General features: G+C 38.2%; 98 protein-coding genes, 2 tRNA genes, 1 pseudogene and 1 riboswitch (1 of these 102 cut by a window edge). Of the genes and pseudogenes, 64 read left to right on the forward strand and 37 right to left on the reverse strand.

Features of this window, described 5'->3' with window-relative positions; genetic code table 11:
* The 8 genes from lolA (PVK71_RS08660) to PVK71_RS08695 form a co-directional block, all read left to right on the forward strand.
* Window positions 1-21, forward strand: the end of a protein-coding gene (gene lolA / locus PVK71_RS08660; protein WP_274418030.1) for an outer membrane lipoprotein chaperone LolA. 591 nt of this gene lie to the left of the window's left edge; the window shows 21 of its 612 coding nt (coding positions 592-612); the start codon falls outside the window, past its left edge; it ends in the stop codon at window positions 19-21.
* A 61-nt stretch (window positions 22-82) separates the two neighbouring features.
* Complete coding sequence (locus PVK71_RS08665; RefSeq protein WP_165367241.1) at window positions 83-226, forward strand: hypothetical protein; 144 nt, start codon at window positions 83-85, stop codon at window positions 224-226.
* A gap of 423 nt (window positions 227-649) precedes the next feature.
* The gene (locus PVK71_RS08670) at window positions 650-1,210 is read left to right on the forward strand and encodes a GNAT family N-acetyltransferase (RefSeq protein ID WP_130049288.1); all 561 of its coding nucleotides are present in this window, start codon (window positions 650-652) and stop codon (window positions 1,208-1,210) included.
* 9 nt (window positions 1,211-1,219) lie between these two features.
* On the forward strand, window positions 1,220-1,948 hold the full coding sequence (locus PVK71_RS08675) for a TenA family transcriptional regulator (protein WP_274418032.1): 729 nt from the start codon (window positions 1,220-1,222) through the stop codon (window positions 1,946-1,948).
* Window positions 1,949-1,950: 2 nt separating this feature from the next.
* Entirely contained in the window at window positions 1,951-3,180 is a 1,230-nt protein-coding gene (locus tag PVK71_RS08680) for an MFS transporter (protein ID WP_274418034.1), read from the forward strand.
* 14 nt (window positions 3,181-3,194) lie between these two features.
* Complete coding sequence (locus tag PVK71_RS08685) at window positions 3,195-4,409, forward strand: aminotransferase class I/II-fold pyridoxal phosphate-dependent enzyme (protein WP_274418035.1); 1,215 nt, start codon at window positions 3,195-3,197, stop codon at window positions 4,407-4,409.
* Window positions 4,393-5,280, forward strand: coding sequence for a dienelactone hydrolase family protein (locus PVK71_RS08690; RefSeq protein ID WP_274418036.1), 888 nt, complete (start codon window positions 4,393-4,395; stop codon window positions 5,278-5,280). Before PVK71_RS08685 ends, PVK71_RS08690 begins: the two co-directional genes overlap by 17 nt.
* A gap of 144 nt (window positions 5,281-5,424) precedes the next feature.
* A complete protein-coding gene (locus tag PVK71_RS08695; protein ID WP_274418037.1) occupies window positions 5,425-6,336 on the forward strand; it encodes a phytanoyl-CoA dioxygenase family protein in 912 nt (303 codons plus the stop codon).
* A 322-nt stretch (window positions 6,337-6,658) separates the two neighbouring features.
* Here the strand turns inward: PVK71_RS08695 and PVK71_RS08700 are convergent, their stop codons facing one another.
* The gene (locus PVK71_RS08700) at window positions 6,659-7,612 is read right to left on the reverse strand and encodes a GlxA family transcriptional regulator (RefSeq protein WP_130048401.1); all 954 of its coding nucleotides are present in this window, start codon (window positions 7,610-7,612) and stop codon (window positions 6,659-6,661) included.
* A 182-nt stretch (window positions 7,613-7,794) separates the two neighbouring features.
* On the opposite strand from PVK71_RS08700, the pseudogene lolA (PVK71_RS08705) reads away from it, so the two are divergent.
* The 3 genes and pseudogenes from lolA (PVK71_RS08705) to serS form a co-directional block, all read left to right on the forward strand.
* Window positions 7,795-8,031, forward strand: a pseudogene (gene lolA / locus PVK71_RS08705) (outer membrane lipoprotein chaperone LolA); the annotation flags it as partial.
* Between the two features lie 40 nt (window positions 8,032-8,071).
* Window positions 8,072-9,418 (forward strand): replication-associated recombination protein A, encoded by a 1,347-nt coding sequence (locus tag PVK71_RS08710; RefSeq protein WP_130043202.1) that lies wholly within the window; start codon window positions 8,072-8,074, stop codon window positions 9,416-9,418.
* 121 nt (window positions 9,419-9,539) lie between these two features.
* The gene (serS, locus tag PVK71_RS08715) at window positions 9,540-10,847 is read left to right on the forward strand and encodes a serine--tRNA ligase (RefSeq protein WP_061028376.1); all 1,308 of its coding nucleotides are present in this window, start codon (window positions 9,540-9,542) and stop codon (window positions 10,845-10,847) included.
* 95 nt (window positions 10,848-10,942) lie between these two features.
* Here serS and trxC read toward each other — a convergent pair whose 3' ends face one another.
* Window positions 10,943-11,377: a thioredoxin TrxC gene (trxC, locus tag PVK71_RS08720; RefSeq protein WP_274418041.1), complete on the reverse strand. Its 435-nt coding sequence runs from the start codon at window positions 11,375-11,377 to the stop codon at window positions 10,943-10,945.
* A gap of 143 nt (window positions 11,378-11,520) precedes the next feature.
* Entirely contained in the window at window positions 11,521-11,844 is a 324-nt protein-coding gene (locus PVK71_RS08725) for an HI1450 family dsDNA-mimic protein (protein WP_105054367.1), read from the reverse strand.
* 183 nt (window positions 11,845-12,027) lie between these two features.
* Here PVK71_RS08725 and PVK71_RS08730 point away from each other — a divergent pair, with 183 nt between their 5' ends.
* Complete coding sequence (locus tag PVK71_RS08730) at window positions 12,028-13,332, forward strand: inosine/guanosine kinase (protein WP_274418043.1); 1,305 nt, start codon at window positions 12,028-12,030, stop codon at window positions 13,330-13,332.
* An 80-nt stretch (window positions 13,333-13,412) separates the two neighbouring features.
* On the opposite strand, the gene PVK71_RS08735 is transcribed toward PVK71_RS08730, so the two are convergent.
* Together PVK71_RS08735 and gap are read right to left on the reverse strand one after the other, a co-directional pair.
* Complete coding sequence (locus tag PVK71_RS08735) at window positions 13,413-14,288, reverse strand: D-hexose-6-phosphate mutarotase (protein WP_274418045.1); 876 nt, start codon at window positions 14,286-14,288, stop codon at window positions 13,413-13,415.
* A gap of 188 nt (window positions 14,289-14,476) precedes the next feature.
* Complete coding sequence (gap, locus tag PVK71_RS08740) at window positions 14,477-15,472, reverse strand: type I glyceraldehyde-3-phosphate dehydrogenase (RefSeq protein ID WP_130043206.1); 996 nt, start codon at window positions 15,470-15,472, stop codon at window positions 14,477-14,479.
* 334 nt (window positions 15,473-15,806) lie between these two features.
* Here gap and msrB point away from each other — a divergent pair, with 334 nt between their 5' ends.
* Window positions 15,807-16,214 (forward strand): peptide-methionine (R)-S-oxide reductase MsrB, encoded by a 408-nt coding sequence (gene msrB, locus PVK71_RS08745; protein ID WP_274418046.1) that lies wholly within the window; start codon window positions 15,807-15,809, stop codon window positions 16,212-16,214.
* 65 nt (window positions 16,215-16,279) lie between these two features.
* On the opposite strand, the gene PVK71_RS08750 is transcribed toward msrB, so the two are convergent.
* Complete coding sequence (locus PVK71_RS08750) at window positions 16,280-17,119, reverse strand: DUF2989 domain-containing protein (protein WP_274418049.1); 840 nt, start codon at window positions 17,117-17,119, stop codon at window positions 16,280-16,282.
* Window positions 17,120-17,238: 119 nt separating this feature from the next.
* On the opposite strand from PVK71_RS08750, the gene PVK71_RS08755 reads away from it, so the two are divergent.
* Together PVK71_RS08755 and PVK71_RS08760 are read left to right on the forward strand one after the other, a co-directional pair.
* Window positions 17,239-17,523, forward strand: coding sequence for a YeaC family protein (locus PVK71_RS08755; protein ID WP_274418051.1), 285 nt, complete (start codon window positions 17,239-17,241; stop codon window positions 17,521-17,523).
* Between the two features lie 151 nt (window positions 17,524-17,674).
* On the forward strand, window positions 17,675-17,827 hold the full coding sequence (locus PVK71_RS08760; protein WP_274418053.1) for a hypothetical protein: 153 nt from the start codon (window positions 17,675-17,677) through the stop codon (window positions 17,825-17,827).
* A 46-nt stretch (window positions 17,828-17,873) separates the two neighbouring features.
* Here the strand turns inward: PVK71_RS08760 and PVK71_RS08765 are convergent, their stop codons facing one another.
* Window positions 17,874-18,713, reverse strand: coding sequence for an ion transporter (locus PVK71_RS08765; protein ID WP_274418054.1), 840 nt, complete (start codon window positions 18,711-18,713; stop codon window positions 17,874-17,876).
* 587 nt (window positions 18,714-19,300) lie between these two features.
* Between PVK71_RS08765 and adhE the strand changes: the two genes are divergently transcribed.
* Entirely contained in the window at window positions 19,301-21,952 is a 2,652-nt protein-coding gene (gene adhE / locus PVK71_RS08770; RefSeq protein ID WP_130048410.1) for a bifunctional acetaldehyde-CoA/alcohol dehydrogenase, read from the forward strand.
* Window positions 21,953-22,120: 168 nt separating this feature from the next.
* On the opposite strand, the gene PVK71_RS08775 is transcribed toward adhE, so the two are convergent.
* The 3 genes from PVK71_RS08775 to sodB all read right to left on the reverse strand — a co-directional run bounded on the left by PVK71_RS08775 (window position 22,121) and on the right by sodB (window position 24,303).
* On the reverse strand, window positions 22,121-22,792 hold the full coding sequence (locus tag PVK71_RS08775) for an SDR family oxidoreductase (protein ID WP_274418055.1): 672 nt from the start codon (window positions 22,790-22,792) through the stop codon (window positions 22,121-22,123).
* Window positions 22,793-23,006: 214 nt separating this feature from the next.
* Complete coding sequence (locus tag PVK71_RS08780) at window positions 23,007-23,513, reverse strand: VC2046/SO_2500 family protein (protein WP_130048412.1); 507 nt, start codon at window positions 23,511-23,513, stop codon at window positions 23,007-23,009.
* 205 nt (window positions 23,514-23,718) lie between these two features.
* Window positions 23,719-24,303 (reverse strand): superoxide dismutase [Fe], encoded by a 585-nt coding sequence (sodB, locus tag PVK71_RS08785; protein WP_130043214.1) that lies wholly within the window; start codon window positions 24,301-24,303, stop codon window positions 23,719-23,721.
* Between the two features lie 237 nt (window positions 24,304-24,540).
* On the opposite strand from sodB, the gene grxD reads away from it, so the two are divergent.
* Window positions 24,541-24,876: a Grx4 family monothiol glutaredoxin gene (gene grxD, locus PVK71_RS08790; protein WP_130043215.1), complete on the forward strand. Its 336-nt coding sequence runs from the start codon at window positions 24,541-24,543 to the stop codon at window positions 24,874-24,876.
* Between the two features lie 69 nt (window positions 24,877-24,945).
* On the opposite strand, the gene PVK71_RS08795 is transcribed toward grxD, so the two are convergent.
* The 3 genes from PVK71_RS08795 to rnt form a co-directional block, all read right to left on the reverse strand.
* Window positions 24,946-26,253, reverse strand: a complete 1,308-nt coding sequence (locus PVK71_RS08795; RefSeq protein WP_274418056.1) for a response regulator — start codon at window positions 26,251-26,253, stop codon at window positions 24,946-24,948.
* A 191-nt stretch (window positions 26,254-26,444) separates the two neighbouring features.
* A complete protein-coding gene (locus PVK71_RS08800) occupies window positions 26,445-27,773 on the reverse strand; it encodes a Na+/H+ antiporter family protein (protein ID WP_274418057.1) in 1,329 nt (442 codons plus the stop codon).
* A gap of 98 nt (window positions 27,774-27,871) precedes the next feature.
* Window positions 27,872-28,540, reverse strand: coding sequence for a ribonuclease T (gene rnt, locus PVK71_RS08805; RefSeq protein ID WP_165371174.1), 669 nt, complete (start codon window positions 28,538-28,540; stop codon window positions 27,872-27,874).
* Window positions 28,541-28,742: 202 nt separating this feature from the next.
* Between rnt and motY the strand changes: the two genes are divergently transcribed.
* Entirely contained in the window at window positions 28,743-29,621 is an 879-nt protein-coding gene (gene motY, locus PVK71_RS08810; protein ID WP_130043443.1) for a flagellar protein MotY, read from the forward strand.
* Window positions 29,622-29,678: 57 nt separating this feature from the next.
* Here motY and PVK71_RS08815 read toward each other — a convergent pair whose 3' ends face one another.
* The 10 genes from PVK71_RS08815 to PVK71_RS08860 form a co-directional block, all read right to left on the reverse strand.
* Window positions 29,679-30,116: a DUF2753 domain-containing protein gene (locus tag PVK71_RS08815; protein WP_207216102.1), complete on the reverse strand. Its 438-nt coding sequence runs from the start codon at window positions 30,114-30,116 to the stop codon at window positions 29,679-29,681.
* 145 nt (window positions 30,117-30,261) lie between these two features.
* Window positions 30,262-30,678 (reverse strand): lactoylglutathione lyase, encoded by a 417-nt coding sequence (gloA, locus tag PVK71_RS08820; RefSeq protein WP_130048417.1) that lies wholly within the window; start codon window positions 30,676-30,678, stop codon window positions 30,262-30,264.
* A gap of 59 nt (window positions 30,679-30,737) precedes the next feature.
* On the reverse strand, window positions 30,738-31,373 hold the full coding sequence (nth, locus tag PVK71_RS08825) for an endonuclease III (RefSeq protein WP_130043221.1): 636 nt from the start codon (window positions 31,371-31,373) through the stop codon (window positions 30,738-30,740).
* Between the two features lie 18 nt (window positions 31,374-31,391).
* The gene (locus PVK71_RS08830) at window positions 31,392-32,078 is read right to left on the reverse strand and encodes an electron transport complex subunit E (RefSeq protein ID WP_274418058.1); all 687 of its coding nucleotides are present in this window, start codon (window positions 32,076-32,078) and stop codon (window positions 31,392-31,394) included.
* Window positions 32,078-32,710 (reverse strand): electron transport complex subunit RsxG, encoded by a 633-nt coding sequence (rsxG, locus tag PVK71_RS08835; RefSeq protein WP_274418059.1) that lies wholly within the window; start codon window positions 32,708-32,710, stop codon window positions 32,078-32,080. The genes PVK71_RS08830 and rsxG overlap by 1 nt, the downstream gene beginning before the upstream one ends.
* Window positions 32,711-32,714: 4 nt before the next feature.
* Window positions 32,715-33,770 carry an electron transport complex subunit RsxD gene (rsxD, locus tag PVK71_RS08840; RefSeq protein ID WP_274418060.1) on the reverse strand — a complete coding sequence of 352 codons (1,056 nt, stop codon included), beginning with the start codon at window positions 33,768-33,770 and terminating at the stop codon, window positions 32,715-32,717.
* A gap of 2 nt (window positions 33,771-33,772) precedes the next feature.
* The gene (gene rsxC, locus PVK71_RS08845) at window positions 33,773-36,010 is read right to left on the reverse strand and encodes an electron transport complex subunit RsxC (protein ID WP_274418061.1); all 2,238 of its coding nucleotides are present in this window, start codon (window positions 36,008-36,010) and stop codon (window positions 33,773-33,775) included.
* A gap of 3 nt (window positions 36,011-36,013) precedes the next feature.
* Window positions 36,014-36,595, reverse strand: coding sequence for an electron transport complex subunit RsxB (rsxB, locus tag PVK71_RS08850; protein ID WP_130048422.1), 582 nt, complete (start codon window positions 36,593-36,595; stop codon window positions 36,014-36,016).
* A 2-nt stretch (window positions 36,596-36,597) separates the two neighbouring features.
* Complete coding sequence (rsxA, locus tag PVK71_RS08855) at window positions 36,598-37,179, reverse strand: electron transport complex subunit RsxA (protein WP_065591551.1); 582 nt, start codon at window positions 37,177-37,179, stop codon at window positions 36,598-36,600.
* Between the two features lie 144 nt (window positions 37,180-37,323).
* Window positions 37,324-37,399: transfer RNA gene (locus PVK71_RS08860), tRNA-Asn, on the reverse strand.
* 479 nt (window positions 37,400-37,878) lie between these two features.
* On the opposite strand from PVK71_RS08860, the gene uvrB reads away from it, so the two are divergent.
* From uvrB to PVK71_RS08875, 3 genes are all read left to right on the forward strand, one after another.
* Window positions 37,879-39,909, forward strand: a complete 2,031-nt coding sequence (gene uvrB, locus PVK71_RS08865) for an excinuclease ABC subunit UvrB (protein ID WP_274418063.1) — start codon at window positions 37,879-37,881, stop codon at window positions 39,907-39,909.
* Window positions 39,910-40,210: 301 nt separating this feature from the next.
* Window positions 40,211-41,638 (forward strand): quorum-sensing sigma-54 dependent transcriptional regulator LuxO, encoded by a 1,428-nt coding sequence (gene luxO / locus PVK71_RS08870; protein ID WP_274418064.1) that lies wholly within the window; start codon window positions 40,211-40,213, stop codon window positions 41,636-41,638.
* Window positions 41,639-41,652: 14 nt separating this feature from the next.
* The gene (locus PVK71_RS08875) at window positions 41,653-41,997 is read left to right on the forward strand and encodes an Hpt domain-containing protein (RefSeq protein ID WP_130048425.1); all 345 of its coding nucleotides are present in this window, start codon (window positions 41,653-41,655) and stop codon (window positions 41,995-41,997) included.
* On the opposite strand, the gene yvcK is transcribed toward PVK71_RS08875, so the two are convergent.
* Entirely contained in the window at window positions 41,994-42,872 is an 879-nt protein-coding gene (gene yvcK, locus PVK71_RS08880) for a uridine diphosphate-N-acetylglucosamine-binding protein YvcK (RefSeq protein ID WP_130048426.1), read from the reverse strand. The two genes, PVK71_RS08875 and yvcK, sit on opposite strands and share 4 nt — an antisense overlap.
* A 256-nt stretch (window positions 42,873-43,128) precedes the next feature.
* Window positions 43,129-43,276: riboswitch (molybdenum cofactor riboswitch) on the forward strand.
* Here yvcK and moaA point away from each other — a divergent pair.
* From moaA to moaE, 4 genes are all read left to right on the forward strand, one after another.
* On the forward strand, window positions 43,265-44,254 hold the full coding sequence (gene moaA, locus PVK71_RS08885) for a GTP 3',8-cyclase MoaA (protein WP_274418065.1): 990 nt from the start codon (window positions 43,265-43,267) through the stop codon (window positions 44,252-44,254). (Overlaps the previous riboswitch by 12 nt.)
* A 12-nt stretch (window positions 44,255-44,266) precedes the next feature.
* The gene (moaC, locus tag PVK71_RS08890) at window positions 44,267-44,746 is read left to right on the forward strand and encodes a cyclic pyranopterin monophosphate synthase MoaC (protein WP_060990564.1); all 480 of its coding nucleotides are present in this window, start codon (window positions 44,267-44,269) and stop codon (window positions 44,744-44,746) included.
* Entirely contained in the window at window positions 44,743-44,988 is a 246-nt protein-coding gene (moaD, locus tag PVK71_RS08895) for a molybdopterin synthase sulfur carrier subunit (RefSeq protein ID WP_274418066.1), read from the forward strand. Before moaC ends, moaD begins: the two co-directional genes overlap by 4 nt.
* A gap of 1 nt (window position 44,989) precedes the next feature.
* Entirely contained in the window at window positions 44,990-45,436 is a 447-nt protein-coding gene (gene moaE, locus PVK71_RS08900; protein ID WP_045101690.1) for a molybdopterin synthase catalytic subunit MoaE, read from the forward strand.
* A 97-nt stretch (window positions 45,437-45,533) separates the two neighbouring features.
* On the opposite strand, the gene PVK71_RS08905 is transcribed toward moaE, so the two are convergent.
* The 5 genes from PVK71_RS08905 to cmoA all read right to left on the reverse strand — a co-directional run bounded on the left by PVK71_RS08905 (window position 45,534) and on the right by cmoA (window position 50,721).
* Window positions 45,534-46,499: an alpha-L-glutamate ligase-like protein gene (locus tag PVK71_RS08905; protein ID WP_274418068.1), complete on the reverse strand. Its 966-nt coding sequence runs from the start codon at window positions 46,497-46,499 to the stop codon at window positions 45,534-45,536.
* Between the two features lie 3 nt (window positions 46,500-46,502).
* Window positions 46,503-48,011: an inactive transglutaminase family protein gene (locus PVK71_RS08910; protein ID WP_274418070.1), complete on the reverse strand. Its 1,509-nt coding sequence runs from the start codon at window positions 48,009-48,011 to the stop codon at window positions 46,503-46,505.
* 108 nt (window positions 48,012-48,119) lie between these two features.
* A complete protein-coding gene (locus tag PVK71_RS08915) occupies window positions 48,120-48,887 on the reverse strand; it encodes an ATP-dependent zinc protease (protein WP_274418072.1) in 768 nt (255 codons plus the stop codon).
* A gap of 79 nt (window positions 48,888-48,966) precedes the next feature.
* Complete coding sequence (cmoB, locus tag PVK71_RS08920) at window positions 48,967-49,941, reverse strand: tRNA 5-methoxyuridine(34)/uridine 5-oxyacetic acid(34) synthase CmoB (protein ID WP_130086680.1); 975 nt, start codon at window positions 49,939-49,941, stop codon at window positions 48,967-48,969.
* 51 nt (window positions 49,942-49,992) lie between these two features.
* Entirely contained in the window at window positions 49,993-50,721 is a 729-nt protein-coding gene (gene cmoA, locus PVK71_RS08925) for a carboxy-S-adenosyl-L-methionine synthase CmoA (RefSeq protein WP_130048431.1), read from the reverse strand.
* Between the two features lie 369 nt (window positions 50,722-51,090).
* Here cmoA and aspS point away from each other — a divergent pair, with 369 nt between their 5' ends.
* The 16 genes from aspS (at window position 51,091) to nadA (ending at window position 65,527) form a co-directional block, all read left to right on the forward strand.
* The gene (aspS, locus tag PVK71_RS08930) at window positions 51,091-52,866 is read left to right on the forward strand and encodes an aspartate--tRNA ligase (RefSeq protein WP_274418074.1); all 1,776 of its coding nucleotides are present in this window, start codon (window positions 51,091-51,093) and stop codon (window positions 52,864-52,866) included.
* A 150-nt stretch (window positions 52,867-53,016) separates the two neighbouring features.
* Window positions 53,017-53,538 (forward strand): crossover junction endodeoxyribonuclease RuvC, encoded by a 522-nt coding sequence (gene ruvC, locus PVK71_RS08935; protein WP_045101697.1) that lies wholly within the window; start codon window positions 53,017-53,019, stop codon window positions 53,536-53,538.
* A gap of 91 nt (window positions 53,539-53,629) precedes the next feature.
* Window positions 53,630-54,253, forward strand: coding sequence for a Holliday junction branch migration protein RuvA (gene ruvA, locus PVK71_RS08940; protein WP_130086682.1), 624 nt, complete (start codon window positions 53,630-53,632; stop codon window positions 54,251-54,253).
* A 55-nt stretch (window positions 54,254-54,308) separates the two neighbouring features.
* Window positions 54,309-55,322: a Holliday junction branch migration DNA helicase RuvB gene (gene ruvB / locus PVK71_RS08945; protein ID WP_274418075.1), complete on the forward strand. Its 1,014-nt coding sequence runs from the start codon at window positions 54,309-54,311 to the stop codon at window positions 55,320-55,322.
* A gap of 375 nt (window positions 55,323-55,697) precedes the next feature.
* Window positions 55,698-57,284 (forward strand): cytochrome ubiquinol oxidase subunit I, encoded by a 1,587-nt coding sequence (gene cydA / locus PVK71_RS08950; protein WP_274418117.1) that lies wholly within the window; start codon window positions 55,698-55,700, stop codon window positions 57,282-57,284.
* Window positions 57,285-57,301: 17 nt separating this feature from the next.
* The gene (cydB, locus tag PVK71_RS08955) at window positions 57,302-58,438 is read left to right on the forward strand and encodes a cytochrome d ubiquinol oxidase subunit II (RefSeq protein WP_151653002.1); all 1,137 of its coding nucleotides are present in this window, start codon (window positions 57,302-57,304) and stop codon (window positions 58,436-58,438) included.
* A 12-nt stretch (window positions 58,439-58,450) separates the two neighbouring features.
* Window positions 58,451-58,558: a cytochrome bd-I oxidase subunit CydX gene (gene cydX, locus PVK71_RS08960; RefSeq protein WP_012550467.1), complete on the forward strand. Its 108-nt coding sequence runs from the start codon at window positions 58,451-58,453 to the stop codon at window positions 58,556-58,558.
* Window positions 58,551-58,853 carry a cyd operon YbgE family protein gene (locus tag PVK71_RS08965; RefSeq protein ID WP_274418077.1) on the forward strand — a complete coding sequence of 101 codons (303 nt, stop codon included), beginning with the start codon at window positions 58,551-58,553 and terminating at the stop codon, window positions 58,851-58,853. Before cydX ends, PVK71_RS08965 begins: the two co-directional genes overlap by 8 nt.
* A gap of 183 nt (window positions 58,854-59,036) precedes the next feature.
* The gene (ybgC, locus tag PVK71_RS08970) at window positions 59,037-59,447 is read left to right on the forward strand and encodes a tol-pal system-associated acyl-CoA thioesterase (RefSeq protein WP_130043244.1); all 411 of its coding nucleotides are present in this window, start codon (window positions 59,037-59,039) and stop codon (window positions 59,445-59,447) included.
* The gene (gene tolQ, locus PVK71_RS08975) at window positions 59,437-60,120 is read left to right on the forward strand and encodes a protein TolQ (RefSeq protein WP_130043245.1); all 684 of its coding nucleotides are present in this window, start codon (window positions 59,437-59,439) and stop codon (window positions 60,118-60,120) included. Before ybgC ends, tolQ begins: the two co-directional genes overlap by 11 nt.
* Window positions 60,120-60,566: a protein TolR gene (tolR, locus tag PVK71_RS08980; protein ID WP_130043246.1), complete on the forward strand. Its 447-nt coding sequence runs from the start codon at window positions 60,120-60,122 to the stop codon at window positions 60,564-60,566. The genes tolQ and tolR overlap by 1 nt, the downstream gene beginning before the upstream one ends.
* A 16-nt stretch (window positions 60,567-60,582) precedes the next feature.
* A complete protein-coding gene (gene tolA, locus PVK71_RS08985; protein ID WP_274418079.1) occupies window positions 60,583-61,611 on the forward strand; it encodes a cell envelope integrity protein TolA in 1,029 nt (342 codons plus the stop codon).
* 10 nt (window positions 61,612-61,621) lie between these two features.
* The gene (tolB, locus tag PVK71_RS08990; RefSeq protein WP_274418080.1) at window positions 61,622-62,974 is read left to right on the forward strand and encodes a Tol-Pal system beta propeller repeat protein TolB; all 1,353 of its coding nucleotides are present in this window, start codon (window positions 61,622-61,624) and stop codon (window positions 62,972-62,974) included.
* Between the two features lie 32 nt (window positions 62,975-63,006).
* A complete protein-coding gene (gene pal, locus PVK71_RS08995) occupies window positions 63,007-63,570 on the forward strand; it encodes a peptidoglycan-associated lipoprotein Pal (RefSeq protein ID WP_274418081.1) in 564 nt (187 codons plus the stop codon).
* Window positions 63,571-63,595: 25 nt separating this feature from the next.
* The gene (ybgF, locus tag PVK71_RS09000) at window positions 63,596-64,366 is read left to right on the forward strand and encodes a tol-pal system protein YbgF (RefSeq protein WP_274418082.1); all 771 of its coding nucleotides are present in this window, start codon (window positions 63,596-63,598) and stop codon (window positions 64,364-64,366) included.
* A gap of 111 nt (window positions 64,367-64,477) precedes the next feature.
* Window positions 64,478-65,527 carry a quinolinate synthase NadA gene (nadA, locus tag PVK71_RS09005; protein WP_274418083.1) on the forward strand — a complete coding sequence of 350 codons (1,050 nt, stop codon included), beginning with the start codon at window positions 64,478-64,480 and terminating at the stop codon, window positions 65,525-65,527.
* Window positions 65,528-65,612: 85 nt separating this feature from the next.
* Here the strand turns inward: nadA and PVK71_RS09010 are convergent, their stop codons facing one another.
* Complete coding sequence (locus tag PVK71_RS09010; RefSeq protein ID WP_274418084.1) at window positions 65,613-66,068, reverse strand: hypothetical protein; 456 nt, start codon at window positions 66,066-66,068, stop codon at window positions 65,613-65,615.
* Between the two features lie 220 nt (window positions 66,069-66,288).
* Here PVK71_RS09010 and PVK71_RS09015 point away from each other — a divergent pair, with 220 nt between their 5' ends.
* The 6 genes from PVK71_RS09015 to PVK71_RS09040 all read left to right on the forward strand — a co-directional run bounded on the left by PVK71_RS09015 (window position 66,289) and on the right by PVK71_RS09040 (window position 73,090).
* Window positions 66,289-67,068 carry a hypothetical protein gene (locus PVK71_RS09015; protein ID WP_274418085.1) on the forward strand — a complete coding sequence of 260 codons (780 nt, stop codon included), beginning with the start codon at window positions 66,289-66,291 and terminating at the stop codon, window positions 67,066-67,068.
* A gap of 63 nt (window positions 67,069-67,131) precedes the next feature.
* The gene (locus PVK71_RS09020) at window positions 67,132-68,187 is read left to right on the forward strand and encodes a helix-turn-helix domain-containing protein (protein WP_274418086.1); all 1,056 of its coding nucleotides are present in this window, start codon (window positions 67,132-67,134) and stop codon (window positions 68,185-68,187) included.
* Window positions 68,188-68,324: 137 nt separating this feature from the next.
* On the forward strand, window positions 68,325-69,701 hold the full coding sequence (locus PVK71_RS09025) for a metal-dependent hydrolase family protein (RefSeq protein WP_274418087.1): 1,377 nt from the start codon (window positions 68,325-68,327) through the stop codon (window positions 69,699-69,701).
* 66 nt (window positions 69,702-69,767) lie between these two features.
* Complete coding sequence (locus PVK71_RS09030; RefSeq protein ID WP_274418088.1) at window positions 69,768-70,397, forward strand: DUF3299 domain-containing protein; 630 nt, start codon at window positions 69,768-69,770, stop codon at window positions 70,395-70,397.
* Between the two features lie 59 nt (window positions 70,398-70,456).
* The gene (locus tag PVK71_RS09035; RefSeq protein ID WP_274418089.1) at window positions 70,457-71,737 is read left to right on the forward strand and encodes a carbohydrate porin; all 1,281 of its coding nucleotides are present in this window, start codon (window positions 70,457-70,459) and stop codon (window positions 71,735-71,737) included.
* Window positions 71,738-71,830: 93 nt separating this feature from the next.
* Complete coding sequence (locus PVK71_RS09040) at window positions 71,831-73,090, forward strand: metal-dependent hydrolase family protein (RefSeq protein WP_274418090.1); 1,260 nt, start codon at window positions 71,831-71,833, stop codon at window positions 73,088-73,090.
* A gap of 44 nt (window positions 73,091-73,134) precedes the next feature.
* Here PVK71_RS09040 and PVK71_RS09045 read toward each other — a convergent pair whose 3' ends face one another.
* The gene (locus tag PVK71_RS09045) at window positions 73,135-74,142 is read right to left on the reverse strand and encodes a helix-turn-helix domain-containing protein (RefSeq protein WP_274418091.1); all 1,008 of its coding nucleotides are present in this window, start codon (window positions 74,140-74,142) and stop codon (window positions 73,135-73,137) included.
* A gap of 274 nt (window positions 74,143-74,416) precedes the next feature.
* Here PVK71_RS09045 and PVK71_RS09050 point away from each other — a divergent pair, with 274 nt between their 5' ends.
* The 4 genes from PVK71_RS09050 to PVK71_RS09065 are packed head-to-tail and all read left to right on the forward strand — an operon-like array spanning window position 74,417 to window position 78,296.
* On the forward strand, window positions 74,417-75,544 hold the full coding sequence (locus tag PVK71_RS09050; protein WP_274418092.1) for an HlyD family secretion protein: 1,128 nt from the start codon (window positions 74,417-74,419) through the stop codon (window positions 75,542-75,544).
* Window positions 75,534-76,553 carry a DUF2955 domain-containing protein gene (locus PVK71_RS09055; RefSeq protein WP_274418093.1) on the forward strand — a complete coding sequence of 340 codons (1,020 nt, stop codon included), beginning with the start codon at window positions 75,534-75,536 and terminating at the stop codon, window positions 76,551-76,553. Before PVK71_RS09050 ends, PVK71_RS09055 begins: the two co-directional genes overlap by 11 nt.
* A 25-nt stretch (window positions 76,554-76,578) precedes the next feature.
* On the forward strand, window positions 76,579-77,640 hold the full coding sequence (locus PVK71_RS09060; RefSeq protein WP_274418094.1) for an AI-2E family transporter: 1,062 nt from the start codon (window positions 76,579-76,581) through the stop codon (window positions 77,638-77,640).
* Window positions 77,641-77,642: 2 nt separating this feature from the next.
* Window positions 77,643-78,296, forward strand: a complete 654-nt coding sequence (locus tag PVK71_RS09065; protein ID WP_274418095.1) for a potassium channel family protein — start codon at window positions 77,643-77,645, stop codon at window positions 78,294-78,296.
* Between the two features lie 53 nt (window positions 78,297-78,349).
* Here the strand turns inward: PVK71_RS09065 and PVK71_RS09070 are convergent, their stop codons facing one another.
* Together PVK71_RS09070 and PVK71_RS09075 are read right to left on the reverse strand one after the other, a co-directional pair.
* Complete coding sequence (locus PVK71_RS09070) at window positions 78,350-78,889, reverse strand: DUF3332 family protein (RefSeq protein WP_274418097.1); 540 nt, start codon at window positions 78,887-78,889, stop codon at window positions 78,350-78,352.
* Between the two features lie 582 nt (window positions 78,890-79,471).
* Window positions 79,472-80,062, reverse strand: coding sequence for a UPF0149 family protein (locus tag PVK71_RS09075; protein ID WP_130086699.1), 591 nt, complete (start codon window positions 80,060-80,062; stop codon window positions 79,472-79,474).
* A 332-nt stretch (window positions 80,063-80,394) separates the two neighbouring features.
* Here PVK71_RS09075 and PVK71_RS09080 point away from each other — a divergent pair, with 332 nt between their 5' ends.
* The 8 genes from PVK71_RS09080 (at window position 80,395) to PVK71_RS09115 (ending at window position 86,063) form a co-directional block, all read left to right on the forward strand.
* Window positions 80,395-80,847 (forward strand): L-alanine exporter AlaE, encoded by a 453-nt coding sequence (locus PVK71_RS09080; protein WP_130043264.1) that lies wholly within the window; start codon window positions 80,395-80,397, stop codon window positions 80,845-80,847.
* Between the two features lie 127 nt (window positions 80,848-80,974).
* Complete coding sequence (locus PVK71_RS09085) at window positions 80,975-81,769, forward strand: DUF3450 domain-containing protein (protein WP_274418098.1); 795 nt, start codon at window positions 80,975-80,977, stop codon at window positions 81,767-81,769.
* The gene (locus tag PVK71_RS09090; protein WP_274418099.1) at window positions 81,769-83,085 is read left to right on the forward strand and encodes a MotA/TolQ/ExbB proton channel family protein; all 1,317 of its coding nucleotides are present in this window, start codon (window positions 81,769-81,771) and stop codon (window positions 83,083-83,085) included. The genes PVK71_RS09085 and PVK71_RS09090 overlap by 1 nt, the downstream gene beginning before the upstream one ends.
* Window positions 83,078-83,614, forward strand: coding sequence for a MotA/TolQ/ExbB proton channel family protein (locus tag PVK71_RS09095; protein ID WP_274418100.1), 537 nt, complete (start codon window positions 83,078-83,080; stop codon window positions 83,612-83,614). The genes PVK71_RS09090 and PVK71_RS09095 overlap by 8 nt, the downstream gene beginning before the upstream one ends.
* Entirely contained in the window at window positions 83,605-84,009 is a 405-nt protein-coding gene (locus PVK71_RS09100) for an ExbD/TolR family protein (protein WP_274418101.1), read from the forward strand. The genes PVK71_RS09095 and PVK71_RS09100 overlap by 10 nt, the downstream gene beginning before the upstream one ends.
* Window positions 84,009-84,626 (forward strand): energy transducer TonB, encoded by a 618-nt coding sequence (locus PVK71_RS09105; protein WP_274418102.1) that lies wholly within the window; start codon window positions 84,009-84,011, stop codon window positions 84,624-84,626. The genes PVK71_RS09100 and PVK71_RS09105 overlap by 1 nt, the downstream gene beginning before the upstream one ends.
* Entirely contained in the window at window positions 84,623-85,843 is a 1,221-nt protein-coding gene (locus tag PVK71_RS09110; protein ID WP_274418103.1) for a tetratricopeptide repeat protein, read from the forward strand. The genes PVK71_RS09105 and PVK71_RS09110 overlap by 4 nt, the downstream gene beginning before the upstream one ends.
* A 132-nt stretch (window positions 85,844-85,975) precedes the next feature.
* A tRNA-Ser gene (locus PVK71_RS09115) sits at window positions 85,976-86,063 on the forward strand.
* Between the two features lie 623 nt (window positions 86,064-86,686).
* On the opposite strand, the gene PVK71_RS09120 is transcribed toward PVK71_RS09115, so the two are convergent.
* Window positions 86,687-87,127 (reverse strand): hypothetical protein, encoded by a 441-nt coding sequence (locus PVK71_RS09120; protein WP_274418104.1) that lies wholly within the window; start codon window positions 87,125-87,127, stop codon window positions 86,687-86,689.
* Window positions 87,128-87,563: 436 nt separating this feature from the next.
* Between PVK71_RS09120 and PVK71_RS09125 the strand changes: the two genes are divergently transcribed.
* The 4 genes from PVK71_RS09125 to PVK71_RS09140 all read left to right on the forward strand — a co-directional run bounded on the left by PVK71_RS09125 (window position 87,564) and on the right by PVK71_RS09140 (window position 90,672).
* Entirely contained in the window at window positions 87,564-87,950 is a 387-nt protein-coding gene (locus PVK71_RS09125; RefSeq protein ID WP_130048448.1) for a thiol-disulfide oxidoreductase DCC family protein, read from the forward strand.
* A gap of 35 nt (window positions 87,951-87,985) precedes the next feature.
* The gene (locus PVK71_RS09130; protein ID WP_274418105.1) at window positions 87,986-88,693 is read left to right on the forward strand and encodes an SDR family oxidoreductase; all 708 of its coding nucleotides are present in this window, start codon (window positions 87,986-87,988) and stop codon (window positions 88,691-88,693) included.
* A 158-nt stretch (window positions 88,694-88,851) separates the two neighbouring features.
* Window positions 88,852-90,192, forward strand: a complete 1,341-nt coding sequence (gene hflX / locus PVK71_RS09135; RefSeq protein WP_130048450.1) for a GTPase HflX — start codon at window positions 88,852-88,854, stop codon at window positions 90,190-90,192.
* A gap of 54 nt (window positions 90,193-90,246) precedes the next feature.
* On the forward strand, window positions 90,247-90,672 hold the full coding sequence (locus tag PVK71_RS09140) for a GNAT family N-acetyltransferase (RefSeq protein WP_274418106.1): 426 nt from the start codon (window positions 90,247-90,249) through the stop codon (window positions 90,670-90,672).
* A gap of 65 nt (window positions 90,673-90,737) precedes the next feature.
* On the opposite strand, the gene PVK71_RS09145 is transcribed toward PVK71_RS09140, so the two are convergent.
* From PVK71_RS09145 to PVK71_RS09155, 3 genes are all read right to left on the reverse strand, one after another.
* Window positions 90,738-91,055, reverse strand: coding sequence for a hypothetical protein (locus PVK71_RS09145; RefSeq protein ID WP_130043273.1), 318 nt, complete (start codon window positions 91,053-91,055; stop codon window positions 90,738-90,740).
* A gap of 63 nt (window positions 91,056-91,118) precedes the next feature.
* Window positions 91,119-92,279, reverse strand: coding sequence for an MFS transporter (locus PVK71_RS09150; RefSeq protein WP_274418107.1), 1,161 nt, complete (start codon window positions 92,277-92,279; stop codon window positions 91,119-91,121).
* Between the two features lie 654 nt (window positions 92,280-92,933).
* Window positions 92,934-93,788, reverse strand: a complete 855-nt coding sequence (locus tag PVK71_RS09155) for a carboxylate/amino acid/amine transporter (protein ID WP_274418108.1) — start codon at window positions 93,786-93,788, stop codon at window positions 92,934-92,936.
* A gap of 261 nt (window positions 93,789-94,049) precedes the next feature.
* On the opposite strand from PVK71_RS09155, the gene PVK71_RS09160 reads away from it, so the two are divergent.
* The gene (locus PVK71_RS09160) at window positions 94,050-94,571 is read left to right on the forward strand and encodes a GNAT family N-acetyltransferase (protein ID WP_274418109.1); all 522 of its coding nucleotides are present in this window, start codon (window positions 94,050-94,052) and stop codon (window positions 94,569-94,571) included.
* Window positions 94,572-94,688 lie beyond the last annotated feature (117 nt).

Raw genomic sequence — 94,688 nt, forward strand, 5'->3', positions numbered from 1 at the left:
GATATTGACGATCAACGCTAATGAAAGATAATTCAGTTTAGATTTTTCAGCAGGGGACGATTTTCGTCCCCTTGCTGCTAGAATGCGCCCTCAAAATATTGAGCAATACATTGGTCAGCAGCATCTATTAGGTGTTGGTAAGCCATTGCGTCGCGCGTTAGAAGCCGGACAGATCCACTCAATGATTTTATGGGGGCCTCCTGGTACCGGTAAAATGTATAGCTAAGTATAATAAGAAGAAATTTTCATAATAATTCCTTTTGTTTATTTTACCCTAGTTTGTTCTTAAAAAACTTTGAGGTTTGGGCTGAGTGATTAGATTAAATCTGTTATATTCAGTTTATTTATATAAGCCATGCAGCCTTTCTAAAGAGATAGCTTAGATACGATATAGTCATTTCACAGACTCACTTTCGTCTATCGCAGTAGCCAATTTTGTTGAACCCCTACAGACTAACCATCAAGATTTACTTAAAATCACTTCTCATCATTTTGGGATTTATGATCCCCATCTACCAACAATTAATGCAACAACTACCATTTATGTGTCGTAATTCGCTGTTTTTTAAGTCGCTTTCTTATGTTCTCAAGACCTTAAATCTATAACATACTTAATTTATTGATTGTATGAATTAAAGAATAGGTGACTATGGAAACAAAATTTAAATTAATTTGCGATGGTAATGCATTTGAATCGATCAAAGATAGCTGGGTAAAGCTTCTTTCCATTACCTTAAAAGATGACGCTATATTAGGTTTCGATGAAGAATTCTTTTCAAATCCAGATTTAGTTAATCAATACACAGAAAAAATTAAGGCTGAAATTAATGTAGGGGCTTTGATCTTGCTAGTTGCAATATATCAGGATGAATTAATTGTTTGTTGTAATTTGAAGCTAAATCATCAGCAAACTACTCAACATATTTGTGACTTACAAAAAGGTCTTATCCACCCTAAATATAGAAGAAAAGGCTTACTGGAAAAATCATTAGCTCACATTGCTAGTTTTTGTATGGAACGAAAAATCGAACTTTTAACTCTTGATGTCAGAGCAAATAGCATAGGGCATAAAATTTGGGTTAAAAGTGGCTTTCAGACTTATGGTGAACTAGACGATTATTGTAGATTTAATGGAATGTCATATTCAGGCTGTTTTATGAAACAGAAAACTCAACATCTCTTAGATAAGTTTTACTCACACATTCAATAAGGAAATATTATGTTAAATAAAGCGACTTTCAAAAGAGAAATGCATAACATTCTCGATAAACATCGAACATTAGGACATCCAATATTTAAACATTTAATGAATGAAGATAATCCTAATCGAGAATTACTTAAAACTACGACTTTGCAAGGTTATCAACTAACTAAAAACTTTTTAGAATATATTGAAATATTATTTTTTTATTGTCCTTTGCCTAGGCATAAAAAACGATTATTGAATAACATGTATGAAGAAGAAACAGGTTTTTTATCTAAAACTAAAAATCATGTGGCTTTAATGCAAGACTTTATTAAAGCTATTGGTATATCAGATGAAGATCGTGATTCAGCAATTGCATTAGCTTCCACTCAAGAGTTAATAGATTACAGAATGAAAGCCTGTAGGTCGAGCGGGTTATATCATATCGGAGCTGCTGCTGTCTTAGTAGCAAGTGAAGGACAGAATCTAGAAACTATCGGTGAAGATGCTAGGCACAATATATTAGGTAAAGTTTATAAATTAACAGATGAGGATTTATTATTTTTTTCGGTACATCAAAAAGAAGATGTTGGACATGTAGAACAGGGTAAGTCTTTACTTGCTGATCTATGTGATACAGAGGAGATGCAAAAAGAGGTTTTAGAGGCAATAGAGCACACTTGCCGCCTTTTTTATAATATGTATCAAGGAGTATATGAACATTTAGAGCTAGAAAAAGTCGAGCAAATGGAAGCTGTGTAATCATGAAAGTAGAACGAAGTCTGGCTCTGGCATCAATATCTATTGGAATATTAATTACGTTCTTTGCTTCATCTATTAAAGGAAGTTATCAAGTTTACTTTTTAGATTTAGCTTATTTATTCGGCGTAACTCAAGGAGAGTTTGCTTTTTCAGGAGCAATTTTTGGCCTAACTATAGGTGTTATATCTCCTGTCGTTGGATATATATGTGACAGGTTTGGACCTGTGAAAGCAATATTATCTGGGACTATATCAACTGTTGTTGTATTTACATCATTTAGTTTTCTCAACTCATATTCCATGTTTATATTGTTATATGGGGTTTTAGGAGCTTACGCCCTAGCAGCTATGACTTTTGTTCCACTTGGTATGCTTGTCGATCACATTTTTTCTAATAAAGAAAAGGGGATGGCTTATGCGACTATAACAAATGGGACAGCAATTGGTTTCATGATTTTATCTCCATTTTGGGTATGGCTAAATACATTTGCAAGCTGGCAGGAAGTTAGTTTAGGAATCGCAATATTATTTGCATTCTTAATTACACCTGCAATTTACTGGTTGTCTTTAAAATTGCCTAAACATGAAAAAACGTCCTCTTCAGTAAAGGTAAAGTCAGCAGATCAACTGTTAAAACTTCCTTTTATATTAATGGCAGCTTCGTTTGCTGGATGCGGAGCATCAATGGCGTTTATTGATGTTCAGTTAGTACCATTGATGACAGAGCGATTGTTTGAAAATGATACTAAATCAATAATTATTGCATCTACATTAAGTATTATTGGTGCTTTTGAGCTTATTGGGGCGTTTATTGTTGGTTGGATGTTAAGGTTTTATGCTTCAGCGTTGTTGCTCGCATTTCTATATGCCCTTAGAACCATCTCAATGGCCGTTATATTCTATGCTGAAACAATAAATATGTTCATTATTTTTGCCGTTGTTTTTGGTCTGACTTATATGGGAACTGTCATCATTACGTCAATGATGTGCTTACAACAATATGGCGCTGAAATTAAAGGAAAAATGTTTGGATCTTTATTTACTGTGCATCAAATCGCAGTATTTTTAACAATATGGGGAGGAGGTAAAGCTGTTGAAGTCTACAAAAGCTACGACATTGTTATTATAGCGATAACGCTTCTTTGTATCACATCTATGTTGTTATCATTAATAATACACTTCTCTTTTAAAAGTGACGAGATCAAATTAGTCAATCCCCCACCCGAAGCTTAAAATGGAAAATTTATATGGAAATTATTACTAGCGCTATACATCAACGTATCGATTGTTTAGATGATAGTCATTCAGAAGCTATAGCGTTAACATCTGCTTATGATTTTAATAGTGCTTCAGAGGCAGCTAACCGGTTTTCAGGGGTTACTCAGGGGAATATTTACAGTCGATTTACTAATCCTTCAGTTGATTTATTTGAAAGGAAATTAGCTACTTTTGAAGGAGCTGAAGCATCAGTTGCATTTTCTTCTGGTATGTCAGCTTATTTGGCTATAGCGATAACTTTTTTAAAACAAGGAGATCATGTTCTATTAGCTAGCGGTATTTTTGGTACAACAACACACTTGTTTAGACAATATTTTGGACGTTTTGGTATTACAGCATCAGTTGTAGATGTTGATGATATTAATGGTTGGAAGAAAGAGCTTCAACATAATACAAAGCTAATCGTTGTTGAAACCCCAACTAATCCAATATTAGCTGTAGCCGATATTAAGCAGCTTAGCCTTATAGCTAAAGAACAGAAAGCAATATTTGTTGTTGATAATACATTGTTGAGCCCAGTATTCCAGCAGCCGTTAGCATTTGGTGCTGATTTAGTACTTCATTCAGTAGGAAAATTTATTGATGGGCAGGGTCGAGTGGTTGGTGGAGCTGTTTCTGGCAGTTATAAGTTGATTCAACCCTTAAAAGATTATTTGAGAAGTTCAGGCACCTGTCTTAGTGCATTTAATGCATGGTTATTAAGTAAAAGTATGGATACATTATACGCTAGAATGCAACAACACCAAAGTAATGCTATTAAGGTTTATAATTGGCTCAAAGTTCAAGATATGATCGTATCAGTTAATTCAACAATTGACCCCGAACACTCCCAAGCAATTTTAATTTCAGAGCAACAGAAAGGGCATTCGCCAATTCTTACCTTTTCAATTAAAGGAGGACGAATTGAAGCTTGGAAAATCATTGATTCATTTGAACTTATAAGTCGATGTACGAATATCGGTGATGCAAAGACAATGGTTACTCACCCTGCAACTACTACGCATGGAAAATATACAATTAAAGAACGTGAGAGGTATGGAATTACTGAAAACTTAATCCGTCTTTCTATTGGATTGGAAAATCCTAAAGATATTATTGATGATTTAAATAAAGCTTTTGATGCTATCAAAACTCCTATTTGTTCGGATAAATCAGAGGAGTATGATCATGTGCTATCGTTATAAATTTATGAGTATATTTTTTTTAACTCTAGTAGCTCCAATTAGTTTTGCTGAAAATATAGTCGTTCCTAAGGTCAAGTATAATTATGTTTCTTTTTCATCTATTTCAGATAAAAACGAACTTAAAACTCATACCGTAGCGGCTAAATTATCTGTACCTATAAATGTTAAACGAGCGCCTGTTATTATAATTGCACACGGTTCCGGGGGAATTGATGAAAGAGGTTATAAGTATTCTAAATCATTTAATGATGCAAATATTGCAACACTGGAAATTGATATGTGGGCAGCGAGAGGGCTTGACGGAGGACTTTCTAGGCCAAAACATGTAAAAGAAACACTTCCTGATATTTATGGCGCTGTAAAGTATTTAACCAGTAGAAGCGATATTGACACAGATAGAATCGGCTTTATTGGTTTCTCTTGGGGAGGAGTATTAGCAATGTTAATAGCTAACGACACTAATGTTTTAAGCCATAATTTGACAGCATTGATTGCCAATTATCCTGTTTGTTGGGCTTATAATAAGATACCTGGTTATGATTTTAAAGAGGTAAAGCCAAATAAATCTTTATTGGTAATTTCGGGAGGTCACGATGAATATGATGATCCACAAGATTGCGCTAACTTGATTGATTTTTTACCACAAGACAGCAAATTACGAACAAAGCACATACATTTTGATGATGCTACGCATGCTTTTGAGTTACCGAGGCCAAGTAGCTCCTTTTTTGACCCATATGCATTTAAAGGAAAAGGAGGCTTGGTGTCAATTAGTTATAACAAAAAAGCAACAGATATTTCAGTAACTAAAGCTGTTAGCTTTATGAAGGATAAGATTGTAAATAGAAGCGTGATTAGCCAAAGACATTAGATGAGATAGTACTAAGTGCAAACTATAAGTTCTAATTTAGAAATTATGCCCTTAGGAAAATGTTTTAAATGTTAGGAGTGTAGCTACTTAAACAAGCCATATAAGTATTAGAGTAATTAAAGGTTATTATAAAAGGAGATAATAATGAATAAGAGCAAATTCAGTTTAACAGCTCAACAAATGGATGATTTTCATACTAAAGGATATACTGAGCCTTTTAATATAATCAATAAAGACGAAATTAGAGATTTTAAAAAAACGTTTAATAAAATTTTAGAAGATCAGAAACTACTTTCTCCAATTTATGGAAGATGTACTCATAGAGATTGGCATTTATATTATAGAAATTTAATGTTGATGGTCTATCGGCCTCAAGTGGTTGAGAGGCTTAAATCCCTTTTAGGTAGTGATTTAATGGTTTGGAGGACGTCTATATTTCACAAAGCACCTGGTGATGGCGCTTTAGGTTGGCATCAATCTAGCTTATTTGCTGGTGAGGAGTATGGGATTTTTAAGCCAGCGTTACTTCCTCCTGTTGGTTATGATACCTATGGAAAATTGTTTAATCTGTCATGTTGGATTGCATTAGATGATGTAACTATTGAAAACGGAGCGATGCAGGTTGCTGAAGGGACACATAATAAGCAATATCCAATTAAAAAGGTTCCATTCAAAGATTCAGTTTTTGGGAAAGTAGCTTATGATAGCTTTAAAAGGATTGGTGATATTGCTCGGTTGGAGGAATTAGACTCTAGATATGCGTGTGAAACTATATTTAATCCTAGAGAAGAAAAAATTAAGGTTAACACCATTACAATGAAAGCTGGGCAAGGATATATTTTTACGGATAGGCTTATGCATAACTCATTAGCTAATGTAACTGTTGATAGTAGAAGACTAGCCATAAATTTCAGGATAACAATACCTGAAACACTAGTTTACCCTCATAGATTAGATGGAGATTTGATTGATGGAAATGATCATAACATTAAAAATCATGGATGTGTGATGTTGAATGGAAAGTCTATGGGTGTAAATAATATTTTTTATAATTGAGCATATAGGCTTATTAATTAATATGATGAATGTGTAGCTTTATCTGTGATAGCTCAGAAAGGGATGCTGAAAAATCTATATATTTCAGTGGTATAATATAAAACTGTGGCCAGTTTTACTTGACCACTACAAAAAAGTCGTTTTAGCTTACGCTATCAAACAACTAGCCAAAACATATCAAAGTAAAGAATATTATGGCTGAACACAATTTAGAAACTTCACTTGATGGAAATATGGGCTAAAAGATAACCTAAAAATTGAATAAAAGTAAGATTAGGTCTGAGCTACTATATTTAATACTTAAAAATTGGTTAAGCAACCTTTATACTTTTTTCTTTTTTATTTCGCTAGGTAAACTATTATAATGTTTTTTCCAAAGCTTACGTAAGGAAGATGCTTGTTTAAAACCTACTTCATATGCGGCATTTACAACAGATATCCCCTCCTTGATTAAATGCCGTGCTTCTTCTAATTTCATCTTATTTATATAATCAGAGATTGTTGAACCAGTACATTCTTTAAAATTTCGTTGTAAATGACGTATGGATATATTATTCATTTTGGCAATTTCTGTCACTGTAAGTTCGGTCTTAAAATGAATGCTAATATAGTCTTCTATTGAGTGTATTAAAGGACTAATATGATTGCGTGAAATAATATGGTTAGAAATTTGAGGATCACTTGACATTCGTCTTCTGTGAACCAGCAAATCTCTAGCAACTGCAATACTAATCTGAGTAGAGTAATGTTTCTCAACTATATCCAATGATAAATCAATCGCTGCTGTAACACCTGCGCTAGTATATACATTGCCAGATTTAACGAACATAATGTCCTTCAATACCTCTGTCTCAGAAAACTGTTCAGAAAGTTTGTTGATATATGAGTGATGTGTTGTACATTTATGACCGTTGAGAATCCCTGCTTTTCCTAAGAGAAACGCACCTGTGCATATGCCCATAAATACCAGGCTTTTATTTTTAATATAATGTGAACGAAGCCAGTTAGCTGTTTGTTGGCTGACTTCGTCAGAATAAATATCGGGTTCGTAACCGGAGGCGCAGGCAATGATGATTGATTCATTGATTATGTTTGTTGGTGGATAAGTTAAATTTGTTAGATAAAGTCCTTGATGAGATGAAATTGATTTTGAAAAGCTGATATAATGTAATTTATAGTTACACCCTAATTTATTAGCTTCATCAAAAGTTTGGCATGAACTAGCTAAATCTAGTAAGTGAACATTCGATGAAATTAAAAAATATATATTTATCATAATATTTTTACTATAAGTCCTTTTGAAAATATTTGATACCGATTGAAACAACTATATTCAACAATATAGTCAAATTTACGTCAACAAACTTCGGGTACTTACTTATACTATTTTAATTAAGTAAACAAAGCAGGAATGAAGCTGAACTTTGGAGTAGTGGTATTTTTAATCTACTAATATACTACTCAATGGTTCAAAATGGTGATGCGTTTACGGTGTCTCCAAAATCTGATTCAGCAGTAAAAAGCGACTTTATTGTCAATATACAGCCATCAGGTAATGTCACTGGATTCTCTGTTGTAGAGCAAGATGGACAACGTAGTGACTTTAGCTTTACGAAATTTGAAGCGAAAAAACCAGCACAAAGTAATTTCACTTTTACAGTGCCAGAAGGTGTTGATATTGACGATCAACGCTAATGAAAGATGAAAGATGAAAGATGAAAGATAAAGGATAAACGTGAGTAACTTCAGTTTAGATTTTTCAGCAGGGGACGATTTTCGTCCCCTTGCTGCTAGAATGCGCCCTCAAAATATTGAGCAATACATTGGTCAGCAGCATCTATTAGGCGTTGGTAAGCCATTGCGTCGCGCGTTAGAAGCCGGACAGATCCACTCAATGATTTTATGGGGGCCTCCTGGTACTGGTAAAACAACATTAGCGGAAGTAGCAGCTAATTATACCAATGCTGAAGTCGAGCGAGTATCGGCAGTCACATCTGGTGTAAAAGACATTCGAGCAGCAATTGAAAAAGCAAAAGAAAACCAAATCACAGGCAGAAGAACCATTATGTTTGTGGATGAGGTTCATCGCTTTAATAAAAGTCAGCAAGATGCTTTTTTGCCACATATCGAAGATGGCACGATCACTTTTATTGGCGCGACGACTGAAAACCCTTCTTTTGAACTCAATAACGCATTGTTATCGCGAGCGCGAGTCTACAAATTAAAATCATTAGAAAAACAAGATATTGTTCAGGTAATAGACCAAGCGCTTTTAGATAAAGACCGCGGCTTAAATGATGATAATTTTGTACTTCCTGATGATGTGAAATTACAACTGGCAAACTTGGTGTCGGGTGATGCTCGTATGTCACTCAATTATCTTGAGCTTTTGCATGATATGGCAGAAGAAGATCACGAAGGTAAGAAAGTGGTGGATTTACCTTTATTAGCGGAAGTGGCGGGTGAAAAACTGGCGCGTTTCGATAATAAAGGGGACATGTGGTACGACTTAATTTCAGCCGTTCATAAATCAATTCGTGGTTCAAATCCGGATGCCGCACTCTATTGGACCGCGCGAATTATAGCTGCGGGCGGTGATCCACTTTATGTTGCTCGTCGTTTATTGGCTATTGCTTCTGAAGATATAGGCAATGCTGATCCCCGTGCGATGGAAGTAGCAATGAATGCGTGGGATTGCTTTACGCGCATAGGCCCTGCTGAAGGCGAAAGGGCGATTGCTCAAGCGGTGGTTTATTTGGCATGTGCTCCTAAAAGTAATGCCGTTTATACCGCATGGAAACAAGCGCAAATGGACGCAATTAATTCACCAGATTATGATGTGCCAAACCATTTACGTAATGCCCCGACATCATTAATGAAAGACATGGGCTATGGCGCAGACTATCGTTATGCTCATGATGAGCCAAATGCGTATGCATCAGGTGAGAATTATTTTCCACCAGAAATGCAGGATCGTAAGTACTACTTTCCAACAAAACGTGGCTTAGAAACCAAAATTAGCGAAAAGCTAGAATATTTAGCCCAATTAGATCAAAACAGCACCTTAAAACGCTACCAATAAAAGATCATTTTCGGTATCTTATTCGAATCGCAATTTGGAACTGAAAATTGCACAAAATTTTATTACTCAGTGTGTTCTGTATTATTTGAATACACAATGACCATAAGGCATAGGATTACAAATGCTTGATTCAAAATTACTTCGTACAGAGCTGGATGAAACAGCAGAGAAACTGGCACGTCGTGGCTTTAAGCTAGACGTAGAGACACTTCGCAATCTTGAAGAACAACGTAAGTCCCTTCAAGTTAAAACTGAAGAGCTTCAAGCGCAGCGTAATTCCCGTTCGAAGTCCATTGGTCAAGCAAAAGCGAAGGGCGATCACGAAGAAGCAGATCGCATTATGGCTGACGTTGCAAACCTAGGCTCTGAATTAGATGAAGCAAAAGTTGCACTTGCAGATCTTCAACAACAAATCGAAACTATCGCTTTGTCTGTTCCAAACATTCCTGATGATTCAGTGCCGTTTGGTAAAGATGAAGAAGAAAACGTAGAAGTATTGCGTTGGGGTAACCCTCTAGCGTATGACTTTGAAGTAAAAGATCATGTTGAGCTTGGTGAAATGGCTGACGGTCTTGATTTTGCGAGCGCGGTAAAAATCTCTGGTTCTCGCTTTATCGTAATGAAAGGTCAATTTGCGCGTCTTCACCGTGCGCTTTCACAATTCATGCTTGATCTTCATACAGAAGAACACGGCTACATGGAAATGTACGTACCTTACTTAGTAAACCACGATAGCCTATATGGTACGGGTCAATTACCTAAGTTTGGTGAAGACTTATTCCATACAAGCCCACTAACAGAGCAAGTAAGTGACGTTCCTCTTAAGATGTTATCACTTATCCCAACAGCTGAAGTACCAGTTACAAACATGGTTCGTGACACAATTACGGAAGAAGCTGATTTACCTCTGAAAATGACGGCTCACACTCCGTGTTTCCGCTCTGAAGCGGGTTCTTATGGTCGTGATACTCGTGGTCTTATCCGTATGCACCAATTCGACAAAGTTGAATTAGTTCAAATTACGAAACCAGAAGATTCAATGGCCGCGCTTGAAGAGCTAACAGGTCATGCTGAGAAAGTACTTCAACTTCTAGAGCTCCCATACCGTAAGGTAGTGCTTTGTACTGGCGATATGGGCTTCGGTTCTCGTAAAACTTACGATTTAGAAGTATGGGTTCCAGCACAAGAAACGTACCGTGAGATCTCTTCTTGTTCAAACATGTGGGATTTCCAAGCTCGTCGTATGCAAGCGCGTTTCCGTCGTCAAGGCGAGAAGAAACCAGAATTAGTTCACACACTGAACGGTTCAGGTCTTGCTGTAGGTCGTACAATGGTTGCTATCCTAGAGAACTTCCAACAAGCTGATGGTAAGATTGCTATCCCTGAAGTACTACGTAAGTACATGAACGGTGTAGAATTCATCGGTTAATCTATTTTTAAATAGATAGAAATTGAAAGCCCCTTTATTGGTTATCCAGTAAAGGGGCTTTTTTGATTTTGCTTTTTACTTTTTATATATGCGTATTATTTGGTTAATGCTTGGTTCAACCATTGATCAAATTGGCCTTTTGGTAACGCACCATTGATCATATCTACGCGTTGACCATTCTTAAATACCATAATCGTAGGGATAGAGCGGATCTGATATTGTGCGGCAATTTGTTGTTGCGCTTCCGTATTTACTTTTACACAACGAACTTGGCCATTGCGTTCAGCTGCAACGTCTTCAAATACCGGAGAGAATCCAACACACGGATTACACCACGGGGCCCAAAAGTCGATAACAACAGGTTTATCACTATTCATTAAAGCAGCAAGATTATCAGTGGTACCTTCTAGTGGTTTCCCATCTAATAGTTGTTCTTTACAACGACCACACGTAGCCGTGTCATTAATGCGTTCAATAGGAAGGCGGTTGAGTCCATTGCATGATGGGCATCTAGATTGAAATTGAGACATGGTATTCCTTTATTATTTTCTGCAATAAGCAGTTTGTGAGCATAAAGAAATAATGGGGGTATAAAGTAAGAGATTCAATGAGAGAGGATAATAAAAAAGGAGCAAATGATAGCTCCTTAGTATGTTAAAGATGAACGATAAAATTAATCACGTTTCCATAACATGTGACAGAATTTATGTTCAGGATCACGGCTGACTAGCATACGAGCAAATACATCATCCAATACGTCTGATTCTTCATTGACCAAGCCAATGAGAACTTCCGCGTATACTTCGCCATCAACTTCAAAGCCAACGTGCCCAGCCCAATCATCACGAGTATCAACAACTTCAGCAGCGCCGCGATCATCAAATTGTAGAGTAAATAATGCAACATCAGCTGGTTCAAGGTTGTCTTGAGCCATTTCAAGGAAAATATCGTAAGCGACTTCGATTACGTCATCATAGCTAATTAGTTCAGTTGTCATGGTGGTTACCTTTAAAAAATACACGGATAAATTATCATGAATGGCCTTAGTAAGGCTAGAAGTATAAACAAATAGAAAGAGCAATCGTTTGCCTTTCGTTGAGGCTAATATCAGTAGTTGCGGCAGAGTTATTGAGCGGCTAAACTTCGCACTTCTTCCATTAGCCAGTTGAATGATTATTTTATGAAATTTCCAGGTCAGCGTAAATCCAAGCATTATTTTCCAGTTCACGCTCGTGATCCATTAGTTAGCCAAGCTCAAGAAACCAAAAAAATGTCGCGTACGCACATTATCGGTATTGATCAAACGTTAGTGGATATTGAAGCTCGAATTGACGATGCTTTTATTGAGAAGTATGGCTTGAGTAAAGGACACTCACTGGTTATCGATAATGATAAAGCGGAAATGCTTTATAATGAGCTTAAAGATAACAACATGATCACCAACGAATTCGCTGGTGGTACTATTGGTAATACACTTCACAACTATTCAGTATTAGCTGATGATAAATCAACTCTGTTAGGTGTGATGAGTGAAGACATTCATATTGGTAGCTACTCATATCGCTACTTATGTAATACGTCTAGCCGAATGGATTTGAACTACCTTCAACCTGTTCCGGGTGCGATTGGACGCTGTTTTGCACTTATTAGTCAAGATGGTGAGCGTACGTTTGCGATCAGCGAAGGCGATATGAACCAGCTTCGTTCAGAAAGTATTCCAGAGAAAATCTTTAAAAATGCATCTGCATTAGTACTGACAGCTTATTTAGTTCGTTGTAAAGATGGTGATCCAATGCCTGAAGCAACAATGAAAGCGATTGAGTACGCTAAAAAATATGATGTACCAGTGGTGTTGACCATGGGTACTAAATTTGTGGTTCAAGATGATCCACAATACTGGCGTGACTTCTTAAACGATCATGTAACCGTTGTTGCTATGAATGAAGAAGAAGGTGAAGCTCTTACAGGCGCATCAGATCCTCTAGAAGCAGCAGATAAAGCACTTGAGTGGGTTGATCTTGTATTATGTACTGCGGGCCCTGTAGGGCTTTATATGGCAGGCTATACAGAGGATGAAGCGAAGCGTGAGACTTCATTACCATTACTTCCAGGTACGATCCCAGAATTCAACCAATTTGAGTTTAGCCGTCCTGCGGTTAAAGAGAGCTGTGAAAACCCAATGAAGGTGTATTCTCATATTTCACCATACATGGGTGGTCCAGAAAAAATCAAGAATACTAACGGTGCAGGTGATGGTGCATTATCAGCATTACTACATGATATGGCTGCAAACCATTATCACCGTAATAATGTACCTAACTCAAGCAAGCATCAGCACTCTTACTTAACATACTCTTCGTTCTCTCAAGTATGTAAGTATTCAAACCGTGTAAGCTTTGAAGTATTAGCGCAGCATTCACCACGTTTATCTCGTGGTTTACCTGAGCGCGAAGATTCTTTAGAAGAGTCGTACTGGGAAAGATAATTTTTTCGGCGGCTTATTATAAAATAGATGAAATAAAAAACGGAAGCCTAGGAGCTTCCGTTTTTTTTAGAATCAAATAATTAAGCTGTAATTGTTGTACTTAAAACAAATGACTCATTAGGTTGGATAGCTTTAGCAGTTTCAAGGCTTGTTGAATAATAAGTTGATTCCACACATACCATTGTTTGGTAGCCATCATTGTTCATGTCACCCATAGATTCTGCGCCTTCAACCCACGGATTCCAGATAACCGCGGCATTGTGCCCTGAATTAGTAACAGACAATGTACGTTGTGTATCAGAGACTAGGACGGTGTTTTCTGGCTGAGTGTAAACACGGTCAACCGCCGCATTAATCGATAATGTATCACCACCCGAACATACTTTCCCTTCCAGTAAGCCATCAATATAGCTTGAGCCCATACCGGTAATTGTTGTCGCGTTAATATCAGCAACATTTAGGTATGTGTGTAATGCTCCTGAGCAGTTCCACGTTTTATCATCTGTATTTTTTGCATCAAGAGTAATCTTTAGCTGATCGCCAATTTCTACTGTTAAACGAGCTTCAAATTCAAATGGCCAAATAGCTTTGCTTTCTTCTGAAGCTTCTAAACCAAGAACCACCATGACCCCATTTTCGTTTTCACGGTGTTCTATTAATGTCCAAGTACTATTGCGAGCAAAGCCGTGGGCAGGGTTAGCGATACGGCCAAACCAAGGCCAGCAAACAGGTACACCACCACGAATAGCTTTTTCAGGGTTAAAGACAGCTTCTTTACTCATCCAGATAAGGTCATCTTGGCCCTTTGGAGTGAAAGACAGTACATGCCCACCATGTAATGAAATAGCAGCTTCTGCTTTGTCATGAATGATGCGTACGATCTTAACATCATCAAGCTGAGCAATAGTAACACTATCAGATAACACACTGATTGTTGGAAGGTGAGTAAGGTTCATAGGTCGCTCCTAAAATAATAAATACATATTCTTTTTCAGACGGTAATAGCAGAATTTTAGTTTAGAAAAGGAATAGGTACTTTTACTTAAATAACAGGTACAAAAAAGGCGACAATTAAGTCGCCTTTCATTCTTAAAAGATATTAAAACCTTTTAAGTTAACTTTCAAAGAAAGTCTAAACTAATGCTTACTTAGAGATGTGAGCGATTAGGTCAAGAACTTTGTTTGAGTAACCGATTTCGTTATCGTACCAAGATACAACTTTAACGAATTTGTCAGTTAGAGCAACACCAGCAGCAGCATCAAATACTGAAGTTTGTGTTTCGCCGATGAAGTCTTGAGAAACAACAGCTTCGTCTGTGTAACCTAGAACGCCAGCAAGCTCGCCTTCAGATGCTTCTTTCATAGCAGCACAGATAGCTTCGTAAGATGCAGCAGTTTTTAGGTTAACTGTTAGGTCAACTACAGAAACGTTAGCAGTTGGTACACGGAAAGCCATACCTGTTAGAAGGCCGTTTAGTTCTGGAAGAACAACGCCTACAGCTTTAGCAGCACCAGTTGAAGATGGGATGATGTTTTGAGAAGCACCACGGCCACCGCGCCAGTCTTTAGCAGAAGGACCATCTACAGTTTTTTGAGTTGCTGTAGTAGCGTGAACTGTAGTCATAAGACCAGATTCGATACCGAACTTGTCGTTAAGAACTTTAGCAACAGGTGCTAGACAGTTAGTAGTACAAGAAGCGTTAGAAACGATGTCTTGACCAGCGTAAGACGCGTGGTTAACGCCCATTACGAACATTGGAGTAGCGTCTTTAGAAGGACCTGTTAGAACTACTTTTTTCGCGCCAGCAGTGATGTGCTTACGAGCAGTTTCGTCGTCTAGGAAAAGACCAGTAGCTTCAGCTACAACGTCAACGTTGATTGCATCCCACTTAAGATCTTCAGGGTTACGCTCAGCAGTTACACGTACAGTTTTGCCGTTTACTACTAGGTTACCGTCTACAACTTCAACTGTACCGTTGAAACGGCCGTGAGTTGAATCGTACTTAAGCATGTAAGCCATGTATTCAACGTCGATAAGATCGTTAATACCAACAACTTCGATGTCGTTGCGCTCTACAGATGCACGGAAAACAAAACGTCCAATACGGCCAAAACCGTTAATACCTACTTTGATAGTCATTATAGTTGCTCCACAACTTAAATTTGAATTTCAGGTTTAAATTAACTGGTAGTAAAATTACAAAATCCTGAGCCAACCTGCAAGTAAAAATGCCATTTATATTGTTTAAAATCAAAAAATAGACCATATTCTGTTAACATAAAGAAAAATTCTTACGTAATTTATAGAAAATCTGGTCATTTAATAACCTTGATGACATGTTATGAAAAATAGTGACATAACTATTAACGCCATTTTACTAGGTTGCTGTAAAATTACTTTAGCAAATTATGTGCTACAAAGGTGAGTAGAAGCAAGGTTTAATTTAAATAAGTCTTAGGGGGTAGAATTTCAAATGGACAAATCAAAACAGTTTTCAGAATTTACAGAAGCAGATTGGCAAGAGAGTTTGACCCAAGAAGAGTTTGATATTTGTAGAAAACAAGGTACTGAAGCGCCTTTTTCAGGAAAGTTGTTACATAATAAATCAACAGGGGATTATAACTGTACCTGTTGCCAAACTATTTTATTTGTTTCTGAGAATAAATACGATTCTGGATGTGGTTGGCCAAGTTTTGATGCCCCAGCGAATGATCAGGCAATTCGATATATTGAGGATAATAGCCATGGAATGCAAAGAACAGAGATCCGCTGTCGTCAATGCGACAGTCATTTAGGTCATGTGTTTAATGATGGCCCTAAGACAACGGGTGAACGTTTTTGTGTTAATTCAGTATCGCTACATTTTAATAATAAAAACTAGCAGTGGAAATATCGGTTAGCTCTAATGCAGTAAAAAAGGAGCACAGGCTCCTTTTTACTTCTGAATTACTTTTTTATTTGAACTGGTAGTAAAGAGGGATGGAAGTTTTGCGCTTCAATACTTTTTGTTATTGTTTCACTGCTTTTTAGTAATGTTTCTTTTTCTTCCGCTGTAAATTGATACAGTAAATCCAATTGTTTTTCTGAAGCCACTTTTAGTTGAAATTTTTTACCTACTAAAGCCCAAATATACGCATGCTTTTTATTGCCTTCTTTGTGGTTAATACTTGCAAGCGATTTAATGATTATTGAATGTAATTTATTTTCATAATCTTCTTCTGTTAATAATTCTAATGAATGATTAAGAATTAGAATGGTTTTATTCCCATCACGTTGAGTATAAAAAGTAGCAAGTGCGTATTGTAACTCGGCAGATTCTAATGCTTTCGTTCCTTCTAATTGCAAAAACTCACGCAGTGCTTGTTTATCTCCAGTTGTCCAACGGTAAAAAAGAACTTTTGGATCTTTCGATGTTTGAAGTTCTAAAGATAAAGCATCGATAGCATCATAAGTATGAAGTAGAGCTTCAGAGCGTTTGGTTTTAATCTCTTTAGCGGTAATCGGTTCAATTTGCGCTGCAGAGGTTAAGCATTGCTGATATTCATACGTTGCTTTAATTGTGTTTAATTTATCAAGATCACTTTGACTCTTTAATACTTCAAAACGATTCAATATAAGTGCCTCTCTTTGGTTCAAGCATTGACCATCACGCATATTTAATTGTTGGCACTGTAAGTTTGCATGCTCTTCACATAATTGTTCTGTTGTCGGTTTTGAATCAAAACAGCCAGATACTAAAAGAGTAGTAAGCGCCATTAAGGTAAATCGTTGAGTCGTTAAAAGCATGATGATCCTATAGATAGAAAAAGAGGAAACGTGATCCATTACACCAATTTATCGGCAGTATGTTGACTAACATTAATCAAAAGATATGGTTTCTGAGTCGCTAATATAGGGAATAAACAATGGATATTAATAAATTACTAGAATCGATGACACCAGAAGTATTTCAAAATTTGCAATATGCTGTCGAAACAGGAAAGTGGCACAATGGCACACCGTTATCTCAAGAGCAAAGAAGTACTTGTATGCAGGCAGTGATGTTGTACCAATCAATGCATAATAAAGAAGCTCAACATATGACAGTTGCGGAAGGTGGTGAAATCAGTTTTAAATCAAAAGCAGAACTTAAAAAACAATTTTCAAAAGGGCAAGAAGATATCGTCCGAGTTAACGTATCATCAGAATAAGTAGCAATACTTCCTATGGTCTCTTTTTTGAGAGTAATATCTTAGTGGTGAGAATATTAATGCCACATTGGTCCCAAAAAAAATCTATAAAATTGTCGATAAGGAGCAACTCAAGTACATTATCGACAATTTCGTAAATTAGATAAGTGGTATGATGAAAAAAACAAAGGGACAAGTTTTAACTAAATTTGCGGCATTTGCTGCTGTATTCATACTACTTGCCGTTATTGCAGCACCTAAGTTTCTTAATAGTGACTCTGTAAATAATACCTCACAAGGTTCTTTAACCTTATATTCAGAATAGAACTATCGCAATGCTTACGGAGTCTTGAACACTGTAAGCACTTCCTTTATTTGACGCTTGTCACTCTTTCATTAGGTGCAGGTAATTCACTTCCACAATGCTTACAATGCATTGCATCAGATTCATGTCCCCCTTTTACACAATTTGGACAACGAACCAGATCTCTGTGCGCGTTCATTTCTTGGTTCAATTCTGCAGTAATAATCCCAGTAGGTACGGCAAGAATCGAATAACCTAATAACATTGTTAATGACGCCACAGCTTTACCCAGTGCTGTATGCGGAACCAAATCACCATAGCCCACCGTCGTAATGGTTACTATTGCCCAATAAATGCTTTGGGGAATACTAGTAAACCCATTTTCGGGCCCTTCAATAACGAACATCAAAGAACCAAAAACAGAAACTAAAATAGCAACAGTACTAAAGAAGATGAGGATTTTTCTTTTTGCCATCAATAGTGAGCGTAAAAGAATGTTGGAATCTTGTAAGTAGCGAACTAACTTTAATACTCTAAATATTCTCATTACGCGTAAGAGACGAATGATAGCGATGTAGCTTGCGCTTGGAAAAAACAATGCTAGATAAGTTGGTAGTATTGCGAGAAGGTCAATAACACCATAAAAACTTTTCGCATAAGAGCTAGGTTTTGGTGAGCAATACAATCGTAAAATGTATTCGATAGTGAATATAGCAGTAAAAATATATTCTAATCGCCATAACCACTCACCATATATTGCATTGACTGAACTTATCGAATCTAAGATTAATGTTGCTTGAGAGGTAAGGATTAGTACGATTAATGCGATATCAAATCGCTTCCCACCTTTAGTATGTGTGCCAAATATCGTTGCATATAAATAATGTTTAAGGCGTTTTGTATTCATGATTAATTTTTGTACTTAATGATGGGCTGTCTTTTATTAAGAATAATAAAAAAACAGTCTACTCTCTAGTACAAGTTTAAATCGTATTTATTTTATAGAAGGTAAAAGAGTCGTAATATTTACAATTAAGTGATCTAGAGCAACTTATTTAATGCATAAACGATGTGAATCTGAGCGGAGATATACTACTCTTTAGTGGCACGAAGATTTCGCCATAATTTGTCATTTTTGGCCTTGATTATGTAACTTTATTACAACTTACATTTTTAGTAATGAGAGTTTTGTCATTAGCTTTCATTTTGAAGTCGGTCATAATTCCAGTTAACTATGTGATCTAAATCGTATTTATACTGTGCTATCCGTTGGAAGTAAGACGAAAGTGGTAAATAAATTCTCATAACTGATCTGAATCAATACTTTTCAAATTGTGAAAGAATATAATCAGTTTTGAAAGCAATTTACTAAGAAGTTAAAGCAGGATTACCAGAAAATTGGTTGAGCTTAACTGCAAAAAAGGATGGAAAAGCAGAATCCTTACTAAATAGTTTTTAATGAATTTTATAGTTTTTATTTTTAGGAGAAACAATATGCCTGTAACTAATTTAGCTGAACTTGATGCTCTAGTAGCACGCGTTAAAGCGGCGCAAAAAGAATTTGCGAACTTTCCACAAGAGAAAGTTGATGAAATCTTCCGTGCAGCGTCTCTAGCAGCTTCAACAGCTCGTATTGAACTAGCAAAAATGGCAGCAACTGAATCTGGCATGGGTATCATGGAAGATAAAGTTATCAAAAACCACTTTGCTTCTGAGTTTATTTATAATAAATACAAAGACGAGCTAACGTGTGGCATCATCGACCGTAACGATGAAGGCGGCACGATCACTATTGCTGAACCTCTAGGTATTGTTTGTGCAATCGTTCCAACGACAAACCCTACTTCAACAGCAATCTTTAAAGCGTTAATCTGTCTTAAAACTCGTAACGGTTGTATCTTCTCTCCACACCCACGCGCTAAAAATGCAACTAACTACGCTGCTAAAGTAGTATTAGATGCAGCAATTAAAGCGGGTGCACCAAAAGACATCATTGGTTGGATTGACCAACCATCTGTTGAATTGTCAAATACATTAATGAAACATGACGACATCAACATGATCCTTGCTACTGGCGGTCCAGGCATGGTTAAAGCGGCTTACTCTTCAGGTAAACCTGCAATCGGTGTTGGCGCGGGTAATACACCTGTAGTTATCGACGAAACTGCTGATATCAAACGTGCTGTTTCTTCTATCCTAATGTCTAAAACATTCGATAACGGTGTTATTTGTGCTTCTGAGCAAGCGGCAATCGTTGTTGAATCTATTTACGATGAAGTTAAAGCTCGTTTCGCTAAATACGGCGCGGTTGTTCTAAACAAAGAAGACGCAAATAAAGTACGTAAAGTACTGCTTATTGATGGCGCACTTAACGCTAACATCGTTGGCCAACCAGCATACAAAATCGCTGAGTTAGCAAATGTTAAAGTACCTACATCTACTAAAATTCTTATCGGTGAAGGCTTAGAAGCTTCATGGGATGACGAATTTGCTCATGAGAAACTATCTCCAACATTAGGTCTATTCAAAGCGAAAGACTTTGAAGATGCAGTACGTCAAGCGGGCATCGTATTAGACATAGGCGGTGTTGGTCATACTTCAGTACTTTACACTGACCAAGATAACAACGAAGAGCGTATCGCGTACTTCGGTGACAAAATGAAAACTGCTCGTATTCTTGTGAATACACCAGCATCTCAAGGTGGTATCGGTGACCTTTACAACTTTGAATTAGCACCTTCACTAACGTTAGGTTGTGGTTCTTGGGGTGGTAACGCTATCTCTGAAAACGTAGGTCCTAAGCACCTTATCAACAAGAAAATTGTAGCTAAGCGAGCAGAAAATATGTTGTGGCATAAACTACCAAAATCTATCTACTTCCGTCGCGGTTGTTTACCAATTGCAATGACTGACCTTGAAGGTAAAAAACGTGCATTAATCGTTACTGACCGTTTCTTATTCAACAACGGTTACATCGATGACCTACGCTCAATCTTAAAAGAGAAAGGCATGGAAGTTGAAGTGTTCCATGAAGTAGAAGCAGATCCAACATTAGCAGTAGTTAAAGCCGGTGCTGAAGCATGTGCAAGCTACCAACCTGATGTTATCTTGGCAGTTGGTGGTGGTTCACCAATGGATGCTGCGAAAATCATGTGGGTAATGTACGAGCACCCAGAAACTGATTTCGAAGACCTATCTATGCGATTTATGGATATCCGTAAACGTATTTACAAGTTCCCTAAAATGGGTCAAAAAGCTGAACTAGTATGTATCACAACGACTTCTGGTACAGGTTCTGAAGTTACACCATTTGCTGTTGTAACTGATGAAAAAACGGGTCAAAAATACCCATTAGCAGATTACGAACTAACGCCAAACATGGCTGTTGTTGATGCTAACCTTGTAATGGATATGCCTAAGTCTTTATGTGCATTCGGTGGTTACGATGCAGTAACTCACGCATTAGAAGCTTACGTTTCTGTTCTTGCAAACGAATACTCAGACGGTCACGCTCTGCAATCACTTAAGATGCTTAAAGAGTACTTACCAAGCTCTTACGCTAACGGTAAGAAAGATCCAATCGCTCGTGAGAAAGTACACAATGCAGCAACAATCGCTGGTATGTCTTTTGCGCAGTCTTTCCTAGGTGTGTGTCACTCAATGGCGCATAAATTAGGTGCGGAATTCCACATTCCACATGGCCTTGCTAACGCGTTATTAATTGCTAACACAGTACGTTTTAATGCAACTAATAACCCAACTAAACAAGCTGCTTTCTCTCAGTACGACCGTCCTAAAGCACGTGCTCGTTACGCTGAAATTGCGGAGCATTTAGGTTACCGTGAAGGTAATACTGAAACGAAAGTTAATGCATTACTTGGTTGGTTAGAAGAGCTTAAAATTGCCCTGGATATCCCAATGTCAATTCAAGCGGCTGGCGTTAACGAAGCTGAATTCATGGCAAAAGTGGATTCAATTGCTGAAGATGCGTTTGATGACCAATGTACAGGTGCTAACCCACGTTACCCATTGATCAAAGAGCTTAAAGAAGTATTAATCGCTTCTTACTACGGTACGGCTTACGCTGACGTAATCGACGCACCAGAAGTGAAAGCAGAAGCAAAAGCGAAAAAAGCAAAGAAATAATTCGAAGCTAACAGGCTAAAGTATTTTCACTAGTATTTTGAAAATATGAGAACAATAAAAACCACCTTACTTAAGGTGGTTTTTTTATGCCTAGGATATTTTACTTACTGTGATTGGTATAAGCCAAATGAAAGGAATTAGATATCAATAGGTTGTGTTTGATTGGTATTACACAGTAGCCTCAATAATACGGCCATTGAAATAGTCATTCTCTAATATGTATTCAGTGTTTTTTATCAACTCTTGATTGATTAAATTTACGTTAGAGTCTGATAGTAAGCTAGAAAGACAAGGAGTGACTCCACCAACTCTAATATTAAAAGGATTTAATTCTTTAGCCCAACTCTTTGTTAGACCTGCGAGCAATGAAGCTGAATGACCGAGTTGCTGAACTTGTGGTGAAAATTTCTGATACCCTAAATTAATGATCACGCCTTCTTTATTATGGTCTCTCATATGGTTCGCGGCATATTGGCCATAAGAAAATAAGCTTTCAGTTAATTCAATTAGCTGAGAAGGAGCATCATGTTGTTGATGTGAAAACAAGCTTGGTAGGGCAATATCAGTATAGTTGTTGATCAATACATCGATTCCATTGGTAAATGTTTCATCAATGGAATGGAATAAATCATGAATACTTTGCGTTGATTGGTCTTTTAATTCGTAACTAATAACATTTGGGTTTAATTGATCACAGAGTCTATGTGTTTCGTGTAACTGATAGTGATCTGAATCGGCAATAATAAGGGACGCACCAAGTGAGGAAAAATGACATGCAATAGCTCGGCCCATAAAATTACCAGCAGATGTGATCAGAATAGTAGAATGTTCAATTTGCATAGCATTCCTCCCTCAAAGCATTTCACATTGTTGTTAAATAAAAGTGCTTTAATAATGGGATAGAAATATTACATCTGCTGTGAGCTTGGCTAGAAATGGTGATTAAATTGTATTCAATCATCTAATTTATGCACTAACTCACATAAATCATGTGAATAATGCCTTGCTGGAGATAATAAATAATGATGTCTGAACAAGAACAGAGAGCGGCAGATTAAACGTATAAATTCATTTCTGAATGACGCTTAGCAGTTACCAACTCATTATAAAGATCTTGAGGGATAGCATTGAAGATTTCATTACCTGATTCTAGTTGGCGACGTTGATGACCAGATAGGTTGTGATACACGTCTTCTGGTAGGTCGTGGGTATCTTGTGGCATATAAGCCATAGCATCAGGGGCTAGTCCATGTAATAGTTTTGCACTTGCTAAACCACCATTATGAAATTGGTTTGCTTGTGAAGCGGCGCGAGAGTAGCTTTCTTCATTACTACGTAAAATCTGAGCGTCAGCTAATTGAAAGCGTTGACGAAGCAGATCTTCTGTAACTTTTTTCTCATCTATTTTTTCAACAGGTGTATTTTCACGTAAGTCATTAGACAGTAAAGACATCATTAAGGCGAAATCTGCACGGCGACCTGCTTCCATAGCATGGTTTAGGTTTGAACCGTATTGAATTTCACTGATTAACTCTGCTTTATCTAAAGTATGTACTTTCATGAATCAATTCCTCTTGATGATAAATACTTATCGGAAAAGAATTCAAAAACTTTAGTCTTTTTAGGAAAAAAATTGCCGTTTTTTTAATTAATAGCGTTAAGTGGCAAAGAGTTACCGTTAATAATGAAGGATAAAAAAAGGTCAGTATAAATACCGACCTTTTTGGTTGAAAGTTAGCCGAAATGATACGGCAACTTCAAATGAATTATTTTGCTAGGTTTTCTTCTACGAAAGACCAGTTTACTAGAGCCCAGAACGCACCCATGTAATCAGGACGAACGTTACGGAAATCGATGTAGTAAGCGTGTTCCCATAGATCAACAGTTAGAAGCGGTGTAACGCCTTCTTCTGTTAGTGGAGTACCTGCATTTGATGTATTAACGATAGCTAGAGAGCCGTCAGCGTTCTTAACAAGCCAAGTCCAAGAAGAACCAAAGTTGTTGATCGCAGAATCTGTGAATTGTGCTTTGAATTCTTCAAAAGAACCAAATGCAGCATCGATAGCAGCAGCTACAGCGCCTGTTGGTTGACCACCAGCGTTTGGAGCTAGACAGTTCCAGTAGAATGTGTGGTTCCAGATTTGTGCTGCGTTATTGAAAACACCACCAGTAGAAGTCTTAACGATCTCTTCTAGTGTTTTGCCTTCAAATTCAGTACCTGGGATAAGGCCATTAAGCTTAACAACATAAGTGTTGTGGTGCTTACCGTGGTGGTAATCTAAAGTCTCAGCAGAGATATGTGGTTCTAATGCGTCTTTTGCGAACGGTAGAGCTGGTAATTCAAATGACATTGCTCATGTCTCCATGTTATAAGAGGTCTACGCCTCACTAATATTCCAAAAAATATACACTCAACGGAGTGTATAATTTATTCTGACTTCGTTCTGATTCTAGCAAGTTTTGATTTTATTAAAAGAAAAAGTGGATAATTTTCAATAAATAATACCACTACAAATATTAGGTATTTTTTTCTGAGTGCATAAGAAGTAGAATGAATACAACTTAGTGTCGACCCATTAGAGGATACAATGGAAACTATCGATAAGATAAAGCAACAAATTGCTGAAAACCACATCATTCTATACATGAAAGGCTCACCGAAACTTCCAAGCTGTGGTTTTTCATCTCAAGCTTCTCAAGCACTAATGAACTGCGGTGAGAAATTTGCTTATGTAGATATTCTACAAAACCCAGACATTCGTGCTGAGCTGCCAGCATATGCACAATGGCCTACTTTCCCACAGCTATGGATTGAAGGTGAATTAATTGGTGGTTGTGACATCATTTTGGAAATGTTCCAAAAAGGTGAGCTTCAGCCATTAGTTAAAGAAGCTGCAGAGCGTAATGCCCCTGCTGCGGAATAATACTAGAATATAGATCATCTAATTCGTTAGATTGATATAAAAAAACCACGTATTGCTACGTGGTTTTTTTTATATTTTTGCTTTTTCAAAAGCAAGAGCTTGTAACTTAGCTAAGGGGGATTTCCCTTCCTTCAATTTACGTAGCCACTTTTCTTCAATGATTTCTTTTTCGTCATCTAAACGCATTTCGCAATAAACTAAGTAAACAATATAAGCGGTTTCGTAATCGGTAATATCTGAAAGTTGAATATCAGATATTAAGCGGTTTGCTTCACCGTATCGATTCATCTTTAATTGCCATAACGCGGATAATGCACGCTGCGCTGAAATACAGGGTATGCCACGTAAGCGGCCTTTTAATTTTGCGCTGACTCGTTGCCATGAACTTTCAGGCGACCATTCTTGTAAGCTTTCTTCTGAAGCAAGAAAAAGATCACCCCATGCGGCCATTGCTCTTTTCCCTGCAGAGTCAAACGCAGAGTTTGGTAATAAATAAGCGTATTTAGTTAGTAAGTCGAATGCATCGTATCGCTCGCCTTTTGCAAGAAGAGACCAAATGAGGTGACTGAATCTTAAATACGAGTAGGGAGCAAGCTCAAATCCTTTTTTCCAGTAGCGAGCAGCAATAGATAAGTTATCTCGGTTAAAAGCTATTTGGGCTTTTAAATCAAGCAAACGTAAGCTACTGGTTTCATTTTTTGGTAGTAACGAATCGACTAACTGGTTAGCGTTATCAAAATCATTTTGTGCGATATAGATTTCTGCTTGCTGGATTTCAGCTTCAATCGACTCTTTAATTATTGATAGTAAAGCTTTATTGACGCTCAACGCTTCTGACAGTCGGTTCACTTTGATGAGACGAGATGTCAGTTTAAGCATTGAGTCTTTAAGAATGATTTTATTTGGTGCTTTAAATATAAGAGGTTTAACTCCAGAGAGTCCATCTTTTGTATAAGCGGCAATCATTCCCATCGCGAATTGACGTTTTACTAAATCATGGTTAATAACCTTGATAATTTCTTCTGGGCGAATTGGCTTTTGGATATACTTTTCAGGGACATAATCGGTATATGCTAACTCAATTTGTGGGTCTTCATTACCAGTTACGACATAGACCAGAGTATTGTCTGTAATCAATCGTAATAGACGTAATTGCTCAAGCATTTGAAGACCTGTGCTACCATGGCCAAGATTATGGTCTACAAAAAGGACGTCGAATTTTTTTTGCTTACAGTTACCTACTGCAGCGCCTGCTGTTGGGCAGCAAGCAATGTTATTAGTCGGGACACCAATACGACTGAGTAATGCACGAATTGCATTTTGAATAACAGTACTGTCGTCAATGATGAGAAAAGAAGAGAGCTTAATTAGTTTCATAGAAAATAGACAGGCCGTAACTAGACAGTGCAAGAGTATAGCAACAGTCTTACTTAAATATAGAAAAAAAAACGAATAGCTGAGTAAAAATATTTGATCTTAATGTAAAAAACGACAGGGTTAACTGTCGTTTTATATCGAAAACCATTAATTCTGCAACAATAATGTAACTATTAGGCAGTGTTAATAGATTAAAGCACCATTGCTGCAATCCAACCAAATGCAATTAATGGCAGGTTGTAATGTAGGAATGTAGGCACTACGGTTTCCCATACGTGCTCATGTTGACCATCAGCATTTAGGCCAGACGTTGGACCTAATGTGGAATCTGATGCAGGGGAGCCCGCATCACCTAGAGCAGCAGCAGTACCAACCAATGCAATAGTAGCCATTGGAGAAAAGCCAAATGCTACGGCAAGAGGAACATAGATGGTAGCAATGATAGGGATAGTTGAGAACGATGAGCCAATGCCCATGGTTACTAATAGACCAACAACTAACATTAATAATGCCGCTAATGGTTTATTGTCACCGATAGATGTTGATAATGATTCGACTAGGATTTCAACGCCACCCGTTGCTTTCATTACCGCAGCAAAACCGGCAGCTGAGATCATAATGAAGCCAATCATAGCCATCATGTGAACACCACGAGTAAAGACATCTTGAGTTTCTTTCCAAGCGATAACACCACCAAAAGTAAACACCATAAATCCGGCAAGTGCACCAACAATCATTGAACCAGTTGCTAATTGAACGGATAACGCAGCAATAATAGCGACAATTGATATTTGGATATGTCGTTTATTAAACGTAGGTGCCGTATTGGTTGCCTTCATTGTTGTATTATCAACATCAGCATAAGTTCGAGGCTTACGGTAAGAGATAAATACAGCAATTAGAAGACCAGTTACCATACCTAAAGCAGGCAGAGCCATTGCTAAAGGAACTTGGCTAGCAATAACATCGAGATTATTGTCATGCAGGTTTTTTAATAAAATATTGTTTAAAAAGATGCCACCAAAACCAACAGGCAGGATCATGTATGGTGTAACTAAACCAAAGGTTAGTACACAAGCAATTAAACGTCGATCAAGCTTTAGTTTATTAAATACTTGGATCAGTGGCGGGATTAAGATTGGAATAAACGCAATATGCACAGGCACTACGTTTTGCGATGAAATTGTAATTAATAATATTAAGCAAAGTAAAAGATATTTCACGCCAGTAGCAGCATGAAGATTATCTTTTGCATTAATACGTTTTATAACACTGTGAGCTAATAAATCAGTCACGCCAGATTTTGAAATAGCAACAGCAAACGCACCAAGCATAGCGTAGCTTAATGCAATTGTTGCACCGCCACCTAAACCACCTTCAAATGCTGAAATAGTCTCAGATAATGATAAACCACCCACTAATCCACCGATTAATGCACTGAACGTTAAGGCAACGACAACGTTAACTCTAAGCAAAGCGAGAATAAGCATTACTGAAACAGAAAGAATGATTGGATTCATTTTGTTTAGTTTCCCTGTAAATGTTGTGTAGTTATGCCAATAGATAAATAAGCATAAAATGTATGTCTACTTTCTGATTGGTATTAGCAGATAGCCAATTAATTATTATTAGTATTTTCTTCTTCGGTTTCAGGCAATAGCGGCCATCCACCAAGATCTTTCCATTTATTTACGATATGACAGAATAATTCAGCGGTCTTTTCTGTATCATAAAGTGCTGAATGCGCTTCTTTTCCATCAAAATCAATGTTTGCAGCTTTACATGCTTTAGCTAATACGGTTTGCCCTAGTGCTAATCCGCTGATCGCCGCAGTATCAAATGTGCAGAAAGGATGAAAAGGAATACGTTTTAATTTTGCTCGTTCAGAAGCTTCCATCACAAAGCTGTGATCAAAATTAGCATTATGAGCGACCATAATTGCTCGGCGGCAATCATGCTGTTTTTGCTCTTTTCGGATTTGTTTGTAGATTTCTTTTAAAGCAATATCTTCTGTAACCGCGCCACGTAATGGACTGAATGGGTCACGGATACCATTAAATTCTAGTGCTTCTTTCTCAAGATTAGCACCTTCAAATGGCGAAACATGGTAATGAATTGTACTGGCTGGTTTTAAGTAACCTTCTTCATCCATTGCAAGGGTGACAGCACAAATCTCAAGTAAAGCATCAGTTTTTGAATTGAAGCCAGCGGTCTCAACATCAATAACGACAGGGAAATAACCACGAAATCGGTTTTTTAATAAATTATGTTGCTCTACTTCAGTCATCATTCGGTACGTAAGAAAATGTTGCCGCTATTATTGCAGATTATCGTTAGCATAAAAACTGTAAATAAGGTGTGATGAGGATATATTTATTGAAGATAAGTGATGATAAATAAAATACAGAGCAAAAATGAGTATTATTGGTCTAAATTTTGCTTTGATTAAGCTTATCGTCAACGGCATGACTCCAATAGATTTAGGTATTATGAAAAAAACACTTTTTACTTTAGCCCTGCTAGTAAGCTCATTGACTGCAACATCTGCATTAGCCAATAAGAACTATGTTGCTAAGCCTGAGCAATCAAAATGGGTAATGCTAGAGAATTCGCCATTAGAATGCCGTTTATCTCACAATATTCCAAATTATGGAAATGCAGAATTTTCATCGTACGCTAATAAAAAGATGAATCTGGATTTTGAACTAAAAATGAACCGTCCAATGGGAGAGACTCGCTCAGTTAATTTGGTCTCTATGCCACCGCGTTGGACTCCTGGCGAAAGCGCCGATTCAATGACAAATTTGAAATTTTTCAAACAATTTGATGGTTATGTCGGCGGTACGACTGCATGGTCAATGTTGGCTGAATTAGAGAATGGACGTTTTCCTACCTTTACTTATGCTGATTGGCAGAGTCCTAAGCAGTTGATTGAGGTTGCACTTTCTCCAGTTGTATTTCAAAACACATACAACGTTTTTAGCATGTGTATTGCTAATTTGTTGCCTTATAGTTTTGAAGATATTTCATTTACTATTCTACACTTTGATAAAAACAGTGATGAATTAAATAAAGCATCAAAAAAACGTTTATCTCAAATAGCAGACTTTATTAAATATACTAAAGATGTCGATTTAGTATTAGTGGCGACTTACACTGATTCTAGTGGTGGAAAAAATGTTAACCAACAAGTGTCTGAGCGACGCGCATTAAAGCTACAAAACTATTTTGAATCGATTGGTTTACCTACTGATCGCATTCGTGTTCAATCTTATGGTGAGCGTCGTCCTATTGCTGATAATGCAACACCAATCGGTAAGAATAAAAACCGTCGAGTTGTTATTTCTTTAGGTCGAACAATAATTTAACCTGTGTAATTTTATCTAGTAACTCATTTAAGGTGTCTATTACAATAGGCACCTTTTTTATTGCAGTTTAAAACTCGCAATTAACTCACATTGAACTGTGGTATCAATGTGTTGAATATGTTTTGCAATTTCTGGATTAGGGTGACGTTTCATAAATTCTAAAAGGGCACTTTTACAGCAACCTAAGTTAGAAACGAAAGATTCACAATCATTTTTGGGGCATTGTGGTACAAGAGTGAGAATTTTTTCTGCAGCAATTTCTAAATACTTTAGCTCAAAATTATTGTCATTTTGGCTTCGCCAGAATTGAGCTAAATTATGACAAGAGATAACCGTGATGGTTACTTGATCAACGAGACTCGCTTCATTGCGCTTTGTGAGTTCCTCTGAAATGGCAAAGGCCTGTTGATAATGAAGAATGGTACGCCAGAAGTCTTTATTCTTAAAAGACTGTTCAGCTAATATAGTGTGTTTTTCCCATAGTTCTATCATGATATTCCCTCAATTGGTGTTCTTTCAATTATTATGCAAACACTCTAATTGAGAATTGTTATCATTAAAAGAGTGAGGTATAAAAAAACCTGCTTAGATCGCAGGTTTTATTCAATAGAGTATTTAGTATCTTAATTAAAGTAAGGAGTTACCCTTCTAAACCAGCTGAAGCACTTTTATTCTGGATAAGTTCAATCATGTAGCCATCAGGGTCTTTAACAAACGCAATGTGTGTTGAACCACCTTTTACAGGGCCAGCCTCACGAGTGACGTTACCACCAGCCGCTTTGATTGCATCACAGGTTTGGTATACATCATCAACACCAATGGCAATATGACCAAAAGCCGTACCCATATCGTATTCTTCAGTGCCCCAGTTATAAGTTAATTCGATCACTGCACCTTGAGATTCATCACCGTAGCCAAGAAAAGCTAACGTATATTTGTACTCTTCATTCGTGTTTTGACGAAGAAGATCCATACCCATTACTTTGGTGTAAAACTCGATTGATTTATCTAAATTACCCACACGGATCATCGTGTGTAAAATGCGTCCATTAGCCATTGTTTTGCTCCAGTTTTTTGCTTTTATTCCAACCTAAATAATTGATAGGTAGGTAGTATTTAAATATCTGTTTTTTCTTTGAACTCACAGAGATCTTCTATCATGCAACTGCCACAGCGAGGTTTACGTGCAATACAGGTATAACGACCGTGCAAAATAAGCCAGTGGTGTACATCAAGTTTGAACTCTTTAGGTACCACTTTGAGTAATTTCTTTTCTACGTCGTTAACGGTTTTTCCCATTGCCAGCTTTGTACGGTTAGAGACACGATAAATATGAGTATCTACCGCAATGGTTGGCCAACCAAAGGCTGTATTTAGAACGACATTTGCCGTTTTGTGCCCAACACCAGGTAGAGCTTCTAGCGCGTCTTGATCTTCTGGGATCTCACTGTCATGAAGATCAATCAACATCTGGCAAGTCTTGATGACATTAACGGCTTTGGTATTAAATAAACCAATGGTTTTAATGTAAGTTTTTAATCCGTCAACGCCTAAGTCTAAGATTGCTTGAGGCGTATTTGCAACAGGGTATAATTTACGCGTCGCTTTGTTTACGCTGACATCGGTAGCTTGTGCTGATAGCAAAACAGCGATCAATAATTCAAACGGCGTAGACCATTCAAGCTCAGTTTGAGGATGTGGGTTATCGGCTTGTAAGCGTTCTAATATTTCTCGGCGTTTTACATTATTCATACCGCTCAATGTCCTTATTTATGATACTCGCGCGCGTTCAATTTTTTCTTTTTCTTGTTTTGGTTGACGATCCGCTAATTTTTTATCGATAACATTCTTTATCGCAATAAGAAAACCGACACCTAAGAAAGCGCCTGGTGGAAGCATGGCTAATAGGAAATGGCTATCGACATGAAATAGTTCAATACGTAATACTGTCGCCCAATCACCCAATAATAGATCCGCACCATCAAATAGCGTGCCGTTACCAAGTACTTCACGCATTGCTCCTAATAGGACAAGCACAGCTGTCATACCTAACCCCATCCATAACCCATCAAAAGCCGCAGGTACAGGATCATTTTTAGAGGCGAAAGCTTCTGCACGACCGATGATAATACAGTTAGTTACGATAAGAGGAATAAAGATGCCCAGTGATAGATATAGACCATAAGCATATGCATTCATTAATAATTGAACACAGGTTACTAGTGAGGCAATAATCATCACAAAAACTGGGATACGGACTTCTTGTGGGATCCATTGGCGAACTAATGAAACAATTAAGTTAGATCCAATAAGAACTAAGGTGGTAGCAATACCTAATCCTAGCGCATTGGTTACCGTTGCCGAAACCGCAAGTAAAGGACAAAGTCCCAGCAGCTGAACTAGGGCAGGGTTGTTATCCCATAAACCATTTTTGATTAGTTCTTTGTTAATTGCCATTAGTTAGCCTCACAATTTAGAGGAAGAGTCTGCAACTCATCTTGATGTGTTTTATAGAACCATACCGCTTTTTTAACTGCTTTTACAACTGCGCGAGGTGTGATGGTTGCCCCTGTAAATTGATCAAATTGGCCCCCATCTTTTTGAACAGCCCAGCTTTTATCTTGAAAATTATCAACAGTTTTTCCTAAAAACGCATCAACCCATCGAGTGATACGAATATCTATTTTATCGCCTAAGCCCGGTGTTTCTTGATGGGACAGTACACGAACCCCTGTTACCATCGCATCAGAGTCGACACCAACAATAATCTTAATTGCACCGCTATAACCATCTGGTGCAATAGCTTCTATAGCTGCACCTGAGTGCTTACCATTTAGTGACGCTAAATAAATAGGCATTGGTTGTTCAGTACCTAAAGCTTCTGGATTTTTAACTAAAATACAGGCTTTATAAAGCTCGTTGTCATGTTGTGCCTTTGGTACTACTTGATTAAGTGTAGACAGCAGTTGTTGTTGCTGCTGATAGGCAATTTGATCTTTTGTTAATGCAAAAGTAATGGTTACTAATGCTGTAGAAGCAATTGCAAAAAGCGCCAGAACAAGGCTGCTTTTTTTCATAGTATTAAGCATTGTCTTATCCTTTTTTATGGCCGTATGTTCTTGGTTTGGTGTAGTAATCAATCAAAGGAACACACATGTTGGTTAAGAGGACAGCGAAAGCCACGCCATCAGGGAAACCGCCCCAAGTACGGATGATATAAACTAATGCCCCAATAAGTGCACCATAATATAAGCGGCCTTTTGGTGTTGTTGCTGCCGATACGGGATCGGTAGCAATAAAGAAAGCCCCAAACATAGTGGCGCCAGAAAACAGGTTAAACAGTGGCGATGTTGCTGTATCTGGTGAAAATAGAGCAAATAAACTACTGATCACAAAGAGGCTAGCTAAAAAGCTGACAGGAATGTGCCAATGAATGACCCGTTGTTGTAGAAGGGAAAGGCCACCCAATAAGAAGCCTATATTAACCCACAACCACCCTAATCCAGCAAAACCATTGAAGATAGGTGAAGATAAAACTTCAGAAGTCGTCAGTCCTGATTTTAATCCAGTTTTTAAGGTATCTAATGGGGTAGCCATTGTCATACCATCGACATTCATTGTTAATTGATGGACAGAAAAACCATCTTGACTTAACCCACTCAGGATCAACCATACTGAATCTGAAAAGCTAATCGTCTCTGTGAGCAATTCTTTGACGGGGAGCCAAGTTGTCATTTGTACAGGGAAAGATATCAATAAAACAACATAGGCAGCCATTGCTGGATTAAATAGGTTTTGTCCTAACCCACCATATAGGTGCTTAGCAATAACAATAGCAAAAACAACACCAATAACAGTTACCCACCAAGGTGCCAGTGGTGGAATAGCAAGTGCCAGTAATAGACCTGTTAGTAGTGCACTATTATCACTAAGGTACGGTTTTAGTGGGCGCTTTCGACACTTTAAGATGAAAGCTTCTGCCGAAATTGCTGTGATAATCGCAATAAATACCTGTAAGAAGGTGCCCCAACCAAAAAAGTAGGTTTGAGCAAGTAATCCAGGAATTGTTGCTAACGCCACCATTCTCATGATGGTTCTTGTGCTCTTTTTACTGTGGGCATGTGGTGAGCTAGTGATAAAAAAGGCCACTTTTACTCTTCCTTATTGTTATTTTCTTGTGCTGCTTTGCGAGCTTTAGCACGTGCAATAGCAGCAGCGACGGCTGCTTTTTTCGGGTCTACTTTTTCTTCAGGTTCTTGAATTTCAATATCTGCTTCAGTAGATGCTTCTGCTGTTTTCTCTGCTTGCGCCACTTTGCGGGCTTTAGCACGAGCAATGGCAGCAGCGACAGCCGCTTTTTTCGGGTCTACTTTTTCTTCAGGTTCTTGAATTTCAATATCTGCTTCGGTAGATGCTTCTGTTGTTTCCTCTGCTTGCGCCACTTTGCGAGCTTTAGCGCGAGCAATGGCAGCAGCGACAACCGCTTTTTTCGGGTCTACTTTTTCTTCAGAACCTTGAGTTTCAATATTCGGTTCAGTCGATGTTTCTGTTGTTTCTTCTGCTTGTGCCGCTTTGCGAGCTTTAGCGCGAGCAATGGCAGCTGCAACGGCATCTTTTTTACCTGAAGTCTCTGGAGCGTCTTGTGATTCTTGATTTTCAGTAGCAAGTTTGGCTTTTCTTTCTCGCGCTTGCTGTTTACGCTCTTCACGTAATTTCATCATCTCAGAGTTATCTGGCTCGTCAGAATTAGCTTTTGCGGCTTCTGCTTGTTTGGCTTTAGCACGAGCAATGGCAGCTGCAACTGCTGGTTTTGGTGCTGCAACACCTGACTCTGCAGCGGCTTTTTGCGCTTTTACTCTTGCGATAGCCGCTGCGATAGCATCGTTTCCTGAACTATCAGGCTTTTCTGCTTTCATTTCTTTACGACGATTTTCTGCAGCAAGCTTAAATTTGTTTTCACGCTCTAATTTATCACGCTCCATTCGAGCATTTTTTTCTTCAAATCGAACTTTTGCACGATCTGCTGACAATGCATCTTGCTTGCGAGCGTATATTTCAGACTTTGCTTGGCGATAATATTGTACTAATGGAATTTCACTTGGACAGACATACGCACAGGCACCACACTCAATACAATCAGATAAATTATATTCTTCACATTTATCAAACTCTTCTGATTTGGCATACCAGTACAGCTGTTGAGGCAGTAATGAAGAAGGACAAGCATCAGCACAGCTACTGCATCGAATACAGGCCATTTCATGATTATAAAGAGGGAGCTCTTTTCTATCTGGGGTAATAATGCAGTTGGTGATTTTAGTGATTGGGATCTGTTGATGAGGCAGAGTAAAGCCCATCAGTGAGCCTCCCATAATAATACGAGGGTGCTTTTTATCTGCGTTATAACCGACAATATCCATTAGATACTGAACATTTGTTCCTAAGCGAACCCAATAATTACCAGGGTTATCAATACTATTACCAGTAAGAGTAACAACACGCTCAATCAGAGGCTCTGCATTACAAATAGCACGTTTAACCGCAAAAATAGTGCCCACGTTTTGCATAATAACGCCAACATCAGTTGAGCGTCCGTTAGCGGGAACTTCTTTGCCAGTTAGAATCTTAACCAGTTGACGTGAACTGCCTGATGGGTACTTTGTTGGAATGACACGAATGAGAATATTATCGTGTTCTGACACTTCCGCATTGAGTACTTTTATTGCATCAGGCTTATTGTCCTCAATAGCAATAATGACTAATTTAGGCGTTAATATGTGCTGTAAGATTTTAATACCAGTAACGATTTCACTCGCATAATCTTGCATTAAACGATCATCAGCCGTGATGTATGGCTCACATTCCGCAGCATTGATGATTAAAATATCAGCTTTGCCGACACCACTCTGTAATTTACGGCTAGTAGGGAAGCCTGCGCCTCCCATACCTGAAATACCTGATTGACGAATACGCTCAATAAGATCGATAGGATCTTCATTTAAAAAATCAGTAATTGGTTCACGATTATCAAGCCATTGATCATTGCCATCGGTTTCTATAACAATACAAAGATCGGTTAAGCCTGATGGATGAGCGACTGTACGTGGTTCTATCGCGACAATTTTACCAGAGGTTGGGGCATGAATGGGCACACACATAGCAATATTACCTTGTGTGAGCGGTTGGCCTTTTAATACGCTTTGACCAACAGTAACAAGAATGTCACCTTTACCACCAATATGTTGCTTTAGTGGCAAGACTAACTCAGAAGGGAGTCCTGCTTGCTGAATTGCGTTACGTGTAGAGATAACTTTATTTTCAGCGGGATGGATACCACCATGAAAATCCCAAAGTTGACCCTGTTTAATTTTCTCGATAATGGACAACATGGGTTACTGCTCCGATGCTTGAGAAGGCTTATCTGCCGGAAGATTAACAACAGGGATACTTTGTAAGTCCCATTTCCAGTTATCAGGCGTTGTGCTGACAGGTATCATTTCAATACAGTCGGTTGGACATGGAGCAACACACAAATCACAGCCGGTACATTCGGCTTCAATAACGGTGTGTAATGCTTTTGTTCCTCCCACGATAGCGTCAACTGGGCAGGCTTGAATACACTTAGTACAACCAATGCACATGTCTTCATGAATGAAGGCTATTTTTTTTACATTCACAACATCATCGTCTGAGGTTGGAACATCAACTCCCATAAGATCGGCAAGCTTTTCGATCGTTGCTTGACCGCCGGGAGGACATTTATTGATGATGTCTCCATTAGCAATGGCTTCAGCATAAGGCTTACAGCCAGGGTAACCACATTGACCACATTGGGTTTGGGGAAGAATGGCATCAATCTGTTCAACAATCGGATCGGATTCAACTTTAAATTTGATTGACGCAAAGCCTAGTATCAAACCAAATACTAAGGCGAGTGCGGCAATAGCAATAACAGCAATAAGAATTGAACTCATGTTTATAATTTCACTAAACCAGTAAAGCCCATAAAGGCCAAAGACATTAAGCCTGCAGTGATCATAGCAATAGAAGCGCCTTTAAAAGGAAGGGGCACATCGGCTGCTGCAATTCGTTCACGCATAGCAGAAAAGAGAATGAGTACTAATGAAAAACCAACGGCTGCACCAAAACCATAAATAATAGACTCAATGAAATTATGATTTTCAGTGACATTAAGCAATGCAACACCAAGAACGGCACAGTTAGTCGTGATTAACGGAAGAAAAATACCAAGAACACGATATAAAGTAGGACTGGTTTTATGCACGACCATTTCGGTGAATTGAACAACAACGGCGATCACAAGTATGAAACTCATGGTTCGTAAATATTCGATGCCAAGAGGCGCTAAAATGTAGGTTTCAACAAGATACGAACATACTGAAGCGAGCGTTAGGACAAAAGTTGTCGCAAGCCCCATTCCAATTGCACTTTCCAGTTTTTTAGATACGCCCATAAATGGACAAAGACCTAAAAACTTAACCAGTACAAAGTTGTTCACTAAAACAGTACCAACAAGTAGTAACAGATACTCAGTCATGCCAATGATTTTTATGATAATAGATGATCTGGTTATTATCGGCCTTTAAGCGCGTGATAACAACCTTAGAAAGAATAGGTTTTTAAATTTTAGGTGAAAAATAGACAAAAAAAAGCCTCGTCATTTAGACAAGGCTTTAGAATTTGGCTCCCTTTGCTGGACTTGAACCAGCGACATACGGATTAACAGTCCGGCGTTCTACCAACTGAACTAAAAGGGAATCGTTGTACGGCAGTGATATTAGCTACTCAAAAATAAACTGTCAATAGCGATAGAAGAGAAAAAATCATTTGATCATTTTATCGACAGAAAGATTATTTTGCATAAAAATTTATTGACATCAACGCGAGACTATATTTATCAATGCTTGTGGGTAGTTATCCACTAAAACTGTGGATAAGTGTGTTAATGAAACTATATTAACTCTAGAAAAGCCAGATATATCGGGCTTCTCAAGGAGTAGTCTCTATTAGATAGCTTGCTTTGTATTCATTAAATCAATAACTTAAAAGAGGGTTGTTTTTTGATTATACAAATTGATTAATATTTAAACGCAAGGTGGTTTTTGGTGGTGTTCTGTCTATATTTTAATCGGTATTGGGGAAAACTTTTCTCATTAAAGAGTTTATATAAATCCGTAGATGGATTTGGTAGGGTATGCTCTTCTTAATATCATCGAGTCAATCTGGAGTGCTCATCATGGCTAATGCGTATGAATTAATTTCCAATTATCAGCCTGCAGGAGATCAGCCTGAAGCCATTAAAACCTTAAGTGAAGGGTTAGAGAATGGTTTAGCCCATCAAACCTTATTAGGGGTAACAGGTTCTGGTAAAACATTTACGTTAGCAAATGTGATTGCTCAATCAGGGCGACCAACAGTAATTATGGCTCATAATAAAACATTAGCCGCTCAACTGTATGGTGAAATGAAGGCATTTTTTCCAAATAATGCGGTGGAGTACTTTGTCTCTTATTTTGATTATTATCAGCCAGAAGCTTATGTACCAACAACAGATACCTTTATTGAAAAAGATTCTTCAGTAAATGAGCATATTGAGCAAATGCGTCTTTCTGCAACTAAAGCTCTTTTAGAGCGTAAAGATGCCATTATTATCGCTTCGGTTTCCGCTATTTATGGTCTTGGTGATCCTCAAGCGTATTTAAGCATGATGCTTCATTTGCGACGTGGCGATGTCGTTAACCAGAGAGACATCTTACGTCGTTTGGCTGAACTGCAATATAAACGTAACGACATGGCCTTTGAGCGCGGTACTTTTCGTGTTCGTGGTGAAGTTCTTGATGTTTTTCCTGCCGAATCTGAACATGAAGCTATTCGCATTGAATTATTTGATGATGAAGTAGAGCGTATTAGTAAATTTGATCCATTAACAGGTTCTATCATTACTAAAGATATGCCTCGTTGTACTATCTATCCTAAAACGCATTATGTAACACCAAGAGAAAAAGTATTAGAGGCCATTGAACAAATAAAGATAGATCTTGCTGTGCGTCAAAAAGAATTATTAGCGAATAATAAATTAGTAGAAGAGCAGCGTATTACGCAGCGAACTCAGTTTGATATTGAAATGATGAACGAGTTGGGTTTCTGCTCTGGTATTGAAAACTATTCACGTTATTTAAGCGGCCGTCCAGAAGGAGAAGCACCTCCGACCTTATTTGATTATCTTCCAGATGATGGATTATTAATTATCGATGAATCGCATATTACGGTTTCGCAAATTGGAGCCATGTATAAAGGCGACCGCTCGCGAAAAGAAAACTTAGTCGAGTACGGGTTCAGGCTTCCTTCTGCATTAGACAATCGACCTATGCGTTTTGATGAGTTTGAAGCATTGGCACCACAAACAATCTATGTATCAGCAACGCCGGGCAATTATGAAATTGAAAAATCTGGCGGTGAAATTGCGGAACAAGTAGTTCGCCCAACAGGTCTTCTTGACCCACTCATTGAAGTTCGCCCAGTAGCAACACAGGTAGATGATTTATTATCCGAAATACGACTTCGAACAAAAGTGGGTGAGCGAGTATTAGTGACTACTCTGACTAAGCGTATGGCGGAAGATTTAACTGAGTATCTAGATGAGCATGGCGTGAAGGTACGATATTTACACTCTGATATAGATACTGTTGAGCGAGTCGAGATCATTCGTGATTTGCGTTTAGGTAAGTTTGATGTGCTGGTTGGTATTAACTTGTTACGTGAAGGCTTAGATATGCCAGAAGTCTCTCTTGTTGCGATTCTAGATGCAGATAAAGAAGGCTTTTTACGTTCAGAGCGCTCGTTGATCCAAACGATTGGCCGTGCTGCTCGTAACTTAGAGGGCAAGGCGATTTTATATGCGGATAGAATCACAGGTTCAATGGAAAAAGCCATTGGAGAAACAGAAAGAAGACGGGAAAAACAAATTCTACATAACAAGGCGTTAGGTATTGTACCAACAGCACTGAAAAAAGACGTAGCGGATATTCTTGAACTTGGGGATATGACTAAGAATAAGCGTAAGGTGGTGGCACCGAAAATGAAGTTATCTGAGGTGGCTGAAGAAGGAGCGAATTACCTGTCAATGACACCACAGCAACTAGAAAAAGAAGTGCAAAAACTAGAAACTAAGATGTATCAACACGCAAAAGATCTGGAGTTTGAATTGGCCGCACAAGTAAGAGATGAAATAGATGTATTAAAAAAACAATTTATCTCAAATGGTTAGTGATAGTTTTGTAAATAGGGATTTTGGGCAAAAAAGAAGCCAACCGCAATGTCCCGGTTGGCTTTATTGTTCATGTGAAAGTAAATTTCACTAACAACGTCAGTTGGCTAGGTGACCCTTTGGCTTAAAGGGTCACTATACATATAGCAGGTAGCGTGCCAACTTTTTTAACAGCAAAAAGTGGACTCTCAGGTCTAAAAAATAAACAAAATAACTAAATTTTTGCATTTTGCGATTTGATATTCGCATTTTGAAATTGCATAATGCGAATATTGTGTTTTTTGTTACTTAATGGTGGCTCATGCTAAAGAAATATTTATTAATGGTTGAGGATACCGCTTCAGTAGCAGCTTTATATCGCTCTTACCTTAATCCCTTAGGTTTCGATATTGATGTTGTTGCTAAAGGGGGGGATGCTATTGTAAAAATTGAAGAAAGAACCCCTGATCTAGTTTTACTTGATTTGCGTTTGCCTGATATGACTGGCTTTGAAGTATTAACAGAGATTAGAAAAAACAGTAAAGATATTCCCGTGGTTTTAATGACTGCCCATGGTTCTATTGATGCTGCAGTTGAAGCAATGCAATTGGGCGCTCAGGATTTTTTAATTAAACCCTGTGAGGCCGACCGATTAAGGGTTACCGTAAATAACGCACTTCGACAAGCTCAAAAATACCAAGATGAAGCAAAAGGGAGTCCAAATAAAACCAATAAACAATATCAAGGTTTTATTGGGAGTAGCTCTCAAATGAATAAAGTGTACCGAACGATTGATTCTGCAGCTTCGAGTAAAGCGACTATTTTTATTACTGGTGAATCCGGTACAGGTAAAGAAGTGTGTGCAGAGGCCATTCATGCTGCAAGTAAGCGCTATGAAGGCCCTTTTATTGCGATAAACTGCGCGGCAATACCAAAAGACTTAATCGAAAGTGAGCTGTTTGGTCATGTTAAAGGAGCATTTACTGGTGCTTCCGTTGATCGAAAAGGGGCAGCAGAACAGGCCGATGGGGGGACACTTTTTTTAGACGAATTGTGTGAAATGGATTTGGATTTACAGACCAAACTATTACGTTTTATTCAAACAGGTACATTTCAAAAAGTAGGCTCTTCTAAAATGAGCCGAGTAGATGTTCGTTTTGTTTGTGCGACGAATAGAGATCCGTGGCTTGAAGTCCAAGAAGGGCGGTTTCGTGAAGACCTTTATTATCGACTTCATGTTATCCCACTGACTTTGCCACCGTTGCGTGATCGTGGCAATGATATTATAGAGATTGCCCACTCTATTCTTGGCCATTTTTCAAATGAAGAAGGACGTGAATTTATTACTTTTAGTCCAGAAGTCACTGAAAGGTTTTTGCATTATGATTGGCCTGGTAATGTCCGTCAGTTACAAAATGTCATTAGAAACGTAGTGGTATTAAATAGAGGTAAAGAAGTCGAACTATCGATGCTTCCACCACCATTGTCCATTGAGCCTAAGATTGGTTCAAATATTGCATCAGTAGAAGACATAAGTAGTGATCTGGCAGCGCATAATAATACGGAAAGTGCGCTTTATAGTCTTAGTGGGGATAGTCGTGATGGCATTGTTCCATTGTGGCAATCAGAAAAGAAGATCATTGAATCTGCAATTGTTCTATGTGATGGAAATATACCGCAGGCAGCTAAATGCTTAGAGGTCAGCCCATCAACGTTATATAGAAAATTACAATCATGGAATAAAAAATAACAGAGGACGCTACTGTGAGTCAGTATATAAATCAAATAGCGGTGAATCAATTAGTCCAAGAAGTTGGAGGTGAGAATGTTCCTTTTCTTTTTGGTATTTTTTGCGACGAGTTAGATGAGTTTATTGATACGCTTACTACTCAGCCTGAAATTGAGAAGGTAAGAGAGATAAGTCACTGCTTAAAAAGCAGCGCAGGTAGCTTTGGTGCTGATAAGCTGGCAATGATGGCTATTCATATTGAAGAGAAAGCAAAGACAGAGCAAAAAGAGTGGATCGAGCGCAATATCTCCGAATTTGTCAATATTGCGCGTGGAACTGAATTGGCTTATCGTGAATTATTAATGAAACAAGCGTATTAATCCAATAAGTTGATTATGGCTTGTTTTAGTTTATCTCTATCGTGTCGCCAGTCATGATTCAGCGACGCTAAATCTGTGGTTTTACAATCGTATTCTTGTTGTAATTCCACTAGTTCTTTATCGGTTAAGATGACGTCCACTTTTCTTCCTAAACAAGCACGCTCACACCATTCAAGCATCATCTTGTGATCCATTTTTCCTGCTGGGCCAAACTCTTTTGATAAGTTGTCAATAAAGACGACCTTCGCGGTATTATTTTCTCCAATAGCTTTGCCTAATCCAGTCAACAGCAGTGGTGGCATGATACTGGTTAAGAAACTTCCAGGACCTAATAAAATTAAATCAGCTTTTTTCACCGCCTCAATGGCTTCGAATGTAGCAGGAACTTCTGGGTCTAAAAAAAGACGTAAAGGAAGTTCACTCATCTCATCAATATTGGTTTCACCAGATATTTTACGTAAATCAGCCGTTAATGCGCCTAAATCAGACGGGTGTTCAGACATTGGTATTATTTGTGTTTCTACTTTTAGCATGTCACGAATAAGATTGATGGCATCTAAAGGGCGAACGCTAAGGTTATCTAATGCGGTGAGCATTAAATTTCCAAGATTATGACCGTGTAATTCACCTTGTCCTTTAAAGCGGTATTCAAACATCATTGAGCTGATAGATGGGTCAGTAATTAGCTGATTTATACAGTTACGGGTATCTCCCCATGCAATACCTCCTTGGCACTCTCTAATTCGGCCTGTTGAGCCACCATTATCTGTGGTGGCAACGATTCCCGTTGCATTTTTGCCAAAATCGCTTAATGCAGCAAGTACACGGCCTAAGCCATGCCCGCCTCCGATAGCAACAATTTGATGTTCATTCATAGCATTTACTTTATTCGAATTAGTATTACTTGCAGTGTCGTGGATCTAGAAAGTGAGGACAAGCAATCATTATGTAAATGTTGAATTAATCACAGTTTGAAGACTGAATAAGCGCATAAAAATAACATTTATCAAACAAAATAGAGAAATTTCGAAGAAATATGAAAAAAATTGGAAAACCACAGAAATATTGAGTATTTTAATAAGAGCGCCAACTTAATCATTAGCGATGGATTAATCTATCGTCTATTAGGTTTGGTTGCCATAACTCCGAGCTCAAGCTGCTAAGTTGTTTTTAAGAAGCACTCAATATGTAGCGTGAGCCAGTGACAATTCGGTCACAAGGGTTTGTTTGGAAATGAACAAGCCTCCCGTGTTTGGAAAGGTGTTCCGTGGCGAAACAATTCGAAGATAATTTTAATCGTAAGTTCTACTACTTGCGGTTGTCGATTACAGACGTCTGTAATTTTAAATGTACTTATTGTTTACCTGATGGTTATAGGCCTGAAAATGGTAGACGTGAGTCCTTCCTTGAGCTTGATGAAATCAAACGTACAGTAAGTGCGTTTGCTCGTTGTGGTACGTCAAAAGTACGTATAACAGGCGGAGAACCAAGTCTGCGTAAAGATTTTACTGAGATCATTCGTACCGTAGCCTCACAGCCAGGTATAACCAAAGTAGCCACTACGACTAATGGTTATCGTATGGAGAAGCATGTTGCTGAATGGCGAGAAGCAGGCCTTACAGATATTAATGTCAGTGTTGATAGTTTAAATCCTAATATGTTTTATCAGATCACAGGTGAAAATAAATTCGCCGACGTTATGGCTGGTATTGATAAGGCAATCGAAGTGGGCTTTAAGCAGGTAAAAGTTAATACTGTTCTACTTAAAGATCTTAATAGCACCGAATTACCTCTATTTTTAAAGTGGATTCAAACTCGTCCAATTCAATTACGTTTTATTGAATTAATGCAAACGGGTGAAATGAACGATCTATTTAAAAATCATCATCAGTCTGGTGTGTCTATTCGTAATCATTTAATTGCTAATAATTGGATATTGAAACCACGCGGTGAAAGTGATGGTCCTGCTCAAGTCTTTACTCACCCTGATTATATGGGTGAGATTGGTTTGATCATGCCGTATGAAAAAGATTTCTGCCAAAGCTGTAATCGATTACGTGTATCAGCAAAAGGCAAATTACATATGTGCTTGTTTGGTGATTATGGCGTCGATTTGCGTGAATTACTGCAAGAAGACGGACAACAAGATGAGTTAATTCAACGTATTCAAACTCAACTAGATAATAAAGCAGAAGGCCACTTTTTACATGATGGCCACGCTGGAATGACCCCACACTTAGCCTCTATTGGCGGATAATAAAGAAGAATTATGTCAAATTTTACTCATATTAATGCCTCTGGTGAGGCGAACATGGTTGATGTTTCAGCTAAACAAGAAACAGTGCGAGAAGCGCGTGCCGAAGCGTTTGTTCATATGGCTCCTGAAACGTTAAAACTGATTGTTTCAGGCTCTCACCATAAAGGTGATGTGTTTGCGACAGCTCGTATTGCTGGTATTCAAGCGGCTAAAAAAACATGGGATCTTATTCCACTGTGCCACCCATTACTGCTAACTAAAGTTGAAGTTCAGCTTGAAGCGATTGAAGCAGAAAACATGGTTCGTATTGAATCTGTGTGTAAATTAGCGGGTAAAACAGGCGTTGAGATGGAAGCATTAACAGCGGCATCGGTTGCTGCATTAACCATCTATGATATGTGTAAAGCGGTTCAAAAAGACATGGTTATTGGTCAGGTTCGTTTATTAGAAAAGACGGGCGGTAAATCTGGACATTTTAAGGCAGACGCATGATTACAGTATTATTTTTCGCACAAACAAAAGAGTTAGTAGGTACTGACAAACTTGAGTTAACAGGCGATTACGCAACTGCCGAACAGATCCGTGAAGAGTTAAGTAAAAAAGAAGGCAAATGGGATTTAGCGCTAGAGAAAGGCAAATTATTGGTTGCTATTAATCAAACGATTTCAAGTTTAGATTCAGCGGTTGCTGACGGTGATGAGATTGCTTTCTTCCCTCCAGTGACTGGTGGTTAATATGATTTCAGTTCAAGAACATGATTTTAATGTTGGAGATGAATATCAATTATTAGCAGAAGGAACAGCTGCAGGTGCAGTGGTTACTTTTATTGGTAAAGTTCGAGACATGAACCTTGGTGATGATGTGACAGGGCTGTCTCTAGAGCATTACCCAGGAATGACCGAAAAGTCTCTTAACGATATTGTTGCACAAGCTAAAGCACGTTGGCCATTACTTAAAGTAAAGGTGATTCACCGAGTAGGTGACTTAGAACTTGGTGATCAAATTGTCTTTGTTGGTGTATCAAGTGCCCATCGCGGTGCTGCATTTGATTCGTGTGAATTCATTATGGATTACTTAAAAACAAATGCACCGTTCTGGAAAAAAGAACGAACAACAAAAGAAGTGCGTTGGGTTGAATCAAGAGACACAGATAAATCAGCGGCGCAGCGTTGGGAAAAGTAATTCTTTAATAGTAAAAGAATAAAGAATAAAAAAGGGAAGAGAGCATATGCTGTCTTCCCTTTTTCTATTTAGCTTGTGCTAGTAGAGTACGTGCTTGTTATTTATTATAAATACCAAACTGTTCCATAGCGTAAGCAACACGAGCTTCAGGTGTTGGGTAAGGGACGGTTTCTTCCAAGCTCTCAATATGTTTTAAGCGAGGTAGTAGTCCTGTACCATTCGCTATTTGAATCGCTAAACCTGGGCGAGCATTAAGTTCAAGTACCATTGGACCATAAACTTTATCTAAAACCATATCCGTTCCCATATAGCCAAGGCCTGTCATTTCCCATGCACTTGATGCAAGAGTCAGCAGTTTATGCCAATGTGGAACCTCTAAAGTATTCAATAGTTTGCCCGTATCAGGGTGCTTTTCAACAGGTAAGTCAAACTGTACAGCGCGTACAGCTTTACCTGTACCAATATCGATCCCTACACCAACCGCACCTTGGTGTAGGTTAGCTTTACCATCAGAGTCAGTGGTTGATAAACGCATCATCGCCATGACAGGGTAGCCTTTAAATACAATAATTCGTACATCAGGCACGCCTTCGTAACTGAAGCCATCAAACACATTGTCAAATTGGATCAAATTTTCAATCATTGCCACGTCATTTTTTCCACCAAGGGAGAAAAGGCCTGCCAATGTATTGGTAATATGACGTTCAACATCTTGCTTATTTGCTTCTGCGCCAGAAGGCTTGTAATACACACCATCTTTATGAGAGGTAATAACTAAAATACCTTTACCACCACTGCCTTGAGCTGGTTTGATAACAAACCCAGGCCAATCTTTAACGATATCGTGAATGTTTTTTACTTCAGCTTGGCTATCAATCACACCGATAAGTTTAGGCACTGTTGCCCCTGCTTTTTCGGCAATGATTTTTGTTTTTAACTTATCATCAACTAATGGGTACTTGCTACGATCATTGTAACGGCCTATGTAGCTGCCGTTACGCTGATTCATTCCCATGATCCCTTTAGCTTTTAGTTTTGACGGAGACGTAAATCTACTAAACATAAGTTAGTCCTCCGCTAAAGGCTTAAAGCGACGAAGCTCACTTAAACGGTAACCCGTGTAGTTACCAAGCATTAGGATAACCGCTAGGATAATCAGCTGAACACCAATAAAGTTAAATGTTAAGTGCTGTACAAACGGGTTTGTCATTGCGATATAAATCAAAATTGCAGTTAACAATGAACCACCACCTTGTGTCGCCACTTCTTTCCAGCCTTCTTCTTCCCAAAGGATAGACATACGTTCAACCGTCCAAGATAGAATAATCATAGGGAAGAAAGTAATACTTAACCCAGCGGTTAAACCAATCTTAAAGGCAACAATCGTAAAGATTGATATGATCATAATGACGGTGATTATCACCGCGGAGATCCTTGCTACCAGAAGTAGGTTGAGTTTAGATAAGTAGCTACGAATAACCAAACCAGTACCAACAATTAGTAAGAAACCAACAATACCAGTGACTAGCTGAGTTTGTACAAAAGCAACAGCAATAAGTACTGGCATGAAAGTACCAGAGGTTTTTAAACCGACAATAACTCGTAAGAAAACAACCATTAACGCACCAATAGGAATAAGCATGATGGTTTTAAACATCGACTGCTCTTCAAGAGGTAAGCTATGGATAGAGAAGTTTAATAGGTTATCAGCTTCTACTTTTTTCTCGGTTGCCGCTGTTGGTGATATTTCTTGTGCAATCATTGAGAAGTTAATTTGGCTGTTTTTACCGCCAACAACATCTAATAGAGAGACATTGGTTTCATCCCAAAGCAGTAAGTTCGTAGGTTGTCCTTGCTCACCAGTCTCAGGATTGAATAGTTGCCACTTTTCACCATTCCATACTTCAATCATGTGTTGTACAGATTGGCGACGACGCCCATCTTCTAACCAAAGAGCACCTACGATTTTATTATGAATCGCTTCGTAGCTTAATAATTTAGAAACGGCTTGGACTTTGGTTAAGTCATTTAGAAGTAAAGAGGCATTTTGATTATCAGGATCATTAAATTGCTTAATTAGTTCACGAGTTAGTGTGATGTCATCAGAAGAACGAGCTCTTGCTTGATCTAATAATGATATAGCCGCAGCTTCGTGTGGTCCCTCAAAAGTAACCGCTTCTGGTTTCTCTGATTTAGGTGGCTCAATAGTCGCTTCTGCGAATGGGTCAACTAAAATTTGAGTCTTATAATAAAGGGTTTGTGGCCCGTCGGCTTGGCGAATAGTCCATTCGGCACGGCGTCCATGCTCTGTCGTTAAATAAGCAATACCGTAGCCTGGAGAAGATGCACTCTCATCGACAATAGTAAAGCCGGCTTGGTTTTGTGGGGCAGCCATAGATACTTTTACTGGTTTATTGACTGCATCAAATTGAATTCGGGCTTCTACATCCCAAACTTGGCTTCTTTCACCGGGCGTCCAAGGTACTCCGTATGAGTCATGGCGTAACCAACTTAATGTAAGCCCCGCGACAATTAATAGTGAAATAAGAAAATAAAAAGGCACTCTTGATGGCATAACGTCCTCGTTGTAATAGCATATCGAAAAGATAATTATAATTGTAATTCAAGCGGCAAATTATGCTACTAACATATTGAATAAATTACCGCTTATTTGAGGTAGGAGCTATTTTTTGCTTTGAACAAACTCTTTACTGACGTCAATAACAGCAATATCTTGTATAAACTCACGACCAAGTAAAACAGAATGAGTCATGTGAGATCGGTCAGCAAGAGTAAACTGAACTTTTTCATGGATTGCCCCAAGTTTGATCCAAAGTTCAACAACCGGGCGACGTTCTGCTTCTTCTGTGGTTGATTGACGAATTTTAACGTTACGAATCACCGGTGCAGTGATCCACTCTAGTTTTCCATCTGCTTGCGTATCTTGGTTGATTAGATGGAATCGTACCCATTGAGTACCATTTCGTTCAAACTCTTGAAGATCAACGGCATTAAGAGAAGAGGTTGTTGCCCCTGTATCAATACGAGCAGTAAATTGCTGCTTAATATCAGCAATTTCAACATTTTCAATCGCACCTAAAATTAAGGTGTCTTTCAATGATTGAGTTTGCATAGACACAGGAACTGGTGCTAGGCGAGCTTTTTTAGAGGTGGCTTGCTTAATGCTCGCTTGTATTTTGGTTTGCTCAGATCGAACTATTGATAGCTCTTCTGATACATTCGACAGTTCTTTTTCTAATGTCGAAATGTAGTCATTTTGCGTCTCAATCTTTGTTTCCATACCATCTAAACGAGTGTTTAGATTGGTTTCCATAGACTTAATGGCTGCAACTGTTTCTGTATTATCTGAAGCAATTGGTGCTGCTTGTTGGGTTAGAGCACAGCCAGAAAGGCTTAAAATAGCAACCAGTGGTAAAATTCGTTGGATCATTTGATGTTCCGTTGATTTAAATTAACATGGAGATAATAACGATAATAAATAGAGGCGAATAGCCCCTAAATGTTAGCGTTTAGTCAGGTTTTTTTGCAATTAAGATCGCACGCTTAGGAGCAGGGTGGCCTTCAATTGTTTTTGTTGAGTCATTTGGGTCTAGATATTCAGGTAATGAATTGTGTTTCATCCATTCTGTTGAACGCTGCTCGCCAGTAGTTGTGACACATTCATCTACAATTTTCACATCAACAAAGCCAACGCTTTCAAGCCAGACTTTTAATGCCCGAGCCGATGGGAAGAAATAAACATTACGCATTTGCGCATAACGATCGACTGGCATTAATACCGCGTTTTCATCACCATCAATAACCAGTGTTTCTAATACTAATTCACCACCAGCAACTAATTGGTTTTTTAATTGAATTAGATGATCTAATGGAGAACGACGGTGATAAAGAACGCCCATACTAAATACAGTATCAAACGCATTTAATTCAGGAAGTTGTTCAATCCCTAATGGTAATAGGTGAGCACGTTGGTCATTACCCATTAACTTACGGATAGCTTCAAATTGAATTAAAAATAGATGCGATGGATCGATACCTACGCATAGGCGAGCTTCTTCACCAAGCATACGCCACATATGATATCCGTTACCACAACCAACATCTAACACTGAGCGATTTTTTAGTGGTGTAATGTGAGGCAGCAAACGATCCCACTTCCAGTCTGAGCGCCACTCGGTATCAATGTGGATATCGTGAACTGTAAAAGGCCCTTTACGCCAAGGGTGGAATGCTTGTAATAAGTTTTCTAATTTTTTACGCTGTCCATCAGCTAAAGGCGTATTATTTGATAACGTTACTGACGTTTTTAAATCAATGTTATCCGCACATCCTTCAGGGATTTTTTTAAGTGCTTTTGTCCAGCGCTCAATATCACCATGCTCTGCATTTTGCCAATCAGTTAATTGCTGAGGAAGTGTATTCAACCACGGTTGAAGGATAGTATCTTGAGATATAAGAGTATAAAAATTAGCAAAATTAATCATTGAAGTATCTTAAATTAATAAATAAGTAAAAAAATAAAGGCAATATTTTGATTATTTTATGGCAAACATAGAGCCGAAATTGAAGCATTGGAACCAAACTTCCGCACTCTTAAAACCAATATCATTAAAGCGCTGTTTATGAGTTTCAATGGTATCTGGCAGCATGACATGTTCGATAGCACTGCGTTTTTGGCTGATCTCTAGTTCACTGTAGCCATTTGCACGTTTGAAATCATGGTGCAAGTCGATAAGTAACTCGTTCGCGCTTTCATCTTCAAATATGTATTTCTCAGATAAGATAAGAATACCGCCAGGTCGTAAACCGGCATAAATTTTTTCAAGTAAAGCACGACGATCGATTGGCGCTAAAAACTGTAAGGTGAAGTTAAGAACAACAACAGATGCATCTTGAATATCAACATCTCGAATATCTGCTTCAATAATAGTCACTGGTGTGTCAGAGCGATAGGCATTAATAAGTAAACGACAACGTTCAACCATGGCTGAAGAGTTATCAACTCCAATAATTTGGCAGCCTTCTTGATTAATATGGCGGCGCATAGAAAGGGTTGCCGCCCCTAATGAACACCCTAAATCGTACACATTTGAATGAGGTTTCGCATAACGTTCAGCAAGCATTCCGATCGCGGAAATAATGTTACTATAGCCCGGGATTGAACGTTGGATCATATCTGGAAAAACTTCAGCAACACGTTCATCAAACGTGAAGTCACCAATTTTATCAATTGGGGCGGAAAATATTGTATCAGGGTTAGCCATGGGGTTCTCACAAAGGCAGTTTTTACATCCATACTTACATCATACAATTCTAGGTAAATATTGGTGTACTACTTACCTAGAATGGCATTTTCTGCGCGCTCCTGCGCATTTAGGTCGCTATTGTAGTTAATTCTTATCTTAATGTCTTTAGGGCTGTGAACATTGAAAGTGAACTTTTTTTTCACCTTGCTATGTCGTTAAAGGGATTTTCCTTTATAATGCTGCTATATTTTTGCGTTTCGCTTATTAATTCAGCAAGGTAGCTGTTTTATTCGTCATTTTAGCAAGCGTAAATCGGTTTATGAAAAATGCAGTGAGTCTTTTTACTGCATTTACTATTGATATATATATTAGATTGGGAAAATCATCATGCGCACCCATTACTGTGGTAACCTGAACAAGTCCCTTGCAGGGCAAACTGTAGAACTTTGCGGCTGGGTAAACCGTCGCCGTGATTTAGGCGGTCTTATCTTTATTGATATGCGAGATCGTGAAGGTATCGTTCAGGTAGTTGTTGACCCAGATATGAAAGATATCTTTTCAATCGCTAACCAACTGCGTAATGAGTTCTGTATCAAATTTACTGGTGAAGTACGTGTTCGTCCTGACAGCCAAGTAAATAAAGACATGGCTACGGGTGAAGTTGAACTTTACGCGACAGGTCTTGAGATCATCAACCGTTCAGAAGCGCTTCCATTGGATTTCAACCAAACGAACTCAGAAGAACAACGCCTGAAGTACCGCTACATTGATTTACGCCGTCCAGAAATGAGTGACCGCATCAAGTTACGTGCTCGCGCATCTAGCTTCGTTCGTCGTTTCTTAGATGAGAACTTGTTCTTAGATATCGAAACACCAGTACTAACAAAAGCGACACCAGAAGGTGCTCGTGATTATCTAGTACCAAGCCGTGTTCATAAAGGTAGCTTCTACGCACTTCCACAATCACCACAGTTGTTTAAGCAACTTCTGATGATGTCTGGTTTTGACCGTTACTACCAAATCGTTAAATGTTTCCGTGATGAAGATTTACGTGCTGACCGTCAACCTGAGTTCACTCAAATCGATATCGAAACGTCTTTCTTATCATCGACTCAAGTTCGTGAAATCACAGAGCGTCTAGTTCATGATATGTGGAAAGAGCTATTAGATATTGAGCTTGGTCAATTCCCAATCATGCCATTCTCTGAAGCGATCCGTCGTTTTGGTTCTGATAAGCCAGATCTACGTAACCCATTAGAATTAGTTGACGTTGCTGATCTTCTTAAAGAGGTTGAATTCCAAGTATTCTCTGGCCCTGCTAACGATGAAAAAGGCCGTGTAGCGGTTATTCGTGTTCCTGGTGGCGCATCGCTTTCTCGTAAGCAAATTGATGAATACGGTAAATTCGTAGGTATCTACGGTGCGAAAGGTCTAGCTTGGATGAAAGTGAACGATCGCGCTGCTGGCTTTGAAGGTGTTCAATCACCTGTTGCTAAGTTCCTAAGCGAAGATATCGTAAACAGCATTTTAGAGCGTACTGAAGCAGAGACTGGCGACATTATTCTATTTGGTGCGGATAAAGCAGGCATCGTAGCAGAAGCAATGGGCGCTTTACGTATTAAACTAGGTGATGATCTTGAGCTTACAGATAAGAAAGCTTGGGCTCCACTTTGGGTTATTGATTTCCCAATGTTTGAAGAAGATGGCGAAGGTAACTTGCACGCAATGCATCACCCATTCACCTCTCCTTTAGGTGTTACCGCTGAAGAGCTTAAAGCAAACCCAGCAGCCGCTAATTCTGATGCGTATGACATGGTTATCAATGGCTATGAAGTGGGTGGTGGTTCTGTTCGTATCCACAATGCTGAAATGCAAACTGCAGTATTTGGCATTCTAGGTATTGAAGAGAAAGAGCAACAAGAGAAATTCGGTTTCTTACTTGAAGCGCTTAAATACGGTACGCCGCCACATGCAGGTCTTGCATTCGGTCTTGACCGTTTAGCTATGCTTCTTTGTGGAACTGAAAACATCCGTGATGTTATCGCATTCCCGAAAACAACAGCAGCAGCGTGTCTACTAACGAACGCACCAAGCCTTGCTAATCCTGAGTCTCTTACTGAGCTATCGATTGCAGTAAAACTTGCTGAGAAAAAAGACGCTTAATTAAGTTTTCTTTATTCTTAAAAATGCCCGCATTATGCGGGCATTTTTGTATCTGCTATAACTAAAATGAGAAAGTAGTATATTACTAATACCTTGAGTTTAGAGGGATACCTCGCTAATATACATGTATAAATAATCAGTGGTTTTACTATGTCTATCATTTTAGGGATCGATCCCGGCTCTCGCATTACTGGCTACGGTGTTATTCGTCAAAATGGCCGACACCTGCAATATTTAGGTAGCGGTTGTATCCGTATGTCAGAAAAAGAGCTTCCTGGTCGTTTAAAACAAATTTATGCAGGTGTTTCTGAAATTATTACTCAATTTCAGCCTGATGTGTTCGCAATCGAACAAGTTTTTATGTCTAAAAATGCCGACTCAGCCTTAAAGTTAGGCCAAGCGAGAGGCAGTGCAATTGTTGCCGCAGTAAATGCAGATTTACCGGTTTATGAATATGCTGCAAGATTAATTAAGCAAGCAGTAACAGGAACGGGTGGTGCAGATAAAGCACAAGTTCAACATATGGTAATGAGTATGCTAAAACTGCCAGCAAAACCACAAGCCGATGCCGCCGATGGGCTAGGGGTTGCGATTTGTCATGCGAATACTAATAAAACCTTAATAGCCTTGGCTGGCAAAGCAACGAGTGCTCGACGTGGGAGATATCGCTAGAGTCTGTCAAATTCTCATTTCTTTTACTGGATATCTATCCAGTTCTTTATTACTATTCGATGTAGTTAATTTATTTTAAAGAGTATCTATTGTGATCGGACGTCTTCGTGGAAATCTATTAGAAAAACAACCACCCGAATTATTAATTGAAGTAAGTGGTATTGGCTATGAAGTCCAAATGCCAATGAGTTGTTTTTATGAGTTACCTGAGATTGGCACTGAAGCGATCATCTATATTCACTATGTAGTACGTGAAGATGCTCAATTGTTATATGGCTTTAATACAAAAAAAGAACGAGCTTTATTTAGAGAAGTTATTAAAGCGAATGGCGTTGGTCCTAAACTTGGCCTTGCTATTCTATCTGGAATGACAGCATCCCAATTTGTACAAAGTGTCGAGCGTGAAGATATTTCGACATTAGTAAAATTGCCAGGTGTTGGCAAGAAAACAGCAGAGCGTTTAGTGGTTGAAATGAAAGACCGTTTGAAAGGGTGGGGTGCTGGTGATTTATTTACTCCAGCAACTGATGCTGCGCCAATGGACGATGGTTCTAATCTAATTTCTTCTCCTCAAAGTGCACAAGATGAAGCCGTAAGTGCATTGATATCTCTTGGTTATAAGCCAGTACAAGCATCTAAAATTGTTTCTCAAATAGCTAAACCGGATATGACAAGCGAAGCATTAATTCGTGAATCATTGAAGTCGATGATCTAATTATTTTCATTATTCTTTACTACTATTTATTTATTGAATCGCTGAGTGCCATTTTATGATTGAAGCTGATCGCCTTATTGCTGCTGATAACCCTGTTTTTCGTGAAGAAGAAGTCATCGATCGAGCGATACGTCCGAAGAAATTAGAAGACTATCGAGGTCAAGACCATGTTCGCAGCCAGATGGAAATTTTCATTAAAGCAGCACAAATGCGTAATGAACCACTCGATCATTTACTTATTTTTGGTCCTCCAGGCTTAGGTAAGACAACATTAGCGAATATCGTTGCTAATGAAATGGAAGTGAATATTCGTACAACTTCAGGCCCTGTTCTTGAAAAAGCAGGAGACTTAGCTGCGCTTCTAACAAATCTAGAAGAAAATGATATTTTATTTATTGATGAGATCCACCGGTTAAGCCCTGTGGTTGAAGAAATACTGTATCCGGCAATGGAAGATTACCAATTAGATATTATGATTGGTGAAGGCCCTGCAGCACGTTCAATCAAAATTGATTTACCCCCTTTTACTTTAATTGGTGCAACCACCAGAGCGGGATCATTAACGTCACCATTACGTGATCGTTTTGGTATTGTTCAACGTTTAGAGTATTACAAAGTCGATGATCTTCAATATATTGTTCAGCGTAGTGCTGATTGCCTGAATTTATCAATGGAATCTGAAGGCGCTCTTGAAGTTGCCCGTCGTGCTCGTGGTACACCACGTATTGCCAATCGATTGTTACGTCGAGTACGAGATTATGCAGATGTAATGAGTGATAGCCATATCTCTTCAGATATTGCAGACAAAGCATTGAATATGCTTGATGTAGATGTTCGAGGTTTTGATTATATGGACAGAAAGTTACTTTTAGCCATTATGGAAAAATTTGATGGTGGTCCAGTTGGTCTTGATAATATTGCTGCAGCTATTGGTGAAGAAAGAGATACGATTGAAGATGTCATCGAACCTTACTTAATTCAACAAGGTTACTTACAACGAACACCAAGAGGGAGAATCGTTTCTGAGCGTGCATACCTACATTTTGGAATTGATAAACCAGATAAATAGATCAATATTTACTATTCATATTTTGTAATACCCTATTAATAAAAAACTCAGTAGAATGGAAGCGGGTGATCAAAATCATCCGCTTTTTCGTATAAGAAATGTGGAAAGTGTGAAAAATAGCCAGTTATGTAAATTTTGATGTAATTAACTTACAAAAAATGGACAAACCTTTTGAAAGAAAGCATTTTTACTATTAATATTAGCAGGTTCTATATTAGGTTAAGCTTAACATTAAGCTAACGGTTTTTATACAATCATGTAACACTTTATGGTTATTAATACGGTTACAAATATTAAAGCCCATATAAAGTATTACGCTCACCCAAAAGTGTGGAAGCACTGTGTCATTCAGCCTGACACAAAGGAGTTCTCATGATCACTGATGTAGTGGAGTTATCGCGATTGCAGTTTGCAATGACAGCGATGTATCACTTCCTATTCGTTCCCCTGACTTTAGGTATGGCCTTCTTACTGGCTATCATGGAGTCTTTATATGTAATGACAGACAAACAAATCTATAAGGACATGACAAAGTTCTGGGGTAAATTGTTTGGTATTAACTTTGCGTTAGGTGTTGCTACAGGCCTAACCATGGAGTTCCAGTTTGGTACTAACTGGGCTTATTATTCTCACTATGTTGGTGATATCTTCGGTGCGCCTCTTGCCATCGAAGCATTAATGGCCTTTTTCTTAGAATCTACTTTTGTGGGTTTATTCTTCTTTGGTTGGGATCGTTTATCAAAACGTCAGCACCTTACAGTAACGTGGTTAGTTGCTTTAGGTTCTAACTTCTCAGCGCTTTGGATTCTAGTGGCTAACGGTTGGATGCAAAACCCAGTAGGTGCAGAATTTAACTTTGAAACAATGCGTATGGAAATGGTGAGCTTCGCTGAAGTTGTACTAAACCCGGTAGCACAAGTTAAATTCGTACATACGGTAGCTTCGGGTTATACCTGTGGTGCAATGTTTGTTCTTGGTGTAAGTTCTTACTACCTACTTAAAGGTCGTGATATTGCATTTGCACGTCGTTCATTTGCTATTGCAGCTTCTTTTGGTATGGCATCAATTTTATCTGTAATGGTACTTGGTGATGAATCTGGCTATGAGCTAGGTGAAGTTCAACAAGTGAAACTTGCAGCGATTGAAGCAGAATGGCACACAGAAGAAGCACCTGCAGCATTTACGGTTATTGGTTTACCAAATCAAGAAACAATGGAAACGGATTACGCAATTAAGATCCCATATGTTATGGGTATTATTGCGACGCGTTCATTAGATAAGCAGGTAACTGGTTTACGCGATCTTAAAGACCAACACGAACTTCGTATTCGTAACGGTATGGTTGCTTACGGTTTACTTGAAAAACTACGTAATGGTGAGAAAACACCAGAAAACATCGCTGCGTTTGATGACGTTAAGCATGACTTAGGCTATGGCTTATTGCTTAAACGTTATACTGACAAAGTAGTTGATGCGTCTGAAGAGCAAATTAAAGCCGCTGCGGATGATTCAATTCCAACAGTATGGCCGTTGTTCTTCTCATTCCGTATCATGGTTGCGTGTGGTGTAGCTATGCTACTTATCTTTGGTTTTGCTTTTGTTCAGACTTGTCGTCAAAAGATTGGTCAAAAACAATGGTTACTTAAAGCAGCGCTATTTGGTATGCCACTACCATGGATTGCGATTGAAGCTGGTTGGTTCGTTGCAGAATATGGCCGTCAACCATGGGCTGTTGGTGAAATCTTACCAGTTCACGTAGCTGCATCAGCATTGACAGCAACAGAGATCTTAATCTCAATGGCTGCAATCATTGGCTTATACACGATATTCTTGATTGCTGAAGTTTACCTAATGGTGAAATTCGCGCGTAAAGGTCCAAGCAGCCTAAAAACAGGTCGCTACCACTTTGAGAAAGACGGTCAAGATTCAGAAGCGAAATTAACTCGCCAAGTAGAAGTATAAAAACGGAGATTTGAGCAATGTTTGATTATGAAGTATTGCGATTTGTTTGGTGGGCATTGATCGGTGTATTACTGATTGGTTTCGCTGTAACAGATGGTTTCGATATGGGTGTTGGTGCACTAGTACCTGTTATCGGAAAAACAGATTCAGAACGTCGAGTTATGATTAACTCAATTGCCCCACACTGGGATGGTAACCAAGTATGGTTAATCACTGCCGGTGGTGCATTATTTGCTGCATGGCCATTAGTATATGCTGCGTCATTCTCAGGTTTTTACCTAGCAATGATCGTAACATTAGCAGCATTATGGTTCCGTCCAGTAGGGTTTGATTACCGTTCTAAAATTGAAGATAAACGCTGGCGTTCAGCGTGGGATGCTGCAATCTTTATCGGTAGCTTTGTTCCACCAGTGATCTTTGGTGTTGCGTTTGGTAATTTACTTCAAGGTGTACCATTCGAGTTAAACAACCTAATGATGCTGAGTTATCATGGTGGTTTCTTTGAGTTGTTAAACCCATTTGCATTGCTTTGTGGTTTAGTGAGTTCAGCAATGTTCATTACTCAAGGTGCAACATGGCTACAGATGAAAACAACAGAAGAGCTTCATACTCGTTCTCGTAATGTAGCAATGATTTGTAGCGTTGCTGTTATCGTTCTGTTTGTTATCGCGGGCTTCTGGGCTCAAAGCATTGAAGGTTATGTGATTACAACGGTTCTTGACCACAATGCAGCCTCTGATCCGCTAAATAAAGAAGTGGTTCGTGAAGTGGGTGCGCTATTCAATAATTATAATGAATATCCACTGCTTTGGATTGCGCCAGCACTCGCTGTGATTATGCCTATCGTTACTATTATTGCTTCTCGTGCAAATATTGGTGGTCTAGCATTCTTAAGTTCTAGCTTGACGAACGCGGGTGTTATTTTAACGTCTGGTTTCGCATTGTTCCCATTCGTAATGCCATCGAGCTTTAACCCAGATCATGGTCTAACTATGTGGGATGCAACATCAAGTGAATTGACGCTGCGATTAATGACTTATGTTGCTATCGTCATGGTGCCAATTATTCTTGCTTATACCATTTGGACGTACTACAAAATGTTTGGTCGTCTTGATTCTAAATTCATTGAAGAGAACAAAACGTCTCTTTACTAAGGAGTATTTATTATGTGGTATTTCGCATGGATCCTAGGTGTGCTACTAGCATGTTCATTTGCAATCATTAATGCACTTTGGTTAGAGCATTCAGAAATGATGGATAAAGACAGTGAGTAATCTCGCTGACAAAATAGACAGCGTTCACAGCCCAATCAACAATATCGTTGTACGATTATTGTTGGTTGCGGCTGCGGTATTTCACATGGCAATGCTGATGTGGGAACCAAGGGTGTATTCTGAGCAAATTGGCGGATTTAGTGGCTTATTAGCCCCAAGCTTAATTTATTCAGTGTGTACTGCATTCATTTTTGCTGTGGGTTTTATTCCTCATAAATGGATTTGGAAGCTGATATTTAGTCCGTATTTTTCAATAGCAATATTAGGTTACTTTAGTTATTTATATTTTTTCTAAAGTGATAAACCGATAAAAGTTTGTGTATTGGAACAGCATACTAAGCAGTTTGTTACTTATTTAAGTATCAAACTGCTTTTTTTTTGATGATATAGCCTAAAATTCTTATTTGTTATAGTGGTGCTAATAAAAAATCGGTTATAGTTAGCAACGGATTTTTCAATAAGAAAAGAGAAAAATGTAATGGATAACAACACGTTTGAATGGCCTATCACTATTTATTATGAAGACACAGACGCTGGCGGAGTTGTATATCATTCTAACTATTTAAAGTTTTTTGAACGAGCACGAACGGAATTATTGCGCCATCATGGTGTCTCTCAACAAGTACTGTTAAAGCAATCGATAGGATTTGTTGTAAAAAGTATTAATATTGATTTCATTCAAGCTGCACGATTAGACGAACAGCTCAAAGTTGAAACATCTATAACAGAATTTAAAAAAGTATCGCTAACCTTTTGTCAGTTATTGGTTAATTCTGAAGGGAAGGTATTGTGCAAAGCTACGGTTAAGGTAGCCTGTATTGATAACTCAAAGATGAAACCAACAGCGATTCCATCATTTATACTATCGGAGATAACTTGTGACAGGTGAACTATCAATTCTCGATCTATTTCTACAAGCTAGTTTATTAGTTAAGATCGTGATGCTTATTCTATTAGGTTTGTCGGTAACATCATGGGCCATGATCTTCAAGCGCTCAAAAATTTTAGCTGTTGCTCGTATTGACGCAGAACGTTTCGAAGATAAATTCTGGTCAGGAATGGATTTGTCACAGCTGTTTAATGAAGTGAAAGTTCGTAAAGACCGAATCAGTGGTACTGAAAAAATCTTCTATTCTGGTTTTAATGAGTTTGCTCGCTTATCTCGAGTGAGTTCATCATCTGAAGCGGTAATGGATGGAACATCTAGAGCTATGCGCGTTACGGTTTCGCGAGAAGTAGACGGTCTTGAAACCAACTTACCTTTTCTTGCAACCGTTGGTTCTATAACACCATACATAGGTTTATTTGGTACCGTATGGGGTATCATGCATGCATTTATTGCGCTAGGTGCAGTAAAGCAAGCGACACTAGCAATGGTTGCTCCAGGTATTGCTGAAGCATTGGTTGCAACAGCCATGGGTTTATTTGCTGCGATTCCAGCGGTTATTGCCTACAACAGACTTAGTGTTAAAGTGGGTAAGTTAGAGCATAACTACGCTGCTTTTATGGATGAGTTCTCAAGCATTTTACATCGTCAAGCAATGGCAAGTCAGGAGAAATAATGTCTGGCTATCAACCAAAGAAAAGAAAATTAACGGCTGAAATTAATGTGGTTCCCTACATTGATGTCATGTTGGTGTTATTAATTATCTTTATGGTAACGGCTCCGTTTGTCACTCAAGGGGTAGATGTTGAATTACCAGAGATGAGTAACACAAAATCGGCGCAAGCGATGGCGGGTGAAGATCCTAATGCAACATTTATCATTGTTGAAATTGATAAAGATGGAAACCTTGGCTTAAGTGTTGATAATCAAGAAGTTCGTCGTCCTATGTCAATGCAAGAGATGATCACTAATGTGAAAGCAGAGCTGAGCATTAAGCCTAATTCACCCGTTGCGGTAGGTGGGGACGCTAGCACGCCATATGCAGAGATTGTTTTAGTTCTTGATGAATTAAGCCGTGCTGGGGTGAGTAAAGTTGGATTACTTACCGATCTCAAGGAATAGAAGTGAATAATCATTAATGAAATCGGATAATAATTACACTTTTGCTATTATTGTATCTGTCGTGTTGCACTTGTTGCTCGTGGCAGCACTTATCTTTGGCAGCGATTTTTCTCTGGATGACAAAGCAAAGCCTAATACTATCCAAGCTGTTGTGATCGATCCAAATACGATTGCAAAACAAGCATCTCAGATCCGTCAAGAGCGAGAACGAGCGGAACGTGCTGAACAAGAGCGTTTAAAGCGATTAAAACAACAAGCTGCTCAGTTAGAAAAAAATCGAAAAGCGGAAGAAGATCGAATTCGAAAACTAAAAGAACAACAAGTTAAAGAGAAAAAAGCGGCTCGAGAAGCTGAAGAAGAGCGTAAAAAAGCAGTAGCAGAAGCGAAGGAACAAAAAGAGCGTGCTGTTGCTGAAGAAGTTGAACGAAAACGTAGAGCGGATGCTGCAGCAAAAGCTGAAGTTGCCAAACAGGCTAAAATTAAGGCTGATAAAGAAAAAGCCGCAAAAGAGGCTGCAAAAAAAACGCAATTAGAAAAAGAACGCGCAGCGAAAGCTGAAGCGGATCGTAAAGCAAAAGAAAAAGCGGCGAAAGTAGAAGCAGAAAGAGTCGCAAAAGAAAAAGCAGCAGCTGCTGAAAAAGCGCGTAAAGAAAAAGAACGTGCAGCGAAAGCAGAAGCTGAGCGAAAGCAAAAAGAAGCAGCGCTAAATGATATTTTTGCAGGGTTAGAAGATGAGACAGTTCAAAACTCATCAGCTAAGCAGCAACATATTGATGATGAAGTGAATCGCCATGCCGCTATTTACACTCAAATGATTCAACAGAACCTATTGGTTGATGAAACCTATGTAGGTAAAAGTTGTAGAGTAAAAATTAAGTTAGCGTCATCAGGGTTACTTTTATCTGTGACAACATTAGGGGGAGATGCTCAAGTTTGCCGTGCAGCAAAAACGGCGGTAACTAAAGTCAATGTATTCCCGATGCCAAAAGATTCAGATGTTGTTGCTAAATTAACGAATATTAACCTTACGGTTCAACCAGAATAAGGAAGCTCAAGTGCTAAAACGATGGATATTAACTCTCTTTGTTGCTTGTTTGACATTTAGCCAAGTAGCAAGAGCTGAATTAGAGTTGGTTATAACAGAAGGTATTGATTCTGCAAGGCCAATCGGAATAGTGCCGTTTAAGTGGCATGGTGAAGGTAAATTACCGCAAGATATTTCTGCTATTATCTCGTCTGATTTACAGCGCAGTGGCAAATTTAGCCCAGTAGCAACCAATAAAATGCCTCAAACACCCTATAAAGATTCGGATATCAATTACGAAGCTTGGACTAAAATGGGTGTGGATGCGATTGTTACGGGTGAAGTGAAATTTAATGCTCAAGGTAAATACGAAGTTACCTATAAATTAATTGATGTCGTTCGTGGTCAATTAACGAAAGGTCAATCGAAGGCTCTTAACAGCACTGGTGAATTGGTACTGACTCAAGATCATATTCTTGTAAATAAAGTTGCAACACTATCGAAAAAACAGCTGCGTAAGTACGCACACCGTATCTCTGATGTCGTTTATGAAAAATTGACAGGCGAGAGAGGGGCATTCTTGACTCGTATTGCTTATGTTGTGGTTAATGATAAAGCACAATATCCGTATCAATTACGCATTGCTGATTATGATGGTTACAACGAACGCCTGGTACTAAAATCAAAACAGCCAATCATGTCACCAGCTTGGTCACCTGATGGTAAAAAATTAGCGTATGTGAGTTTTGAAAACAGAAAATCACAAGTCTTTATTATGAATATTTATACGGGTAAGAGAGAGTTAATTGCTTCTTATCCACGTCATAATGGAGCTCCACGTTTTTCACATGATGGCAAAGAATTAGCCATTGTATTGTCGAAAACAGGAAGCTTGAATATTTATATCGTGAATTTAGATACGAAGAAAATGCGTCAAATAACTCGCGGAAGATCGAATAATACGGAACCTTTTTGGGCTCCTGATAACAAGTCTTTAATATTTACTTCAGATCGGGGTGGTAAACCTCAGATATATAGAGTAAATTTACAAGACGGTTCAACAAAACGTTTAACCTGGCAAGGCAGTCAAAATCTTGGTGGGCAGATTACTCCAGACGGTAAGTTTATTGTCATGGTGAATCGCTCAGAGACTGGATTCAATCTAGCAAAACAAGATTTAGAAACTGGTGCCGTCCAGGTCTTAACCAAGACACTACTGGATGAGTCACCTAGTATTGCGCCAAATGGCGGCATGGTGATTTACAGTTCCATTTATAGAAAACAGAATATACTTTCAATGGTTTCTATCGATGGCCGTTTTAAAGCTCGCTTACCAGCGACAAACGGACGTGTAAGGGCACCAGCGTGGTCGCCATTTTTATAGCTACTAAATATTTAGGTAATAAGGAAAATATAATGCAACTAAATAATCTTCTTAAGAGTCTTTTAATCGCTTTGCCTGTGGTTGCTCTTTCTGCTTGTAGTTCTAGCGACAGCGCAACTGACAGTACTGCTGGCCAAGAATCAACAAACGGCGTAGAAACTCAAACAACAGGTGCTGAAGGTCAAACAGACACTGCTGTTATTACTTCTATCGAAGTAGATGAAGTTATGACTGAAGCTGAAGTTCGCGCTCAAGCAGAACAAGAGCTTCGTAAAGTACAAACAGTTTACTTCGCGTTTGATAACTCAACAATCTCTTCTGAATACGAAGATATGCTTGCTGCACATGCTGCTTTCCTAAGCGCTGATCCTGCAATCAAAGTAACTGTTGAAGGTCATGCTGATGAGCGTGGTACTCCTGAGTACAACATCGCACTAGGCGAGCGTCGTGCTAAAGCTGTATCTAAATACCTACAAGCTCTAGGTGTTTCTGCTGACCAAATCTCTATCGTAAGCTACGGTGAAGAGAAGCCACTAGTTCTTGGTCAAACAGCTGAAGATTACGCTAAAAACCGTCGCGCAGTATTAGTATACTAATCGATAGTTTATAAGGCTGACTTATATGAAATACAGTAACCTTAAGCGAATTATTCCGCTTACGTTGCTGGCTAGTGCGGCGACCCTTGTGGTCGCCGCACCTGCTCCAGTCACAGATTTAAATGCGACTTCCAATTCTACTTCTTCTGCTCCAGCATCTTCAGCGAGCATTGAGCGTTTAGAGCGCCTGATAAAAAGCCGTAACCAAATTCAACTTCAGCTTCAGCAGCAGCTTGATGGTTTATCAGAAGAATTGTCAGAAATGCGTGGAATGGTTGAACGTAATAGCTATGAGCTTGATCAAATGCTAGAACGTCAGCGTCAGCTATATATTGAAATCGATACACTGAGAACAGCAAAGCCAGTAACAGTAACAACGCCAGCAGAAGCGACTGATAGTTCCTCTGGTGCTTATTCTGCTGATACCAATGAAAACGAAGCATATCAAAATGCAGTTGATTTAATCTTAAAGAAAAAAGATTATGCTGGCGCAACCAAAGCATTCCAAGATTTTGTTGCGGCCTATCCTGACTCTGTATATAGCTCAAACGCACATTATTGGTTAGGACAGCTTTATTTTGCTCAGAAAAATGACATAGAAGCTGCAAAAAGTTTTGCAAAAGTAGTAAGTTATGCTGATTCAAATAAACGCGCAGATGCTTTATTAAAATTAGGTGAACTTGCTAAACGAAATAACAATAAAGCTGCCGCTCAAAAATATTATCAAAAAGTGATTTCTGAATATCCAGATAGCACAACAGCGAAAACAGCTGATAATCAGTTAAAATCGTTATAAATAGAAACTAAAAAGGAGCCGAAGTGCTCCTTTTTTATTGCCTCTAACTTGCTGCCAATAGCATAAGGCGTATAATATCGAGATTATTTTAAGATATTAATGAGCTGAGCAATGGGCCACATTTTAGACCACGTCGATACGGTATATCCTTTTCCTCCAAAACCTATCAAATTAAGCGCCGATGAGAAAACGCAGTACATCGCGAAAATTAAGCAGTTGCTTAGCGATAAAAATGCGGTATTAATTGCTCATTATTATACAGACCCTGAGATCCAAGCATTAGCAGAAGAGACTGGCGGCTTTGTTGGTGATTCACTTGAAATGGCTAAATTTGGTAATCGCCATGATGCGAAGACATTAGTCATTGCAGGTGTTCGTTTTATGGGTGAATCTGCAAAGATCTTAACGCCTGAAAAAACCATTTTAATGCCAACATTAGATGCAGAATGTTCACTTGATCTAGGCTGCCCTGCTGACAAGTTTACTGAGTTCTGTGATGCTCACCCTGATCATACAGTCGTTGTTTATGCTAATACATCAGCAGCAGTAAAAGCACGTGCTGATTGGGTCGTAACGTCAAGTATTGCTCTAGAAATTGTTGAACACCTTGATGATGAAGATAAGAAAATCATTTGGGGACCAGATCGCCATTTAGGTTCATACATTGCAAATAAAACAGGTGCAGACATGCTGTTATGGCAGGGTGAATGTATTGTTCATGATGAGTTTTCAGCAAAAGCATTGAAAGATGCAAAAGCGCTTCATCCAGATGCTGCGGTATTGGTTCATCCAGAGTCTCCAGCAAGCGTGGTTGAATTAGCTGATGCAGTTGGCTCTACAAGTCAGCTAATAAAGTCGGCAAAAGAGCTACCACAGCAAAAAATGATTGTAGCTACCGATAAAGGTATTTTCTTTAAGATGCAGCAAATGGTTCCAGAAAAAGAACTGTTAGAGGCTCCAACAGCCGGTGCTGGTGCAACGTGTCGTAGTTGTGCTCATTGCCCGTGGATGGCGATGAATGGCCTTGTAGCGATAGAGAAAGCCTTAAATGAAGGTGGTGCAGAGCATGAGATCTTTGTTGATGAGGAGATCCGTGTAAAATCTTTAATTCCATTAAATCGCATGTTAGATTTTGCTGAGCAGCTAAACGCAAATAAGTAATTGAATAAACGATTTGATAAAAAATGGCGACCAATGTGGTCGCCATTTTTATTTATGAAGTATTCTTATTTGATAAAGGTCTTAATTATTTTTCTTTCTCACTTAGAGCAAAGTAAATTTTTGATACGGTGACTTCTGCAATTAGGATAGTAAATACCACAGCAAAGAAAGCGACGACACCGTTTAATGGACCATCAAATGATACTTTGTCACCAAATAGAATGTTAATCGCTTCTAACATAACAAATTTACTACCAACCAAGATTACATAACTACTTAATCCTCGATATATTTTAGGTGCTGTTCCTGGCTTGTTTTTAAAGTAATCAGCGATTCTATGTTCTGCATTAATTGAGAGTTTTAGTAATAACTGCAGTAAGATGGCAGCAGCAAACGAAATTGTGAATGATTCAATATTAACAAAGTCCCAATACTCATCAAAAAAATTCAATACTGTTAAATCAACAAGAACAGCTAGTGTATAGCCGACAAATAAACGCTGAGGAGTGTTAAAACCATATTCTTTAGTCGCTGAGCTCATATTATATTCCTAATTATTTTTTTAATTTATGTTATTCGTTTTCTGGTTATTATAGTGCCTAATTATTTATCATATTAAAAGTGCACTAAAATAAATTGGCGCAAAATGGTAAACCTACATGTTAAATTGCAGACTCAAGTCTAAATATAGTAATAATTATTTTTTAAATTAAATAAATGCTCTATATTCAGTTATGTAATTGAAATTAATGGAATCGTATATGAAATATGGATTATTTCTTTTTGTGGTTTTTAGTACATCTGTTTTTGCAAAAGAGCAGGAGGAATGGGACTTTCTACTTGTTTTTCCAATGATGTGGGCACCTAGTATTGAAGGCAGCGTCTCTTCAGGTGAGGATATTGTTCGTGTAGATGTTCCATTTGAAAATATATGGGACGGACTGGCTTTTGGCTTAATGGGAGATTTTTATGCCCAAAAAGGGAAGTGGTTAGTTGGCGCTCGTGCAAATTACCTATATATGAAAGACTCGTTGCAAACAGAAGGCTTAGATGGTCCTATAACGGGTACCGTTATCTCTCCAGGTCACGATATAACAACAAGAATGCATTTATCGGTTAATGATTTATTTTTTGGGTATGAAGTCTATCCTAATCTAGAAATACTTACTGGAGTTCGCCATACATACAGCCAAGTTGAATTGGATATTAAAGCATTATCTAGTGACGGTTTTGTTAATGTTAATGGGTCTGCTTTGTTAGCGAAAGAGCATTTATTTGATTGGCTTGTTGGTATTAAATACAACAAATATTTTGATGACCGCTGGGGTATTTCAGTCAGTGCAGACTTTAATGTTATAGGCGATAACGACGTTAATCATGGCTTCAATATTATGGGGATTTATCAGTTTACAGAAGCTCACAACCTATGGTTTGGTTACCGTTACTTGAACATTGCCAATGAGATGAATGCAAAAGGTGTAAATATAGAAATCGATCTAGTAGAAAAAGGGCCCCAATTAGGATATGCATATCGATTTTAATTGATTTTGATTTAGCTGGTTTACTCCAGGAATATCTGTTAATTCAGGAAAGGAAAGATAGTTATGAGTGATAGTCGTGATCCACTTCAACTAGTGACAAAAGAGAATGTCAGGCTTTTTTCATCCATAATTCAGGAATTAGACAGTAAAAGCTACTTATTGCTTAGAGAGTCAATGATTCCAATCGATATCATGGAGGATGATCGACAATATACTTATCTGCCAGAGTCATGCCTTAAGAATTTAATGGAAGTGCTAAGTCGTAATGTAGACAACGACCGGCTTGGCGTTTTATTTTGGAAATTGTGTAAAGATAATTATATTCCATCACTTCTTAAGCGCTTGAACTATGGAACTGATTTGAAATCGACTTTGGATGAGTTTTCAGTTCTATTATCGAAAGAATCTACAGGTGCAAAAGTTTATGTTCAAGAGCGAGGGGGGGCTTGGTGGCTAGTTCGTGAGAAATTAGGGGCTGATGAACCTTGGTTTAAGTATGCTGAAATGTTTTCAGTGATATTCATGTGTGAATTATTAAGCTCTTTGACTAAAAGTGAATGGAGTCCAACACGAATAGGGGTTCGTAGTAATGATGAGCATGATTTTTTAAATCTTCCTACGCTAAATAAAGTACAGTTTTTTACAGAAAGACCAGTAACGGCATTAGAAATTCCAGCCTCTATTTTATTCTCTCAGGTAACTGTTAATGAGAAAGCAAAGATCAGTGTAACGCAAGGTATTGATCTTCAGAGTATGAGTTTTACCGAGCAATTTAAAATAGCTATATCTCCTTATCTACCTGTAGGGAAATTACCAATTAAATTGGCTTCTGAAATTTTACGCATGAATGTGAGAACACTTCAACGTAAACTAAAAAATGATGGCACAGTATATAAAACCTTAATTGAAGAAATGTGTTTTGAACAAATAGTTGGTGAGCTTGTTGAAACAAATAAGCCAATAACTCACATCGCGACTAAATATGGTTATTCTGATGCAGGGCATTTTTCTCGTGCATTTAAGCGGATCTATGGAGTATCTCCATCTCAATATCGTAAAGTTAATACTGAAATCGAACGACATCTAAATAGCAATGTCGTCAAATGGCAAGTAAGTTAGATTGAATTCCTTTATGTTACCAACTAATCTCTATTATGTTTTTGTTATGTTTCATTTTGCTGCTGTATATTTTTATTTAGTAGCATGATGAGCGAACAGAAGTTTTAGGGAATAATTTACATATTAAGGAATCTTTTATGAAAAATGTTTTAAGGCTTACTGCTCTTGCATTATCGTGTGGTGCTGCTTTTTCTGCATCAGCGTCATCAACTCTTTTTACCAATGTCGATATTTTTAATGGCACAGAAAATAAATTATATGAAGACCATTATGTTTTAGTTGAAAATAATTTGATTAAAACCATTTCAGCTAAACCGATTGAAGCCGGTGATGCGGTGGTGATTAATGGTGAAGGTAAAACATTAATGCCGGGTCTAATCGAAGGTCATGGTCATCTTCAAATGAACGGTTCATCTTTACCTGATATTGAAAATAATCGTAACTGGGAAGAGTTAGCTGCGCGATCTGCAGCCCGTGCTGAGTCAGCATTGATGTCTGGTTTTACGACTTGGCGTGATGCGGGAGGAATGGGTGCAGGTCTAAAGAAAACTATTGATAGTGGTGAACTAGATGGTCCTAGGATCTATCCATCAGGTGCATTTATAGGTCCGACAGGTTCCCATGCAGACTTTAGAAACTTTAATACTCCAAATGAGACATTTAATGGTCCGATTTCATCTGGTGGCCGCTTAGGAATGAGTTGTACTGCTGATAGCATTGGTGATATTAAAGCCTGTGCGCGTCAAAACTATATGCAAGGTGCAACACAAATTAAATTGATGTCTAGCGGTGGTGTAGCATCTTCATTTGACCCATGGCAACTTAACGCATATTCGCTTGAAGAACTAAAGGCAGCGGTTGAAGTAGCAGACGCTTATGGTTCTTACGCTATGTCACATGCCTACAGTAAAGTGTCTTTATTGCGTAATGTAGAAGCTGGTGTTAAGACCCTTGAACATGCATTTATGTTTGATAAAGACGTAGCAAAAGCAATGAAGGAAAATGGCACATATATGACAACAAATATGACTGCTTTTTCTCCTTACTTGGGTGAGATTGAAGCAATCAATTCGAATCCAGCCTCTGCTCGTAAAGCAAAAACAGCCCAAGCTGCATTTGGTGGTTATATCGAAAATGTTAAAAAATACAAACCAAAGCTAGGTTTCCATGTGGATTGTGTTGGTGGTGTTGCAGCTTGTGAACAACAAGCGGATCATTCGATATATTTAAGCGGTAAATTCTTCGGTAATTTTTATACATTAATCTCTATGACTTCAGTTAATGGGGAGATTGTTAAGTTATCTGGAGAAACGCTAGATCCTTATTTTGAGGGTAAGTTAGGGGTTATTGAGCCAGGTGCATATGCTGATATTCTATTGGTTGATGGAAATCCACTTAAAGATCTTTCAGTAATTGGTGCAAATGAGAAATGGTTTGATGCTCCTGCCCGTGAAGGTATTGATGGCATAAAACTTATTATGAAAGATGGAAAAATCTACAAAAATACTTTGTAAATTTAAAACATCTATCTGAAGTTAAATAAGGCAGCTTTCATGAGGCTGCCTTAATTAGGGGTCATCATGGAAAAATTACTAATTATTCTAACTGTATTTTCATTTTCTATTTCAGCTAAAATGCAACAAGTAAAATGGCAAGATCTAAAACCATCGGTCTCAGAAGAAACGGTTCAATTACCAGAAGTCACTGAAGAGCAAAAGCAATTACTAGCATCAGTATTATATTTACAGCAACAAGATGATGAAGCTTCCAAGAAAGAGCTTGATAACATAATTCTAGTGCTTGAAAGCCAAGGTCTAGATGCTTCTAAGACGCTTCAAATTCGCGAAAAATATATGGCTATTGAAAAGTTAAAAGCTGAAAGCTTAAATACTGAAATTAGCGGTAATAAAGTAAGAATGCCTGGTTTTATTGTTCCAATTGAATTTGAAGGAATTAAGGCAATTGATTTTTTATTAGTGCCTTATGCTGGCGCATGTATTCATTTACCTCCTCCACCTGCGAACCAAATAGTAAGACTTTCTTATCCGGAAGGGTTCGAGGTTGAAAATGTTCAATATCCAGTTTGGGTTGAAGGTATTATTCAAGCGGATAAGCAAACTGATGACGTATATCTTGTTGATGGAGAAACACAATTAACAATGGGATATTCAATGAAAGGTTTAAAAATTGAACGTTATTACGAAGAATAGATAACGAATCTACCATACAACTTCTATCAATTTTTATTACAAAAAATTTCGGTGTAAATATGAAAAAAGTTCAAAATATCACATTGTTTTTTTTGTTTCCGGTACTTGTCACTTTAAGTGCTTCAACTATCGCTGATACAAATTTCTTTGGTCCTGATTCTGTAGAAAATACAATTGCTGAGAATACACTTAATAAGCCAACTTGGAGAGAGGACTTGGCAATTAATGGACTTACGTTCGGTGCTGATTATCTGGCATTAGGGCTTTCTTCTCCTAATGGTTCTCAAGGGAATAGTGTTAATCGCTCGTCTGGTATTGCTCGTTTTTACGGTTCTTGGCACCTCGTTGGAAATGGAACTGAAAATACAGGTGGTATTGTTTGGAAAGTAGAACATAGACACGCCTATAGTTCGACTGCTCCTAAAAATATGGCTTTCATTGATGATATTAGTAACGGGCCTGAAGGTTTAGGTTACGTAGGTATGATTGCTCCTGCTTATAACGATCAAGGCACTAGGGTTACCAATTTACATTGGAAGCAGAAATTTAATGATGGAAATACGTCATTGATTATTGGTTGGCAGGACGTAACTGATTATGTGGATACGTATGCTTTAGCGAGCCCATGGACGGGATTTACCAATCTAGCATTCAGTACTGGGGCTGGTGTCATGGGCTTGCCTGATGATGGTATTTTGGCGATTTCTGCAGGTCATATGGTGACAGAGCATTTTTATGTTGTAGCTGGAATTGCTGATGCAAAAGGGAAATCGGACGATATTTTTGATGGTTTTAATACTGCCTTTCATGACAGTACTTACTTTAAAACCCTTGAGCTAGGGTGGACTGATTCACAAGACCAAATTTATACAGATAACTTTCACGTGACGTTATGGCATTTTGATGAAGGGTCAAGGCACAGTTTGTCATCAACGGTGCAGGCTGATGGCACCGTTATTGGTGGTGAAAGCGGGCAAGGGCTTAACTTTTCATGGAGTAAGTTTGTCACGGCTCAATTAATGCCTTTTGTTCGTGGTGGAGTATCTGAAGGTGATGTTGCTTTATTCGATAAGTCTTTAAGTGTCGGTCTTGGGTATTTTGGGTTAGGGGCAAGTAATAATAATTTAGGCTTTGCCATTAACTGGTCAGAAACAAACAGCGATACGTTGCAAAAGTTTATGGGGGCTGAAAAGCATCAAACTACGGCTGAGTTATATTACAACATGCAAATAGGGGATTATTTTCAAATCACTCCAGATATTCAATATATAAATAATCCAGCGCTTTCAAGTGAAAGCAGTGCGTGGGTCTTTGGCTTACGAGCAAGAATTTTTCTATAAATAGAAAGGTTTTGTTTGTCGTCAAATGGCAATTCTCTGCGTTAAATTTAACCTATTATCTCTCTGTCCCCACAAAATTAAAGAGAGAAAAATATGACTACAGTAATTACTAACGCTAACGTATTTAACGGTCTAGATAATCAATTACAAGAAAATGTATCTTTGTTAATCGAAAATAATGTCATCACTCAAATCGGTGATGTTGACCTATCTTTAGCAAATGAAATTATTGATGCTAAAGGCGGTACCGTGATGCCGGGTTTGATGGATGCACACGTTCATATAACAATGTCAGCGCCTTTTCATGAGCTTGATAAGATGACAAGGGAAGAAGTAGCAATTCGCTCTGCAAAAGTTGCAGAAGGAATGTTAATGCGTGGTTTTACAACGGTTCGTGACGTAGCGGGTAACACGCTTGGCCTTAAAAATTGTATTGATAATGGTTATGCAACAGGTCCACGAATTTTTCCTTCTCAAGCGGCTATTTCACAAACTTGTGGTCACTCAGATTATCGTCAAAATCAAGCACAAGAGCGCACTGGTAGTCACGAAGATTCGCCTATAATGAAAATTGGCGCATTTAAAGTAGCAGATGGACGCTCAGAAGTACTTAGAGCAGTACGTGAGCAATTATTTATGGGCGCATCACAAATTAAAATGATGGCGGGCGGTGGTGCTTCATCGTCATTTGACCCACTTGATACGATCCAATATACATTAGATGAAATGAAAGCAGCAGTTGAAGCAGCATCCGATTACGGTACATACGTGGCTGCGCATATTCATACTGCGGATGCCATGAGAAGAGCTGCACAAGCGGGTGTTATGTCTTTTGAGCATGCAACGATTATGGATGATGACATTGCTAAAACGATCAAAGAGAAAGGGATCTTTGTAATCCCATCGTATTTTACTTCATCACTTATTGCTGAACGAAAAATCCCACTTGGTAGTGAAACCTTGTACCAAAAAACAGAAAGAGTGGGTAAAGCGATGTTTAAATCGGCAGAGCTAATTAAAAAATACGATATCCAAAATATTTGCTTTGGTACTGATTGCGTAGGCACATTTGATGTACATAAAACACAATCAGAAGAGCTACAAGCAATTGAAACGGTATTTGATTCATTAACTGCTCTTAAAATGGTGACATCGAACTGTGGTCGTTTGTTTGAGATGTCAACATATAAGCATCCATACCAAGAAGGAAAGCTAGGTCAAATCACGGAAGGTGCTTATGCCGACTTACTTATCATTGAGGGAAATCCTTTAAATGGTGTTGAATGCGTAACAAACCCTGAAACGCAAAAATTAATCATGAAAGACGGTGTTGTGTATAAGAACGCTCTGTAAATTCTAGAAGTTGTAAATATGGAAAGCGATTAAATATGGAAAGTTTAAGTCCGTAAACCAAGAATCGTTTTCTTATATAATTTAGGGGTTAACCCGCTGATCCGTTTAAATGCTCGAGAAAAATGCGAGATATTATTGTAACCAAGTTGGTTTGATATATGGGTCAGCGAGTAACCCTCTTCCATTAGCTCACAAGAGGCAGATAGCATAAGACTCTCTTTTATCTGCCTAAATGAGGTTCGCTCTTCTTTTAAGCGGCGCTGGAATGTCCTTGAGGTCATGTTAAGAAGCTTTGAGGCTTGATTAACCGTTAATGAATGCTCTCTCACATAGGGAAGTAAAGCCGTAAAAACACTGTCACTAAAACTAGAATGCCACTCAATGAGTGGTTGTTTCTTTTCTGTATCAGAATTTGATATGTGAATTTCTTTATTAAGAATGCCATCGTCAATTAATACTGCCGTTGTATTTTGACCTATAAATAATTGTGTTTGATTGTTTAGCGAAGACAGTAAAGCATCGGCATCATTATGCTGAATTCGTACCTGTTCAGGGAACCAATCGGTTTTAGTTAAGGCTTGAATGAGTTCGATGGTATATAGGACAGCAAAAACTTCCCCCCATAAAAAGTAAACACTATCTTCATAGGGTGCTGAGCGACAGAACCAATATTTACCATACTCTTGTTCAAATGAGATTGAGCTGCCAGGAGAATCACTGTTGAATATCTTATTTGCTTTTTCGAGAGCATCTTTAATTGTGATTGCATCATCAAACTGGGTTAACACTTGAGGAATAATTCGTTGTCGGAAAGCCAACCTTAATAGGTCACTAAAATTATTAACGCCAACTTGAGATGACAGTAAATAGATTAAACGTTTAACGGGTTCAGTAGGTAAAAATTCTTTGTCTGTATGAAAAAGATCTGGAGGTAAGCCCGAGTCTCGCAATACCTCTTGAATATGAATGCCATGCTTTGAAAAAATATCGATTAAAATTTTTGTATAACCAGTACGAATCATAGGTAATGGTGTTGTTTTTTTATTCGGCATTATCAATATCTACCTATTTTAAAATTAAGATGTTTTTATAATTATTGGCGCAAAATGGTAAGTTTTCATTTGGTATTTGTTGATATATTTGTCTTTTATGTATATTTGCGACAGGCCACACAAAATTATCAGGCTTTTGTATATTGGCCCCTCTTAAGTCGCTATAAATAAACAACTAAATAATAAGTATTTTTTATATAAATCCCTCGATTTTTTCCAAATAGCAGCTATACATATAGTTGAGGAATGGATTCCATTAGCAGTAGGTAAAAGTATGACTGAAGAAATAAAAAAGCCAAACGAAGAGAGTGAAAATACATCCGTAGATAATACCGCTCAGAAAACAAATAAAGTTCGGAAAATAACTAACTACTTATTATTTACTGTTGCCGCTTTATTATTGTTTAGCATCATATCTGATCGCATCATCCCTTTAACAGACAATGCGAGAGTAAAAGGATACGTCGTCCCTATTAAGCCTCAAGTCTCTGGCCAAGTATTGGATATTTTGGTTCAGCCTAATCAATTAATTAAACAAGGTGATGTTCTTGCTAAATTAAATCCTGTTGATTATGAAATTGCGCTACAGCAAGCAGAGCAAAGTTTAGAACTCGCTGGTCAAAATGTAGGGGCACAAACGGCGGTTATTGCTTCATCACAAGCTAGGTTGACTAGTGCGAATGTTGAACTAGAAAATACCCGACTTCAGTCTAATCGTATTCTTGAAATGGCCGAACGTGGCGTTGTATCTAAAGCCGATGCAGACAAAGCACGAGCGTCATTAGCGACAGCGAAAGCAAATGTAGTCAATGCTCAAGCAGATCTAGAAAAGTCAAAGAAACAATTAGGTGCTGATGGTGAAGACAATAGTCAAATCAAAGCGGCATTACTGGCATTAGAGCAAGCACAAATTAATTTATCTCGAACAGAAATCAAAGCACCGACTGATGGAGGAGTATCAAATTTCAGTTTATCTGAAGGTTTTTATGCTTCTGCTGGTCAACCTATAATGACGTTTGTATCCACTGAAAGTATTTGGATTGAAGCTTATTTTCGTGAGAACAGTTTAGGTAATATTGAAGTTGGCGATAAGGTTGAAATGGCACTCGATTTTGCTCCTGGAAAAGTAATTGAAGGGACGGTGTCTAGTGTTGACTGGGGTGTTGATTGGGGACAAAACAATCAGGCGGGTAAGTTAGCTCAAGCAAACAATCAAACTGGATGGTTACGACAAACTCAGATGTTACCAATTGCGATTGAATTTGATCACTCACAAACTACAGGCCAATTACGTATCGGCGGGCAAGCGGATGTGATTGTATATAGTGGTGATAACGTTATTTTTAACTCGATAGGTAAGTTGTGGATCCGCTTTGTGAGTTTTATTTCTTATGTCAGATAACTTAATCGATGATCCTAAAATTCAAACTAAGATACTTAGATATACGGTAGGTGTTGGTCTTGCCGTATTCCTAGCCGCATTAATTAATTGGCCATTAGCGTTCGTAGCGCCTGTTTTTGTTGCGAAGTTTTTGATTGATAAACCGGAATTAAACAAAGAAACACTATATGAACTAACCATTGCAATGGTAATGACTATGGTGCTTGGTTTATTGCTATCAAATGGTATTACTCAATATCCAATACCACTACTTATTTTAGTTGGATTGATGATGCTATGGGGGTATTACTTATTTACCGATCCTAAATGGAATCTGTTTGCTACGATATTGATTATCGCAATATTAATGCTTCCTTTTATGGCGATATCAAACCCTGGTATGTCGGTATTCCTTGCTACTGGACTAGCAAGTTCAGGTGTTGTTGCGGTGATTATTTTTGCACTGGTTCATATTTACTTCCCTGAAGCTGAATCATCATTTTCAGGGTATCAACCTTCGCCTTTATCTAAGCAGCAAAGGTGGTATGCCGCTTTTAGAGCGATGATCGTCTCATTTCCCGTTGTGTGCTTTTTCTTTATTTTTCAAATATCAGAAGCATTGCTGACAATGATGTTTATAGCGTTATTATCTTTAATGATAACCGGAGAGAAATCAGTAAAACTAAGTGCGTTTTTAATTATTACTAACAGTATTGGCGGCGCTTTAGCTATTGGTGTTTTCTCGGTATTAAGCCTTGCTCCTAATGTCCTATTCTATACGCTATTTATCTCATTCATTACTCTAATCATGGCAACTCAAATTTACACAAAACCTGCAAAAGCGCCAATTTATGCGACAGCATTTAGTACCGTACTTGTGCTGCTAGGAAGTACGTTAATGAGTTCTGGAGATATTGATAGCAATATGATGATACGTATATTTCAATTATTTATGATTGGCATTTATATGATTGTTGTTTCTTTTTTCTTAGAAACTCGGCAGTGGGCATTTCTAAAAATGCAGCCATAATTATTACTACGAACAAGGATTGTTTATGAAATTAGAAAGTGATTTTTCGAATAAGGCGATAGATGCATTTATTAAGATTGCAGCGCTCGCTATTCTCGTCTTTTGGTGTTTCTCTATCCTCAAGCCATTTATGTTACTTGTGGTGTGGGGAGGGATAATCGCAACGGCGTTGTACCCAATCGTTACCTGGGGACACAATAAATTTGGTATTGGTAAAGGAAAGGTTAGTGCTGGTTTGGCTTTTATAGGGGTAGTGTTGTTAGTTATTCCTTTAATCGCGCTTTCAACGGGTCTATATACAAGTGGTTCGGAATTAGTAGTGGGTTATCAAAATGGTACCATTTCTATACCTAAACCAAGTTTAGACGTTAAAGATTGGCCGTTAGTGGGTGATAAAGCATATGCTTTTGGTATTCAAGCTTCTTCAAATTTAGAAAGTGTCTTATTAAAATATGGCGATGAAGTTAAAGCCATAGTAAGTAAATTAGCTTCTCTTGTCGGCTCTCTTGGTGGTGGATTCATTCAGTTTATTATTTCTACCATTATTGCGGGTGCTTTTATGGCTAATGCAGATAAGTGCGAACGCGCTTTTGTATTAGTAGCAAATCGTTTAACGGGAGAGCATGGCGAAGCGTTAACTACCTTATCTAAAACAACAGTAAGAAGTGTAGTTCAAGGGGTTATTGGTGTCGCTGTTATTCAGTCGGTGATGGCTGGGGTAGGGATGGCATTTGCTGGTGTTCCTGCTATTGGTTTATGGATGCTGCTTGTTATGCTTATTGCGATTATCCAACTTCCTCCTATTCTTGCGTTATTACCTGTTATTCTTTATGTCTTTAGTGTTGATACCACGACAACCGCTGTTCTTTTTCTTATATGGTGTATTGTTGTGAGTGGTAGCGATGCGGTATTAAAACCTATGTTGCTTAGTCGTGGCTCTGATACCCCTATGTTGGTTATTTTACTGGGTGCATTAGGGGGCATGGCAATGTCTGGCATTGTTGGGTTATTTGTTGGAGCAGTGATTTTAAGTCTAACTTATCAATTGTTTGTTGTTTGGTTAGATCATGAGTCATCAGGGAAATAGCAATGAAAAAAGTCTCAGGTGATGATAATTTTTACTTTCTGCTTTTTGCACTACTAGGTTTGCTCTTTATGAGTGCTGTCATGCAGCAGCTCTTTAGTGGCGGCCAGAAAATGGTATTAGCATTGATCATTATTTGTTTAGCCATCTCTATTGTCGGTGTGAATCGAAAGCAGGCACTGTATAGAACGTGGTATGGTTTTTTGTTGAGCATTGCTTCGATATCTGGAGCGATCTCTTTTCTAGAAGGATATGATCTTTCTTTAATTACATTAGGGGCACTGCTGTTCTTTCTGTTATCTCATACTTACACGGCATTAAAGCAAGTCATGTTGCCTGACAATGTTAGTCGAAACCAAATTGTTGGTTCCGTTTGTGTGTATTTATTATTGGGTGTTTCTTGGGCCATTATTTATCTTATTCAAATAGAGCTTTTTCCACATTCATTTAATGGAATAGAAGCGAAACCTTGGATTGATAACTTGTTTGATGCGATATATTTCAGCTTTATCACGTTAACCACGGTTGGTTATGGGGATATTTCCCCGATATTGCCAATACCACGTTTTTTTGTTTTTATTGAATCGATATTAGGTGGTTTTTATTTAGCGATAATGGTGGCTAGTTTGGTGAGTAGTCATCTAAACCAATCACGTTAAATTGAAAAAAAAGCCCCGTACTTAATTATATAAATACGGGGCTTAATTATTAATTAAACACTTTCTTCTTGCAGTGCTTCTAATTGAGCTATGGTAGTCTGTGATATCAGCTCATCATCAATATAGTAATTCACATTTTCACCATCACGGATCCCTGTTAATATACCAGTATCTCCATTGTTATATACGATATCCATTTGGATAGTGTTTTCATCAATGGCTTTCATTTCACCTGTTTTAATCATTCGATTATTCGTGATCGGTGTGATAGGCGCATCTCTTAACGATGGGTCTAGTTCATCATTCACTTTAAATTTAGTATCTACCTTTGAATCAAAGATGTGTGAATTACCATTAAGAGGGTTCTTACCTGTCCAGAACTCTAATGAATTAAATAATGTATAATCAACGGCAGTCGTAATACCGTAGACAGGCGCAAGAAGTAAGTTAACTCCAGCTCTAGCGTAGCGGTTATCTACCACCTCTACATTAAACTTCATTACTTTCCCTGTAACGGCATTACTACCAATACAGCCTGTTAGTGTTGATGCAAGAATAATGATACCAGCAGTTTTTACAAAGATATTTTTCATTTTAAATTCCAATAATTAATTTTTATATAAGGTGTTATTTCAATTCTTTCTATTTCATAACGTAGTTATAAGTCGATACTAATATCCAAGTGAAAAACTTAAATATGGATAAACTTACTTTTATTGTGAAGTTAGAGACTGAAATGATTAATTCTTTAGAGACTTTTAAAATTTGAAATATATCAGTGTGTTTAAAGTCGCTTAATGTCATGGTATTTCCCAACAGTTAGTGGCATCCGTTTCCTGATTAATGTTATTTGATGAAATGAATGATACGTTGAAATAGAAATTACACTTACCATTTTGCGCCACGGTGAGGTTTAATAGAGAAATAGTTATACCATTCTGGATAAATAGTTGATCAGATAATTGCGCAGGAAAAATCGATTAGAGCAAGGCATAAATTACAGTAACTAGTGGTTCTAATTACAAAATTTATAACGCAGATATAATCGATTTTAACAAGCAAGAATGATCAAATACTTATGTAGATTGGTATTAAGTAATAAAAACGCGATAATTTTATGACTGATATAAAAATGGCGACCAAGTTGGTCGCCATTTTTGTTATTGGGTTTTCTTTTATTCGTCGCGGCTTGCTTCAGCTTCTGCAAGTTCAAAACCACGCATGGTTAAGCCTGATAGCATCATAGGAACTGCGTTATAGATTTCTTTGAACTCATCTAAACCTTCAATGCCTTGCTCTTCTAATGTTGCTAATGCGGTTTCAGGATCAAATAACATACTAATAGAAAGCAATACACCACCAAGTAGCGCATTATTTTCGCTTTCTTCTGGCATCAGTGTTTCCCAATCGTCACGCGTTAACTGCCAACCTTGTAATAAACCCTCAGAGAATTGACGAGTTTGTGCTGTTACAATCTCTTCATCATCAAGTTGACAGGTTTCAGGCCATTGCCACTGACCAGATAAAAATGCTTCGCGATACTCATTCCATAGGTTAACTACAGCATTAGCATACGCTTCTAAATCTTCTGCTGTGGTAAAAGGAGATACCTCTTCGCCACCCCACAAAAAAGCTAACCACTCATTAGGATTGATAAGGTTTGGAGCCGCAGCCATCGCCGCAATAAAACCTTGTGTTTGTGCCTCTGTAAGTAGTTTATTTTCTAATTCAGGGTTTGAAAGAATTGCCGTAAGTGATAAAGACATAATGTTCTCATTCCATTCAAGTTTTCATTATTGTATCAAGAACTTTTAATATTGTCTGAATAGAAATTAATGCTTATCTTCTTGTATCGATAAGTTGCCTTTTTGTGAAAATAACTTACGGAATGTAACGAATAGCGAATTAAACTGATTTTAAATCAAAAAGTAGTTGTAAGTTTACTACATTGACTCAACTTCGAGATCTAATTCTAATAACATTGTGATTAAATAGCGATAATTACTAGCTAGATCTACTCAGCTAGTTCTATCGACTGCTACCACACTGGTTGGGCAGTTTATTAATCTGGTTTATTATAGTTGGAGAGAGAAAGTTAATGTCTAAGAAAGGACCATTTTGTATCCGAAATGCAGCGGCGGATACATTTGCAATGGTGGTTTTTTGTTTTATTACGGGCATGTTTATTGAAATTTTAGTTTCAGGGATGACATTTGAGCAGTCACTAGCATCAAGGACTCTCTCAATACCAGTTAACATAGCAATTGCTTGGCCTTACGGGGTATTTCGTGACTTTATGTTACGTCAAGGTGCTCGTATATCGCCGAGTAAATTTATGAAGAATATTGCAGATTTAGTGGCGTATGTGACATTTCAATCGCCAGCTTATGCAATGATTTTATTGGCTGTGGGGGCAACACCAGAACAAATCATTACTGCAGTTTCAAGTAATGTTGTTGTTTCATGTGTAATGGGCGTGTTTTACGGCTACTTTTTGGATGCATGCCGTAAAGCATTTAAAGTTCCAGGTTATACGCCTCATGCGCATTAATATTTTGATTTTAAACTAACACTTAGAGCCAGCATTGATTGCTGGCTTTTTTTTATTCTGAATATTCAAAATATTGATTTAAAGATGTTATTCTTGAAGTTGCGTATTTATAAAGATTAACGGACTAATGAAAACATATTTTTTAGTAATGCTTGCCTATAGCGCAATTGGTTTTATGGGGATGTCGACAGTGTCTGCAAATTCATTGTCACACGCTCAAGACATAGAAGCGAAAACCAATCAATCCTCTCAGAAGGCTCAGCAAGGTATAGATAAAGAAGCTCAGCGCATATTAGATCTGCAAAATCAGATTGAACAAGCCAGCATTAGGTTCTCTAATCAAACCGTTTATCGTGATCATTTGACTCAACTTGTTCGCTCTCAAGAAGATGAGAAGCAGCAACTTCACATTCAAATCACTCAAATTGAAGAAACACGCCAGGGGATTGTTCCTTTGATGTACCAAATGCTAAATGAATTAGAGTGTATCCTGCATTCGGATTTACCTATTCGTTTTACCGCTAGAACAGAGCGCCTTAACCAACTTCATCTTTTAATGGGACGAGCAGACATTAGTGATGCTGAAAAATTTCGTCGGTTATTAGAAGCGTTTCAGATAGAGATGGATTATGGGTATAAAATCTCTTCCTACCAGCAAGAAATTACCCTAGAAGATGGCAGCAAAAGAGTGGTTGAACAGCTGCATATTGGCCGAATTATCTTACTTTCTCGCAGTGCTGATAAAAAACACGCTTGGCTTTGGTTACAAGAAAAGCAGCAATGGCAAGCAATTACGAATGATGTAATTGATGAGGTTAATGTGGCTTTTGATATCGCGAATAAGCATAAAATACCTCAATTATTACGTTTACCACTTTCAGTATCTGATCTCAATCAATCGCAAGTTAAGGAGAATATCTGATGCGTATTTCTTCATTACTTATTGCATGTTTTATATTTGTGATTGCATTACCGATCCATGCTGATGCACTTTCTCAACTAGACAATAAAGCCAAAGCAAATCAAATAGAGCAGCAAAAACAAGATAAGCAACGTACTCAAAATATAAAACAGGCTCGTGTTGAGTTAGAACAACAATTATCTGTCTTAAAACGCTCGATTCAAGAGATAGAAAAAGAGACTGAGAGGTTAAGCACTACGTTCAGTCGTAATGAAAAAGCCTTAGTTGATTTAGAAAAACAATTGCAGATTGAAACTGGTAGCCTTGGCGAAGTCTTTGGTGTGGTTCGTCAGGGAGCAGCAACGACCCAAAGTACGGTAATGACCTCTTTGATTCAACCGAGTGAAGGGGTCAGCATAGAGCCAATAAAAGCAGTAATAAATACAGATGCATTACCCTCAATAACGGTGTTATCTCAGTACATCAATACAATGACAGCTTATATTGAGCAAAGTAAACGTATTGCCCCAGTTAATGCACAAGAGCTTCAAGGTGACGGTACTGTTGTTGAAGAACTCATGCTTCGTATCGGTGATATGGGGTTACTTTCTGATGAAGGCTACATGAAGTGGGATCGTTCAAACGCTCAAGCTGAGTCGTATCTTCGTTATCCAGAAGGATCTCCAACAGCCGCTAATTTTACAGTGAACTCAATGCTCATCGATGTGACTAGAGGGGCGCTGCTTGCTCAATATGCTGAACAACCTACGCTGACTCAGCGTATTGAGCAAGCTGGTATTGTTGGACAAATTATTTTAGGCCTATTAGGTATTGGACTCATTATTGCGATATATCGAGGTGTGGTATTACTTCGTTTGCAGTTACAAATTACTAAGCAATTGCACCACCCAGATAAGCCAAGTGATAACCCATTAGGGCGTATTTTATCGGTATATGATAAAGAAAAATCGCAAACAGTAGAGTCTTTAGAGTTGCGCTTGCTTGAAACGATTATGGATGAACAGCAAGGATTAGAAAAAGGGTTATCTATGCTAAAACTGTTAGCGGCTTTAGCGCCTATGTTGGGCTTACTTGGAACGGTTACTGGGATGATCGAAACTTTCCAAGTGATTACGCAATTTGGTAATGGTGATCCAAAGGTAATGGCGGGTGGGATCTCTATGGCGTTAACAACAACTGTATTAGGGTTAGTGGCGGCAATGCCATTGTTGTTGGCTCATAATTTACTGTCTAGCCGTGCTGACAGTATTAATGCCGTTTTAGAAAAGCAGGGAGTTAGTTTGGTTGCTGCAAAAGCAGATCTGAATAATGCTTGAGTTATTTAACCGCTATTTTCCAACCATCAGTGATTTTATGTCACAAGGTGGGGTTGTTCTATGGTGGTTGATGCTAGTGGTTTTGATGGTGTTTTTTCTGGTAATTGAACGGATTTCATTTTTATTTTTTGTCTTTCCAAAACGTAAAAAGCAGTGGTTGATGCAATGGAAAAACCGTAATGAACGGACGTCTTGGTATGCACTTGCCAATAAAGAAGGGTTATTACAATTAGCCAATAGTCAGCTGTATCAACACCTTAGCTTAATCAAAGTATTTGTGAGTTTATGTCCTATGATAGGTTTATTAGGTACGGTAACAGGAATGATCTCCGTATTTGATATTATGGCTCAACAGGGCAGCAGTGATCCTAAGCTGATGGCATCAGGCATATCTATGGCAACCTTACCTACAATGGCTGGAATGGTGGCAGCCCTCGTTGGTTTATTTGCACATGCAAGATTATTAAAAGTCATGACACGACATGAATATCGCTTAGAACAAGCATTAAGGAGTGACGAATGCGCATAATTCGTCGAACAAAAACCAGAGAAGAAGCGAATATAGATCTCACTTCAATGTTAGACATCGTCTTTATTATGCTGATTTTTTTCATTGTTACTAGCTCGTTTGTCAGAGAATCAGGAGTAGAAGTGAATCGTCCTCAAGCCTCTCACTCTGTTGCTCAAAAAGAAGTAGGGATCTTTGTCGCTATTACTGCTAATAATCAAGTTTTTATCGATAAACGTCGTGTAGATATGGAAAGAGTAGAGGCGGTTTTGGTCTCTCTTCATCTGGATAATCCTCAAGCGAACCTTGTGATCCAAGCAGATAAACACGCCTATAATGGTACTGTCGTCTCAGTGATGGATGCCGCGAAAGGGGCGGGAATTGAAGGCATTGCATTAGCGACGGAAGCACAATAATGCTTCGTATCCTGTTTGCATTTATGTTGGCGATAGTTCTTACGCTTGCTTTGTTTAGCTTTATGGCTTGGATGACCATTCAACCTAAAAACACCATTGCAGAAAGTGAGAGTTTACAGTTTGATGTTGTGATGGCTGAGCCTGAATCGCAAAGCCAACGTCGTATTCGTCAATTGCCAGAGCCACCTAAAACCCCTAACGTGCCCGAGTTACAATCAAGTTTGTCGTCGCAGGTTGCAAAAGTGAATGCACCAGAAGAGACATCAATGCCATCAATAGAGTTGGGAGATATAGGGTTGAATGTTGCGGTTTCTTTACCTTCATTTGAGGGCTTAGGACAAAATCAGCAAGCGATGCCACTCTATCGAGTTGAGCCAAAATACCCATCACGAGCACTAAAACGTAAAATGGAAGGGTATGTTATTTTACGCTTTACCATTGATGAACAGGGTAGGCCAACGAACATCGAAAGTATTGAAGCCGAGCCTAGTCGTATGTTTGTTCGACCTGCTATTCAAGCATTAAAGCAATGGAAATATCAGCCTAAATTAGTCAAAGGAAAGGCGATAACTCAACCAGGCCAAACGGTACGGTTGGAGTATCGATTAAGCCAATGAAGCATTTTATTCACCTATGTATTCGTTATGCCAATTATGGAATGGCGATAAGTGTGCTGTTTATTGTCGGGCAGCTACATGCAGCGGAACTGAGCCATTATAATGCTAAGAAAATTCAATATGCTAGCCAGCTTCAACAAGAAGGAAAGCTAGCGGAAGCCATTGATGTATTATCTTCATTAAACCCAAATGCTAAATATGATCAAGCTTATATAGCAAGGGTGTTGGGTGTTTTTTATTGGCAAAATGAGCAAACGAAAAAAGCGATATCAGAGTTAGATAAATCTGTATCTCTAGTATCTCTTGATAAAAAGTCTCAGTGGCAAACCGAGAAAATGCTGGCTGATATTTATTATTCAGATCATCAATTTTCAAAAGCGATACATCATTATCAGCATTTGTTGGTATCTGAATATCCAACATCATCAGATAAACAGCGAGCTGCACGAACATCAAATAAAAATGACGTTTATCTAAGAGTCGCGAATACTTATTATCAAAAGCAATCATGGAAAAACTGTTTAACGTATATACGACAATTTGTTCCTAATAATAGCAATGAGAAAATACAAAAATACAAAATTCAATTAGTCAGTGAATTGCAGTTATCGTTTTGGAGTTCAGCAGAAAAAACGGCTCAAAGATTAATTGAGTTAGAACCTAATCAAAAGATGTGGTGGCAACAATTAATAGCAGCGCAACTGCAGCGACAAAAAGCAGATAAAGCATTAGTAAACTATGCATTGGCAAAGCAGCAAGGGATTCAATTTGAAGTTCAAGATTTTAAAACATTGTCTCAACTTTATAGCCAAAATAGATTACCAGAGCGAGCGGCTCAGATAATGGGTGAAATGTTTCTCCAATATCCAAAAACCAAAACTGAATCAGAGCTAGTAAGGCAAGCAACTTATTGGCAAATGGCAAAAGAGTGGGCTAACGCAGAAAAAGTATGGCAACAAGCTGCGCAACACAATACAAAACATTATTGGTCTTTAGCAAAACTACAAGCACAGCAAAAAGCGTATAAACGAGCATTAATAAGCACCGAGAAAGCAAAGTCAGTCATTACGGTTTCAGAGTATCGTTTAATGAAGGTTCGTCTATATTATAAGCTGTCTCGTTATAATGATGCTTTAGCGCAAGCAAAACGACTCAATGAAGCCTATCCATCCGAAGAAGCAAAAGATTGGATTCAGTATTTAAAGCATAAAGAATAAGACTTTGTGATTACAAGCTAACCAAGCCGTGTAAAAATAAAGCAAACAATTGAGATTATGAAAGAAACTCCTTGACCATGTAGACGTAAATCATTAAATTAGCGCTCGTTGTCTCGAAAAGAGCAATGATTCGGTGAGTTGTCCGAGTGGCTGAAGGAGCACGCCTGGAAAGTGTGTGTACGGCAACGTACCGAGAGTTCGAATCTCTCACTCACCGCCACATTCGAAGCCCTAGCAGAAATGCTGGGGCTTTTTCGTATCTGCAGTTTGTTCAGTAGCCACTGAGAGCACGCAACTCGATACTTCTCGTAAGCTAATTACCTTATTAAATCCAAGCCAACCTAAACTCAGCCTTCATAAGTAATTACATTAAAGCTTTACAATCTTCCTCTGAGCTTGCCTTACGTATATCTACAATTTCAAATCCTTCAGTTGATGAAGTTAAAGCTGTGTATTATGAGTTTTCAGGTAAGCAGAAAAGAGATTAGATGAATAGAGGCAGTGTAGGTATGATGGTTCACTTGCATTGACTCAAAAGGGGGGAGTACTGTTACATTACTTCTTCTGTCTATCTATTTAGCTTAAATCTTTAAATATAAGTATATAGCCCCTCCGAAGAGGGGAATACGCTAAAACGGCGATTCTTCTATAAGCATGCTCGATATATCAGAAGAGTCGGCCATCCTTGTTTTGGATGTGCCGGAGATAAAGTTACTTAAAGTATGAGTGTTACTCGTCATAGTTTCAGCAACTTGATGAATTTATAATGCTACCGTCAAAAACTCGATATCCAAGAAGAAATTATAAAATTACAGTTAGTATGGAAATGTAAGATATGTAATCTTAACTATTGTTGATTGTATTGTTAATGATTATTGGTTGAGGAGCAGGGGTTGTCATTGGTTGTTGAACAACTTCTTTTTGTTTTGAACGGTAAGCTTGACGTTTAATGCTGTAACTTAGTTTCTTAATCCATGCGTAATAATTTTTATGCACTCGTCCATCGCTATATTCAATACTTGAGCTAACATACTCAATGTTAAACCCTGAGTAATCAGGTGTAATCTCTACAATCACTTCATGCCTGTTGAAGTAATATGCCACCACTGTTTCACCCGCTTTTTCAACTACAGACCAACCTTTTGTATTATCGACAGCATAAGCTATTTGTTCAGTTGTGATTGGTGCTAATGTTTCCGTGTATTGAGATCTAATTTCGCGGCCTTTAATTGTTGAACAGCCTGATAAAGTTAAGATTACAGCGAGTATAAAATAATGTTTCATTGCCAATTGCCTTTATGAAAATTTGCGAAGATTTAAAGAATGGCGAATGTTAACGTTAAATAGCTGATATGCAAGTAGAGTTTATTAAAGGACATTTTAAATATGATTGAAAAAGAAATATAATAAAGAATGGCCTGAAGATTGACTGGCTGAAGAAGTTGATTTTAAGTAGTTGATTTTTAATCCTATCACAGACGGTGATGCTCTTTGCGAAGCTAAAACGTATCGAGAGTTCGAATTTCTCACTCACCGCCACATTTTAAGCCCTAGCAGAAATGCTGGGGCTTTTTCGTATCTGCAGTTTGCACTTTATTCTAATTCATTTTTACTGCGCTATTTCTGAACACTTACTTACTGTGATTGGTATCAATTCCTTTTTGATCTAAAAACTCATCTCTAACGTATAACTTGTGTAAATCCAAAATTAGAGGTTCATATGTATCAGTTGACCATTTTTTATGATGGAACCTGTCCATTGTGTGCAAAAGAGATGAATGCGCTTAAGCAACAAGATAAAAATAATGCGATAAAAACCATTGATATTTATAGTGAAGACTTTTCTGACTATCCAAGTATTGACCCAAAGGCTGCAAATACAGTTTTACATGCATTAAACCAAAATGGTGAGCTGATCCTCGGGTTAGATGTAACGTATCTTGCGTGGAAACTAGTGGGTAAAGGCTGGCTTTATGCTCCGCTTCGGTGGCCGGGAATTAAGGTACTTGCCGATTGGTGTTATCTACATTTTGCTAAAAATCGCTATCGAGTGTCCTATTGGTTAACGGGGTCTTCTCGTTGCAGTAAAACCAGTTGCTCAAAATAGTTTGTGATGCGATAGAGTCTTGCTGAGGAGTCATTATGAACATACTTATTGTCGGAGGAAATGGTGGTATAGGCTTTGCGATGATAACAGAGTGCCTTACCCAGTATTCAGATGCTCAAATTCATGCCACTTATCGCCGAACCAAACCACAATTTCAACATAAAAGAGTAAGGTGGTATCAAGTCAATGTTAGCCATGATGATGAAGTGAAATTATTCAGCGAACTCTTTGATGATATAAATTGGGTTATTAATTGTGTTGGTATATTGCATACACGAGATAAAGGACCTGAGAAAAACTTAACCGCATTAGATAGTGTGTTTTTTCAACAAGTGATGACCACTAATACACTACCCACATTACTACTCGCTAAATATTTTACGCCAAAGCTCAAAAAGACAGACACACCTAAGTTTGCTGTCATTTCTGCCAAAGTGGGCAGTATCTCAGATAATCAATTGGGTGGATGGTATAGCTATAGAGCATCCAAAGCCGCTTTAAACATGTTTATAAAAACCATGTCAATTGAATGGCAGAGAATACTAAAAAATGGTGTGGTATTAGCTCTTCATCCGGGGACAACAGACACCCCTTTATCTGAACCATTTCAAGCTAATGTCCCTCAAGGTAAATTATTTACACCAGAAAGAGTTGCTTATGATCTTATTGGGTTGATTGCTTCAAGCACACCACAACAAAGTGGCTCATTTTTAGCTTACAGTGGAGAGCACCTACCTTGGTAAGCGTAAAGTTTTTGGTGTTATGTCAGCGGCCGCTCACTAACCAAAAGATTATTTTTTATTTAATTTCTATTTACCTATCAAGCTTCTTCATAACAGCGTAGGATTAGACTAACTTTAGCTAAAATCAGGCTTGCACTTAGGTGCTCTAAGATAAAATCATGAAATTAACTGAAAAACCGTTACTTAATAATGCTTTGCTCATTTCTATTTGTACTCCACAGTTTAAAGGTGAAGAAGCAAAAGCCTCTTTAGCTGAACTTGCTCGCTTGGTAACAACGCTAGGCTTTAAAGTAGTGGGAACTCAGTCTCAAAACCAAAGCTCCACACAAAAGATGAGTGTTTTAGGTGCTGGTAAATTGGCAGAAATAGCGCACATCACGGGTAACCAAGGTGAAGGTGAGGAATATGATTCTGATACTGAAGATTTCTTTGATGAAATGGATTTAGATGATATTCCATCAGATAACCTGCCTTTTGGTTGTGCGGATGTGGTGGTATTCGATTGCGATTTAACACCGTCACAATTGCGAAATGTTGAAAACCAGCTTGGTGTTCAAGTCTATGACCGTACTGGCATTATCATCGAGATCTTCAGTCGCCATGCTCGTACTCGTACCGCTCGTCTTCAAGTTGAAATGGCTCGCCTAAACTATGTAGCCCCACGATTGAGAGAATCTTCTATTGGTGATAATGAACGCCAAATGGGTAAAGGTGCGGGTGAAACAACGCTAGAACTTGATCGCCGTAAAGTGCGTGACCAGTTAGCTGAGTTGCGCCGAGAGTTAGCAAGTGTTCAGGATGAACTTAAAGGTCGTCGAGCTCAGCGTTCAGAGCTGTTTTGTGTTGCATTAGTGGGTTATACCAATGCTGGTAAGTCTTCAATGATGCGTGCATTAACAGGCAGTGAAGTATTGGTTGAGAATAAATTGTTTGCAACGCTGGATACGACGGTACGTGCACTGTATCCAGAGACTCAGCCTCGTATTCTAGTATCAGATACCGTTGGATTTATTAAAAAGCTTCCTCACGATTTAGTGGCGTCTTTCCATTCAACCTTAGCAGAAGCGCACGATGCTTCATTATTGCTTTATGTGGTGGATGCGTCAGATCCAACGTTTAGATCTCAACTTGATGTTGTGCATGAAGTACTTGCTGAAGTGGGTGTGGACGACATTGATAAATTATTAGTATTAAATAAATCAGATCAGCTAACACCAGAGCAACAACAAGAATTGATGGAAGAGTTTCCAGATGCAATGATGACATCAACTCGTAATCCACTTGATGTCGCTAAGCTGCATAAGTACATTGTTAACGCTTCTGAGCAAGGAATGATCGAAGAAGAGATTATTGTTCCTTATGATGCAAAAGGCATAATGGGTGAGATCCGCTCAAGCATGAGTGTAACTAAAGAAGAATATGACTATGAGCATATTAAGTTAACGGTACGCTCAAGTGCGATTGATTTAGCAAGATTAAAGAAGTTAATGTCTAAGTAATTTTTATTAGACTTTATTTCTTTTTTGAACGAAGTAAATATTGAGAGTAGGAAGATGTTTGAGGTTAAAAACGTAAATTATATTGGTGAGAATGAACAAGCTATTCGTGAAGTACGTGATACCGTGTTTATTCAAGAGCAGAGCATAGATCCTGATATTGAGTTTGATGGGTTAGACGAATCAGCAGTACATGCGATTGTTTATAGCAATGCTCAGCCAGTTGGTACGGGTCGAATTTTAGATGATGGGCATATTGGTCGTATTGCTATTTTGAAAGCATTTCGAGGACAGGGTCTAGGCTCTAAAATTGTTTTATCATTGATTGATGAGGCAGCAAATAAAGGCTATCCACGAGTCTATTTAGGATCTCAAAAGCACGCTATCGATTTTTATACTAAATTGGGTTTTCAACCATTTGGTGACGAATTTATGGAAGCGGGTATTCCACATTTATCAATGGAAAAACAGCTAAATAATTAAGCCTAAATACAAAAAGGCGCAAAGTAATTAAACAATGCGCCTTTCAATAAATTTGTTTGATTTACTTAGTAATCACTGTCGCTTGGTTCAATGAAGAACTCGCCATCGACTGTTTCTGCGATTTCTAAGATTTTTACGATCTCGCCATTAATGGTGATGTTTGCTAAACGAACAGGATCTTCATCATAAGGATGGAAAGGCGCCATTTGCATTTCAATGCGGTACTCTTCATCATCAGGGCCTTGGAACCAACCCTCACCAAACTCAAGTTCAGTTTCGTCCCCTTCTTCAGGGCAAGTATGATAAGCCGAAACAAGTTGGGCACCTTCAAAATTAAGGGTGATGGTTTCGCCCCATTCTACAACGTATTGTGCATCTTCCATTGTTTATTACCTTTCGCAATTGTGGTGCGCATTGTAACGCGCACCCTTCGTAAATCCTACCGCTTATTCACCAGCAACCATTGGGCGGTGTTGGCGCATGCTTGCTAGTAACATATAGATAGCGGTTGCTAGTAAAATTGCAAATAAGTAACTCATTAAGCCTTCAGCAGTATTCATCAACGTGTTTGCTAATACAGGGCCACATACAGAGCCAATACTGTAGCTAAATAGCATCACTTGTGTTGCAGATACAATGTATGACTCATCTAATGTATCGCAACCCAAAGAGATAGCGATAGGGTATAAAGCAAACGCCGCCATACCAAGAAGAACCAGTGCCGTTGCAAGTACCGCAGTGTTATCACTTAACGTGGTTAAACCAATAGCAAATACACCAAGAATACAGAATAACGCCATTAATAATGTTTTACCTAAGTGCTTAGATAAGTAAGACACAAGTGGTTGAACCGCCATTCCGCCAAGAACAATCAGCGCCATTAAGCTACCAATTTGCGTAGTGCTAATGTTTCGATGTTTTAGCTCTAAAGGCATTAAGCCATATACCGCGCCAAGTAATAAACCAGAGACCACGCAGCCCATGATTGATGCTTTGTTTAGTTTTAAAATTTGCTTAAGGTTTAATACATTATGATGTTGTACTTGTGGTTGCGCCCCTTTACCAAATAGTAAACAAGCGATAGCCATCATGATTAAACCGATGATCATGTAATAAGGTAGTAATCCTTCGATACCGATAAAACCGATACCTAGTTGTCCTAATGATGAACCACCGTAAAGCGCACCCATATATAAACCAAGGCGTTTTGGACGACTTTCAGCATCGCCAATTAATAACCAAGATTCAACAACAACAAATACACCAGCTACAGCGATACCAGCAATAAAGCGCGCAGTCATCCATACCCATTCAATAGGCATAGAAGGAAGAATAATAATAGTTGCAGCAAGCAAAATTAAAAATAAAACAAACGCATTTTTATGCCCAAGACGAGCAACAAAGGGTTCGATTAATCCTGCACCTACAAGTAATCCGGCGTAGAAAGCACTGGCTAACCAACTGGCGTATTTCGCCTCAATTCCATATTGGCTTAGCATCAATGGAATAAGGCTCATTAAATAGCCTGATGCAACCGCAAATAAAGAAAGTGCAATCACAGGAATAAGTAGACCAGGTTGTGATTGAGTTGATGTTGTTGTGTTCACCGCAGTGCCTCAAAAAAAGTAATAGAAGTAAGTAGATTTTCAGCGACTATGAGGCTAATAAGTATCCAAGTAAAACGAGTAATTTTATTGGTAAAGATAAATTTTTTTAATCAATAAATGGTGTTCGAGAAAATAATGGATTATATAAAAATGTGATAAAAGATATGGGTTGAGATAGGAAAAAGAAACGAGTTATAGCATTGGCTAGCTTTTTAAAATGTCTTATATATCAGACACGAATGTATTGCTGTTTCATAAACTCAAATTGGTATTCTTGTCGGCTGGATTTGTCTATATTATTGTTTTAAATTGTGTTTTTTGTTTTATCACTCCGCAAGGGAAAATCGTACTTTATGTTGTTCCTGTTTTTATTTCAGCCATTGTATTTTATGTTCTTTCTTTGGTTGGAGTAAATACAGCTTAAGGATTTACATCTATGGAAGTGATTGGTGTTCTTGCACTGCAAACTGAAGCACATCATTTTTGTGGTTTTTTATTGAACATAGGAGACAGGTTCTGGGTTTCAGCTTTAGCTGTGAGATATTTCGAACACTCTTTTGTGTTGTGGTAAGGAATAACGATTACTTATACTAATGGATACCGGCTGATTGTCGATACCCATTTTTAATCTATTTTGAAGTTAGTTAGAAACAATTATTGATGACGTTTCTTTTCTAACTGTTGGTTTACGAGTAAAGCAATAAGAATCAATCCGCCTCCTAAGCTTAAGCGTAAAATATCGGCATCACGATTCCAAATCAATAAATTTACTAAGATCCCCGCAGGAATAAGCAAGTTATTCATTACCGCTAACACACCAACATTAACTAACGTAGCGCCTTTATTCCACATGAAGTAGCCAAGGCCAGAAGCTATGGTTCCTAAATAAATAAGTACGCCCCACTGTGTCGTTGTTGTTGGTAGCTTTTCTGTGTTGCCAAAAATAGCGTAGCAAACAGTAGCGACGATTAAGGCTCCGATAAAAAAGAACCCAAACACGGTTTTTTGCTCAATAGTTTGATCTTTCATTAATCGCTTATAGCAAACTTGGCCTGTCGCAAAACATAAATTAGCGCCTTGAACCATCGCAAATCCAAGCAAGAAACCAGAATCAATGCCGTTATAGCGAATTGCAATCGCGCCTAAAGTAGCAATCACAGCACTTATCATAAAGTGAGGGTGAAACTTTCCTTCAAAAGCATCGTTTAATAGCGTGATATAAATAGGTGTCATTACGGTGAATAATAAAACTTCAGGAACCGTAAGGTACAAAAAGGATTGATAATAAAATACATACATCAATCCAAGTTGGATAGCACCAATAAGCATTAGCTTAATAGCTGTGGATAAAGACACTTGTTTAGGGCGTAAAAATGGAAGAAAAACCAAAGTCGCTAACCCAATACGCATTAATACAGAGAACCAAGCGTCAACTTGTCCTGCGAGGTAAACCCCGATCAAGCTAAATGAAAAAGCCCAAAGAAGGGTAATTGAAAGTAAATATGACATGAGTAATCCATTAATAAAACCAATGGTAGTATTTTAAATGAGGTTTGCTATCAGTAAAGAAAAAGATAAGAAAAGCAGAGTGTAATAGCTTTATCCGTAGTTCATGAGTCATCTCACTGATATGTATGTGCTATTACATTGATTTACATATTATTTTAGAACAGAATTGCAGCATTAATAGAAAAACTATAGATAAAGGTTGTAGGTGTACTATACGACATTTTGTCGTAGATAAAGCGTTAGCCCTTTTCAGGAAATGATATGGAAATCGTACAAGAAATAGATGTTTCAGAATTGCATCATAAGGCAATCGAAGCATTAAGAAATCAAGCTTTTCCAGACCACCAAGTAAGTCGTTCTTACTTTAAGCAGTTACCTCATATGCGTGCCCTTCATTTTCAAGGTGAACAGTTGGTTGGCTATCTTGGACTGGATTATCGCGTTGTTAGCGTCGGTGGGGAAATACATAAGGTTCTGGGCGTAATCGACTTCTGTGTTGATGAACGTTATCGAGGGCAAGGTATTGGCTCTTTCATGTTGTCAGAAGTATCGGCATTTGCCGAAACTAAAGACATTGATTTCATAATCCTCATATCTGAGTTACATGATTTCTACTCATCAAATGGTTTTAACAAGGTTCAGTGTATGCAATCTTGGTTAAGGCTTCACGAGCACACCAACTTTGGAGTTGCTGTAGAGCATATTGATGAACTGTATGTGAAACCACTCAGAGATAAGCAGTGGGGTGTTGGACATTTTGATTGGCTAGGTTATATGTACTAGTCAACCACAGGGCTAACAAACAATTTAAGATTGATTCAGCACGCTTGGCAATTTTGGTTTGGGTTTAGTTTGGTGTTTACGGTGTTTTGATTGAGTGTCGTAGTAGCGTGCTTCACA

Source organism: Aliivibrio sp. S4MY1 (assembly GCF_028765545.1).
GTDB lineage: Bacteria > Pseudomonadota > Gammaproteobacteria > Enterobacterales > Vibrionaceae > Aliivibrio.

Coding starts and splice junctions, on each gene's coding strand:
- PVK71_RS08665 (WP_165367241.1), top strand. CDS start 83: ATGCGCCCTCAAAATATTGAGCAATACATTGGTCAGCAGCATCTATTA.
- PVK71_RS08670 (WP_130049288.1), top strand. CDS start 650: ATGGAAACAAAATTTAAATTAATTTGCGATGGTAATGCATTTGAATCG.
- PVK71_RS08675 (WP_274418032.1), top strand. CDS start 1,220: ATGTTAAATAAAGCGACTTTCAAAAGAGAAATGCATAACATTCTCGAT.
- PVK71_RS08680 (WP_274418034.1), top strand. CDS start 1,951: ATGAAAGTAGAACGAAGTCTGGCTCTGGCATCAATATCTATTGGAATA.
- PVK71_RS08685 (WP_274418035.1), top strand. CDS start 3,195: ATGGAAATTATTACTAGCGCTATACATCAACGTATCGATTGTTTAGAT.
- PVK71_RS08690 (WP_274418036.1), top strand. CDS start 4,393: ATGTGCTATCGTTATAAATTTATGAGTATATTTTTTTTAACTCTAGTA.
- PVK71_RS08695 (WP_274418037.1), top strand. CDS start 5,425: ATGAATAAGAGCAAATTCAGTTTAACAGCTCAACAAATGGATGATTTT.
- PVK71_RS08700 (WP_130048401.1), bottom strand. CDS start 7,612: ATGATAAATATATATTTTTTAATTTCATCGAATGTTCACTTACTAGAT.
- serS (WP_061028376.1), top strand. CDS start 9,540: ATGCTTGATTCAAAATTACTTCGTACAGAGCTGGATGAAACAGCAGAG.
- trxC (WP_274418041.1), bottom strand. CDS start 11,377: ATGTCTCAATTTCAATCTAGATGCCCATCATGCAATGGACTCAACCGC.
- PVK71_RS08725 (WP_105054367.1), bottom strand. CDS start 11,844: ATGACAACTGAACTAATTAGCTATGATGACGTAATCGAAGTCGCTTAC.
- PVK71_RS08730 (WP_274418043.1), top strand. CDS start 12,028: ATGAAATTTCCAGGTCAGCGTAAATCCAAGCATTATTTTCCAGTTCAC.
- PVK71_RS08735 (WP_274418045.1), bottom strand. CDS start 14,288: ATGAACCTTACTCACCTTCCAACAATCAGTGTGTTATCTGATAGTGTT.
- gap (WP_130043206.1), bottom strand. CDS start 15,472: ATGACTATCAAAGTAGGTATTAACGGTTTTGGCCGTATTGGACGTTTT.
- msrB (WP_274418046.1), top strand. CDS start 15,807: ATGGACAAATCAAAACAGTTTTCAGAATTTACAGAAGCAGATTGGCAA.
- PVK71_RS08750 (WP_274418049.1), bottom strand. CDS start 17,119: ATGCTTTTAACGACTCAACGATTTACCTTAATGGCGCTTACTACTCTT.
- PVK71_RS08755 (WP_274418051.1), top strand. CDS start 17,239: ATGGATATTAATAAATTACTAGAATCGATGACACCAGAAGTATTTCAA.
- PVK71_RS08760 (WP_274418053.1), top strand. CDS start 17,675: ATGATGAAAAAAACAAAGGGACAAGTTTTAACTAAATTTGCGGCATTT.
- PVK71_RS08765 (WP_274418054.1), bottom strand. CDS start 18,713: ATGAATACAAAACGCCTTAAACATTATTTATATGCAACGATATTTGGC.
- adhE (WP_130048410.1), top strand. CDS start 19,301: ATGCCTGTAACTAATTTAGCTGAACTTGATGCTCTAGTAGCACGCGTT.
- PVK71_RS08775 (WP_274418055.1), bottom strand. CDS start 22,792: ATGCAAATTGAACATTCTACTATTCTGATCACATCTGCTGGTAATTTT.
- PVK71_RS08780 (WP_130048412.1), bottom strand. CDS start 23,513: ATGAAAGTACATACTTTAGATAAAGCAGAGTTAATCAGTGAAATTCAA.
- sodB (WP_130043214.1), bottom strand. CDS start 24,303: ATGTCATTTGAATTACCAGCTCTACCGTTCGCAAAAGACGCATTAGAA.
- grxD (WP_130043215.1), top strand. CDS start 24,541: ATGGAAACTATCGATAAGATAAAGCAACAAATTGCTGAAAACCACATC.
- PVK71_RS08795 (WP_274418056.1), bottom strand. CDS start 26,253: ATGAAACTAATTAAGCTCTCTTCTTTTCTCATCATTGACGACAGTACT.
- PVK71_RS08800 (WP_274418057.1), bottom strand. CDS start 27,773: ATGAATCCAATCATTCTTTCTGTTTCAGTAATGCTTATTCTCGCTTTG.
- rnt (WP_165371174.1), bottom strand. CDS start 28,540: ATGACTGAAGTAGAGCAACATAATTTATTAAAAAACCGATTTCGTGGT.
- motY (WP_130043443.1), top strand. CDS start 28,743: ATGAAAAAAACACTTTTTACTTTAGCCCTGCTAGTAAGCTCATTGACT.
- gloA (WP_130048417.1), bottom strand. CDS start 30,678: ATGGCTAATGGACGCATTTTACACACGATGATCCGTGTGGGTAATTTA.
- nth (WP_130043221.1), bottom strand. CDS start 31,373: ATGAATAATGTAAAACGCCGAGAAATATTAGAACGCTTACAAGCCGAT.
- PVK71_RS08830 (WP_274418058.1), bottom strand. CDS start 32,078: ATGGCAATTAACAAAGAACTAATCAAAAATGGTTTATGGGATAACAAC.
- rsxG (WP_274418059.1), bottom strand. CDS start 32,710: ATGCTTAATACTATGAAAAAAAGCAGCCTTGTTCTGGCGCTTTTTGCA.
- rsxC (WP_274418061.1), bottom strand. CDS start 36,010: ATGTTGTCCATTATCGAGAAAATTAAACAGGGTCAACTTTGGGATTTT.
- rsxB (WP_130048422.1), bottom strand. CDS start 36,595: ATGAGTTCAATTCTTATTGCTGTTATTGCTATTGCCGCACTCGCCTTA.
- rsxA (WP_065591551.1), bottom strand. CDS start 37,179: ATGACTGAGTATCTGTTACTACTTGTTGGTACTGTTTTAGTGAACAAC.
- uvrB (WP_274418063.1), top strand. CDS start 37,879: ATGGCTAATGCGTATGAATTAATTTCCAATTATCAGCCTGCAGGAGAT.
- luxO (WP_274418064.1), top strand. CDS start 40,211: ATGCTAAAGAAATATTTATTAATGGTTGAGGATACCGCTTCAGTAGCA.
- yvcK (WP_130048426.1), bottom strand. CDS start 42,872: ATGAATGAACATCAAATTGTTGCTATCGGAGGCGGGCATGGCTTAGGC.
- moaC (WP_060990564.1), top strand. CDS start 44,267: ATGTCAAATTTTACTCATATTAATGCCTCTGGTGAGGCGAACATGGTT.
- moaD (WP_274418066.1), top strand. CDS start 44,743: ATGATTACAGTATTATTTTTCGCACAAACAAAAGAGTTAGTAGGTACT.
- moaE (WP_045101690.1), top strand. CDS start 44,990: ATGATTTCAGTTCAAGAACATGATTTTAATGTTGGAGATGAATATCAA.
- PVK71_RS08905 (WP_274418068.1), bottom strand. CDS start 46,499: ATGTTTAGTAGATTTACGTCTCCGTCAAAACTAAAAGCTAAAGGGATC.
- PVK71_RS08910 (WP_274418070.1), bottom strand. CDS start 48,011: ATGCCATCAAGAGTGCCTTTTTATTTTCTTATTTCACTATTAATTGTC.
- PVK71_RS08915 (WP_274418072.1), bottom strand. CDS start 48,887: ATGATCCAACGAATTTTACCACTGGTTGCTATTTTAAGCCTTTCTGGC.
- cmoB (WP_130086680.1), bottom strand. CDS start 49,941: ATGATTAATTTTGCTAATTTTTATACTCTTATATCTCAAGATACTATC.
- cmoA (WP_130048431.1), bottom strand. CDS start 50,721: ATGGCTAACCCTGATACAATATTTTCCGCCCCAATTGATAAAATTGGT.
- aspS (WP_274418074.1), top strand. CDS start 51,091: ATGCGCACCCATTACTGTGGTAACCTGAACAAGTCCCTTGCAGGGCAA.
- ruvC (WP_045101697.1), top strand. CDS start 53,017: ATGTCTATCATTTTAGGGATCGATCCCGGCTCTCGCATTACTGGCTAC.
- ruvB (WP_274418075.1), top strand. CDS start 54,309: ATGATTGAAGCTGATCGCCTTATTGCTGCTGATAACCCTGTTTTTCGT.
- cydB (WP_151653002.1), top strand. CDS start 57,302: ATGTTTGATTATGAAGTATTGCGATTTGTTTGGTGGGCATTGATCGGT.
- cydX (WP_012550467.1), top strand. CDS start 58,451: ATGTGGTATTTCGCATGGATCCTAGGTGTGCTACTAGCATGTTCATTT.
- ybgC (WP_130043244.1), top strand. CDS start 59,037: ATGGATAACAACACGTTTGAATGGCCTATCACTATTTATTATGAAGAC.
- tolR (WP_130043246.1), top strand. CDS start 60,120: ATGTCTGGCTATCAACCAAAGAAAAGAAAATTAACGGCTGAAATTAAT.
- tolA (WP_274418079.1), top strand. CDS start 60,583: ATGAAATCGGATAATAATTACACTTTTGCTATTATTGTATCTGTCGTG.
- pal (WP_274418081.1), top strand. CDS start 63,007: ATGCAACTAAATAATCTTCTTAAGAGTCTTTTAATCGCTTTGCCTGTG.
- ybgF (WP_274418082.1), top strand. CDS start 63,596: ATGAAATACAGTAACCTTAAGCGAATTATTCCGCTTACGTTGCTGGCT.
- nadA (WP_274418083.1), top strand. CDS start 64,478: ATGGGCCACATTTTAGACCACGTCGATACGGTATATCCTTTTCCTCCA.
- PVK71_RS09010 (WP_274418084.1), bottom strand. CDS start 66,068: ATGAGCTCAGCGACTAAAGAATATGGTTTTAACACTCCTCAGCGTTTA.
- PVK71_RS09015 (WP_274418085.1), top strand. CDS start 66,289: ATGAAATATGGATTATTTCTTTTTGTGGTTTTTAGTACATCTGTTTTT.
- PVK71_RS09020 (WP_274418086.1), top strand. CDS start 67,132: ATGAGTGATAGTCGTGATCCACTTCAACTAGTGACAAAAGAGAATGTC.
- PVK71_RS09025 (WP_274418087.1), top strand. CDS start 68,325: ATGAAAAATGTTTTAAGGCTTACTGCTCTTGCATTATCGTGTGGTGCT.
- PVK71_RS09030 (WP_274418088.1), top strand. CDS start 69,768: ATGGAAAAATTACTAATTATTCTAACTGTATTTTCATTTTCTATTTCA.
- PVK71_RS09035 (WP_274418089.1), top strand. CDS start 70,457: ATGAAAAAAGTTCAAAATATCACATTGTTTTTTTTGTTTCCGGTACTT.
- PVK71_RS09040 (WP_274418090.1), top strand. CDS start 71,831: ATGACTACAGTAATTACTAACGCTAACGTATTTAACGGTCTAGATAAT.
- PVK71_RS09045 (WP_274418091.1), bottom strand. CDS start 74,142: ATGCCGAATAAAAAAACAACACCATTACCTATGATTCGTACTGGTTAT.
- PVK71_RS09050 (WP_274418092.1), top strand. CDS start 74,417: ATGACTGAAGAAATAAAAAAGCCAAACGAAGAGAGTGAAAATACATCC.
- PVK71_RS09055 (WP_274418093.1), top strand. CDS start 75,534: ATGTCAGATAACTTAATCGATGATCCTAAAATTCAAACTAAGATACTT.
- PVK71_RS09060 (WP_274418094.1), top strand. CDS start 76,579: ATGAAATTAGAAAGTGATTTTTCGAATAAGGCGATAGATGCATTTATT.
- PVK71_RS09065 (WP_274418095.1), top strand. CDS start 77,643: ATGAAAAAAGTCTCAGGTGATGATAATTTTTACTTTCTGCTTTTTGCA.
- PVK71_RS09070 (WP_274418097.1), bottom strand. CDS start 78,889: ATGAAAAATATCTTTGTAAAAACTGCTGGTATCATTATTCTTGCATCA.
- PVK71_RS09075 (WP_130086699.1), bottom strand. CDS start 80,062: ATGTCTTTATCACTTACGGCAATTCTTTCAAACCCTGAATTAGAAAAT.
- PVK71_RS09080 (WP_130043264.1), top strand. CDS start 80,395: ATGTCTAAGAAAGGACCATTTTGTATCCGAAATGCAGCGGCGGATACA.
- PVK71_RS09085 (WP_274418098.1), top strand. CDS start 80,975: ATGAAAACATATTTTTTAGTAATGCTTGCCTATAGCGCAATTGGTTTT.
- PVK71_RS09090 (WP_274418099.1), top strand. CDS start 81,769: ATGCGTATTTCTTCATTACTTATTGCATGTTTTATATTTGTGATTGCA.
- PVK71_RS09095 (WP_274418100.1), top strand. CDS start 83,078: ATGCTTGAGTTATTTAACCGCTATTTTCCAACCATCAGTGATTTTATG.
- PVK71_RS09100 (WP_274418101.1), top strand. CDS start 83,605: ATGCGCATAATTCGTCGAACAAAAACCAGAGAAGAAGCGAATATAGAT.
- PVK71_RS09105 (WP_274418102.1), top strand. CDS start 84,009: ATGCTTCGTATCCTGTTTGCATTTATGTTGGCGATAGTTCTTACGCTT.
- PVK71_RS09110 (WP_274418103.1), top strand. CDS start 84,623: ATGAAGCATTTTATTCACCTATGTATTCGTTATGCCAATTATGGAATG.
- PVK71_RS09120 (WP_274418104.1), bottom strand. CDS start 87,127: ATGAAACATTATTTTATACTCGCTGTAATCTTAACTTTATCAGGCTGT.
- PVK71_RS09125 (WP_130048448.1), top strand. CDS start 87,564: ATGTATCAGTTGACCATTTTTTATGATGGAACCTGTCCATTGTGTGCA.
- PVK71_RS09130 (WP_274418105.1), top strand. CDS start 87,986: ATGAACATACTTATTGTCGGAGGAAATGGTGGTATAGGCTTTGCGATG.
- hflX (WP_130048450.1), top strand. CDS start 88,852: ATGAAATTAACTGAAAAACCGTTACTTAATAATGCTTTGCTCATTTCT.
- PVK71_RS09140 (WP_274418106.1), top strand. CDS start 90,247: ATGTTTGAGGTTAAAAACGTAAATTATATTGGTGAGAATGAACAAGCT.
- PVK71_RS09145 (WP_130043273.1), bottom strand. CDS start 91,055: ATGGAAGATGCACAATACGTTGTAGAATGGGGCGAAACCATCACCCTT.
- PVK71_RS09155 (WP_274418108.1), bottom strand. CDS start 93,788: ATGTCATATTTACTTTCAATTACCCTTCTTTGGGCTTTTTCATTTAGC.
- PVK71_RS09160 (WP_274418109.1), top strand. CDS start 94,050: ATGGAAATCGTACAAGAAATAGATGTTTCAGAATTGCATCATAAGGCA.